Raw genomic sequence first — 93,694 nt, 5'->3', positions numbered from 1 at the left:
CAACCTCCCGGTAGTTTGATTATTATAGTTATTTGTTGCCACCCCCTAGCCAAATTTCAACTGTTGGACGATGAAATAGAATTCGATTACGTACCTTTTTATGGGGAATCTCATCTTGACGAACCATTGTGTAAATAGTCGTTTTACTTACCCCAATTAGTTCAGCTAGTTCTTCAACGGACAACGTTATTTTTTCCATAAGTACCACCTCACATTATAAAAATTCGGTATCACCGAGGTTTCTCGGTAAAAAAATTTGTTCTATAGATAAATTAAAGAAATCTCTAAGTTTAAACATTTCGTCAGCTGTAAATTCAACCTCGCCTCTTTCCTTCATACCATAGGAACCAACACTAATACCCAATATCATAGCTACATGTTCTTGATACAATTTTTTTTGTTTTCGGAGCATCAGTAAATTCCACTGCATGTATTCACCTCCCTTACCTTATTTTATTCGGTATAACCGAATTCTGTCAATAAAAAAATTCATTTATAACGAGCTTTTTAGTTTTGAGTACAATATATTAATGGTATAATCGTGTTAAATAAAAATTAATTAAAGACGTAAATCTTAAAAAATAAGTGTGGTTAAGAAAATACGGAGGTATAAAATGGATAAATTAGAAAAGAATTTGGAAATATATGTAGGAGAGAGAATTAAATTTTTTAGGAAACAAAAAAAGATGACTCAAAAAGAACTAGGTGGAAAAATCAACAAAAGCGATAATACTATCTCAAATTATGAAAAAGGAATTATCGCTCCATCTCAAGATGCTTTATTTGCGTTAGCCGAGGCATTAGATATTAAAGTTGATGATTTATTCCCTAAAAGAGATAATTCTGAATCTCTACATCATGCATTATTAGATTCAAACGAGAATCTTGCTATGAACGACATGTTATTCTTAAAACAATTGATGGAATATATTCAAACGCTTGATGAAAACAGTCGAAAACATTTACTGGGGAATATTGAGATCGCGGTTGAGCTTTTCAAAAAGCAACAGTAAATTACCAGAATTCTCCCCCTTTTCAATTGCTTTATTCTTTAATTTTATAAATTCAATTAGCAATTTAATTTCATTCTTGTTCATACCGCGCTCCACCTTTTCTGTTAAAATATGTAAGAAATGAGGGTGTCAATTGGCTTATCAGGTCAGTAGATGCCGACTTCGGGAATTGCTTAAGTTAAATGACATGACCCAGGTAGAACTAGCTGAAAAATTAAGTATAACGCCTCAGCAAATTCAGCACTATATTCAAAATAATAGAGTAATGTCATTAAAAGTAGCAAAAAATATAGCAGAGGTTCTAAATTGCACAATAGACGATCTGTATGAATGGACCGAAGAAGGCGTATAAGAGTAGAATGTTTTCTACTCTATCTGACCATAAATAAGTCAATTGACTTACTAAAACTATACCAAATTTCTTTTACTAAAAGCATATTTATTTTGAAACAAGGCAAAAATATATAATTTTTAAAAATAATTATTTGTTTATTGTTCCTATTATAACATAAAATAAGAACAAGTGTTCTACCAATTTTAATAAAATTTAGGAGTGAGTATATTGGCGAATATCGTAAAGCGTGGAGACAATTCATATCGTTTCACAGTGTATTTACCTAAAGATGCAAATGGAAAATACCCACGCGAAACAAAGACAATATCTATAGAAGAAAAATTGACACCTAAGCAATTAAAGGAATTTTTGGATAGTGAGTATCTAAAGTTTAAAAATGAAGTCTTATCAGGGAATTATGTTAAAGTAGAAAAAATACTTTTTAAAGATTTTACAACTCAATGGGAAAAAGACTTTGCATCGACATTAGCATTAACCACCTATGGTAACCACCAACGTAAATTAGAATTGCACATTATCCCAGTTATTGGTCATATGCGAATGGACCAAATCAATCAATTCCATTTAATGAGTGTTATACGTGATATGAAACGTTACGATGGTAAAGACGAACCAATCACTTATCACAGTAAACAAGATGTTTATAGAACACTAAAAAGTATTTTTAAATATGCTGTAAAATGGGGGGTAATTTCCACTAATCCAATGGATGGAATTGAAAAGCCACGCCCTAGTGATACTGACGATATAGGCAAAGATATGCAAATTTATGAAGAGGAAGAAATAGAAACATTAATGCGTATGCTACAAAGTGAACCTGAGTTATGGCGAATAATGTTTACTTTAGCATTAGCAGCTGGATTGCGAAAAGGCGAGCTATTAGGATTAGAATGGAAAGATGTAGACTTTGCTAATCAACAAATATACATTCATCAGTCAATTGTTTTAACTAAACAAGGCCCACATATAAAGTCAACGAAAACAAAAAAATCAAAACGATATGTATCATTGCCTGAGTCTGTTATGGAAGAATTAAAAGCATATCGTATACATTGGGCAAAAGAGAAATTAAAAAAAGGTGACAAATGGATTGAACAAGATAGAGAATGGTTATTCCATTCATTTGATGGAACACACCTATACCCAACAAGTCCATCTAAGCATTGGCATAAGTTTATTAATGATCGCAAATTCAAGTATATTCGGCTTCACGATTTACGCCATACTTCTGCATCATTGTTAATTGCACAAGGAGTACACGCTAAAATTATTAGTGAACGTTTAGGACATTCTGATATATCCGTAACTATGAATACTTACGGACATGCTTTTAAGTCTGCTGATCGAGCTGCAGCTGATAAACTGAATGACTTTTTTAGAGTGAAAAGACAATCTTAAAATCTAACTAGTTTGGTGTTAAATTGGTGCTAAACTGGTGTTAAAATTGACAACAAACAATTGTAATTAATGATAGAACACGATAAAAACAATTGAAAAACCTTTGAATAACAGTATTTATTGTGATTATTTATAAATAAATTACCTCCAACAACTCATTTGAGGAGTGGTGGTTTAAAACTTTCTATAATAACTACGGCATACGCGGCTTTTACTTAAATAGTGTTATATCAAGGTTTCTACAGCATCTTAGCCAAATTGGTTAAGGTGCTTTTTTCATCCCAAAATAGCCAATGGGGTTAAATTGGGGTTAAACCTCATTATAATTATTGGTAATTAAAATTAAACGCTTGTTTATCTCCGCACAATATACACTCTCATGCGAGGCTCAATATACATTTTTTTATCAACAGGCTTATTAACATTTTGGATTCCTTCTTAAATTTCATTTCCTCATATTGATCTTCCAAATCAAAAATTGTTAATTGCCCCTGCAGTTCCATATATTCAAAATGAGTCATATTTTATTTCCCCTTTCATCATTCCAGCCAGTTTTCTAAGTTTGGTCTACTACATATTTCTGTTCGACTATCACGCTTATTCAGCCAATTATAAAAAGTACTGGACGCTCTCTATCTGCTGTTTCTTCTATAGATGATGAATTAGTCACCTTCATACTAGAACGTTCTACAGCCTTGTTAAACGCCCTTACAAATACAGCTCTTAATGTACTAGTGATAGTTAATGACACCGTTCACAAAATCACGTATATCGTTCATTTTTGTAGCCAAGATACATTTGTGAAGTTGATCTTTTAATTCATCTTGTATAGGCATCGAGTGCATGAAATCGTGTAGCATTACTTGGTACTCGTTCATGTATGCCTTTTTCTTTTCAGCTTGCAAAGCTAATTCATTTACCAAGACTCATAATATTATTTGCTTGTTTAGAACTTAAAAGATTTAGATGATTGGTTTTCAGATTGTTGCGCTTCAACCTTACTCTCACAAGGCTTTTCAGCATTTCCACGTTGGGACATTGTAAGGCAAATAATGTAGATGCTGCTCCTTGTCCACCTTTGCTTTTTACAGTGGTTTCTTTCTTAACGATCCCTAACGATTCCAGTTTTGAAATAGCCCGATAAACTGTCTTTGTGCTGATCTCCAATGCTGCTGCAATTGTGGCAGCTTTCAAATGACAAGCCCCTGGATGTTCAAAGCTATGAGAAGCAAGTTTGAAAACGATGGCACGTTCTGATTCTGTTAAATCATAATAATGAGCCGCAATGTGTTCCTCAACTGCTGTGTCCATGTCTGCTACTGATTCAAATGTTTTATAAGTTGCTAATTTTAGTGAAAATGAATTAGAGGAGATTGCAAACGCTTTAGATGCAAAATATGAGGCTCATTTCGTTTTAGAGGATGGACGCAAGTTTTAAGTTACAGGTAACTAATATTGGTTGTCTGTTTTTTATTATGTACAAATCTCATTAAATTTCCTATTATAGTTAAAAAAGGGGGAATTTAATTTGAAAAAAACAACTGTATTATTTAGTGTATTAATTTTACTTTTAACTTTTAGTATGGGTGCTTACGCTGCAACTAAATACAATTTTACTTTTGATGGCAAAAAACAATCTATCGATGTGCAGGTAATTAATAATCAAGCATATGTACCTTTAAATGCTGTTACAGACCTTTTTGGGGGAAAAGTGACTTACGATAACAAAACTAAAACGTATGCTGTTACATCTAATGCCACTGGAACAACTAACACTCAGAATGGATTAACACAAACAATTGGTAATATTACAGTTAAAGTTGATAAAATTACCCAAGATTCAGATTCACTTAAAGTTTTTGTAACATATATAAATAACTCAAAAAAAGAAGCTATGACTGGGGATAGTCTCTCTAAGATTATCGCTAACGGAAAACAATATGAATATGACTTTGATTTTAACTTTGCCAGATACTATGATAAGGACGTAGCAAAAGCAGCGAGTTACATTGAACCTGGAGTAACAGAGAGTTCAGTGATATTTTTCAAACCAGTATCTACAGATAAAATTAACGTTGTATTAAATGCAGGTTGGGAATCCTATCGTTTTAATGATGTAAAGATTCAAAAATAATAAACGCAAAAAAGCCCAGGCTCAAACTTAATTGAGTACCTGGGCTTTCATGGTTTAATTTATAAACAAAATTTTTTCACATTAAATCTCCAAATTAGGCATTGTTATCCTTACAGCTAATTCTACTATTGGTTTTGAGAAAGTACTTGGAATCATGGGACTTGGCAAATCTCCATCATGATTGGCAAGTCCAAAAGATGCTTCTCCTATATGAATCCAATCTATATCATCTGTACCCTCTATAAAACCTATAAAATGATAATCTGCACTATAAGTATCATATCCATCCTTATTGGGGATTGCTCTCCAAACTTCGGCTTCTTTTGTAGGATCTACTCCAAATTGTTTAAAGAAATTCAAAATTTCTGGACTAGTGAGCTGAATTTGTTTCGCGTAAAGTTGACAATCTTCACAACCACAATGAGCTTTTTCAGAAACCTTCGGAAGTGTTATGTATAATTCTAAAGTTTTCTCTTTATCTACTTTTACAACATAATCATTTATCTTTATTTCTTCCATAATAACTCCTCTTATTTAGATTATTATTGTGGAATTAACCAAATCACATTACCTGCGTCTTTACTTGAATGATCAGGAAAAGCATTGAAACTTAATAATTTTCCATCCTCTATAAAGAAACGGATTTCTAATTTTTTATCTCCTTTTTCGTAATACGTTTTGATCGAGTCCCAACCATCTTTTACCACATTATCTTGATCTGATCTACGTATATCTTCTACAATATACTTTACAAGTTTGTCCATATCACCATAATCTTTGAACCGATTACCAGCATTTATATGTTTACTAACATCTACTTCTCCTCTTCTCCTTATTCAATCACTTCCTAACCATTCATAAAAAGTAAGGACAACCTTCTTGTATTTTGTATAATTCCCTCCCATTTTGCACATAGATGGAGTAACAAGGGAGGTTATGACATTGAAGAAAATAATTTATCTATTGGTTTTTACTTCACTACTGTTAGTAGCTTGTGGAAAGAGCGCTGAACCAAAGGAAGTGGCAGTCGATCAAAATACGAATGTTGAAGATATTGTAGGCGCGATTGTGAAAAACGAATTCTCTGTGGATGAATCAAAAGACGGTGTTGTCACAATTTCCATTCAAGATACAGATGTAACAGAAGGATCGAAAAGCCAGATGCTAAAGGATTCTACTAAAATTTTCGCTGATTTGTCCAAATTAAAAAATGTGAAGACACCTGCTATTACTTGGTATGCTCCTCTCACTGAACCTGATGGGGACAAAACAATGACCGAGGTTTTGAATATTTATTTTAGTGAAGAGGATTTTCACAAAATAGACTGGGCCAATTATCTACAGGTCGATATCGAGTCTAGCGCTACAAATTATCATGAAGATGAGGCTTTAGAAGATTAATCACATAAAGATACCCCACAACCTATTGTGGAGTATCTTTTTTTACATATTGTTCTATAGCGTTTTCCAAAAGAGAGTGCTTTATTTTGTAGTGAGTTGCTTGCCAAATTCCTTTCCCACCCTGCAGGATTATTAGTTGAGGAGATTCGTGCTTCACTTGAAGATCACAGGCAATAGCATTTGAAATTACCCGATCCATTTGTACAATGACAAGATATTTAGGCAATTCCGTTTGTAATTCTTTATATTCCTTTAATGCTGAAATACTACTTATACATGTCATGCTAATTTTTAACACAATACAAGGTTTGAACTTCGATTGCTCTAAAACATCGCACCATTTGTTTAATGTCGTTATTCGTTGCATTTAGTAACCCCCTAAACAGATTATATACTACAAGGGGTATTTTAGGTTACAAAAAAACACGAGACTACATACGTGCTCGTGCTTAAAATTTTCTATTTAAATGCCTTCCGTATTCATGAATACTAGACGCCAGCCATCAGGGTCTTCAATGGTTACCCCTTTCTCAGCCCAATATGGATTTTCAGGCTCAACTTCGGGATATCCCATGAGCGCAAGACGTTCGGCAATATGACGAATGGTATCTCTGTTTGGGATATAAAGTACGAGAAGATTGTCCTTACTTGGTGCTGGACAAGGGCTACCGTCACTATGCTCAGTAAATTCTAAGTGATAACCTGCATCTGGAAGACCAATCATTAAACCATTATAGCCACGATGTTCTGTAAACGAACCAATTTTCTTTAATCCGACACCTTCACAGTAAAATCGTTCTACTTCCTTTAGCTGATCGGTTGGTCTTGCCACACGCACCTGTGCGACTGCTAATTCATTTGTCCATTGCTGTTCCATTGTTATGAAATCCCCTTTTAGACTATTGTAAAATGAGACCATAACGCTGGAAACAGTCCTAAGTCTGAAGTTATTGGATAAGAGCAACGCTAAAAGAAGCAGCTGTTTTCTCTTTTACTTCCTCTAAAGAAACACCATCTGCTAATTCTATCAGTTGCATGCCCTCTTTCGTAAAATCAAATACAGCCAAATCTGTAATTAATCGATGTACGACACCTTTACCCGTTAGTGGCAGTTCACATTGTTTTTTTATTTTAGATTCACCATTTTTATTCACATGCTCCATGACGACAATCACTCTCTTTGCACCGACGACAAGGTCCATTGCGCCACCCATGCCCTTCACCATTTTCCCCGGAATCATCCAGTTAGCAAGGTCTCCTGTTTCAGATACCTCCATACCTCCTAAGATGGCAAGGTCAATATGTCCACCTCGAATCATTGCAAATGATTCTGCACTGTCAAAGAAGGATGCCCCTGGAACTGCCGTAACTGTTTCTTTACCTGCATTGATTAAATCAGGATCTACTGCATCTTCTACTGGATAAGGACCAATACCGAGAAGTCCGTTTTCGGATTGTAAGAGTACGTCATAATCGGTTGGGATCGCATTCGCCACAAGTGTTGGAATACCTATGCCTAAATTGACATTCATACCGTTGGCTATTTCTTTTACTGCTCGGTTAACAATTTTTTGTCTTGTATCCATCATGCTTCCCCCTTCTTCACCGTTAAACGCTCAATACGCTTCTCGTAATTTTCACCTAACAATACACGTTGTACAAAAACCCCTGGTGTATGAATATGATCAGGATCTAGCTCGCCTACTTCTACAATTTCCTCCACTTCAGCTATTGTAATTTTCCCAGACATAGCAGCTAATGGATTAAAATTGCGTGATGTTTTTCTGTAAACTAAATTCCCTAGCTTATCGGCTTTCCATGCTTTGACCAGCGCAAAGTCAGCAACAATACCTTCTTCCAAAATATATTCTTTGCCATCAAAAACCTTCACTTCTTTTCCTTCAGCAATTGGTGTGCCAACCCCTGTAGCTGTGTAAAAACCAGGAATTCCCGCTCCACCTGCACGCAAACGTTCTGCAAGAGTTCCTTGAGGTGTCAACTCTACTTCTAGCTCACCACTTAAAAATTGTTGTTCAAAAATCTTATTTTCTCCTACATAAGAAGCAACCATTTTTTTTATTTGCTTGTTTGCTAATAGTAGACCCAATCCCCAGTCATCTACACCACAGTTGTTACTGACAACGGTTAAATCCTTAGTTCCCTGCTGCACTAATGCTGCGATTGATTTTTCGGGTATACCACATAGCCCGAAGCCACCTACAGCTAATGTATCTCCATCCTTAATATCCGCAATCGCCTCTTCAAAAGAACTCCATACCTTGCCATTCCCCATCTCGAAACCTCCCTAAATTGCTCGTTTATTAAGGAAAATTCTACATCATTGCTATTTTACAAGTAAAGGAATTAATTAGAATACTACTTATTCCTATATCGAATAAATCTATTTTCACCATTCCTACCTATCATTTCAAGTAACTGTTTTAATGCATAAGATTGATAGGCATTTTTCTTCGTAATAATCCCTAAACGCCACGGCATTTCAAAATTATCTAATGGAATTATTTTCACATTGGTATTTGTTTGCTTAGCTGCAATGGAGTGGGGTAACAATGTAACCCCTAAATTGGAGGATACTAACTCTACAATCAAGTCCCACTGTGAACTTTTATAGCCGATTGTAGGTGTAAAACCAACACTTTCACATGATTTAATTATATAGTCGTGAAGCGTGAACTCCTCTGCAAAAATAATGAACGTTTCATTTTCTAAATCTTGTAAAGCTATGGATTCCTGGTGTGCATAGGGGTGAGATTCATTCATAAAGACATAAAACTGGTCTTCTATAAAGGATTGAACAGCAAACTTCCTTTCATCTACTGGTAATACAACGATGCCCATATCAACATCACCATTTTCAACTAGCATTTCTACCATTTTTGCACCACGTTCGATAAGCGCTAAATGCACTTCAGGATATAGCTGATGAAATCTCCTAGCGATTTCAGGGAAAAATAAAGTTCCAATTAAAGGTGGAATCCCTAATTTGATAGCACCTGTCTTAATATTTAATAAATCGTCTAGCAAAATATGTAGTTCTTGGACAGCCTGCATTATTTTTTGTCCTTGATGATAAACAATACTACCTGCATCAGTAAGTTCTACATTACGCGTTGATCTGTTCAACAATTCAACTTGTAATGATTCTTCTAATTTTTTGATACTTTTGCTTAATGAAGGCTGAGATACAAAGGAATCATGTGCAGCCTTTGTAAAACTCCTATGCTCAACAACAGCCATAAAGGCTTTTAAATCTCTTAATTCCATCACTATCTTCTCCATTTATTCGTATTTGTTATAAAAGCATCTACAAGTACTACCCTCTAGCAATAAATTCTCCATCCTTTCTTTTTAATCCTTTGCAATGTGTTGAACTATAAAATTTAGATATTTTCACCCCTGCCATTATACGTATCTTTTCGACTTTTGGAGAGTTTTTTGAGAGTTATATGACCTACAATCAATTATAAATATTGTCATAATTTATCAAAGATTGGAGATGTAACAGATGTTGAAGCAATTGCTTGAAAATCGAATAGTTAATAGGCATTATTTAGGTCTTACATTTCAGCAACATGTTTATGAATTAAAGAACTGTGAGGAAGTTTTAGGAGTGAAAGCTAAATCGCTACATATTGAGAATCGTCATATTGCTGTTGGCTATATTGCTGATGACAGTATTTTCTTTAAAAGTGCTCATTTCGGAAATACCATGGTCACTTTAACAGATGGAATTCATCAAGCAATTGTTCAGCTATTTGTACAACATTCTGGTGAAATTTGCATTGAAGTGAAGCCTTATATTAAACATGCCAACATCGTGCCTGTTTATTTCCGGACAATTCTAGCTGATACTGCCATTGCCATTGACCTAAAAGGCGCATTAAAAAAATTCCTAGTAACTCATCATTATATGATTGAAGCAGATACGATCATGGAAGTTCATTATCAATCCATGCATCCCTATGTGCTCAAGAATTCTTATGCTGGGCATTTTGTTTTAGGGTGTACACCCGATGGTAGACAAGTAACAGGAGCCGAGGAGTATACATTAGCTAACCGTATAGCTAATTTAAAGTTTTCTCACATTATTATTCAGCAACAAGGCATACCAAAATTAATTGCTTTAAATATATTATTAACGTTTGTTATTACGAATAAGATTTTTGTTACTAACGAACTTTCTATGTAACTAATTGGATAGAGGATTTTACGATGTTATTTTCATTTATTTTATTGATTGTCATCATACTAGTAGCTTTATTTGTTATAAAATCTTTTTCTCTCTATAAAAAGCGTGCAGAAAAGAAAAAATTTTTACAAGAAAGACTTAAAAACCTTCTACTGACAAATATAAGCCAACCTAAATAAAAATTTTTCAAAGAGAAATGACCTTATCTTATTAAGTGCCAACAAAAAATACACCACCTTTATAGTAAAAAATAACTCTAATAAGGTGGTGTATTTTTTAGTGAGCTTTTTCTAATGCTAATTTAATGCCAAATGCAATTAATATTGCACCTGTTAATCCTTCAATTACTGCCTTAGTTGATGGCTTTTTCATAAATGCACTAATTCGATCTAAAAGGTACACGTAGAAGATAAACCATAGCATTGTTAATGCTGTGTAAATTAGACCCATTATTAAAAAAGGGAAAAATGTTCCACTATTTCCATCTACAAATTGAGGGAGAAATGTTAGGAAAAATACTGCGACCTTTGGATTTGTCACATTTGTGAGAAACCCTTGTTTAAAGCAAGATTGGTGGGAATATTTGTGTTCTATACTTCCTACATCGTCTACAACTGGAGATTGTGTTCGAATTGTTCGAAGTGTCCACAAGGTTTTGATTCCTAAATAACATAAATAAACCGCACCAACATATTTTAAAACAGCAAATATATAGGCGGATTTTACAATAATCGCCGAAAGTCCAATAACAGCCGCACAAGTATGAATTAATAAACCGCAACAAGAACCTATGATTGTTTGTAAACCGCCCTTTCTACTTACAGTCAGTGTGTTTTTTGTTGCAATCGCTGTATCAGGGCCAGGTAAAATAATAAGTAAAATGCACATAACTAAGAATACAGATATATTGACCATATTACGCCCACCCTTTCTGTCAGAAAATTATAAAAGTAATTGTAACATACGCCAAGTCCAACAGAAAGATACAAAATTTTTCCGTTGACATATAACCGTAGGGTGTTATATATTCATAACACCCTATGGTTATATTTTATACAGATTCCTCTGCTAGTGGACTTAATAACGTTGAAAAAGGAGTAATAGAACATGACTGAAAAATTACAGGATATTGTCAAAACAATTACATTAAATGCCCCTATCGAAAAAGTTTGGGAGACTGTCGCAACAGCTGACAAAATAGCTGCTTGGTTTATGCCAAATGATTTTCAACCTATCGAAGGATACGAATTCACTATTCAATCACCGTTCGGCCCATCACCCTGTAAAGTAGAACGTGTAGATGCACCACACTTTCTACGATTTGCTTGGGATCAAGATGGCTGGTTCGTAACTTTTGAGTTAAAAGAAGTAGGCGAGCATACTGAATTTACTTTAACACATGGTGGCTGGAAGGAAGCTTCACATATTATTCCTAAAGCAAACACTGCTACTGAAGCCGTACGTACTAATATGGATAACGGATGGACAATGATTATTAATCATAAATTAAAAGAGGCTGCTGAATTCTAATGACTGAAGCAGCCATAAAGTATGATATTTTTCAAGCAATAGCTGATCCCACAAGAAGAAGCGTTTTACAGCTCCTTGCAGCAAGCGACAGACCTATTTCCAATATTACTGAGCATTTTACGATTAGTCGAACGGCTGTTGTAAAGCATTTAAAAATATTGGAACAGGCGGAGCTAATCTCTGCTCAAAAAAAAGGTCGTGAAAAAATCTATACGTTGCATAGGGAGCGTTTAAAGGAGATTGAAGATTGGCTCCAATACTTTCATTTATTTTGGGATAATAAATTGGCTCAGCTTCAAAGCATGGTTGAAGATCATTAAAGCAGAAAAAGAGCTGTCCTTTTGTCAGACAGCTCCTCATTTAAAAGAGATAAAATAATCCCCCATTAATGACTTCTATTTTAATTTTTGCTTCATATTGCTCCTCTAATGCTTTTCTTTCAATTTCATAACACTCTGGTTTATCTTCTATATCCTCATAAAAATAATCCAATACACGTTGATCACGTTGCCATCGTTTTTGTGCTTCCGTTGCCCAGGAATGGTCATCCTGCTCAATAATTGACTCAATTGTAGCTTTCAATCTTTCCAGTGCTCTGGCAGGCTTAATAATATATTGCACATGAAATACATTTTCTTCAGGTTCTATGTTAAAGTCCGAAGAACAAATCCTTTCATGAAAACCCTCCTTGATGACGCCCGTCAATAAATTAATGCCAAATGAGTAAAGCATTTCTTTTGTACGATCACAGCAATACGAAACTTTAAAGTTAACACCTAACCAGGGCGTTAAAATAACCTGCCCCATATCACGATCAACTTTTTCAAACAACTGAACATAAGCTCCTAGTTCCCTTGTAGCTAAAAATATCTGATTTAAACGTGGAGAGCCGTAATGAATAGCTTCCCCAAATAAATTACCAGCCATTGCTGTTTGATTTGTAATAAAGGTTACTTGCGCTGGGTTTGGTTCGCTATTCGTTGCTTCAACATATTGCCAATAAAATGGCCTATTCATAATTCTTTTATCTATGTCTATCGTTAATTGAACGGTTAGATAATGATTCTCTTCTCCTAAAATTGCACAGTCATTCTCCATAAAAAATTCCTTTAAATAGTGGTGAACTTGCTGTGGATACATAGCTGCACCTCCCTACCTTATACAGATTCTTTAAAGTTTGTTAAAATGGCATCTAAATCGCCAACCACCTTCTCGAACACATCAATTTTTGTATGAAGCAATTCCAAGATTTTCTCTTCAATTGTATGTTCAATGGCAAGATTATAAATATGGACATCATGCTCCTGTCCCAAACGATGGACACGACCAATACGTTGCTCTAGCTTCATTGGATTCCAAGGTAGATCATAGTTGATTACATGATGACAAAATTGAAGATTTATCCCCTCTCCACCTGCCTCGGTAGCGATGAGTACCTGTGCTCTTTCTTTAAATAGGTGCTTCATATAATCTCGTTTACTTTTATTAAACTTACCATTAAATAGCACACTTGATATGCCATTAGAATGTAAGTACCATTGCAAATAAATTTGCGTAGCACGATATTCTGTAAAAATAATAACCTTGTCATTTGCTTGTTTAACAATTTCCAAAGTCTTTTCCGCCTTTGAATTCACTTCCAAGGTCATTAATTTAGTAATAATTGCTTCTATTTCTTGTGGTTGTACATGGTCATCTAGCATATTCGTTAATGTTAATGCCGTAGCTTCCTTGCTACTACACATTTCTTTTTGCAACGTAATTAATGAAAATGACCCTGTGTTTTGAAGGTTGCCAAGCATTTCGTAAACTTCTCTTTCTTCGTCCGTAAATGTAATCGGTACAATTTGAACACGACGATTTGTCCAATCAATCCCCGTATCTTCCCTACGATTTCTTACCATTACCTGATTAACCAACTCTTTTAAATAATCATCATGTTCTAAATCATGCTTGCTAGCAGAGAAGGCCGATTGGAAGGCATCATAGTTACCAAGATGCCCAGGCTTTAATAAGGAGATTAAATAATACAATTCAAAGATATCATTTTGAATAGGTGTGGCAGTTAATAATAAGCAGAATTTTTTCTTTAAGCCTTGTACAAACTCGTAAATTTGTGTTTTATTATTTTTTAATTTATGTGCCTCATCAATAATTATCATGTCATAATCCTGCTCATAAATGCGCTCTCTATGTGGACTCTTTTTTGCCGTATCCATACTCATAATAAGGACATCATAGCGCTCTATCGGGCAATTTTTTTTATATGCGACGGCAGGAATATGAAATTTTATATTTAACTCTTCAATCCACTGATTAATTAAAGAAGCAGGTGCTAAAATTAATGCTCTTTTCACAAGACCTCGAATAAGGTATTCCTTTAAGATTAAGCCCGCTTCTATTGTTTTACCTAGCCCCACCTCATCAGCTAAAATAGCTTTCCCATTCATACGTTCAATAACTGTTTCAGCTGCTTCTAACTGGTGTTTCAAAGGTTGTAAATTAGGTAAGTACTTTGTAGCCTGCAATCCTGTAAAATCAGGAATTAGTTTCATTTTCACAATATCATAGTTCATCTTGTACAATGTCCAGCTATCCCATTTTTCAAGATGATTTAATCGATCGATAAAGCCCTCTTCCCACTCGGACGACCTTTCTATTTTCATGATCATCACCCCATGTCATTTTTTCTAGTTTAGGGTGTCCAAAAAAGGAAAAGCTATGTTATTTCTAGATGAAAAACACCTAATGAAAGTTATTTTTTCATTAGGTATTTGTTAATTCATATATTTACGGAATTGTTTTGGAGATTTTTTCAGCAAATTCTTTAATGATAAATGAGAGTTTCTCAGGTACATTTTAGATTTTTTGAGTTGACGAACATTTTTTTCTCTAATAGATAGACTCTTTATTAAAATGTTTCGCGATATCCATGACAATCATATTCTCTGTATAATTTTCTTATAAATACTCCATAATCAGCGTTATGTTTTCTTTTTTATATTGATAGTCCATCAGAAGTATTTCTTCTAAAATATACATCAAGACAAAAAGAAAGGAACACCAACAATATATTAGTGCTCCTAAAATCGATTATTTTAAACTTTCCTGTAATAGCTTACGATTACGTTGTTTGAAAATATCATTATGTGAGGAAACGATACCTCCCTCAGAAGCATCAGGTTGAATATACTTCTTCGCACTATTCACTGCATGAAGTGCATCATGAAAGGCTGCTGCAATTAAATGAATTTTACCATCATGGCTCAAAATATCACCCGCAGCATAAAGGCCTGGGATCGATGATTCACTATTAATCGTACCAGCGATAAAATAATCATTTTTGCGCTCAATGGCTAATGGACTATTATCTAACAATTCTTTATCACGCACATACCCATGACTAATAACAACTTCATCAACAGGAATTTCTGTTACAGTCCCAGTTTCATGATTTGTTAAAGCAATAGCTTTAATCATTCCTGCTTGATCGTCTGCAATCAGCTTAGTAATTTCAGAATTGAAATGGCATTCGATCGAACTATTTGCAAGCTCTGTAATTTGAGCCTCATGTGCAGACAATGTATCTTTTCGATAAGTTAAATAGACCTTGGATGCTACCTCCGTTAATTCTAATGCCCAGTCTACCGCTGTGTTACCACCACCAGAAATAATAACTGCCTTATCTTTAAATTTTTCATAGGATTTAATTGTGTAATTTAAATTAGATACTTCAAAGCGTTCAGCCCCCTCAATCTCAATTTTTTGAGGATTTAGGATGCCACCACCAATAGCAACGATAACTGTTTTGGAATAATGAATATTCCCTGACTCTGCTGCGATGACAAATATACCATCTTCATTTTTAGCAATGGACAGCACTTTTTCATTTGTATAAATAGAAGGATTAAAGGTTAAGGCTTGCTCAACTAATTGTTTAATTAGTTGCCCCCCTGATATAGGCGTTACACCTCCCACATCCCAAATCATTTTCTCTGGATAAACATGAATTTTACCGCCTAGCTGTGGTTGTGATTCAATTAGCTTGGTTTTCATTTCACGTAAACCACAATAAAAGCTTGAATATAAACCCGCTGGCCCACCACCAATAATGGTTACATCATACAATTCTTGTTCTAACAATTCCTAACACACCTTTCATTTGGTCATTACTATCTCAACAATTGGACTAGCTCATACTGCATAACAGCTCAATCGTAAATGTCTAAATGTAAATATTGCTTTGGAAAATCCTCCTTAACTCCATTATACGATAATGATAATCATTATCAAATAAAATTATAACAAATCATGATATTAATAACAGATGTGGTCACCTTTTATTAATATTTTCATTTATGTAATTAGTAAAAAAATAAATTTATGTATTTGTCCCTAAAAATTTTCATCATTATGCTTTTGCACTATTCATTCTAAAAGCAGATTATACGTTTTACTTACTTTTTGATACACTATTGGAAAAAAGATCGAGGGCACAATGAAAAGAAAAATTTTTATATTACATGAAATCTATGGAGTTAATCATTTTATTGAAGAACAAATACAAATATACAGCGATGAGGACACTGCCGTTTCCCTTATTTCACTTTATCCAGAAGGGCTTTCCTTTCCATATGACCAGGAAAAACAAGCCTATGACTTTTTCTTACAGACAGTTGGCTTTGATGCTCCTCTTGAGTTGCTTTCCCCAAAAATATTGGAGGCTTGTGAAAACTACAACGAGGTAATATTAATTGGATATAGTGTAGGTGCAACTTTAGCCTGGAGATTAACTACACTCCCCCTACACCGTGTCATTTGTGTATATGGCTCACGGATCCGCCAATACCTTGATAACATTCCATCTTGTCCAACTTTGGTTGTTTTACCTAGCCATGAAGATAGCTTTGATATTCAATCATTGAAGGATACTCTTGTAAGCATACCGAATGTTCAAATCAAACAATTTCAAGGCTTACATGGCTTTATGGATGCCTCTAACTCAAACTACTGTCAGTTGAGCCACTCGCAAGCACTCAACGACATTCAATACTTTTTACAAGCTAGCAAGCTATAGGAGGAATAAACGTGGAACAAAATATTGATATTCAGGTTGATCCATATATTGAAGCAGGCAATGTTATTTATCCAAGCTTCCATCTTTCTTTACAACCTGGCACGATTATAGGCATCTATACAGATGTTTCCAAAATACATACATTAATGCAATGGTTTATGAAAAGAGATGATACGTATACTTCTTTTCGTGAAAGCTCGTTATATGAGCGACTCACAGCGCGCGAGTATATCCAGTTCATTTTAAAGCTTTTTAACCGCCCAACTAATGAAACAGAGAACATATTGAAGCTTTTTAAACTTACTGAACAAAAAAACAATAGAATTAGTAAGCTTTCTAATAGTGAAAAACAGCGATTAAAACTATTGAATATGTACCTACATCCGGCATCTATTCAAATTTTAGAAGAACCCTTTCAAAATATAGATGAATTTTCAAAGCAAACTATCCAACAGTTATTAAAAAATCTCACAAAAGAGCATAAAATTATCATTTTGTTATCAAATAATCTAGAAGACTTAATGGTTGCAAGTACAACTATACATCGATTAGATGGGGCAGACTTACATCCTTTAGACGTAAAAGAGGGTAGCCTTGAGCAAGCTCCAAAGCCTCTTGAAGATGCACCAATTCGACTAGATAAAATCCCAACAAAGAAAAATGAAAAGATTATTTTATTTAATCCACCCGAAATTGATTATATTGAAAGTGTTGAAGGAGAAGTATCTATTTATGTAGCAGGTGAAGCTTATCCATGTACTCTATCGCTAAATGAGTTAGAGCAAAAATTGACACCATTCGGCTTTTTTAGAAGCCATCGTTCTTATATTGTGAACCTACAAAAGGTTCGAGAGATTATTACTTGGACACGCAATAGCTATAGCTTAGCACTCAACAGTACAGAAAAGACAGTTGTTCCACTGTCGAAAAATAAATTGGCAACTTTAAAGGAAATACTCGGAATTTAGTAGATTTCCCAGGAAATAATCGACTCCTGTCACCTTTAATAAAATTCCATTAAAGGTCCTTTTTCTGCCTTTCACATGATTTTTACTGTGAGCCTTACCCTTGTTGTTTATAGTGTAGACATCAACAACAAACAGGAGGTTACACATGAACGCAGTGATTGATGTGCAACATTTGAAAAAAACTTTTAATAATGAAACAGCATTACAGGATGTTTCCTTTACCATTAAAAAAGGGGAAATATTCGGCTTTCTTGGCCCAAGTGGTTCTGGTAAAACTACTACTATTAAAATATTAACCGCACAAACAGATAAATCGGCTGGTAATGTTCTATTATTTGGGCAGCATGCATCTGAAATGAAGCAAAGTCAAAATCGTAAACGTTTTGGTATTTTAACAGATAATAGTGGCTTGTATACGAGACTATCAATTGAAGAAAATTTAATACTTTATAGTAACTTATATCAGCTATCTCCATCTGCTGTAAAAGAAGCTTTGGACTTTGTCAATTTATATACAGAACGTAAAAAGAAGATCAGTCAGCTTTCCAAAGGAATGATTCAACGTGTTACACTTGCTCGTGCAATTATGCACAAGCCCGAATTATTATTTTTAGATGAGCCTACTTCTGCTTTGGACCCAGTAAATACCCAACATATATATAATGGCTTACGAAAATTAAATGCTATGGGTACAACAATTTTTTTAACAACACATGATATGAGCGAAGCAGAAATACTTTGTGATCGTGTTGCTTTCCTGCATAAAGGGAAAATCCGAGCAATCGGCGCTCCAAAAGATCTAAAAAAAGAATTTGGATCTGACACTATTACAGTAGAGCTTAAAAATGGTGAACAGGAAATTATAGAAAATGGTTCTCAAGATGCAGAGAAGTTATTTCAATGGATGCAATCCGATCAAGTTACACGTATCTATACAAACGAGCCAACACTAGGTGACATTTTTATGCAAATAACAGGGAGTGATTTAGTATGAATATTTCAATGACACGTATTCAAGCTATATTGATGAAGGATTATAAGGAATTCTCACGGAACTATGCCGTATCAACTATGGTATTACTACCACTTATAATGGCGTTTTTATATAATCGATTAGGTGCAAATACTATTAGCATGTATTTTCTACCAATTAACATGACATTTTCCATAGTGACTACTTACGTACAATGTAGTTTAATTGCAGAAGAAAAGGAAAAAAACACTCTTCGCAGTCTTATGCTCTCCCCTGCCTCACTTGGAGATATTTTAATTGGTAAAAGCCTGTTTGTTCTAATTGTTACAATTGTATCTGTAACAATGGCTATTTTTCTAGTTGGCTATGAACCTGCAAACCTTTTTATCTTAGCAATTGCATTATTGCTTTCTGCTGTGTTTTATATTGCTCTAGGTACAATATGCGGTTTATTTGCTAAATCTATTATGGAAGCATCTATTATTGTGTTGCCTGTAATGGTTATCTTCTCATTTGGACCTCTGGCCTTAGCTCTATCTTCGGCATACCCAATCTTAAAATTAGCTGAATGGCTACCAAGCTCACAGTTATTACTTTTAGCAGAGGCGTTAGAAGGTAAGTATTCTATGGCAGATGTTCTTATTCCTATGATTACGATAATTGTATGGTCTCTTCTTTCTTGGATTTTCGCAGCAATTATCTATAAAAAAAGAATGGTCGATTAAAGACCATTCTTTTCTTCAGTTAATAATTCCTTCTCCCGTTTTTCAATTTCCTCTAACGTATCTGCATACCATACACCGACAAATCTTGAAGGGACGGACTCCTCAAAATAATCACCATCATAGAAAGATAAAGGAAATAACATACCCTTTTCTATATATTTCTTAATTGTTTGATAGAAATGATCATTCTGTTGTGGGCTTTGTGATGAATAGGAGCTAAATTTATTGATGGGCTTTCCTAAAGCATCATGAAACATCAGCATTGAGGTTGAACCATTTTGGCGGAAATTTAAGTCTATTGCTTGAACATCACCAGCTTCCGTGACAATTAAATCAAAGCCTGCCACACCGACAAAGCCTTCCTCAACGCCACGTTCCATAATATGCTTTCCTACTTCAATTACTTTTTCGGGTACTTTCTCTACAATGATATTCCCTTCGTAAATGCCGTTATCATCCGTAATTTGCTGGGAAGCTCCTAAGTATTGAATCCCTAGCTCCTCTGAGTAAACAAATTGACAGCTATAGTTGTCCTTTGTCTGTAAAAGCTCCTCAATAATTATACTTTCAGTTCCTGTCATGCGAAATTGTCGTAAACCTTCCGTCAATTCATCTTTATTATGACAAATGGTAACGCCATATCCTCCCGAGGTTGGCGAATCATCACCAGGCTTTAATACTACAGGGGGCTGCCAATTTTTAATGGCATCTGAAAGTCTATACGTCTCCACATTTAGACGACTTGGCACATATTTACTATCGATTAAATGATCAATATAAGCTTTTGTATTCAACTCATTAAATTTCTCCGCATCCATCCAATAACATTGACGATCCATATGCTCCAGGTCATGTATATATTGACATACAATGGTCTTCCCTTCCTTACACCATGTTTGGATCTGTGCCAGATATTCCTCTTGAGTCTCATAACTATAAGGCTGTTCTACCCATGGTAATCCTGCTAATTGATGAAGCTCTTGCGCCTTTTCTGTTTGTGTTGCTCGATGTACTAGCACGGGGATATCAGCAATAGCAACTTCTCTTGAGGTTAAAGCATCTAGCTTATGAGGATCATCCATCATCCACGGATTATCGCTATACGGTGTTCTGGGTGTATACACAGCATTATCACCATAAATTTGTCTTAACGTGTATTTAGGTTTCAAGTAGATTACCCTCTTTCAATTTTTCGGTACTCTACTCTACCCTCCCCTTTATTTTTTGACACTTTTTATAAGAAAAAAGGGTTTTACGGGTTATATAAATCCCTTTTAATACCTATTAACATCCCAATTGCACTAATAGACTTTCTAAATGCTTTTTCACCTGTGGCCATTCTTCTATTGTAATGCTATACATAACGGTATGCCTAGTTGTCCCATCTTTGCGAATCATATGGTTACGCAATATTCCCTCTTTTGTAGCACCAATTCGCTCAATTGCCTGTTGAGAACGAATATTTTCATGATCCGTTTTTATTTGTACACGTTGTAAATGAAGATGCTCAAAAGAGTATCGTAATAGCAAATACTTACAATTAGTATTAATAGCTGTACGCCAGTATGCGGGTGTTAGCCATGTATAGCCAATTTCTAATCGCTGATGCTTGTCATCAATATCCATAAAACGTGTAGACCCGATAATGTCCCCTGATTGTTTATCCACAATCACAAATGGAAATTCTGTTTTTTCGTTTTTTGCCTTTAATGCGTTTTCCACAAATTTATTCACATCTTCCTTTTTTTCTATGGTTGTGGACATATGTGACCAAATTTCTGGATAACTTCCTGTCTCTAAAATTCCTGGTAAATCGCTCAATTCTAAAGGCTTTAGTTTAACCACTTCATTTTCTAATGTTATAAATTCCATTACACTTCACTCCTTTTTACTTATTTAACGGTAAAATTGATATGATATATATAACCAATTACTAAAAAATCAACCATACCAGAGGAGGAGGAAATTATCTGGAGCTCTCCATTATATTTACAGGCAATCTAGCGAAATACATTCAAATCTATGAAGAAATAAAGCATAAGATTATTACTAAAAAATTACTTGCTCATGAACAACTGCCTTCTAAACGAGCTCTCGCCCTAACATTGAATTTGAGTGTACACACGATAAAGGAAGCCTATGAGCAGTTACTTGCAGAAGGCTATATTTATAGTAAAGAGCGTTCTGGTTATTTTATTGCGCCCTTTGAATTTGATTGGCTACAGCAAGTACCCCGGCATGTATCTGTTCCAAGTAACAATATCCCTAACAATATACAATTTGATTTTACAAATGGACATGTGGATAACGAGGCTTTTCCCTATGCTGCTTGGCACAAGCTTATAAAAAAGCATTTTAATAGTAACAACTTATCAACAAGCCCTTGGGAGGGAGAGACAACTTTACGCACAGAGATTGCCCGCTATGTAGAGCGTTCTCGTGGGGTTAGCTGTGATGCTTCACAGGTATTTATATACAGTGGTACACAAAGCCAGCTTCAGGCTCTTTGTCATTTTCTTGGGTCTGCGATACGCGTTGGGTTAGAGGAGCCAGGATTTAAAAGAGTGCGTGCCGTTTTACAGCAATGTGGATTGTCCACAGAGGCGATTCCTGTGGACTATTCAGGGGTTACACTCCCTGCAACACCAATTCACATGTTATACACAACACCTGCTCATCAATTTCCATTAGGCATGATTATGACCATAGAAAGAAGAGTGGCATTGTTACAATGGGCTAACTCGAACGCGGGGCTTATTATTGAAGATGATTATGATTCCGAATTTCGTTATAAGGGGCTACCAATCCCGTCTTTAGCAAAAATGGATCAGCTTCAGCGTGTAATTTATTTCGGAACATTTTCGAAAACATTGCTTCCATCCTTACGCATTAGTTATATGATCCTTCCAAAGTCTTTAGTAGTGCCGTTTATGACTTTTCATTCTGAGCAAAAATCGGTTGTCTCCAAAGTAGACCAACTTGTCTTAGCAGACTTTCTTGCACAAGGTCTATTCGATAAGCATTTGGCAAAAATGCGAACAATCTATCGTAAAAAACAACAAGCATTATTGACCGCCATCTCTTCAAATTTTTCAAATGAATTTCAAGTAATCGGTGAAAAATCCGGACTTCATATAGTCATCAAGCTACCACAACATCTCACCGAAAGTAGCGCGATCCAGCTTGCTCAAGAGGTAGGGGTTCAAGTCTATCCATGCTCTACCTCCTATCAGAATGGAACAAATGAAACCATGATCATTATAGGGTATGGTGGACTGACGCTTCAGCAAATAAATGAAGGAATTGCACTCCTGGCGTCCGTTTGGCAATAGCATGTGATTCATTAGTTTGTCGAAATCTCATTTAAATAAAGCGAAACTTTATATAGTTTTTTTCGTATTTAAAGTTAAATGGACACATAAGGGGATAAGACAATAATGGAGAATCGAGAGTTATTAGAGCAGCATTTACAAGAGATTCAAGTGTGGGAAAAAGATCAAAAAGATTTATGGTTTTGGGAGAAATTAGGGAGAATACCATTTAAATTATTAGATAAAATGACACCTGCCTTTCTCCAAAATAAAATTGCTTTATTGGTAGATGAACTAGGCAATTATATTCAGTCCGGTGGAAAGTATTTAATCAATGAACAAGCCATGATACAAAAAATTCGTGACCATTCTTCCACTCAGCATATTATAACTATATCTGATATTGGTCAGATTCCTTTAGAGGACATGATCTCCCTCAGTGACAAATTACAAAATGAACGTGTGAAATTTGCTACTGTACAAGGAGCCTCTACTGGCTTTGGAGGCATCTTTACTTTAGCTATTGATATTCCAATGATTTTAGGGACTGCACTAAAAACTTTGCAAGAAATAGCAATTATTCATGGCTATGATCCGAACGATAAAATGGAACGTATTTTTATTGTAAAATGTCTACAATTTACCTCTGCTGATATTGTTGGTAAAGAAGCAATCTTACAGGAGCTTTCTACTATGAATAGCTCAAAAAAGGCTTCAGATAACATGATTTCTCAGCTTCAAGGATGGCAGGAGGTATTTTACACATATCGTGATCAGCTAGGCTGGAAAAAGCTGTTTCAAATGATCCCTATTGCAGGGATGGTTTTTGGAGCCTATGCTAATAAAGGCATGATTCAGGATGTAGCCGAAACTGGTATTATGCTTTATCGTAAAAGACGTATTTATGAAAAACTTACTGAACTAGATTGTTGATCGACAAAAGATGACACTCCAAATATGGGTGTCATCTTTTTTGTGCTTTATATTTTAATAAGTATTTTTCCTTGGTGCTGACGACTTTCCATAAATTCATGAGCCTTTTTCATTTCCTCTAAGGCAAATATTTTAGCAATTGGCACCTGAAAACTGTCTTCGTTTACTAAAGAGAAAATATCCTGCGCCACCTGTTGTAACAGTTCTGGCTTCAAAGCTCTTGTCGTACCTAAGCTAAATCCTTTTATATTGCGGCAGCTATTGTGTAAATCTGCTGTTTTTATATTTCCTGCTCTTCCTCCACTATTCCCGAATTGGACAAGAGTGCCATAAGGCGCTAAACAAGTTAAACTCTCCTCGGTGATAGCTCCTGCAATAGAATCGTACACAATATCAACACCCTGACCCTTTGTAAGTTCATTGACATTTGTACTAAATTGATCATATGTAAGTACATGATCCGCACCAAGCTCATAAACAATTGGGGCTTTTTCTAAATTACTCACCGTACCTATAATCTGTTTAGCTCCGAGCCTTTTGGCCATTTGGACAAGCATTGTCCCTACCCCACCAGAAGCAGCATGAATTAAGACGGCATCCTGCTGACCAATGGCCGCTATTTGATGTGTTAACATATATGATAAAAATAAAACTGTCGGTACAGCTGCTACCTTCTCGATTGGTACCCGACTAGGAATTTTAAAAACTAGTTGTTCCTTTGCTACTACAAATTCTGCATAAGCACCGTTTTTCGGGAATGCGATAACTTGGTCACCCTTTTGAAAACCACTGCTATCATTAAAAACTTCTTCAATTACCCCTGCAACATCTAAACCAAGAACCATCGGAAAATTTGCTTTAGCTTTATTACCTGTGCGATTTTTAATATCTGCAAAATTTACGCTTGTATGGGTTGTCCTTATTAAGACTTCACCCTCAGAAATAGTCGGTTTTGGACAATCAATAAAAGTTAAAACATCCGATGTACCAAATTCATTGATAATAATAGCCTTCATAAATTTCTCCCTCCTTGCTATGGTAAAATTATATACTATATATAGAAATGATGGAGGAATATTCATGAAAATCAAACCTAAGCACGCCATGTACAATGGTATATCCTACAATTTTTTTGATGGAACAAGCGATAAGGTATGTTTTATGCTCTCTGGCACGGGCTATACCTATGATAAACCTATACTTTATTATTCTACAGCATTACTGTTAGAACTTGGCTATGATGTCGTCCAAATCAATTATACATTTGAGCAACAGCAATTCGAACAGGACTCCCAAGCCATATCAAAAATGGTCTATCGTGTTGCCAACCCTATTGTAGAAAATAGCTTGCAATCAAAGCCTTATAGAGAAGTCGTTTATCTAGGAAAATCTTTAGGTACTATGCCTATTGTCGATTATTATATGCAGCAGACTCCTTCTATTCCTGCTCGTTATGTACTTTTCACCCCATTACTTTCTCTTCAACATACAATGACAAATCTATTAGACAAACATGCATTTTTGGCAATTGGTACAGCGGACCCTCATTATTCACAGGAGAAGCTAGCGCAACTTGCTACCCTTCAGCTTGCTGTTTTTGAGGACCTTAATCATTCACTTGAAATTCCTTTGAATGCTGTTTTATCCATACAGCACTGCCAATCGCTAATAACACAATTAAAAATCTTCCTACAAAATAATTAGTAATATTTTTATAGTACTATTTACCAAAATCGTGTACATATGCTACACTAGCAAAAATACATTGAAGAGAAGAGTAAATAAGGCTGTTCTTCCCAGAGAGCTCGGATTGCTGAAAACGAGTAAGAACGAATTATTGAAACAAGCCTCGGAGTAGCGCATTGGATTTTGTTTGAATGATGGTGCGACGGGAACTCCCGTTATAGAGTTACAGTATAAGCATAGGCTCTATGCCGTACTGAAAAGGCTATTATGGTGACATAATAGTGAACTAGGGTGGCACCACGTGAGTATATAAATTCTACAACCTCGTCCCTAAGACTAATCGTCTTGGAGGTGGGGTTTTTTATTTTGCAAATCGTCACTTTGCTTAAGGAGGAATTTATATGAGAAAAGCTTTAGAAAGCTGGCGTTATCCTGCCATCCTATTATGTAGTATTGGTGTTTCAAGTGTTGGCGAATGGATTTATTTTATCGCCTTAAATTTAGTTGTGTTAAACCTCACAGAATCTGCTCTGGCTGTCTCTGGATTGTATATTGTAAGAGCGATCTCTTCCTTGTTCACTAATTTTTGGTCAGGAAGCCTAATCGATCGTTTTAATAAGAAAAAGCTAATGATTTTTCTAAATATGGTTCAATCTATACTCATTGTCATACTCCCCTGCTTTTCAAGCCTTTTGTGGATGTATGTCCTTGTTTTTCTCATTACAGTAGCTAGCTCTATGTATCAGCCTACATCTATGACTTATATCACTAAGTTAATTCCTGTCGAACAAAGGAAACGTTTTAATGCATTACGCAGCTTACTCGACTCTGGTGCATTTCTAACTGGGCCAGCAATCGCAGGTTTCTTGTTCACAGTCGGAACACCCTATATGGCCATATATTTAAACGCGATTGCTTTATTTCTATCAGCCTGTATAACGTTCAAAATGCCGAACATTGAAGCCCTTGAAAAATTTATGAATCGTACAGAAAAAGCATCCCTTTTTCGAGTATTGCTTCAGGATTGGCAAATGGTCATACGCTTTAGCTTAAAAAATTCCTATGTTATGGTAGTCTATTTGTTGTTTAGTGCTATCATCATCTTGATGACAGCTACTGATTCTTTGGAGGCTGCCTTTGCAACACAGATATTAGCTTTATCGGAAGGAGAATATGGGATTTTAGTCAGTATCGCAGGGGTAGGTGTTTTATTTGGCTCGCTAACCAACTCTGTTATTGTTGAAAAAATACCAACTTCTTGGTTAATAGGTATGGGGTCTCTCGTAACAGCACTGGGCTATTTAATATTTACCTCATCCTTTTCCTTTCTTATAGCTGCTATAGGTTGCTTTGTATTATCCTTTGCAACTGCCTTTGCGAATACAGGATTTTATACATTTTATCAAAATAATATTCCCTCTGAGAGCATGGGTCGTATAGGAAGTATTTATGGATTTTTTGAAGCACTTTTTATTATTATTTTTACTACTATTTTTGGGATTTTCGCTGAATGGATTACTATACGCTCAGTTGTCATTAGTGCATCCTTTATGATGGCATTTGTAGCTGTCATTCTACTATGGCTAAATATAAAACCTTCGAAAAGCCACTATTATAAAAGGTTGATAAGTAGCAAGCAACAGTAATCTCACTTTTCATATAAAAATTAACCATCTAATGTCTACTAATTACTGACATCAGATGGTTTTTATCGTAATAAGCAATCTTATATATACCCTAATTCAAAGGATAGCTGCTGTGCAGTTTTAAGGACTTCCTGTGTTATACTTTCTAATTTTTCAGCATCTGTATCATATTCAAAGCACTCTGCACTAATGGCTGCAATTATTTGTTTATTTGAATCAAATATAGGTGCTGCTATGGATACTGTCCCCTTTGTTTTTTCTCCAACGCTTATGGCAAAGCCTTTTTCTCTTACATCATTGAGGCTCTCTATCAATTTTTCTTTCTCAGGCTCCTCAAGTTGTTGGAAAAATTGTTGCTGTACATCGCTTTTAGAAAACGCAAGTAATACTTTATTTGGAGCTCCTATAGGATATGGAATTTTTTCACCAATCATATCAATAATACGGACATTTTTAGGACTATCAATTCGATCAATAATAATGGATGCAAACTGTTTAGCAATACTTAAATAGATTGTTTCTCGAACATCATATGCAAGGTTTTCTAATAGAGGATGCGCTTTTTCTCTAATATCCGTCTCATGATACATTTTCATGCCTAGTTGCAGCCATGTATACCCCAATCGAAATTCTTTTTTATTCTCATTTCTCTCTACTAAATCAAAACTTTCTAATGTATATAATAATCTGTAAATTGTGCTAGTAGGCAAGTCTGTTTCATTAAAAATTTCTTGCACAGTAAAAAAACGCTTCGGATGCTTCGCCAGTATATTTATAACTAACATTGCTCTTTCGATTGATTGAATCATTACAATTACTCCCTTTCATTTCCCCATATGATCACTATCTTAAGGTTTTTATAGATCCATTTAGCTTTTACTAGGATCATTATGAAATTAAAATTCATGCAAATTATCAAATTTTTATGTACCTTCAATTTTTTACATGTAGCCCTGCTTTTAAATGTAGTTTCATTTTATTTTAACTAATTTTTATGCATATAAATAGATGCTACATGAAATATATACATAGTTCCACTCAATTAGCGCAGAAAATTACGAGTATTCACAAAAATTCAAATTGACAATTTGTTGTTTTGCATTTACGATGAATTTATATTCCACTATGTAGATTTAATTTCATATAGTGAAAAATATATAACGGTAAAAATATGTATTTCTCTACTAATTATTTATTTATATCATCTTAAAAATAAAAAATTTTTCTATAAAAGGAGAAAAAATCATGAATACTTTTATGTGGGATACACCCGAAAAACTACGTGCCCTATTATGTGAACTTGTGAGCTGGGAAAGCCGAACATTAACGGAGGGTGAAAATAAATTTGCCTTTCGACTAAAAGATAAATTGTTAACGCTTCCATATTTTGAGAAGCACCCAGACTTGATTGAATTACATGATGCAGGACTTGGCAGAAATGCAGTGACAGCCTTCTATAAGCATCAAACCGCAACTGAAACCGTTGTGTTAATCAGTCACTTCGATACCGTGCATACGGAGGAATATGGTGAACTAGAGCCGTTAGCCTTTTCTCCAGAAGAACTAACGAAAAAGCTAATGGAACCTAAATACCTAAAAGATTTACCAGAGGCAGCTCGCATTGATTTGGCGTCTGGGAATTATTTATTTGGACGCGGCACAATGGATATGAAAATGGGTCTTGCCTTACACATGCAGTTGATTGAAAAGGCAAGCTTTGAGCAATGGCCGATTAATTTAATTTTAACAACGGTTCCTGATGAGGAAGTCAACTCTGCTGGTATGAGAGCGGCTGTTGTGGAACTGGTGAGACTGCGGGAACAGCATGGCTTAACCTATAAATTATTTTTAAATAGTGAGCCATCGTTTTCACAAGGGCCTTCGGATACGAATGAATATATTTATTCAGGTACAATTGGTAAAATCATGCCTGCTGCTTTGTTCTATGGAAAAGAGACACATGTTGGCGAGCCATTAAAAGGGATGACGGCTCCCTTTATCGCTTCCTATATGACACAGCATATGGAGTGGAATCCCCTTTTCCGTGAAACAGATTTAGGCGAAAGCACACCATTACCCGTCTCTCTACAATTAAAAGATTTAAAAATGGAGTATTCTACACAAACACCATACCGTGCGGCGGCACTTTACAATGTCTTTTTGTTAAAACGTACAGCGGCTGAGGTGATGGCTATTTTTGAGGAAGTTGCGTTACAGGCAATGGCTGCTTGCAATGCGCACTATCAGGACATTTGTACACGCGAAAATGTTCAGGGTGTGGGCATGGTAAAGGTCTTACGCTACGAGGCATTATTGGAGCATGCGATCCATAAGTTAGGAGCTGAGGAAGTACAAGCGATTAAGCACCAGGTTCAGCAGCATCCTGCATGGGATGATCGTGAAAAATCCATTCGTATTGTGGATCAGCTCATGATTCGCTGTCAGGAATTAGCACCTGCCACAGTTCTGTTATATGCACCGCCTTACTATCCAGCCATTAATTCATCCAACCATCCATTAGTGAAACAGTCGATTGAATTAATGAAGCAAACAGCTCAAACATTTGATATTGAGGTGGAGCAGATCCACTACTTTAACGGAATTTGTGATTTAAGCTATGTCAATTATTCAGATGCATCCAATGAGTGGCTAGCATTTGAACGGAACACACCTGTATGGGGCGATACGTATCATATTCCATTCAAAGAGATGGCGGCATTACAAGGTCCTGTCTTAAATGTCGGTCCATTTGGTAAGGATGCCCATCAAAAAACAGAGCGATTGCATGTGGATAGTGCGTTTAAAGAAATGCCTATTATGATTGATACATTGATTAAAAGTTTATTTTAAATAAAAGAAACTTCATTCAAAATAGCTTTCATATCCTCTCATTTAAATTGTTACCTAATAATCTAAGATGACAGAGTACAAAATAGAAAGAGGTTGTTATATGGATTTTGCCGCTTTAACAGGTAAAATAGCAGGGATTATCTGGAGTAACGCATTAGTTTATCTTTGCTTAGGAGCTGGCGTTTACTTTTCGCTTATTATGAGGTTTCCACAGCTGCGTCTCTTCAAAGATATGATTAAACAATTATTTAATAGAAAAACTTCGGCAAATGGCGTTTCATCTTTTCAAAGCTTTGCAATGGCATTGGGTGGACGTGTCGGAATTGGGAATATAGCTGGTGTAGCTACTGCAATTTATTTTGGAGGACCAGGGGCTATCTTTTGGATGTGGGTCATAGCCTTTTTAGGAGCTGGTGCTGCCTATATTGAGTCCTCGTTAGCCCAGGTTTGGAAACAAGAAATCGCAGGAGAGTATCGTGGAGGGCCAGCATACTATATTGAGAAAGGGTTAAAAAATAAGCCATTTGCTATATTATTTGCTATCGCTACAATTATAGCAACTGGTTTCACTGGTTCAGGTGTTCAAGCCTTTAATATTGCTGATTCAACAAAAAATGCCTTCGGGATTTCACCAATAATTACAGGTATTATTGTTTCTGCAATATTTGGATTTGCTATTTTTGGTGGTATTAAAAGGGTTGGAAAAGTTGCTGAATATGCTGTACCGTTTATGGCAACTGCTTACATACTTCTTGCATTCATTATTTTATTGATCAATATAAAAGATGTACCTGCAATATTTGCTTTAATTTTCAGCTCTGCCTTTAATTTAAATGCTGCATTTGGTGCTGTTTTTGGAAATGCAATTATGTGGGGAGTAAAAAGAGGGGCTTATTCAAATGAAGCAGGTCAAGGTACTGGGGCACAGGCAGCTGGTACCGCAGAAGTATCTCATCCTGCTAAACAAGGGCTTGTCCAAGCATTCTCGGTCTATGTAGATACACTACTTGTTTGTACAGCTACAGCCATTATGATCATCTCCACAGGCAGTTACAATATTGCCCATCCTAATGGGGGATTTTTGGTTGAGAATCTACCAGGAGTTGAAGCAGGTACTGCATTTGCACAAGAAGCAATTAACTCATTCATTCCTGGTTTAGGAAGTCCTTTTGTTGCTATCGCAGTATTTTTCTTTGCAATAACTACTATGCTTGCTTTTGGGGTATACACGGAAAGTAATGTTGCTTACTTATTTAGAAACAATAAAAACTTTGCTACTATTGCTATTGTCGTAAAAGTACTACTAGTTATCTCTATCTTTTTTGGAACGATTCGTTCCTCAGCAACTGCTTGGAATCTTGCTGATATTGGTGTAGGTATACTTGCATGGTTAAACCTAATTGCTATTATTTTATTAACAAAGCCAGGTATAGCTACATTAAGAGATTATGAAGAGCAAAAGAAGTTGGGGCTTGACCCAGTCTTTATTCCCGAAAGATGTGGAATTAAAGATGCAGAATTGTGGAATGAAATAACTGAAAAAAACTATCCAGATCAATTAGCCGCATTAAAAGAAAAAGTTGGCGACTTGAAATAATTAAATGAACCCTGTAGTAGTCACTAAGAAGTTGAAAAGTTGCTGCTATGCAGGGTTCTTGCTTTTTAAATTTCCATAGAATGAAGTTAAAATCTCTATCTTTCAGTTGGGAAATGCTTTACTTGATCAACTGCCTCTAATAATTTTTTTGTTACAATTTCTGATTCATCAATATGGCTTGTTAGAACGCGATTTGTTTCATCAAATAAAGCTGTCGTCCTATTAAATTTATGTATAACATCTTCGTTTGATAGCTTCTGATCTTTAATTGAAGCTAATAGCTCATTTATTCCCGTTTGAACATTTGTCATAATGTGCAGTAATTGATCAATTTTTACTGATGTTTTAGCACTTTTATCAATGCCTTCCGTTACTAGCTGCATGTTATTTTTATTATCCTCGTAAGCAAGTCCAATTTGTTCTTCGATTTTCTTTGTTAAATTAGCAATATCTTCTGTGCTTGTTTTCGTATTTTCAGCTAATTTGCGAACTTCCTCGGCAACAACCGAAAAGCCTTTACCATGCTCCCCTGCTCTTGCTGCCTCAATAGATGCATTCAAAGCTAGTAAATTGGTTTGATTTGATATTTCTCCAATTACATTTACAATTTCAGCTATTTGCTTTGAGCGCTCACTTAAATTACTCATGCTTAAAGACGTTTTTTGAGACTGCTCTCCCAACGCATCAATCAAATGCTCTACTTCCTGAACAGCCTGCTTGCTTTCAACCGATAATGTCATCATTTGATCCGAGGAAGAGATTAATAAATTGCCTTTATCTAGGGCATTTTCAGAAATTTTATTGGAGTGAATTGTGCTATCCTCAACTTTATTAAACTCTCCTACAATATCTGCGACCATTTCTCCTAAAATAGTATGCTGGTCATTTACCTTGTTATGTTGTTCAATAGTTTCAATGATTTCCTTATGTAACTCATTTAAAAAAATTTGAAATTCATGATCTTTCTTATCCAGCTTTGCATTCAGTTCATCAATTTTAGCCTTAAATTGCTCTATATCTACTTTTTTTGTTTGGAACATTGTTAACACAGCCATCACCTCAGAAAATAGAATATTGAATATGTATTTATTTTACTGGATTTAAAGTAATTAATATACATCTTTAGAAAAAAACAAACACTCACTACTAACAACGACATAGCGTGATAGTAGTGAGTGTTTTGTTTTTTAATAGGCTAAACCAAATAAAGCTTTAATATGTGTTAAGTAACGAATATTAGAAGCTTCTTTCATTAATGTTGCAGGAAGGCCTTTAAGCTCTGTGTTGCTCGCACCAATTGTAGCAACAGCATCTTTACGACCTAAGCTTGCAAGTGTGCCAGAGTTTACAGCTGAGAATGCTTTCATGTCTTGGTTTTTGTATTGTGCAAATACATTATAACCAGCACATTCACCCATTTGCCATGCAACTTGTGCTGTTGGAGCGTATAGTGGACGACCTCCATCAGCTGGTAGTGCAACAGATGCATCACCAATAACAAAGACATCTTCGTGTGACGTAGATTGTAAGAATTCATTAATAGTTGCTTTTCCACGATCAGCAGCTAGACCTGATTCGCCTACGATTGGAAGTGGAGCTACCCCACCTGTCCAAACAAGTGTATTTGCAACAATTGGTTCACGGTCTTTTAAAGAAATAACGTTGCCGTCAACACCTGTTACTGGTGTACCTGTAATAAATTCTACGCCACGTTTAGTTAAGCTTTCAGTAGCGCGTTGGATAAGTGTATCTGGAAGAACTGGCAAGATTTTCGGACCAGCTTCAACAAGTTTAATTTTAAGGTCAGCAAAATTAACACCATGTTTTGCAGCGATTTTCGGGAAGTTGTCCACGATTTCACCAACAAGCTCAACACCTGTTAAACCGCCACCACCAATAACGATTGTTGCATCTGCTTCATCTTTAGATTGTGCATATGCTTTAATGCGGTCTTCAATATGTTTGTTGATTTTATTGGCATCATTTACTGATTTCAGAACCATAGAGTTTTCTTCTAATCCTGGGATACCAAAGAATCCAGTTTGGCTACCTAAAGATACTACAAGTGTGTCATAAGTTAATGTATAACCATTATCTAAATCAACTTTTTTAGTATCTACATTAAATTTTGATACTTTCGCAATGTGTAGGTCGATATCTAAACCTTTAAAGATTTTTTTAAGTGGTAATGCAACAGCACCTTCTGCAATTGTACCACCAGCTAAACGGTGAAGCTCAGTGATAATTTGGTGTGTTGGGAATTGGTTTACTACAGTAATTTTAGCTTCATCAGCTGATAGATACTTACGTGCTGTTAATGCAGTTAAAACGCCAGCGTAACCTGCACCTAAGATGACGATTTCTTTTGACATGATTAATTAATCCTCCGTCCTTACGAATTGAATTTACCTTGAGTCTTATTTGGCTTTGCGTTCTGAGCTTACTTGTAAGAAAGCATTAACAAAACGGAAAACATTTTGAACTTGAGGGTCTTTTAACATTTTCACAAGACCGAATAAACCAATTACTTCATGGCTTTCAGATGCACGGTCTTTCGCTTCAATTGCAGTTGCTGCAAGGTTTTTCGCAGAGCCCACTACAGGACCAGCGATTTCTGTTACCGCTCCAACAGTATCGTTTTTAAGCACTTCGTCTGTTGCAACAGCTTGAGCAAACTCATATGATTTCGTTAATAATGTCATCATTTCAGTTAACTTTGGTAATTGCTCAACTAAAGTTGTTAGTGATTCTTGAACTTCAGGCTTTAATAATTGATCTAGTACATCTAATTGCTCTTTACTCACAGTTACTTGTTCAGCCTGTGTTTGGTTATTCGTTTCTGACATTTTGAACTCTCCTTTGCCATCACTAGTACTATTTTTTATTGCTTACATGTAAAAAAGACCATTAAGGTAAAACTTAACAGTCGTTACAGCGTATATCTTACACAATCACCAGTCACAAGGGCTGGATAGCGATTCGTATGACTTGTTATTACAATGTTTACTTTAAATCGCAAAAAGCGCATCATAATACCATCCTTATCTTGTCTTGGTGACATTACAACCTTCATTATAAGACTGTTTGTACATTATTTCAATGAGCTATATCACAATTTCGACAATCTTTTCAAAATTCATTGATTTCATCAACTATTAACTGTCTTGCTATAATAAATTTTCCAACGCATCATAATTTTTTTTTTGATAATTCCTTTTCCTGTCATCTCTATATCCCCTTCTCTTTGGAAAGCAGATAAACGACAGCTTTAGGTTTCTCTAGTAATATTCAATAAGGACGCTATATCTTTTTTGTTAGTGTCAATAGAAATGTATCCCTCTTGGCTAACAAAGTAGATTTTAGAATATAGGAGCTTTTTTTATTTTAATTTAATGACAATAACACGAACGTCTGTAACTGCTTCTAAGCTGTGCTTTTCAGATGGTTTTAAAGTTAAAATTGTATCTTGTGTTAAAATTTCTTCCACACCTTCAACAATAAAGCGAACTTCACCAAATTGAACAATAATTAGCACTTCATTGTCCGCACGATGCCCAGGAATTTTTTCACCTGCACGCAATTGAATGTTCAAAATATCTGCACCAGCGATACTCCCTAATTTACCAATATGTTTTGTCTTTTCTTCTAGCATTGCTTGGATTGGTATAATTGTCATTGTCATTCCTCCATTACACTGTTTTTATGCTATTATAGGTTCTTTTGATTTACGATGTTCCACTACTTTTTAGGCCACACCCCCACTATAATGAAGAATCACTCTGATTGTCTGTGACTTACATCACTAAAAAAGAAGTATCCCAAATGAATGAGATAACTCCTTTTACAAACCTATTTTGGTTAACGTTTTTCAACAGAAAGCCAGAAGAAATTTGTTACTTCCTTTGCCGTCACATCTACTGAGCCTAGCAAAGTTTTACCATCCCCATCTTTAAAATACCCTACAGTCATCAATGCCATAAAGTTATGAGCGAAAAACTTTGCATTTCCTTTTCGAATTGTGCCCTTTTCCATCTCTTTTTGCATAGCATGCTCTATTGTTTGATACATACCATTTTCGGATGCTTGAACATGTCTCAGCTGCGATTCCGATAAATTAATGGTAGCCTCTTTCATAAAATTTTTCATATCAATATCGATAGTGGCTGATAAATGAACCTCAACGAGCTGTTCGAGTCGTTCTTTAAATGGTTTAGGCTGCTCTAAAATTTGTAGAATAGATAGCTTGATACGATCCATCATAGCGATTAAAGCAGATGTATATAAATCCCCTTTAGTTGGGTAGTAGTAATAGACAGTCGCCTTTGTTACGTTACAAGCCTTTGCTACATCATCCATTGAAATATTTTTGTAGCCCTCTTTAATAAAAAGTCTTGTGGCCGTTTCAAGGACAATATCTTTTGTAGGTTTCGCATTTTCATCATGGCGAGGTCTCCCGAGAACACGCGGTGATTGTTTCAACAAGTTCGCCTCCTTAATTAAGCATTCTTTTTACGCATATTATAACATATTAATATTTATGGATTGATTAATTAACCTTCTAGTATATATAATTAAATCACTTACATGAAATGGAGGTCTTTTGATGAAAAAACATCCACTTGAGCAATGGGGCTCAATGGTTGCAAGTAAAAAGGGAAGATTATTAGCACTAGCTTTTTGGGTGCTATTAGTAGTTGTATTCTCATTTGCTTGGCCACAAATCAATAGTATAGAAAGTGAGTCAGGCAAAAACTTACCTAATACCAAAATGTCTGAGCAAGCTGCGTCCATTATTGCAGAGCAATTTCCTAATGATGCTGGAACACCTCTATTGTTGGTGTGGCATCGTGAAAATGGCTTAACACCTGATGATTTTTCGGCTATACAAGGTGTATACAACGAGCTGCAAGCAAAGCCCTTAGCCCATCAAACAATGGTTCCACCATTTGATCAAATGCCACCTCAGGCTTTAATGGCTTCCGCTTCTGAAAATGGTACAACAATTGTTACACCTGTGTTTTTTGAAAAAGGTGTCGCAACAGATATGCTACAGGATAGTTTAGATAAGCTGACAAAAATAATGGAAGGCTATCAAGTCCAATTAGATGATAAATTATCAAGCGATGCACTCCATGTGCGCTATTCTGGACCAGTGGGAATTGCCACTGATGCTGTCAGTTTATTTTCACAAGCAGATGTGAAGCTATTGATCGCAACTGTATTACTCGTTTTAGTATTACTTATTATTATTTATCGTTCTCCATTGCTAGCTATTATTCCTTTAATTGTTGTAGGGCTTGCCTATGGTGTGATTAGCCCGACACTTGGTTTTTTTGCTGAACAGGGATGGATAGATAAAGATTCACAGGCAGTCTCCATTATGACTGTTTTACTATTTGGTGCAGGTACTGACTATTGTTTATTTTTAATTTCAAAATATAGAGAAATACTCTTTGATGTTGAGGATAAGACGGTCGCAATGAAGCTAGCTGTTAAAGAATCGGGTGGTGCTATTTTAATGAGTGCCCTAACAGTAGTTATAGGTTTAGCGACCCTTAGTCTTGCCCATTATGGCGCATTTCAACGCTTTGCCGTACCATTTAGTTTTGGTGTGCTTGTCATGGGGGTCGCAGCACTTGTTGTCCTACCAGCAATTCTTGTCCTTATTGGGCGAGTAGCGTTCTTCCCCTTCACTCCTCGAACGGAGGAAATGGCCAAGAAAAAGGGCAAGAAACAGCATAAGCCTTCACATAAGGTTAGTCATAAAATTGGTCATTTTGTTACCCATAAACCTTGGGTCGTTATCGCTGTAACTGTAATCTTACTTGGAGGGTTGGCGGCATTTGTTCCGCGAATTCAATATACATTTGATTTGCTTTCATCCTTCCCAAAAGATATGCCGTCTAGAGAAGGATTTACATTAATAGAAGAGAATTTTTCGCCTGGAGAACTAGCACCTGTTCAATTAGTAATAGACACAGAAGGTACTGATATCAATATCCAGCAACAACTTGAAGCTATCTCTTATATTGATAGTGTGGCAGATGTACAAATTGGCGAAAAAAATAAGAATATACACTTGTATGAACTCAATTTCGATGCCAACCCTTATGCACAGGAGTCATTAGCTCATATTCCTGAACTACAAAAAGAGGTTATTAAAATACTAGAGGCACAAGGTCTCAACAACGCTGATAAACATGTTTGGCTTGGTGGAGAAACAGCTAGTCAATATGATACACAACAAATAACTAAGCGAGATGAAACAGTAATCATGCCAACCATGATTGCCTTAATCGCATTATTATTATTTGTCTATTTACGTTCTATTACAGCAACTGTTTATCTATTAGCGACTGTTATTATTTCTTATTTTGGGGCATTAGGCGCTGGATGGTTAATCTTACATCATATCATGGGGGCCGAGGCAATTTCTGGTGCTATTCCATTGTATGCTTTTGTGTTCTTAGTTGCTCTCGGAGAGGATTATAATATCTTTATGATTTCAGAGATTTGGAAAAAGCGCAAAACCACTGACCATTTAACAGCTGTAGAAGAAGGTGTTGTCCGAACAGGAAGCGTTATTACATCTGCTGGACTCATCCTAGCAGGTACATTTGCGGTGCTGGCAACATTACCGATTCAAGTGCTTGTTCAATTTGGTGTTGTGACAGCCATTGGTGTATTGCTCGATACATTTATTGTAAGACCATTACTTGTACCAGCCATCACAACAGTACTAGGTAAATATGCTTTCTGGCCAGGTAAGTTATTTAAAAAAGATGCCTAAATAGATAACACGGACATTAGCTAGGTATGATTGTCATACTTGCTCATGTCCGTGTTTTTTATATTAATACTATAAGCATTTCATCATATAATTATAGTAAATTGACCTTATTACATTCTATTTAAATAAGGAGTGGCATGCATGGATCTTCAAAAATTACAGAAACGTTTCCCATTATTAAGCCCCTTCTCAGGTAAAACTGATGGAAATTATGTATTTAATTTTGACAATCAGCTTTACGAAATTCCCATACACACAATGACACAAAATGAATATGAGCTATTGCGAATATTCTCAGGCCCCACTGTTTTATACGATAACTATGATATGATTTGGCTTGATTATTTTACAGATAAAACAGATATTGCTCCAACTAATCTTCCTATGCATCGTTTGTTATTTCTTCACTTTGATAAAGACTTTTCAACACCTACATTATTGCGTTCAGTCTTCGAAGCTTTACTTGGGAAGGATATTATACTGCTATCGCTTCAGCCACAATTATTTGGCATAATCGAGTGTATCGACTACAATGAGGAGTTTTTAGATTTGACTCATTATGTTAATCCTATAATGGCAGACTTAGAGACTCATTTTAAAATTTTTATTTCTGATATTATACACAACATCACCACAACCAAGGAACGATTTAACTGGTATGTTCACCTTCTACCATCCATTTGGACTTATACACCAAAGCATGTACTCACACAGCAAGAGCTTTTAGTGCCTTATATAACGCAGCATCTAGCCTATCAAGAGAAAGAAATTTTTATCTCCTCTATCCTAAAAAGAGCCACTTCTCAGCCAGAATTACTCCATACAATTAAGAAATTGATTGAATGCGATGGAAACATTACATTAGCCTCTAAAAAAATGTATATGCACCGTAATACCTTACAAAATCGCTTAGATAAATTTCAACAAATGACGCAAAAGGATATTCGGCAATTTTCCCATCGGCTAGAAGTTTATCTCGCAATTATTTTCTTAGAATCACTTTAAGACCAACTGCACAAATTATGCCTTCAACACTGTGCAAGCTTTCCATATCACTCTATTCTAAAGTCATTTACAATGAAAATATGACTTGTAAAGGGGTGCAGTATGTATGGCGGAATTACGGTTAGAGCATATCTATAAGATTTACGATAAAAATATCCAGGCCGTAACTGATTTTAATTTGCATATCCATGATAAAGAATTCATTGTGTTTGTAGGCCCTTCTGGCTGTGGTAAGACAACAACTTTACGTATGATTGCTGGCTTAGAGGATATATCAAAGGGAGAACTATACATTGACGATGTTTTCATGAATGATGTGGAATCAAAAGATCGTAGCATTGCAATGGTATTTCAAAGCTATGCTTTATATCCACATATGACAGTCTATGAAAATATGGCATTTAGCTTAAAGCTTCGAAAGGTTGATAAAAAGGAAATAGATCGTCGTGTTAAAGAAGCTGCTAAGATTTTAGGATTAGAGGATTATTTAAAAAGAAAACCAAAAGCTCTATCTGGTGGACAACGTCAGCGTGTAGCACTGGGAAGAGCAATTGTCAGAGATGCTAAGGTATTTTTAATGGATGAACCTCTTTCTAATTTGGATGCCAAATTACGTGTACAAATGCGAGCAGAAATCCAGAAGCTCCATCAACGAATTCAAACGACAACGATCTATGTCACACATGACCAAACAGAGGCTATGACGATGGCTACCCGTCTGGTAGTGATGAAGGATGGCCTTATACAACAAATTGGGACACCTAAAGAAGTATATAATACACCACTTAACATGTTTGTGGCAGGCTTTATTGGCTCACCATCCATGAACCTTTTCCACTGTCGTCTAACAGATACCGAGATCCTTTTAGGCGAGCAAAGCTTCCCTATCCCATCCATGCATTTACCATTGTTAAAGGAAAAAAATTATTTAGGGAAAGAGATTATTATGGGTATACGACCTGAGGATTTACAAATGACTGATGTTATTTCCCCTTACACTTTCACTGCAACGATTGATGTTGCAGAATTACTAGGAGCAGAAACTTATCTCTATTGTTCTTTAGTAAATCAGAATTTTATAGCTCGAGTACAGGCTGATAACAATTTTCATCCATCCGACAAGGTTTTCCTATTTATGAAGGAAGAAAAGATCCATTTCTTTGATCCTCAAACAGAGGAACGTCTTTAAAGCATGCATGCTTCGAACCCATGAGTTCGGGAAGAGAAAGCCAGCTGTATATACCATTGATGGCAATCAATTTATGTTCAAACTTCTACATCTGGTAATTTAAATAAGAAATTAATTGATTTCTTCAAACGAATTAAAAGCACGCTAGGCATTATCCACCTAGCGTGCTTATTCTATTAATCTTATTTTGCCGCGGCTTGAATCTCAAAGTAAGCCCAATGCTCTTTAGGTATATCCTTGAAGAATTGTTCTGTGTCCTCAGTTGGTATTGGACGATTAAAGATTCGATTCAGTACCTTTACTGCCTGTGCACGTGTTAGTTTTTCTTCAGGTCTAAATTCACCATTGCCTAAGCCAACCATTATACCTATCGCACTTATGCGATTGATTTCTTTTGCTGCCCAATGTGTGACCGCCACATCACGATATGTTTCTCCACTTGTATTTATTTCGCAATACGAGGTATCTGTAGCCCCTTCTACACATTGTTTATCAATCCATCTCACAGCAATAACCGCCATTTGGGCTCTAGTAATCATTTCATTCGGCCCGAATGAACGATCATGACGTCCTTGCATAATTCCTTCTGTACGAATATATTCAATATCGTTTTTTGCCCATGAAGTAGCTGTATCTGCATAAAATAGGTTAGACGCTTCTGGTACATGATTGTCACTTAGGTTTCTTGCCAACATTGCTGCCATTTGGGCACGAGTGACATTTACATTCGGACGGAAAGTGCCATCTGTATAGCCGTGAATATAGGAAGCAAATGTGCTGTCTACCTCTATTGGTTCTTTCTCTGGTGGCACTTCTTCCTGCGCTTGTTCTACATAAAGTAGAGAAAATGTAGAAAAGTGCTCTACATCAAAGACTATACCTGTTTGCCCTCTCGTAAATTCTGCAAAACGCCCACGTATTATTTCAGCTGTTCCATTACTATGCTCTACATAGACCATCATATTTTCTCGTTGAGCTGATGTGAGATTCGCTGGTAATGGTAGTAGCAATGTTACTTGACGGTTTTGTAGATTTGTGTCGATAGATATTGGCTGACCAACGAGTTTTACATTAGCGCCATTACCCTGTTGTAAAACGATTTCAGCTTGTTTAGCCTGATCCTCAATAGCTTTTTGCCGCAATGCATCCTTAATCGGTACAATTCGGAAGTAAATGTCTTCATTGAAATCATTCATTGAAGTAAAAGGAACATCTATTTTGACCATTCCCATAGCTATACTAAAATGTGATTTACCCTCTATTAATCGCTTAGCAGCATCTCTATCAAGTATCACCTTTGTTTCACTTGCTGGAGGTTCCATATTAGGGATCACAAGTCGAGATCTTTTATCTTCCTTATTCCCTAATATCCGAAGAAACTCGTTTGCATTTGCAACTGTAAAGTTTACTGTATCTTGAAAGCTACCGTTACTCAATACACGTGTTAACACGGTTTGGAGGAGCACATCATCTGGCATACTTTGATCTACAACATTTATCTTTAGCTGATTACTTGGTGCAACAGGATCAGGTGTTGGTTTAGGACTAGGCGTTGAAGATCCTCCATCTCCTGGTACATTGTTTTTAGACCACAAAGCATACAATATCAAATTCCCTTTCCCCATTTGAATCGTTTGCCCAATTTTATAAGTAACACCTTTTCCATCAGCCTTCGTATTCCATCCTACAAATGTATACCCTGCTTTCATTAAATTACCTGTATTGCCCAGTACTGTAATAGTGTCCTGATTTTTATACTGCTTTGAATCTGTTGGTACTATCCCCCCATCAGACCCGTTACTGTCATACGTAACCGTATATGTTTGCAGTGCACTAGTCGTAAAATTCCAGGAAGTATTATTAGTAATACCTTTATACGCATTACCTGCTACATCAGTAAATGCACCTGCGTCAATTTGAATGCTGTAAGTAGTATTATGGGCTAAATCCAATGTAGGATTTACTGTCACAGTTTCATTAGTGATAGAAACATTTGCTTGTGTAACAGCAATAGTTTCGACAATTTGGTTATCTGCAGCATTTCTTATGACAATATTTTTACTAGTTACAGGAAAAACCTTTTCATCAAATGTTAATACAAGATTATCTGCAGGCTGTACATTAATTGCCTGATGCGCTGGGAAATAGGTTGTTATTTCAGGAGAAATTTTGTCAAATATCACAATTGTCCCTGATGAAATCTCTGTTACCTGTAAGCCCTCATTCCCTGCTATATCTTGAAAATCAATTGTAAAACTGATAGGTCCATCTGAGTCTGTGGACTTTAACGTATAGCTTGCTTGCCATGTTTTAGCATCCCCATCACCTTTATCATTGACATTTGCTGTTTGTCCTAGGATTGATACATTCGGTGATTGAATGTCCTCACTTGTCTCAAAGTCGATTGTGATTACATCGTCTACCTTAGCAACTGTTGGGTTAGCATTATTTGAAGCCATTGTCACCTTTTTTACTGTTGGCTTTACGCTATCGACAATGACATAGCTTCCATCAGTTACGTCCGTTACCTCTATTGCCGAATTACCTAACAGATCTTTAAAGTTAATTGTAAAAGGTACTGTTCCCTCTAAATCACCATTATCTATAACATATGTTGCCTGCCAGTTTGTGGATGCTCCTGTTACAATAGCAGCTTTCCCCGAAATGGTAATTATAGGTGCTTGTATATTTTTATCTGTTTTCATTGTTAAGGTGATCGTATCTCCTACCTTAGCCTTTGTAGGATCCAGATTATTCGATTTGATCTCTACCTCTACAGCTTTTGGCAGAGCTTTATCAATCACAAATGTAATGGTTGTGGTATTCCCTGCACTATCTGTTGCTACCAAAGTATAATTTCCAGATGTACTTACTGTGGTTCCACTTGAAAAGGTTGCTCCATTCAGGGTAGCAGTTCCTTCATTAAAACTAATCGTTACATCAGTGTTATAAACACCGTTATTTGTAACCCCTGTTATGACTGGTGGAGTTGTATCTAGAACAATTGTATCTGAGAATGTATTTGATATATTGCCAGCAGTATCCCTTAGTTGCATATAAACTGTTTTACTACCTTCTCCATGGGATAAAGTCCAACTTTTCGTAGATATTTTTGACTCCCAACTGGACCAAGTAATACCATCATTCGAAAAGCGCATTTCTATCGCTTCTCCTTCTAAATCTGTTGCCGTCAAATTTAAGGTAACATTTATAGAACTTGTCGAGATTTGTCCACCGTTAACAATGATGGAACCTGATGGTGCATGATTTTTAGTAATCTGGATTGTAAACTCCTTATCCAACGTATTACCAGCCTCATCAGTTACTCTTATCGTAATCTTATAACTATTTTTCGTATCGAATTCAAACATTGCCTTTGTCTTTAATACATTCCCATCAATCGTAAAGAAGCTTGTATCTCCAGACTGTAATGAATACGTGAATGTTTGTGAGCTTCCTGTATCCACTGCCGCCAATGTTCCAACTGTTGTACCAATGGGTTTCTTTTCTTGTACAGTAGTATTATTGAGCTCAATATCAGTAGGTGGTGTACTATCATAGAATATTTGTAATTCATTTGATGCTTTATTTAAAGCACCTCCACTAGTTGCAACAACCTTTTCAGGAATTTTGATTTTCACAGCTCCATCTGTAATAGGTGATACTAGGGCTGTATACGTGTTACCAATTCCTGATAGCGCTGTCACATTTCCATTTGTAACCTCTATATCCCCAATCGTAAAGCCTGTCACTGACCCACTGAAAACAATAGCTATAAAAATTGGAAGGCTATTTGTTGGACTAGGTTTATTTGTTGAAATTGTCACTGCTGGACGTGCATTGACGACTAGACTAATCGTATAGACAGTACTAAAATCAATACCATCGCTTACCTTAAATGTAAAAGATGAAGAAGATCCATTTTCTGTAATATATTTTAAATTACCTGCATCTAAATTAGCCTTACTGATTGTCATACCATTTGTAATCGCTTCCCCACCATCAAATTGCTGATTATTATTGCTATCAAGAAAGAGCTGTCCGCTATTTGGGATAGTAGAGATTTGAATCTGTTGCAAAGTATCTCCTGCATCTTCATCAGAAAATGCGAAGGAAGTACTATTAAATGTATACACTTGACCCTCGTTTACATCTATGGTTCCATTACTGGATGTCGGTGGTTTATTTAAGGCAAGGGTTGTTACCTGCTGCATCGTATATGCACTCTTATTGCCATCGGTATCTTTGACAATGATATTAAAATAATAGGTAGTATTGGCAGCAAGGCCTGTAACATTAAAGGAGTTACTATCTTTAATATAGCCGTCTAACGGTGTCCCATTCAATTCTATGGTACTAACCGTATCAATATTGTTACTACTAGATTGATAGATTTGATATTCTAAATCCTCTTGAGCTGTTATATCATCAGATGCTTTAGCCCAGTCCAGCTGTACGCCTGAGGTAGTAATATTTGAAGGATTTATAGCACCATTTGTAATTGTTGGCGGATTATTATTTGGGATATCAATCGTAAATTGGGTAAACGTTAAATCCCATAGTCCCGCCTGTACAGTAGGTATAAAATTTACACTCGCAGTAATGACAAATGAGTTGATTCCTTCTATATTAATAGGAATATCATAAATAGGCTCATGATTTGCAACTGTCTTAAAAGTTACAGGATTTCCTTTCGGGTTTCCGGTCTCATCATACCCTTGAATTGATAAGGAAAATGTATCGTTTTCAAGATATTTATTAGTCGTATTAATTTTTATTGATTTTAAATCGAAGATCCCGCCTGCAAAGCTTTCTCCAGCTGAAATTCTAATTGATTTTGGTGGTGAATATTCATCTGCATCAAAATAATAACCAGCTGGAAATTGTGATCCATTGCTATACGTGAATAGATCAATACCATTATCACCAGGAATACCGCCTACTACAAAGCCATTATTTGTGTCATCTTTCCACGAAGCTTGACTTAAATCCTGTATACAACTTGGAAAATCTGGCGAATCGCATGCAGCCGCCTCCACTTTTAAAGGTGACACGAACCCTATTCCTGCCATTTGACTATAAGCGACTAACAGCAAACACAAGGTTATGGTTAATATCTTTTTTCCCATTCTATATTCTCCTTCTTGGTTTCACACCCTTCATTTAATGAATCGTTAACTCTTAGGAGGCCATTCCCCATATAAACAAATAATAAAGCTTAGTCCTAAATACGGTTGCATATTGTTATGTGGTTGACTTCCACCAGCAGCATTAACGGTCATTAGATTCATTGGTTTATTTACTTGAGGTGTATAAACAGGGATGCTACCTTTCCCTTGCTGATCTGTCCATATTGCACCCGTTGGCTCATTATTAGTTGTTTGAATATTGTTACAATTCGCTTGATGGTTATGGCTAGGTATCTCATTTTCCAACAGCGTTACAGAGGATGCACCGCCCGTACTGCCTATAATTCTAGGCGTTAATCCTACACCTGTTCCTTGATGAATAGCAGCTCTACCATTTAAATTGGGTAATGCAAACGTGGTTTTACCATCTCCCCCATATCTGTTACCCAAAATAGCATATAATGCACTATTCGAGGCAATGTTTATTATCTGGCCATCGCATAAAGCCCAGTCTTTTGGTGCAAAATTACCGCCAAATATTCTAATTTCTCCAATATATGCTTCTGACACTTTCGTCTTCCTCCTTCCCCTAATCTCTTGATGGATAAATTCCTACTAAAGCTATGCAGTAATTCGCTACACTGTAAGGCTGCATATTTTGATGTGGCTGTGAGTTTCCTGCAGATGATAAAGCTTGTATGCTCATTTGTGTATTAAGCTGTGCTGTTTCATAGATGTTTTTAAAAGAAGTTCCCCATACATTTCCAGTAGCCACTTTCAACGTAGCACTTTCTGAACTACCATTAACAATATGTGTATGAGTTGGCATCTCATTAATTGTTAATACATGTACCTCTTCTCCTGCTTTTTGTCCACGTGGGATACTACTGCTTACATGAACTGGGACTCTTCCCCTTAAGTCAGGTAATGCAAATGTCGTAGAGCCATTACCACCATAAGTTGCTCCTAAAATTGAATACAGCGCTTGGTTTGTATTAATTTGCAATATTTGTCCATCACATCGCGCCCATCCGCTTGGAACTGTCCCAAAGCTAAATAATCGTATTTCACCTACATATTGTTCACTCATCCTTCATACCCCCTATTCTGTTGGATACATACCGTAAAGAGCAATAATGTAACTAATTGTTAAAAACGGCATTACATTGTTATGAGAAGCGTTTCCTCCCACACTTGAAACAATGGCGGCATTCATTGTGCCATTTGGTGGTTGTGTCGAATATTGTATATTTTTTGCCCAAACAGCATTTTCTGGACTAGGGGTTGTGCCATCAAGAGAAGAAGCTTTTACCTGATGTGTATGTGCAGGAAGCTGTGACGAGATTAAAGTGACGGTTTCCACCCCTCCCATTTGACCATTGACAAAGGTAGTACCAGTAGTTGGATTCTGTCCTTGATGTACTACAACCCTGCCTTGAAAATTTGGTAATGCAAAGGTTGATTGACCATCTCCCCCATAGGTTGTGCCAATCAAAGAAAAAAGTATTTCATTTTCGGAAATAGATAATAGTTGACCATTACAAAGAGCCCAGCCGTCTGGGGCATAATCGCCAGCAAATAATCGAATTTCTCCAACATATTGTTCCATTCTTAAAACCTCCTTACAAAATATTGCTTTACCTAGCACATTACAATAACAAGGTTAAAATTAGGTTAAAAAATATATTTTTCCAAAATGGACTAACCCACCTACCATTTAATCCAAAATATCAATACAATGTTGTTGCTTATAAGAAAGATTTAAGAGATAAAAGTGGGTAATGATATTACATCTATAAAAATATTAAACTAAATACCTAAAACCAGAATTCGTTTTTATTTCTGAGAATAAAAATGTCAAAAGCTATCGAGAGAAAACTTCTCGATAGCTTTTGTCTACAGTCTGAACATACTAACATTAATATGTTTTTATTTTATTTTTTCTTTTAGCCACTTTTTTATGCAACCTTTGAATAACTGAACGTGTTTCATCTAAATGATCCACTGTTTGCTCATAGGCACTCGTCACTACCCCCATAAATAAAATATCAATGACAAGTAACTGCGCTAGACGTGAGGAAGTGGCACCACTTCTAAAAGTTGCTTCAACATTGGGAGATACATATAAACAAATGTCTGCTAGGCTAGACACTAGTGAACTACCATAGCGCGTTAAACTAATTGTAGTGGCTGGTGTTTGGCCAGCTATTTCAAGGATTTTAGCCACTTCATGCGTTTCTCCGGAGAAGGAGATACCTACTACCACATCCCCCTTCTGTGCATTGACAACGGCTGTAGCTCCTAAATGCAAATCCACAAATGCCCTACTATTTTTATTGATTCGTAAAAATTTTTGATCCGCATCCATTGCTGCTATACCTGATGCACCCACTCCAAAAAATATAATTTTACGGGCTTGTGATAAGGCCGTTACGGCACGCTCCAATTCAGCAATATCTATTAAATTAGCTGTTTGTGTCAAAATTTCACTACTTTGCATCGTTACCTTCTCTACAATCGATGGCAGCGCTTCATTCGCCTCAATATCTCGATCTTCAACTTTAGCATGTTGTAAATCACCAGCAATGCGCAATTTCAGCTCTTGAACACCACTAATATTTAACGATTTACACAGCCGAATAACTGCGGCACTACTTGTTTGACTTGCCTCTCCTAGTTCAACCGCTGTCATTTTTATAGCCTGTGTTGGGTGTGCTAATATATAGCTTGCCACCTTTTTTTCGGAGAGTGGAAGCTTTTCGCACATTTCAGCAAGCATAATTAAACCCGCATTTATTTTTTCCATTTTTCCAGCTCCATCTCTAGATAAAAGGAAGTTATCCATGTACCTCCTTCATCAATATTTCTTTAGAGACACCGCTCTCCGCACATGCCCTTCTGATTGAGCAAGTAATTCCGTCGCCTCTTCAATCGTTGTATTCGTCAGTAGCACCACAATCGCGAGCTTTACTTGATAATTGTTTTGCTCCAGAACACTTTCAGCCTGATTATAAGAAACTCCCGTTACCTCACAGACGATTTGTTTGGCTCTCTCTCGCAATTTAAAATTACTAGCATGAACGTCCACCATTAAATTTTTATAGACCTTTCCAAGCTTAATCATGGTTGTCGTTGTAATCATATTTAATATTTGTTTATGAGCTGTTGCAGCCTTTAGTCTTGTAGAACCTGTTAAAATTTCTGGTCCTGTAATCACCTCTATTGCAATATCTGCATGCTTACTAATAATAGAATGAGCGTTGCTCACTAAGCTGATTGTTTTTGCCCCTAGTTGTTGAGCATAATTTAATGCTCCTTTGACAAAAGGCGTTCGACCGCTTGCTGCAATCCCTATCACTACATCTCGGTTTGTTAGCTGTTGTTTCTGTAGTTCAACCTCTCCTAATGAAAGATCATCTTCTGCACCTTCTATGGCAATCATTACTGCATCTGCTCCTCCAGCCAATATTGCCTGCACAAGCTTTGGTGATGTACTAAATGTAGGTGGACATTCTACGGCATCTAGCAAACCAATTCGCCCACTTGTCCCTGCACCAACATAAAATAATCTACCGCCTTTCTTTAGTGCATCCACAACAGCTGTGACAGCCTGCTCGATTTCAGGTAAAACCTTTGCTATGGCTAATGGTACTTTTTTATCCTCTTCATTCATCAGCTTTACAATTTCAATAGTGGACATTAAATCTAGATTTGTCGTATCTGGATGATAGCCTTCAGTCGTCAGTTTTGTCATTCGTTCCATTGAAATCAAATCCCTCCACACTATTTTTCATGGATACTCATCCAAGTTCCTTTTACCTTTCGTTGTAAAGCCTCTGTGATTGGAATTCCTTCACTGAGAAGTCCATTAACGAAAGCTCCTATAACAGGTGGCACCTCTGGTTGTATTAGTCGATTAGGTATTTTAGCAAGCTGTAATTTTTCTCGAAAGCATTGAACAAAATAAAAATTTTCGAATAAACCTCCACATAGGACAATAGAGTCACCTTTTAGCTGAGGCTCTTTTTTCAACATTATTTGGATGAAATGAGTTAAATGATGAGCAGCGTGTTCAATAATTTTTTGTGCCCTATCATTATTTTGCTCTGCTAAACGCAACACCACACGAGCTACGGAGGCTATGAGTACACGTGGCTGTGGATGCTCATAAACATGCGTAATAATTTCAGTAGGATTCTTTAATGCTAGCTGCTCCATAATAGTCGCTGTAAACAGATCCTCATTCACGCCAATAGCATCATAATGTCGCGTAATCAATCGCAATGCCTCTTGCCCAATATAGTAGCCACTGCCCTCATCTCCTAATAAATAACCCCATCCTCCAACACGACTAACTTGATGATTTTTTCCAACTGCATATACGATGGAACCCGTTCCTGCTATCACAACGAGCCCTTGCTGTGTAAATGTGCCGCTAGTAAGTGCCGCTACCGCATCATTGGTGATGGTTATCTTACAGGAGCTAGCAGGGAAAAGGAAGCTAATCCATTGCTCCCAGCGTTCTTTATCTAACTGGCGATCGCCCCCTGCCACACATAAGAACACCGCAGCAATATCATTATTTGTTGCATCTATCTTTTGTAGTAACGTGGCAAGGAGCTTGATAATATGTAGCCTTACCTCGTCAGGTGGCGTTGATTTTATATTCGTTCCAGCTCCTTCAACAAAAGCCAGCACTTCCCCTTTTCTTGTCCCAATCACTGCACGAGTTCTCGTCCCACCACCATCGACCCCAATAATGTATTGCCTATTTAATGGCACCAGCCGTCAGCCCCTCCATAAATTGCTTTGAGGCAATAAAGAATAATAGGATCATTGGTAATGAAGCTAATGTTAAACCTGCAAAAAGAGAGCCCCAATCTGCCGAATGCTCACCAAAAAGTGACATCATTCCAACAGGTATCGTCCGTTTCATTTTTTCTGTAATAAAAATAAGTGGGAAGAAGAAATCATTCCATGAAGCAATAAAATTTATAATAACCACTGTTCCAAGGGCAGGTCTCATTAACGGTAACATTACATGCCAAAGAACTCTTAAGTTCCCCGCCCCATCTATACGGGCTGCTTCCTCTAATTCATAAGGCATTGTTTTAAAAAAGCCAGTTAAGATCAGCATGGATAATGGAATACTTGTCGCCATGTTCATCAAAATTAAAGACCATAAGGAATTTATCAGTCCTAAATCACGCATTAATATAAAGAGCGGGACAATCCCCAATTTTATAGGAATCATCATGCCTAATAAAAAAATAAAGAACAATGCATGATTCCAAGAAAATTTAAAGCGAGCAATATAAAATGCAGCCAGTGAACAAACAACCACTATTAGTATCACAGATACAATACTGACAAATAGACTGTTTAGAAAGTATGTTGTAAATGGAATTTTTGCTAATAATGTACGATAAGTATCTAAGCTAAAGCTAGTCGGTAAACCCAATGGATTTTTATAGATATCCACGCTCTTTTTAAATGAAGATAAAATCATTAACAAAATTGGATATAAACTAATGGTCGCCACCGTAAACACCACAAGATAATAAAATGGTCGAACCCAAATAGCGCCTTGCTTCACTATAATCACCCCTTACATTTGAACATTCTTTTTATTGGTAAAGCGTAAAAATAGCGTGGTACAAACTAATATAAATAAGAATAGTACTGTAGCTAACGCCGAACCCAACCCAATAGCTGTTGCCCCAGAAGCGGTAGAGCTACCAAATGCTAAGCGATAGAAAAACACAGCTAACGTATCTGTAGAATAGTACGGCTCTCCCATGGAGCCCTGCATTGCATATACTAATTCAAATGCTTCAAATGACTGGATAAATGTTAAAATGCCCATGATCATAATTGATGGCACCATTAAAGGCAAGTAAATCGTACGCAATAAAGTAAAACCCTTAGCGCCATCTAACTTTGCAGCTTCGACTAACTCACTTGGGATCCCTTGAAAGCCAGCAAGAAAAATTAAGACACCAAAACCTAATCCAAACCAACAATTGACTAAAATAATGGCGATTAACGCCGTGTTGGGATCACCAAGCCAAGCCTTTTGTAAAGTTTCAAGACCTAATTTCTCCAAAATGACATTTAAAGTACCAAAATTCGGATTTAGAATGAGCTTCCATAAGAAACCTACAACAATCACTGATAATAATCGCGGTAGAAAGAAAGCAGCCTTAAAAAACTCTGCACCTTTAATTTTTTGATAAATAATAAAGGCAAGAAAGAAGGCTAATCCATTCATCACAATCATTTGCACAACAAAATAGAGGACATTATGTTTAAAGGCATTCCAAAACATGGAGCCATAGGGTTCTGTCGTAAAAAGCGTCACAAAATTTTGGAAACCGATAAAATCACCACGAGCCATCCCTTTCCATTCAAAAAAACTATAGGATAATGCCGCTAATATCGGATAAAGCACAAACAACCCATAGATTATTAGTGCAGGAATAGGGAAAAGATGGATAGTCCACCTTACTCTCGATTTCCTCCTTCTTACTGATGGAGCTGTATATTCTCTTATCATGAGCAGCCTCCTTTTACTAATCATGAAACAACAAGACCCCTAAACTCCTTATAGCACTTCAGGGGTCTACTGACTTGATACTTTCATTATTTTTGAAATGGCGTAAACCAAGTTTTAGCGTTTTCCTGTACTTTTGTGGCAACCTCTTCAGGCGTTACTTGACCTAAATACATGCCTTGTAGCTCACTTTCAAGCAAGCTCTTTGTTGTTGGGTCCCCACCAGTAAAATTAGTTACCCACATATATGGCGTTGCTTCATTTGCAGTCGAATGACTAATAGCATTTAACAATGCATCGTCAGAGGTAATACCTGGAATAGCGCTGATCATAGAAAACTCTTTTACAAACAAATCGCCAAACTCCTTAGTTGTTAAAAATTCTAAAAATACTTTAGCTGCTTCTTTATTTTTCGAATTAGCATTGATCGCAAATGAGCCATCTACCCAAGTCGTCACTGTTGTATTACTCTCTTTAGATGGAATAGGAAAATAACCTAAATCTAAATCTGGATTCATTTCTAATACAACAGGAATTTCCCAGCTACCTAACGGGAACATTGCCGCGTCTTCTAGTGCAAACAAAGTACGGATATCATCCATTCCTAAGCCTTCTGAATTGACAGGAAAATACTTTTTCAAGTCATTCATTACTTGAATGGATTCAATAAACTTCGGATCTGTAAAATCCTTTTCTCCTGCGAGCACTGCTTGGTAAAAGTCATTGCCCTCATAAACAGCAGGACCGACAATACCGTGTAGCAACGATAATAGCCAGCCTTCTTTTGTACCCATTGCAATTGGTGTAATACCCTTTTCTAATAATTGATCATTTAATGCTATGAATTCATCCCATGTAGTAGGAATTTCAAGATTATTATCTTTAAAAATCTTCTTATTATAGAAAAATTGTGTAGAGCTTAAGTTAATTGGTACACCGTACTGATTCCCTTGGTCATCACGAGAAGCCTGTAATGCTTCTTCAGGAAATACATTCAATCCATTTAAACTGTTTATTTTCTCAACATAACCTGCCTCCGCAAGCTTCAATCCAGCTGCATAAGGACGTAAGTGAAAAATATCTGGACCCTCTCCAGCCTGTAATGCCGTATTGAGGACTGTATTATATTCAGTATTTTTAGTTGGATTAAATGAAACATGTATTTCAGGATGTTGTGCATTGAATAAAGCAATCACTTTTTCATACTTGGCAACATCTTCTGTGCGCCAACTCCCTATTGTTAGCGAAACCTCTTCAGTTTTCGATTTCTCTTCATTATCAGGTGTGGTTGAGGTCGTTATTTTCTCGTTCGTGTTACAGCCTACTAAACCCACAACGAGTAATAAAAGAAGCAACAATAACCATTTACTCTTTTGTCTCATACCAGCAGATCCACCCTTCATATCAGTAATTTTTCATAAATCATCGTATGAAGCTTCTCTCTAATCCTTCCCATGTTTGTATTTCTCCCATAATGCACAGCATTCGTTAGTAAAATGACAAATGCCTTTTTTACAGGGTCCATCCAAATACTCGTGCCTGTAAATCCTGTATGACCAAATGAGCCCTTGCTCCACCTCCTACCAAAACAAAATGATGCTTCATCTCCTCCCCATACTTCAAACCCAAGTCCCCTCGTTTTAAAAGTTTTCGTATAGGCAAGCTCTAACCATTCATATGGAATTACACTTTGTTGCTTGATCCCCAACCAAATTTCCGCATACTTTGCTAAATCCTCTACACATGAAAATAAACCTGCACTACCAGCAATACCATCTAGTAATAAAGCTTTCTCATCATGGACTATTCCCTGTACAAATTGACCTGCCACCATTTCTGTAGATGCTGCAAGCCTTCTTGTATGCACAGGCAGTTGAAAACATGTATGATGCATGCCCCATGGCTTAAAAACCTCTTGCTCTACAAAACTTTTTAATGAAATGCCAGTAACTTCCTCAATCACCTTTCCTATAATAATCATACCTAAATCACTATATTGCACTTGTTCATTTGGCTGCCATACTACATCACTTGCCAGTACCTCCTGCAGGATGTCACGCTTATGATGTCTTTTAACTACAGGTGTTAAATCTGCTGGCAATCCTGAGCAATGCTGCAATAAATGCTGGATTGTAATAAGAGGATAATTAAAATCAGGCAAATAGGTTTGGACTGGATCTGTTATATAAACTTGATTTCGACTCATCAGGAGTAAAATAGCTGGGAGTGTTGCGACAACTTTTGTTAAGGAGGCTAAATCAAACAACGTATTACTTAAAATAGCTTGCTCGCTGCCATCCTCAGCAGTATAGGCTCCATAATTGCATGAAAATAGCCTTCTTTCTTGCTGCTGAACAATTAATACAGCACCTGGAATTTTCTGTTCTTTCACTAAGCCAGTTATATATGCATCTACCAAGGAAGCACCCCACTATTAAATATCTAAATTTTCTGTAAATTAGTATTATCATATAAAATAAAATGATGAAAAATAACACCAATCCTAAAATTTTTTTTCATGTGTACTCAATAAAAAAAGCCCTAGCCAGTAAATATTTACTGACTAGGGCTACTTTGTTTATTTAGTTGGTTTTTTTAAATCCATTGACGCTGCTGCGCTTTCAACTTTTACGCGTTTCAAGAAGAATGCAAGTACCACTGCAATCACTGTTATACCAGCTGCAATTAAGAAGGAATGCGTAATACCATCTAATAAGGCAGTTTGCATAATCTGATCTTGCATTTGTTGCATTTGCTCTGCTGTAGGCGCTGCTCCTGATTGTGCAGCATTCGCTTTGGCTTCTGCAATTAATTCTTCCGCTTTAACTTTTGTACGATTATTCATAAATGTTACAAGGATCGCACTACCGATTGCTCCTGATACCTGCTGTAATGTATTGTTAATCGCTGTACCATGTGGATTCATTATTTGTGGTAGTTGATTTAAACCGTTTGTCATAATAGGCATCATGACCATCGACATACCGAACATACGAATTGTATACATCGATACGATATATGTGTAGCTTGAATCAATTTCTAACTTTGTTAAACCGAAAGTTGCGATTGTTGTAATCGTTAATCCAATAATGGCTAACACACGTGGACCAAATTTATCGAAAAGCTTACCAGTGATTGGTGACATAATCCCCATGACAAGTGCTCCTGGAAGCATCATTAAGCCTGCTTCAAATGGTTCGATACCACGGATAGACTGTACATATGCTGGTGTTAAAATCATCCCTGAGAACATTGCCATAGAGACAATAACTGAGATAACAGACCCTAAAGCAAACATTGGATATTTATAGATACGTAGTTCCAGTAATGGCTCATCCATTTTCAGCTGTTTAACAACGAAAATAATTAAAGCGATGAAGCCAATTGTAATTGTGCCATATACCCATGGACTTGACCAACCTTTATCTCCTGCTGTACTAAAGCCGTATAAAATACCACCAAATGCAACTGTTGATAAAAGTACTGAAAGGAAATCTAAGTGAACTTCACGTGTCTCCATCACGTTTCTTAATTTCCAAACACCAAATAATAAACTAATTAAAGCAAATGGAATAATCATTTGGAAAAGCATACGCCAATCATGATGTTCCACAATATACCCTGATAATGTAGGACCAATTGCTGGCGCCATAATCATAACTAAACCAAAGATCCCCATTGCTGCCCCACGCTTTTCTTTCGGGAAGCTTGTTAGCATAACGTTCATTAAAAGTGGTGACATACTAGAAGCTCCGGCTGCTTGCACCATACGACCTGCTAGCAGCACGCCAAAATTAGGAGCGAAACCTGCCATAATTGTACCAATTGTAAAGATAGACATCGCTGTAATAAATAAATGTCTATTTTTAAAGCGTGTCACAAAGAATGCTGAAGCAGGCACTAGAATACCGCTCACAAGCATATACCCTGTTGCTAACCATTGTACTTTTGAATAGGTGATCCCAAAATCTTTCATGATTGTTGGTAATGCCACATTCAACAATGTGTTATTTAGAAAAGCAACAAAAGCACCCACAAATAGAATAGCTATCATGCCATAAGGGGGCTTTTTCATTGTTTGCTCACTATTCATTTATATCCCTCAATTCTTTCTTGTGTTTTACGATAAAACTTATTTTATACTCGTAGTCTACTTTTTTCAACAAATAAGTTTATATTTTTTATAAACGTTGATATAAAAGCATTCCAAGTGTAGAATAAGAGTATAATATTATAAAAAAGGTGAGGTTATGAACAAAAGAAAAAGACAAATTATAACAGCAGCACGTGAACTTTTTATTGAAAAAGGCTTTCTAGATACATCAATTAATGACATCATCAATGCGGCTAAAATCTCTAAAGGTACATTTTATAATCATTTTACTTCGAAAAATGAATGCTTAATCGCCATCTTAGATGAAGGTCGCGAAGAAGCTAGTAATCGTCGCCATGAGCTCATTTATGGCAAAGACCCTACAGATTTAGAGGTATTGACGCAGCAAGTCGCTGTTCTCATGTATGTCAATCGTGAACATAATTTAGTACAGATATTCGAATCCATCTTCCAATCAAGAGATAAAGAACTAAAAAAAATTATTATTAATTACCATTTACAAGAACTAGAATGGCTCGCCAATCGTCTAGTACAAGTCTTTGGAGAAGAGATTAGCCCTATTAGCTATGAATGTGCTGTTCAAACACTTGGAATGATTAACCTCACTCTACGTGCTGTCTTTATTGCCGATTATAAATATATCAATCGAGAAGCTATTGTACGTGTAGCATTGCGCAATATTAGCGTAATTATACCCACTATGCTTGAGTCAAAAGAGATTATCGTAAGTGTTGAAATGATTAATACCATTCAAAATGTCGTGAACTATAAAACCGTTACAAAAGGAATGGTTATTGAACAACTACAAGGATTTACAAAGGGATTATCGAATAACGAAACAATGGAAGGTTTGGAGTATGCACAATTCTTATTAGAAGAATTGCAGAAGGAAAAACCAAAGCTTTTTATCATCGAATCACTTCTTACACCTTTCCGTAAAGCTTTCGTCGGCACAGAACATATCGCAGAAGCCCGTGACATCGCCAATAACTTATGGCGTTACGTAAAAATTGAACAGCCCGCTGAACGATGTACGAAAAATAAATAAAAAAAGAGGTATCAAATGAACACTTTGATACCTCTTTACTCTGTTGAATGAAATTAAGTTCTATGACAGACCTTTGTACAATCTTAAGAAAGCCCAGAGATTCAACTTAATGACATTGAAATTTTAGCACAAAGATTGTCCCATCCTTACCTGAACGGACACTAATTGTACCATTGTGTAAATCAATGAGCTGCTTCGTAATGGCTAGTCCTAGCCCTGTTCCTGTTATATCGTCTGTTGTATTCGTACCTCGATAATAGCGTTCGAATAGATTATCGAGCTCCTCCTGTGGAATACCAGGTCCTTGATCAGCAATGGTAAGCATTACTTCTTTACCAGTATGTTGTGCTTCCACAATTACCTTCGTGCCTTCAGGGGTATATTTTTTCGCATTGGTAATTAAATTATCCATTATTCGCTTGAGTAAAAGCTCATCCGCTTGTAACAACACATCACCATACACCTTCACACACACCTGTTCGTCTGCAAATTGTGGTAGCCATGTTGCTAGCGGCAGTACCACTTTATCTAGCTGTATGGCTTTATTTTTTAATTGATACGTATACGTCAAATCCTGAATAAGTGCATCCATATAGGTTGCCTTTTCCTGCATGGTCTGTGCAAAAATACGCATCTCATCCTTTGTCCACTCATAATCCTCCGATGCCAGCATCGTTGAATAACCGTAAATTGAGCTTAACGGGGTCTTTAAATCATGCGATAAACCTGTTATCCACTCCTCCCGTAATTGCTCTGCATGCTTGATTTGCCTTTCATTTGAATCAAGTCGCTCTGATAAGTGATTGAGTGACTCTTCTACAGGTTGGAACAGTTTAAATTTTCTTTTCAACTTACCCGTCTTTTTATGATGGATTTTTTTGTCACTAATCTCACTGTAATCGAATTGGGTAAGTCGCTCAATGCGCGATATCACATAGACAAGTGGTCGTACGAATTGACGTGAAATACTAATAGATAAGAAAATAACGCCCAACAGCAAAATAATATGTCCCCCAAAGAAGATAGAAACAAACAGTACCATTGCCTTATTAAAAGGCTCTTCAAATGGCTTATACGATGGATTAGGCATTCTTACAACAAATGTCCTATCGTTGGCTAAGGCTGTACTTTGCTTCAGCTCCGCATGCTCGAAAATATCGTATTTTTCCTCTAGTAATTGTGGCTTATTTAGCTTCTCATAACGTTCGCCTATGACCTCAATTCGATTCCATTGCTCGTCATAAATTTCAACACTAGCTTTATTTTCTTTTAGACGTTGCCGTGTTACAGCTGAAATGTCCCCTGTCGCTGTCCAGTTTTCAAGCGCATCCTCAAAAAGTGGTTGCACAGGAGTAGTTGGAAGAAATAATAAGTAGTAATTCGGCAATTCCCATGTATGCATGCCTGGTTGCTGCAATGCCAATATTTCACTATCTGACTTTCCACATAGACCACATGTATCTCCTGTATAATCAACAATCGTCATGGTTGGATCAAATAAATAAAGCTGTCCAACATTTTCTTCAGCTCTCTTCACTAAATAATCAGCAATTTTAACTGTCTTCCCTTGCTCTACAACTGCATCATCTTCGATTTCAAAGGAGCTCATCACATGAATGTTGTCACCAACACGGTCATTGATAAAAATAGCAAAAAACACCAAACTCATAATAAAACCTGAAATGATCAATAGATAGAATATGATGAAATACGAAACAAAGCGGAGTGTTAATTTTCCAGCAGGCTTCATGAAGAAATGTCCCCAACAAGCTTATAGCCAATGCCTCTGACAGTAATAATGCATGTTGGCTTTCCAGGATTTTTTTCTATTTTTTCTCGCAGCTTTCTTATATGTACCATCACTGTATTATCATCAAATAAACAATCACCCCATACACGTTCGTATATTTGCTCTTTTGATAACACTTGCCCTGCATTGTCACATAAATATTTTAATAAATGAAACAAGCGACCACTGATTATTTCCTTTACACCGTCTACCTCAATTTCTGCTGCATCAATGTCAAATGTAAAACGGCTGCAAGTAAATATGTGATTTTCTGGTACACCTTTTTTCTTCATATAACGGACTAGCTGCACCTTTACTCGTGCTACAAGCTCTAAGGGGTTAAATGGTTTTGTAATATAATCATCTGCACCATTCATAAAACCACGAAGCTTATCTGCATCACTACTTTTTGCGGTTAAATAAAAAATAGGGGCATCACTTTTTTCTCGAATACTATTCGCAATATCCAGCCCACTTCCATCTGGTAGCATGATATCTAATAGATAAAAATCAAATGTTTTAGTATTCATTTCATCTTTTGCTTCTTCAATTGTATTACATAAGGTAATATTGTTAATTCCTTCTTTTCTTAAAATGATTTCAATCATTTCAGCAATGGCACGTTCATCCTCTAACACTAAAATTGATGCTTCCTGCATTTCCTCACCTACTTTTAAGATTACTTTAAGGTAGTCATTATTTCACCATAAGCTTCCCTATTTATTATATGTATAAGATAACCAATTAAGGAGATAAAACGCAATGACAACTAATCGTGTTACTTTCATTGATACAATGCGTGGATTTAGTTTATTTGGCATCTTAATGGCAAATTTGCTAATCTTCCAATTCGGGATGTATGGCAAAGATGAATTAAAAAATCTTTCTACCTTAGATAACGGGGCTTTATATTTTGTAAAAGTTGTGATTGAAGGCTCGTTTATGCCCATCTTCACTATTTTATTCGGCTTCTCACTTATTAAATTAATTGAATCCATCCGCAGAAAAAAGAATAAAAGCCGTTGGTCTATTTTACGTCGTGCAACAGGATTAATTGCCCTTGGCTTATTACATTCTATTTTATTGTGGGAAGGCGATATTCTATTTTCTTATGGCTGTATGATGTTATTTTTAATCCCATTTATTAATCGTAAACCAAAAACTTTATTTATTTGGGCTGGTATCCTATTTGTACTAACTACGGCGTTAACATACGGCTCTATGGAAACGTCTAAAAAAGAACAAAAAGAGATAGACACATACATCGAGCAAGCGGATGATGTTTACGCTAACGGCAGCTACTTAGAAATTTTTGATTTTAGAGCTAATGCCGAAGTACCAGGAATGGATGATTCTTCATTTATTTTCATTATATTAATTTTTGCACCTATGTTCTACGCACCACTATTCCTGTTTGGGATGGCGCTTGCTAAGAAGCAAGCCTTCGTGGAGATGAATAAGGAAATGAAATGGTATAAGCTTGGTGCTCTCCTTGTACCTATAGGACTCGTATGTAAAAGTGTAAGTTTTATAGAAAGTAAAAGTGCATTTTCTTCTATTTTATTAATGGGCGGCTCCCAGTTATTAGCGATTGGCTATGTTTGCCTCGCAGCATACATTTATAACACCCGTCCAGTTCAACTACTGGCTCCTGCATTTGAGAGCATTGGCAAACTATCACTAACCAATTATTTACTACAAACCATCATTTGTACAACTGTTTTTTATGGCTATGGCCTTGGCCTATATGGCAAATTAGGGGTCTTTGGCGGAATCCTTTTCGGAATCGTTGTTTATAGCCTGCAATGTGTTTTCAGCCTTGCCTATTTAAAGAAATTTAAACGTGGTCCATTTGAAACAATTTTACGAATATGGACAAATTGGTCTTGGACTGGTCAAGTAAAATAAAACCCCTCAAACAAGCAAATTAGAAAGGAATATTTTTTATGAATAGTGACACAAAAGAAGACTTTACAGACTCATGGTGGTTTTTAGGCATTTGTGCAGCTGTAGCAGTAATTTTAACACTATTTGCCTTTTCATAGACAATATCGATTTCATTTGCCTCCTTGCTGTATACTAGTATTACAACTATACAGCCTAGGGGGTATTTTGTTGTTACATCGTATTATGATTACTGGCTATAAACCACATGAGCTTGGTATTTTTAATGACAAACATCCTGGTATTGTCATCATAAAGAAAGCACTGGAAGCTCATCTACGTACACTGCTTGATGAAGGACTCGAATGGGTTATTATCAGCGGTCAGCAGGGCGTAGAAACTTGGAGTGCTGAAGTTGTTTTAATGTTAAAAAAAGAATTCCCACTTTTAAAATACGCCGTGATCACACCTTTTTTAGAGCAAGAGAAAAATTGGCAAGATCATAAAAAAGAAAAGTATCAAGCATTAATTGCCCAAGCTGATTTTGTCACAAGCGTGACCAAAAAACCCTATGAAGCTCCTTGGCAATTTATTGAGAAGGACAAATTTATTATCCAAAATACAGATGGACTTTTATTAATTTATGATGAAGAAAATGAGGGTTCACCCAAATATATCAAACGGCTTGCAGAAAAATATATGGAGTCCCATGATTATAATCTTTTAACAGTAACTGCCTATGACTTACAATTAATAGCTGAAGAAATTCAACAGCAAAACTGGTAGAAAAATATTGATATAATTTTCTGACAATTATATACTAGAAGTAATAAAAGCTGATTGTTCTTATGGTTTTTACCTATAATTTGAAAGGAGCTGTCATCATTTGAATAAACATATTGAAATGATTCTTGAAGCTTCTCCCGTAAATGTGTCACATGATACGTATCGTAGAGAATGTCGGTATACACGGGGAATTCATATTGAAGAACAAGAATTTCTTGCTTTTTAAATACAATGAGTCATGATTCACGCTTATATTTTGATTTCCATAATCCACGTAAAGAGATTAAAAAGGGAACCTATTTGAATGGACACTCCGGTTTAGCCTACAATATTTATGAGTACTATAAACAAAATTATAATATTGAGATATCCGAATTAATCAACGGTAAAGATTTTTATGTAAAAATCGTATAAAGCTGAAGCCCCGTTAAAGTTTTAACTTTAACGGGGCTTCTTTGACCTTATAGGTCTGCTACTTGAGCACCTAATTCTTTATTATTATACATTTCTGTATCTAATTCTTTAGTAATACGCGCTGTTGTAACACCAGCAGTCATTGAACCACTTACATTTAACGCTGTACGACCCATATCAATTAAAGGCTCAACAGAGATTAATACACCTGCTAGAGCAATTGGTAAATCAAGTGCTGATAATACAAGGATAGCTGCAAATGTTGCACCACCACCAACACCTGCTACGCCAAATGAGCTAACTGCTACTACTGCAATAACTGTAATAATGAACACAGGGTCAAGTGGATTAATGCCGACTGTCGGTGCAATCATAATGGCTAACATCGCAGGATATACACCTGCACAACCATTTTGACCGATTGATAATCCGAATGAGCCTGAGAAGTTTGCAATCCCCTCAGATACTCCAAGACGACCTGTTTGCGTTTTAATATTCATCGGTAAAGTACCAGCACTAGAACGTGATGTAAAGGCGAATAATAATGTTTCTGCCGATTTTTTCAAATACGTAAATGGATTTAAACCACTTAATGTAATGATTAATAAGTGTACGATTAAAACAATAAATAGAGCTACATAAGAAGCAATAACAAACTTACCTAAATTATAGATAGCTCCAAAATCAGATGTTGCTACCGTACGAGCCATAATCGCTAGAATTCCATATGGCGTTAAGCGTAATACAATTGTTACAACACCCATTACAAGGGCATAGATGGCATCCAAGCCTTTTTTAATTGTAGCTGCTGTTCCCTCATCCTTACGTGCCACACGTAAATAAGCAAAACCAAGGAATGCTGAGAAAATTACAACCGCAATCGTTGAAGTAGAACGAGCACCCGTTAAATCAAGGAACGGATTTGCTGGGAATAACTCAATAATTTGTGTTGGTAAATCAGGAGCTGCTAAGCCCGTTGTTTTTTCTTCAAGGTATTGACCACGTGCAGTTTCTGCGTCACCTTGTAAAATTTGTGTTGCATCTAAATCAAAGACTGTTGCAGAAAGAATACCTACAGCTGCCGAAACGGCTGTTGTACCGATTAAAATGGCTAAAATAAGTGCTGCCATTTTTCCGAAATTTTTACCAATCTTCATTTTAGTAAATGCAATTAAAATGGAAATAAATACTAATGGCATTGCTACCATTTGGAGCAGTTTCACATACCCAGTACCGATAATATTGTACCAAGATGTTGTTTTGGCTAATACTTCAGAATCGAGACCATAAATAAAATGAAGTCCAAGACCAAGTACAATCCCTAAGCCTAAACCGGCAAAAACACGATTAGAAAACTTAACGTGCTTTTTATTCATAACATATAAAATTCCAACGAACACAAGTAACACTGCTACGTTAAGAATGATTTGTAAATTCGACAATGGAATGCCTCCTAAGATGTTTTATAATAATGTAATCGAATTATATACCCATAATCCCTATAATTCAAGTATGTTTTATTAAGATTAATAAATTCCTATAACAAAATGCTTTCTTGCTAAGGATTATACCCCGAAAAATGGCGTAACAATCATCCTCTGGCAATGGATTAATCATGGAAAAGATCTTAAAAAATGTTTGTAAATGTATAGCTAGTTTAATCAATGCCACTACATTTGGTGACAAATGAGTAACTGCCCCTATACTGTTAGTTTTTAACAGTGCAGGAGCAGCCTTTTAAGTATTATTTTCTAATTACAAATCTTGGTTCGTAGTCACTAATGATGTCAAACACACCGTCATTATAGCAGTAGATATGATGTTCTACGGTAGGAATTTCTTTGCTTCCAATCCACGGGAGTTGATCAAACCATTCTATATAATCTGAATTGCTCATTTTATAAAACCATTCTGCTGAAGAATTTTTAGATTGTTCTTGGGTCGTGGCTTCAGTGACCATGTCTACTAAATCAGATCATGGGATTTCTCCAGTATAGCGAAAAGACCAAACATAATCGTGAATAGGAGACATCTTATCATAGATAATATCAACTTCTGTATTGTTTCGATCTATTAATGTTAAGCAGAGCCCTCGATCTGTATAATTCAATGTGGCATTAACGATTTGGGCTCTTTTTAAGCAAGTGACAGGTTGCCAAATGTGCAGTCTTCTTGAATCCATCTAAACCTCCTGTAACCAAAATATATATCAATTTTATTTAAATTTTCATATATTTTACATATTAGTTCCACAAATCTAACATAGTTTGCTAATGAACAAAATAATTTTGTTGTTTATTAATGAGGTAACAACTACCAGCTACTTTTTTACACTGCTTTTTTACATGTGTTACCGCATTGGATAATTGTTCCACAGAGTCAAAATACTGATATTCATTCGTAATAACGGCAATAGATAGAGATGTGCATGTTAAAGGTTCCAGTTCGCCAGATCTATTAGCCACCTGAACATATGCTAGATCCTCTAACTCGTAAAAACTAAGTATGTTGGCATCAAAGTCATCAATAATTTTTTGACACATCTTTTCTACCTCGTAATAAGGTAGAATGGCTACAAAATCATCTCCTCCAATATGTCCTAAAAAATCCTCTACGCCGCAGATATGTCTTTTTAGTATTTCTGTTAAATACCGTAAAATTTTATCGCCTTTATTAAAGCCATATGTGTCATTGTAGGATTTAAAGTGATCTAAATCAAAATAGATTAAACTATATTGCGATAGCTGTAATGCTTCTTCTAATTTTTCATCGATTAATTTATTGCCTGGAAGACTACTTAATGGATTCAGGAAACTTGCAATGGCTACTTGTGTATCAACAAGCTTTAACAATAACTCTCGAATACTAACCATGCCATAATAAAGATTGTTTTTCGTGACAATGACATCATCATATAAATCCTCTGGAGGTCTAGCCATAGCTAATGTACTAACCTCTGTGATTGGTGTATTACGATCAACGATTAAAGGATTTTTCTTTATCATCAGCTGATTTTGACGTTCCATTAATAAATGATAGCCATATCGAGTACCGATTTTTTGATAGAAATGTGTGCGTGTAATATGTCCAATTGGTTTTTCATCACGCACAACAACAACGCTACGCAACGATGGATTACTTGTAAAAAGTACATCTACTTCTTTGTTTTTCACAAATTCATCAATACATGGAACTTTCTCAATGACTTCCCCTATCTTCATGGTCACCCACCCTTATTTTCCCCATATATATTTCCTTTGCAGGCTTTCCTATCGCATATCCCTGTGCATAATGAATGCCAATATGATGGAGATAATCAAGCTCTTCTTGTCTTTCAATCCCTTCAGCGATGATTTTAGTATTGGCTTGTTCAGCATATTTCATTAACAATGTGACGAGCTGCTGTTGTTCACTATTTTGGTCTATGAATTGAATTAATGAACGGTCTAGCTTAATAAATTCCGGCTTTAAATAGATGAGCGTTTTTAAACTATTATAACCTGATCCTACATCATCTACGGCAATGCGATAGCCCTGTGATCGATAATGCGATAATACACGTTCAAACTCCACAAAATCTATTACTGCACTTCGCTCAGTTAGTTCAAAAACCACTTGCTGAGGTTTGATTCCAAGCTCCTTCAATAATTGTAGTGTTTCGCCACTGTGATATTTTTTATCTAATAAAACATTCGGATGTATATTAAGGAACACTAAAAAGTTTTTATTCACCAAGTCTTTGTGTAAACGTTCCTTGAAACGTTTCAAGGAAAGATTTCTACAAAAACATTCAAATAAAAAAACGCAATCTGTTTGTCCTACAAACTCGTAAAACTGGTCCACACTGTTAAATAATGTTGAGGGTAATGGTCGATTTAAGGCTTCAAATCCTATTGTTTGCTGTGACTGTAAATCTACAATAGGTTGAAAGTATGTATGTAAATCGTTATGTTGAATAATTTGTTTCAATGCCTTTAAACGTTTCATATATAACGAACTACTTTGATGCTGACCATATAAATATTTAAAAAAAGAAAATATATTACTTGTTTTTATACTTTGTCCCACTACAGACTCCATCCCTGCACCTCTTCAATTGGTTATTATGGTTCATTGTACGCTTTGATTGTAAACAGACTGTGAATCGAATGTAAAAAGAGCAAGTTCCAGCAATGGGTTTTAACAAAACTCTTTTCTAGTTAATATTTCACAATATTAAAACTATTACAAATAATTTATTTGATATAAAATGATATTAGTGTATGATTGTAATAATAGGTTTATATTACCTATTATATTTTTTTGTGTTTTTACTGTATTGGTCTTAATAGGGATACCTATTTAGATAAAAATTATTCAAGGGAGGATCCTGTTAATGAGCTTGTCTATTCAACAATTATTGGAGAACAAAGGAATTACACCGAAACCTGAACACCTTGAACTATTAAAAACACGCTGGGAAGGTATGCAGTCACTTCGCAGCAATTTAGAAGGTATTGCGATCGATGATGCAGACATCGCCGTACGTAGTATTCCTGGAGGTGATCACATTGACAACTGATTTACATTTAAAATCTGTTGAAGAGTTGGCACCATTACTTGCATCAAAGTCGCTATCTCCCGTGGAATTAACGAAAGCTATTTTAGATTTTGCTGAGGAAAGTCAACCTAAAATTAATTCCTATATGGCTTTTTATCGGGAAGAAGCCTTAGCAAGGGCAAAAGAAGTTGAACAGGAGATTCTCCAAGGTCATTATAAGGGTATGTATCATGGGATACCTATCGCCTTAAAGGACAACTTGTATTTTAAAGATAAAATAACAACGATGTCCTCAAAAATTCATAAGGACTTCGTTTCTGATTATGATGCGACTGTGGTTGAAAAGCTACGTGATGCTGGTGTTATTTTCACTGGGAAATTAAGTATGCATGAATATGCATGGGGAATTACCAATAACAACCCTCATTACGGCCCTGTTCGTAACCCATGGGACTTAGATAAAATTCCTGGTGGTTCAAGTGGAGGCTCTGGTGCGGCTGTTGCAGCTGGAGCAAGTGTTGCTTCACTAGGGACAGATACAGCAGGCTCTATTCGAATTCCATCTTCTGCTTGCGGCATTGTAGGTTTAAAACCTACACACGGTCGTGTAAGTAAATACGGCTGCTACCCGCTAGCATGGAGCTTAGACCATATTGGTCCGATGACAAAGACAGTTAAGGATGCAGCGGGCTTGCTCGAAGTCATTGCTGGTTTTGATCATCGAGACCCTACTTGCGTGAATGTTCCAGTAGACAACTATGAGAAGCAGCTTACTGGTAAGATCAAAGATCTAGTGATTGGTATCAATGAAGAATATTTCTTTAATAATGTTGATGCTGATGTAGAGAAGGCTGTTAGAGCAAGTATTCAAAGCTTAGTGGATTCAGGCGCTAAAGTAGAAGTGGTGCGTATTCCTTCCCTACAATATGCAGAATGGGCAGAGCTTGTGACGTCTCTTTCAGAGGCAGCAGCTATACACCATTCAGATTTACAAAAGAGACCACAAGATTTTGGTGACGATATTCGTCTGCTATTTGAGCTTGGTGAATTGCCTTCTGCAGTCGATTACTTGCAGGCTCAGCAGGTACGTCGTCAAATCAAGCAGGAGTTTACAGAGATTTTTAATAAAGTAGATGTGCTCATTTCCCCTACCCTACCTGTTGTAGCTAGTACAATTGGGGATGATTTTGCAGAGTTAAACGGTCAAAAAGTAGATTTAATTGATAATATTATCCGCTTTACAGGCCCTAGTAACTTAACAGGCTTACCTGCCCTCTCGGTTCCTTGTGGCTTTAAAGGAAACTTACCAATAGGTCTACAAATTATTGGCCCAGCCTTTAAAGAAGGACGCATTTTAAATGTAGGCTATGCTGTTGAGCAAGCAAATCCACAGAGAAATAGAAAACCAAATATTTTTGCTAATATCTAAACGATAAGCACTAGAAATCTGCTCACTTCACGGTATACCACTGAATGAGCAGATTTTTTTGTGGGGGAAACCTGCTAGCATTCATACTAATGGTTTTTTATGAACAAGTAATTTTATAATAGAAGCTAGAAGCTTACTACAGGAAAGGCAATGATCCACTCATGAATGTAGAGAAATTTTTACAACTACCTATTACCAAAGACTTCACTGTTATAGCAGGTCACAACGGCTTAAATAAAGCTGTTCAAAATGTAGAAATATTAGACTTTGAATTTTCACCTGACATCCACCATGTCAGAGATACTATCTTTACACCAAACAGTGTTGTGTTAAGTAGTTTATTATTTGCTAAGCAAAAGCCTGAGTATTTATTCAATGCTGTAAAAAATCTAATTGAGCTTGGGGCTAGTGCTTTAGCTTATAAGCCTGTTATTTTTAAGGAATTACCTGAAGAAGTTTTGTCGTATGCAGAGCAGCATAATTTCCCTATATTGCGCTTTGGTGGAGATGAGTTTTTTGAAAAAATCATTTTAGAAACGATGGCTTATGCTAAGACACAGGATTATTCCTATTTTATAGAAACAATTTTACGAAGGTTAGTGGAGGAAGATGTAACACAGGAGCAAATCAAATCCATTTTACAACAGCTCAATAAGCCCTTTGAAAAATATGTATTTATAGCAAATTTACGAGCTGGTGACACAATCCATCCGAACTGGATGCAGCCCTTTTACTCGTTAGAGCCACTATTAAAATCGGGTATGATTTGTTCTTATAAAAAAAGTCTATTTATCATCATGACACATCCATCTCAGCAATTCCAATTTGAAAGGGTTTTACATGAATGGCTAGCATTATATGTCATACCCACTGATACAATCACTTTCGGCTATAGCAATTGTAATGATACCCAGACTGGATTCTCAATGGCATTACGCGAAGCTTTTTTTGCCAATATTTTCGCTGAAATAGATATGCTCCCTAGCTGTCATTATAAGAATCTCGCGTCTGATTGTTTATTAATCGAGTTATACCGTAAAGATGCAACATTCGCTATGGACTATGTTACCTCCTTTTTAGCCCCTCTACTTGATGATAAGGCTGATCCAGACTTAATGGAGACCGCCATAACTTATATCATTAAAAAAGGAAATATTAAGGAAGTTGCTGTAGCACAATTCTGTCATCCAAATACAATTCGCTATCGTATGGCTAAAATACGTCAGCTAGTAACACCCATAGATAATGATTATGTTTTTTATGAACGCCTAGCTGCAGCCGTTAAATTGTACTTATTACATAGCAAAATGACCAGTGACTAATCGCTTTGGAATAAGTACAAAAAAACGCCTGAATATTTAGAAATAAAATCAAATTCTTTTCTTCTCTCTTATGCTATTCTATTGAAGTTAGGAGGAAGAACACATGAAAACTTACATAGCTGATGGCATGTTATTAGTTACTGCAATCGTGTGGGGTAGTGGATTTGTTGTAACGGCCATTGCTCTAGAATATTTAACAGCTTATCAAGTAATGGCTGGCAGATTTTTATTAGCTTCAATCATATTAACCGTTTTATTTGGCGCCCGCTTAAAAAAGGCTTCAAGATCAGTAATTTGGAAGGGAGCTTTATTAGGTACAATTTTGTATATAGCGTTTGCCCTTCAAACAGTCGGACTGCAATATACAACACCATCTAAAAATGCCTTTTTAACCGCAGTTAATGTCATTATTGTTCCTTTAATAGCATATGCCGTTTATAAACGGCGTATTGATGGCTACGAAATCATTGGTTCGATAATGGCAATTGTGGGCATTGGCTTTTTATCATTACAAGGCTCATTGACAATGAATATAGGTGATGCCCTATCATTAGCTTGTGCTGTTGCTTTTGCCTTTGATATCTTTTGTACAAACCTTTTTGTTCAAAAAGAAGATGCCATTGCTCTAACTATTATTCAGTTTCTCACAGCATCCTTTATAGGTGTTATCGTTGTCATTAGTCAAGGTGAAATTCCTACGTCGCTTGAAAAAGAGGCAATTTACTCGCTTGTTTATTTAGGGATTTTTTCTACGACAATAGCTTATCTTTTCCAGAATGTGGCCAATCAATATACAACTGCCACAAAGGCTGCGATTATACTATCAACGGAATCTTTTTTCGGCATGGTTTTATCCGTTATCTTTTTGCATGAAATGCTAACAAGCCGTATGGTCGTTGGTGCCGTCCTTATTTTACTAGCTATACTAATTGCCGAAGTGAAACCCGCACATCCAAAAAAGAAGCTAATGAAAGCACTCGATAATCAGACCCCCAAATAGTTTCAGTTTATACTGGAACTTTTTTTATGTTTATTAAACTCGACTAGTAATAATGCTTGTCGTAATCCCCACAACTAGCACTGTAATTATAGATAATAGCAAGGTCGAGGTGGATAGGAGGAAGCCACCTATAACAATCACGATGGAATCAATAAAAAATATTAATATCCCAACATTAATACCCGTTTTATCACAGATAAATTGTGCTATCAAGTCAGTTCCCCCTGTGCTTGTCTGAAATCGCAGCATTAGACCAATACCAAAGCCTACAAGTATTCCTCCAAGAATGGCACTATAGAGCGCATCAATTTGCACAAGATTGCGGACAGGCTTTAAAAAATCGATAATGAAGGAAGACGTTAGTAAGCCATGTATACTATTGTAAAAATAGGTTTTATATTTAAACCACGCAATAATAAAAATTGGAATACTAATGATAATAATCATTAAACCAATTTGGAGCTTATATAAATAATGTAATATTAGCGCTAACCCTACTACTCCCCCATCTAAAATTTCATAGGGCGTTAAAAATAAGTTTATTCCTAACGACAATGAAATACTTCCTATTATAATGACTAGACTTTTTGTAAAGAAATACATACAACCCCCCTCCGTGTCTATGCATGTCTTATAGTATGAAAATAGGTTATTGAACATGTTATGAAATAACCCTAGATGATTAGCCATTTTTATCGAGTGCATTTGCTAAATTTCTTCGAAACTTATTCAATTTATTTCCGTATATACAGATAAATTTTAAATTAACAAAGGGGATTATGATATGGAGCATGCTTTATTGGAACAAGTTAAACATACTAGAACTTTTTTAAGACAAGAACAATTGGAAACAATCTTTGAAGAGTTTGATGGTCATCGAATGCGCTTAACAGAGGTACAGCGCTTGGAGAAATACCGTAAAATGCTTGAAAGTCCTTTTCGCTTTTTCCGTGGAAGTGCCTATCTCTTTTATTTTGATATGACAAAATCCGCTTCAATCTTCCATACTCCTGATAGAAAACCGACTTGGATTCAAGGTGACATGCATATGGATAACTTCGGTGCTTTTCAAAATGAAGCTGGCTCCATTGTTTTTGATGTCAATGATTTCGATGAGGGCTATGTCGGTTCATATTTATACGATATTATTCGTATGAGTATTAGTATTGCACTTTATTTAGAAGAACAAGGCTTACATAAGACAACACAAGAAACGGCTATTCAACATTTTCTTAATAGTTATATCAATCAACTAAAACGATTTGAGCGTAAACAGGATGATCCTCTAACACTCATTTTCACAAAGAACAATACCAAAGGACCCGCAAAGAGGTTATTGAAAAAGCTTGAGAAACGCCAACGATCCTATTTTTTACAGGATATTACGTATCTCAATGAAGACGGCGAGCGCGCTTTCTTATGGAATGAAGAAATTCAACCAGTCACTGCTGAGGAATACAGTGCCATTTCAAACGCACTTTCTACATATAAAATTAGGGACATAGCTTATAAATATGGATCTGGTACAGCTTCAATCGGTTTAAAACGTTACTATATTTTAGTGGAAGATGAAAAGGGTGCATCATGGGTTGAAAATTTAGTGTTAGAAATGAAAGAAGTACGCACAGCCATTCCTGCCTACTTTCTTCCCTATCAGGATCTATTTTGGGCTCATTATGAGCACCAAGGAGCACGAGTAGTTGGAACTCAAAAAGCCATGCACCACTTAGAGGATCCACATTTAGCCTTTATTACAATGAATGGTCAGGAATTTTATATTCGAGAACGTTCTCCTTATAAAAAGAAGATTAAGCCTAAAAACTATAAGGATGTAGAGGATTACTTTACAACAACATCACTTATGGGGAAAATTGCCGCTAAAATACATGCACGAGCTGACATCGATTATTCTCATGTTTTTACCTATCACAGCGAGGAGGAGATTTTAAAAGCAATCGGTAAAGAACGGAATGTATTTATAGAACATACAATTTTACAAGCAATGAGTTACAAAGAAACCGTCTATACAGATTATGACTTATTCAAAAACTGGGTTGAAACAAAAATGTAAAAAGGGACCTTCGCTTTTAGCGAAGGTCCTCTCATATTGAATATTATTTTTGCTTGGCCTTCATACGAGCAAGTAAAAAGCCGCCCTTAAATGATTTAGGCTCATACGAGATAATAAACGCATTCGGCTCAAATTGCTCTACTATTTGAAAGAGCTCTCCTTCACGATTCCTCTTCGTTAAGATCTCATATTTATAGCGGTTACTATCTCGCCCTTCTCCTATATAAATCGTGACTGCAAACCCTTCGTGGCGAAGAAATTTCACAAGCTCTTCATTTTTATTTTGCGTATTAATGGTTGTATAAACATAGCCTATCGCTAGCTTTCGTTCTATTTTTGCTCCTAAAAATATACCTAATCCAAACCCAACTGCATAGACAACCATAGATAACATACTTTGCTTCCCACTGAAAACGAGTGAAAGGCCAAATACATACACCAACATCTCCAGCATACCAAATATCGCTGCAAGGAATGTGATATTCTTTACCAAAAATATTGTTCGTAATGTTAAAAAAGGTACATATACTAATTGTAGGATTAAAATTAAAACAATACTTTGCATTTGTGCTAGACCTTTCTGAGAGTAGTTTTATATAAGTATATGTTGAAAGAGAGAGTTACATGCGATTTCAACAACTCTATTTTAAATTCCCTTTTAGTCTAATGTTAAACATTCCTTATGACAGTCTAAAGTTATTTTAACGGAACAAATTTTAACTAAAATCATAATCTATAGTTTAAAACATACAATCCATAACAACAAAAAAGTGACACCTCCTCAAATCTAAATCAATAGATAAAAGTAGGTATCACTTTCTTTTCATCAAAATATGTAAAATATTTAGATGAATGTTATTTAATTATCTTTTTATACTTCCCCGTGCATCGGGTCTTTTTTATGCTTAGGCCCAATCATGTTGAATAAAATATTTAGGATAATCGCTGTGACTGAACCACAAACAATACCATTTGACGTTAAGATTGAAACGCTTGTTGGCAGTGCATCAAAAATGCCAGGAACAACGGATACACCGACACCTAAACTTACTGCAATCGCTGCAATCATTGCGTTTTCCGCTGATTCATTCATAACAGGTACAAGCATTCCCATACCTTGTGTAATCACCATACCGAACATCGCAAGCATTGCCGCACCTAGTACAGACGTTGGAATAATTGTTGTTAATGCTGCGATTTTTGGTAGGAAGCCTAATGCTACAAGTAGACCACCTGTGATGTAAATGACTTTACGGTCCTTAACGCCTGACATACGAGTTAGTCCCACGTTTTGTGAGAATGTTGTGTATGGGAAGGCATTGAAAATACCACCGATTACTGAAGCTAGACCTTCTGAACGGTAGCCACGAGCCAAATCTTTTGAATCTATTTTTTTATTACAAATATCACTTAGCGCAAAATAGACACCAGATGATTCTACTAAAGATACCATTGCTACAAGTGTCATGGTAATAATCGCCGTTACATCAAATGTTGGCATGCCAAAGTAGAAAGGTTGTACCATGTGAAATACATTAGCATCTACAACTGGGGTGAAATCCACCTTGTCCATGAAGGCACCTAAAACAGTACCTACTACTAATCCTATTAAAATAGAAATAGCACGAACAAAGCCCGTAGAAAAGCGATAAACGACTAAAATGACAACCAATGTAATAAAGGCTAAAGCTACATTAGAAGCAGAGGCAAAATCCTCAGCACCTTGTCCACCTGCCATATTGTTTAATGCTACTGGTAATAAGGAAATACCGATAATTGAAACAACTGACCCTGTTACGACTGGTGGGAAGAATTTCACAAGCTTGCCGAAGAAGCCCGCAATTATCATTACAATTACACCAGAGGCAATAATAGAACCATAAATGTCCGTAATACCCTGCTCTGGGTTTGTACCAATCGCAATAATTGGACTTACCGCTGTGAATGTACAGCCAAGTACTACAGGTAAGCCAATACCAATGAATTTACCTGAATAAACCTGTAAAAGTGTAGCGATCCCGCACATCATAATATCAATCGCTACTAAATACGTCATTTGTGTTGAATCGAAGCCAATTGCCCCACCGATAATCAGTGGCACTAAGATGGCTCCAGCATACATTGCAAGTAAATGTTGAATCGCTAGCGCAGTCGATTTAAAGGTATTCATTACGCGCGAGCCTCCGTAGCAAATGTTACTTTGCCATCTTCAAGAGAATCTACAATTGCTAATGACTCAACGCGAACACCTTGCTCACGCAATAATTTTCCGCCATCTTGGAAGCCCTTTTCAATAACAATTCCAACTCCCACAACATTCGCACCAGCTTGTGCAGCAATATCAAGTAAGCCTTTGACAGCCTCACCATTGGCTAAGAAATCATCTACAATTAAAATATTGTCATCTTCGCTTAAGAAATTACGTGAGACAGAGATCTCATTTGTTTCATTTTTTGTGAATGAATGTACCTTTGAAGAATAAAGGTTATCTGAAAGAGTTAATGATTTACGTTTACGAGCAAATACGACAGGCGCTCCAATTTCTAAGCCTAACATCACGGATGGGGCAATACCTGAAGATTCTATTGTTAAAATCTTTGTAATCACTTGATCAGAAAAACGATTTGCAAATTCATGACCAATTTCCTTCATTAGCATCGGATCAATTTGATGGTTTAAAAATGAATCAACTTTTAATACGGATGAAGATAATACTTTACCCTCTTGCATAATTTTGTCTTGTAATAACTTCATTTCTTTCATATCCTTCTTTCGTAAAAAATTATAAAAAAACGCTGAATACTTTGATTCCATTCTGCTACGAGTGGAGCAAAGCATTCAGCGCAAAAACGTCGAAATGAATAGAAAACATCATTAAAATTGAAGTTCTCTAAAAGCATTGCTACCCATAGTCGATTCATTTACGGTAAATCGGTAGAAACTTGCGAGCCCTATTCTCGCTATTATATGAGTGGATTTGTATGAAACTATCAGAATAACCAATTTATCACTTTATTCGGTAAGGGCTACTATCTCTCACCAAAAAAAGTTTGATTTTTCGGAATTTAATGGTATTCTGGAACTTTTTAATTGTAAACGTTCGTGTTTTCAATCAACGTACTGATTATAACAGACTATTTTCTAGCTTGCTAGCATTATTTTGATAAATGGAACGGTACTGTCATAATGACGACATTTCTGTGAAATAACAGTGATGTACGAATAAGAAGACTCGATTGGTTGTGTAGCATATGATGCCACCCTTTTTTCGGTAAGAATTGAGGGATAACAACTGTAACTTTATGACCTGTCTTCGTACATTGATGTTCTACTTTATCAATAAATTTAATTAATGGCTGTGTAATGCTGCGATATGGTGAATAGTAGGTAACTAATCGTACATCAGGTTGCCAGGCGTTCCACTTCTCTTCAAAAGCTTTTGCATCTGCTTGATCGAAAGCTACGTAAAAGGCTATCACTTTATCAACCTTAAGTGATTTGGCATAATGTAGGGAGTTTTCAACCACCTTTGTTATACCAGCTACTGGCACAATGAAAACATTCCCCTCAATAGTAGCCAGTTCCTCATGATTTAATCTTAACTGTTCTCCAACAGCTTGATAATGTTGCTTAATGCGATGGAATACAAAAATAATAATTGGTAAAAAGATAAACACTGGCCATACTTGAGGCATTTTTGTCACAAAAAACATCATTGCCACGATGAAAGAGATAGCAGCCCCAATTGTATTGATCGTAAATTTTGCTACCCAGCCTTTAGGTTTTTCGCGCCACCATTTTCTCATCATTCCCGTTTGCGCTAATGTAAAGGGAATAAATACGCCTACTGCATAGAGCGGAATTAAATGCTCTGTGGCCCCGTCAAAAAGTATAATTAAAAAAATGGCTGCAATACCTAGCATTAAAATACCATTTGAATAGCCAAGACGGTCCCCACGAATTTGGAAGATTCGTGGGATAAAACCATCCTTCGATAAATTCACAGCAAGCAAGGGAAATGCTGAATATCCTGTGTTTGCGGCAAGTACTAAAATCATTGCCGTTGTCCCCTGTACAATATAATAAAGAAAATTCCGACCAACACTAGCTTCTGCTAGTTGGGAAACGACTGTTGCTTCTGCTGTTGGTGCAACGCCATAAAAATAAGCTAGACTAACAATCCCGATGAATAAAACGGCTAAAATGGCGCCCATTGCTAAAAGCGTTTTAGCAGCATTATTCGGGGCAGGATTTCTAAAATTAGGTATAGCGTTAGAAATAGCCTCTACTCCTGTTAACGCTGAGCTTCCTGAAGCAAATGCCTTTAATAAAATAAATAGGCTAATCCCTGCCACTGGTGTGCCAATCTTTGGATGTAGCTCTGCAGGCACCTGTCCAGTTGCCACATTATAGAGCCCAATCCCGATTAGCAACAGCATAACGCCTACAAATAGATAAACTGGGTACGCCAAGATAGAGGCTGACTCTGTTACACCTCGCAAGTTTAAAATCGTTAAGAAAATCACAAATATAATAGCAATGGGTACATTATAAGCATGAAGACTTGGAAATGCAGATGTAATGGCATCTGTCCCGGCCGACACACTTACTGCTACCGTTAAAATATAATCAACAAGCAAAGAACCCCCTGCAACAAGACCTGCATTCACGCCTAAATTTTCTCGTGATACGACATAGGCGCCTCCCCCATAGGGATAGGCGAAGATAACTTGACGATAGGATAAAATCAGTGCCACGAGTAGAATAACCACTCCAGCGGCAATAGGTAAAGAATACCAAAACGCCATTGTACCTACCGTCATTAGGACAATTAAAATTTGTTCTGGTCCATAGGCTACTGATGACAATGCATCTGACGATAATATGGCCAGTGCCTTTGTTTTACTGAGCTTTTGTTCCCCTAACGCATCGGATCTTAATGGTTTGCCGATTACATAACGTTTGAATGAGGATTTCATTGATAAACACCTTCTAGTTTCATAGAATGTGTTTCGCCTTTCTAAATTACATCAAAAAACGCCTACAAGTCATCACTAAATAAGACTTGTAGACGCTCATCCGTCTGCCAAGCTCCACTTTTCTGCTCTTAACGCTTACGAGGTTAGCTGTCGGATTCGGGCCTGAGTAGCCCTACTCCTCCATAAGGAAGAGATTCACCCCAAGAATGGCTATGCCATCCATCAAAATTGGTTCCCCCGCGTTTAGTTGCTTCAGCGATTTAGAAATTTGAAACTTTTATAATGATGTCATATTACGCCTGCTAATTGAAAAAGTAAAGAAGAAAATTTTTCTCTTTTTTGAGTAAAAGCATAGGCTTTTTTTGAACATATAAATAATCGCTTCTTAAAGAAAATTTCCTGAATACCTAGTCAATACCCACAATATAAACAATAAAAACTGCCTTAAAGGTATATTCTACCTTCAAGACAGCTCATTATATTAGTCATCAAAGCCTTGTTCAAAGTCGATAATGTTCCCAGAGACTGCATCCACATCTACTTCGTATTCATATTGACCGTCTTTCAGTTCAATTTCATATACACCATCATCAAGCTTAATTTTTGTCACTTTACCCTTTGCTTTTGTTTGGGCTGTCTTGATAGCCTGCTCTTTTGTAATTATTTTTGTTGTAGCAGTCGTAGCAGGAATATGATCATCCCAATCATCGTCATCTAGACGTTCCTTTTTCTGCTTGAGTAATTTTCCACTATAAGCATCAAATTTTAAATCATATTCTTCTGTATCTGTATACACCTCTACTTCATAAATAGAGCTAAACTGATTTTGGTCAAATTCGATATTGGCAACTGTACCATCCACTACCGCTAGAGCTTTCTTCTCAATTTCCTGCATGGATAAGACCTTTTTTTCTTGGGCATTTCCTGATAATAAAGTCGTCGAGCCAATCGCTGCACCCACTCCCAGTGTAATTACTAGTGCTGGAATCATGATCATTTTTTTCATGTTCATCTCTCCTTTGTTTTATCTAAACTTAGCTTACCAAGTGAAGATGATAGAACTATAAGAGAAACATTAGAATTTCATGAGAATGATTTAATGATCGTCATCCCATGTTACAGACAGTACTTTTCCTGAAACAGCATGAATTTGAAATGTAGCTTCGTCCTCCTGCGTTTCAATCTCAACTAAATAGTAACCACCCTCTGGGGTTTCTTCAAAATCAACTGAATCCACTTCACCCTTTAATTGCTTAAGAGCTATTTGAATGGCCTGTTGCTCAGTAATAATAGGCTCTTCGATAGGTTGTTCTTGTGGCTCAACCTTTTTCTCAGCCAGTAGTTCGCCAGTATAACCATCAAACGTTAAATCCTTTTGAATTTCCTCATTTTCAACACGTACAGTGTAAATGGAGTCTGTAAGCATAACGCTTTCTATATCTCCATATTCCTTTTTAACCATTTGTCTGATCTGCTTTTCTGTTAAAAGTAATTTACTATGTCCTTCTTTCAGGATTAGATCAGTCACCTGTTGTGTCGTAACATCGAGTATAGCTGCATACTTGACATCGTCACGCGTAAAAAGCATTTCAAAGGTATTTCCTTGTTTTTCAACCTGTGTAACATGACCATTGTAGATAGTCTCAATATGATGAATAGCCTGCGCTTCACTAAGAGGTTGAACGTAAAAATAACGATGTTGAACAAACCAAATTACTCCACTACAAAGAAGGATAATAACAACAATTACTAACATCCACTTTTTCATTGCTGTCCCTCCTTTGGTATACATAAAGTAAAGCTTGAGCCTTCCCCTAGCTTACTTTTCACATCTATCGTTATACCTAATTGTTGTGCCAGTTCATGTGCGATTGCTAGCCCTAGCCCTGAACCACCTGTTTTACGATTACGATCCTCTGTTACACGATAGAAACGCTCAAACAAATGAGGAATATGCTCGACTGGAATACCAATACCAAAATCTTGGATGGTAATACGTACATGGTTGGTTGTTTCAGTGGCTTGAATACGTACTTCATCCTCACTATATTTCCTAGCATTATCCAGCAAAATAAAAAGTAGTTGCTTCAATATTTTTTCATCACTATAAATAAATTTTGGTATCTGCGCATCAATTCTAAATGTTCGATGATAAGCCTGTTCCATTTGTGAAGCTACTTTATTTAAGAAAGGGGCAAGCTCTAGTTGTTCGAAATGAACGTCCAATTGCTCTTTGTTTTTAGCTAGCTCTAGCAATTGCAACACCATTTCATGCATACGAGATGATTCATTGGCAATGGCCTGTAAGGATTCCTGAGCAACCTCACGATTATCAAAACCCCTTCTTAGGAGTAGTTTTGCATAACTTTCAATGACAGTTATAGGAGTTTTTAACTCGTGAGAGGCATTTGATACAAATTCTTGTTGCTTTTGATAATGTTGTTCAAGCTTCTCCATCATTATATTAAAAGTGCGGTTAATGTTTATTAACTCGTCCCCACCTTTTTCTGTAGTATCTATTTTTTCATATTTCCCAGTAGATGCACTTTTGCGCATGGTCTCATTTAAACGTTCTAGCGGTAATAAAATAAGTCGCCCAAGTACCAAGCTCGCTAGGAAAATTGGAATCGTTGCAACAACAGATACAACAACTAAGATGACCTTTAACAAATCTAATGTCCGTTCTACTTCTTCCATAGATTGCTGTAATGTTATGTCCACTACCGTTCCGTCGATCCAAATAGCAGGCATAGTGTAGGTAATGGCAGGGACTTCTTGCATTTCAAGGGTAGCTTGAACCTTTGTTTTCAAGCGTTCACCATCATAAATATAAACAGCACCATCCGTTGGCATATAAGCTCTTAATACTTGCTGTAGGTTGGTTTGTGCATTTAACTGACTCAGTGTAGAGCTTAAATCATTTGCCCGTGACTGGAGCTGATTATATTCCGTATCATAGGCAAATTTCTCATACAACAAATAAATTCCACTATTTGTTGCCACTATAATAACTAGCATAAGCAATGTTGTTAGTAGATGAATTTTTGTTTTAAGTCTCATAACTATGTTCCTTTAGCACATATCCAACACCTCGAATTGTTTGGATAAGAGGTGCTGGATTAGCAGCCTCAAGCTTTTGCCGTACATAACGTATATAAACATCCACAACATTTGTATCCCCATAATAATCATAGCCCCACACAGCCTCTAATATTTGCTCCCTTGTCAGTACTTGTTTAGGATGCTTTAGTAAATAGAACAACAAATCATACTCACGGGGTGTCAGCTGAATTTCCTTATCAAAATACACAACTTCCCTTGTTTGCTCGTTTATCGATAAATGGCCAAATGTAAGTGCAACTTGCTTTGGATTTACCTTCTGCGAAAACCGTAGTGCATTGCGAATTCGTGCCAGTAGCTCCTCAATTTCAAAAGGCTTTGTCACGTAATCATTGGCTCCTAAATCCAAGCCCTTTACCTTATCCTCTACTTCACTTTTAGCAGTTAGCATGATAACAGGTGTTTGGGATTCTGTTGCACGAATACGCTTTAGCACATCAATACCGCTCATCTCAGGTAGCATGATATCAAGTAAAATTAAATCCCATTGCTGCTCACGGTATTGTAGTAAGCCTTCTGCTCCTGTATGTGCCATTGCTGCCTCATATCCTTCAAATTGAAGCTCCAGTTGTAGCACTCTCGCAATATTCTCTTCATCTTCTATAATTAAAATTCGATGTGTCATGTCGAATCCGTCCTTCGCCTTTTCTTTTCATCGTATACGATACAAGTGGTGAAAGTCTAATTAGAAAATGATGAGAATGGCACATACTTATAGAAGGATAAAGCAAACTACTTCACTTTTTTTATTCCTAGCGTTAGAATACTAATATCCTATTTTCCTATAGGAAACTTTATTTCACTGATGATACTTTTTGAAACGAGGGAACAATATGGTTTACAAACGAGTCACAAAATCGTCTGCAGAGGCGGTTTTAGATGGAGATATAAAAGGTTGGCGAAGATTCTTGCCATTTTTAGGACCTGCTTTCATTGCAGCAGTTGCCTATATTGATCCTGGCAATTTTGCTACAAATATTACAGCAGGCTCTCAATACGGCTACCTGCTACTTTGGGTTATAGCCTTTTCTAATTTAATGGCCGTGTTAATTCAGTCCCTGTCTGCCAAGCTTGGGATTGCGACAGGAAAAAATTTACCTGAAGTAGCACGCGAGCATTTTTCTAAAAAAACATCTATCTTTTTATGGATACAGGCGGAATTGGTCATCATTGCCACAGACCTCGCGGAATTTATCGGGGCAGCATTAGGGCTTTATTTACTTTTTAATATCCCAATGCTTCCCGCCGCATTGATTACAGCAGTAGGTTCATTCGCTATTTTAGAGTTGCAAAGAAGAGGATTTAGAGCCTTTGAAGCAGGAATTTCTGGAATGGTTTTAATTGTTGTATTGGCATTTGCCTTCCAAACATTTTTAGCGCAGCCAGCATGGGGCGATGTGGCGATTGGCATGTTCACACCACACTTTGAAGGTGTAGATTCACTATTATTAGCAACAGGTATTTTAGGTGCAACCGTTATGCCTCATGCTATTTACTTACATTCTTCTTTAACTCAAAGTCGTATTATTGGTCGAAATGAGGCAGAAAAAAAACGTATTTTCCGTTTTGAATTTATCGATATTATCATCGCTATGATTATTGCTGGTGCCATCAATATGAGCATGCTCATCATTGCCGCAGCAGTATTCCATACCCAAGGTGTTGTAGTTGAAGATTTAGATGTTGCCTATAATGGCTTAAAAGATGTTCTGGGCCCAATGGCTGCCATTTCCTTTGGTCTTGGTTTACTTATTGCAGGGCTTGCTAGCTCCTCTGTAGGGACTTTAGCTGGTGACGTAGTGATGCAAGGCTTCATTCAAAGAAAAATACCTCTTTATTTACGTAGAGCGATTACCATGGTGCCACCACTTGCAATCATTGCCTCTGGTGTGAATGCTACCTATGCTCTCGTTCTTAGTCAAGTTGTTTTATCATTTGGTATTGCCTTTGCACTTGTCCCTCTTGTTATGTTTACAAGTAAACGAGACATTATGGGAAGCCTAGTTAATCACCGTATTACAACTGTTTTAGGTTGGTTTGTCGTAGTCGTTGTTGTTACGTTAAATATTTACTTACTGTGGGAAACAATTTTTGGATAACAAAAAGCCAGGTACTCTATAGCAATGAGCACCTGGTATCTTTTTGATTAAACATCCACCTTTTCGATATTTCTAATGGCTAAATAAGCAATACCAAGACCCACGATTGCTAAAGTAATTGGAATAATAATAATATCGTTTAAAGTAAAGTTACCTGAATTTGACGAAGTTACAGACACAATTATAATAGATGAAATGATAGTTGTCGGTATAGAGTATTTTCTCATCCCGAAATACAATGGGATTAAAGCTATACCTGAGGCAGCAATCGCATTCATCAATACAGAAGGTATTTGCTGGATAATTAAAGAACTAGATAGTACATCAGGAATTAATTCATATCGTTCGCTTATGATACAAAAAATGGTTGTAATAAGAGCATTGGAGATAATGATCATACTGAAAGTAAATAGCATGACAATAGCAAGCTTTGCGACCATTAATTTCTTTCTACTTATAGGATACATAAAAGCTAATGTAATGGTTTTAAATTTATATTCTCCGATGATTAACTTAGCTATTAACGTAGAAGCAAAAATCATAAAAACTGCTCTTACAAATGAATCAATGACGCTTAAAGCAACCTCATAATTTTCAAGCCCTGGGTCTCCCTCAACTTTAGAAATAAATAAAATCATAAACAAAAAACCAAGAATAACAAAATTTGCAATAATGGCTCCTTTAACATATGAACCTAAATGAAATTTTTTCATTTCTAAACGCATTAAATTAAGCATGAACAACGCCTCCATTGATTAGCTTTAAGAAATAATCCTCTAATGAACTTGTTTTTTTACTAATCTCTTCAATCTCAACGTCATGTTCAATTAATGCTCTCGATAGGCTTTGTTGGGATACTGTTGAGTCGTATATACGTATAGAGTTATCATCCATCAGCTTAAAATTCGTAATTTTTAATTCGCTTTCAATAATAAACGCTGCCTTTTTCCCATCACTTACGATCACTTCAGTATAATTGACCTGATCACGATTAATAGTATCCATTGCTACCTCAGTGATGAGCCTTCCATTCTTAATAACACCTATTGTATCGACCAATTGTTCTATTTCAGCTAGAATATGACTAGAGATAATAATGGTTATGCCGTACTCCTTACAAAGCATCTTGAAAAGCTCTCTTAACTCCTTTATCCCTACTGGGTCCAATCCATTAATTGGTTCGTCTAATATAAGTAACTCTGGCTTTGTAATAATGGCCCTTGCGATGCCTAATCTTTGCTTCATCCCCAGAGAAAAATCTTTAACCTGCTTATTCTCTGTATTCGATAACTTTACTAAATTAAGAACATGTGCAATTTCTTTCTTATCATAATAACCCATGTATTCACAATGTAATTCCAGGGTCTCTCTAGCCGTTAATTTTTCATAAAAAATAGGATATTCAATAATTGTCCCCATTCTTATTAGTATTTCATAGGATTTGTCCGTCAATTTCGCCCCCAAAATTTCTACATCCCCACTTGTAGGTTTCGTAAGATTAGTTAGCATCTTCATAACAGTCGTTTTACCCGCACCATTAGGACCTAAAAATCCATAAATCTCACCTTTCTTAACGTTCATATTGACAGCAGAAACAACTTCCTTTCCATCGTACACTTTCGTAAGCTGATTTGTTTTTACAATGTATGTCATGTAATTCTCTCCCTCAATTGTGACTAGTTTCATTATAAAAAATGAAACTCTCTATTTTATTACTGCATTCTTACAAATTTCTTAAGTAAAAAAGCCTGCAAAGCATTAAAGCTCTACAAGCATAATGGATTCAATACATCATTCGCTTTAACGAAATCGTAAAAATAGTTTTTTCATAGGGAATACTCGATAAACGGATCGAGCCATTCATTATTTCTACAAGCCGCTTTGTAATCGTTAGCCCCAGACCGCTACCTTGGAAAGATTTATTTCGAGAATCCTCAAGTGTATACATCCTTTCAAAAACGCGATCGATATGGTATTCATCAATGCCCTTGCCACAATCCCACACATCAATATCGATATTGGCTTCATCGTTTCTTATAGTAATTCCAATTACATTGCCATCTGCTCCATATGCAATAGCATTAGACAGTAGATTGTATAGCACTCTATTTAATGCTTCTTCATTACCAAGTGCATATATGGAGCTTTCAGGGATATCAATTTTAATATCTAATCCCAATGAAGTAACCAAATCGTAAAAAGACAAAACATTTTTTCGGCATATTTCACTGACATTGATTTTAGTGATTGGATAATCTGTGTCCCCAGCCTCTAATTTTGCCAAGTCAAAAAATGTATGAATAATTTTTAATACCTCTAATGTTTTAGCATGTACACCCGTAAGTAAACGTTGCTGTTCCTCGTCACTATTCGCGTTTTGAAGTTGAAGCATTTCAATATAGCCAAGTACTACGGTTAAAGGCGTTTTAAGATCATGCGAAATATTGGCCAACATCTTTTTCATAGAATTTTCCATTTTATGATGTGTAGCCTGGACTTTTTTATGTTGATCTAGCAAAGTATTCAGTGTAATAAGTAACTGTTGAATTTCTGAATTTGTAGTTGTTATTAGAATCTTTTCATACGTCTGCTTATTCACAATTACATGTAGTTTTCGATGAATATATTGGATAGCGCGTTCTTGTTCCTTCTTGACTTTCCATTGAAAAATGAGAATGCCGATTAGCAATACAATTATTAATAATAGGAATATCATATATTTTTACCCTTCAAACTTATAGCCGATTCCCCATAGGGTTTTAATATAGTGAGGATGTGACGGATCATCTTCTATTTTTTCACGTAGTCTTCTGATATGTACATTTATAATATTTTCGTCTCCGTAATAGGCATCTTTCCATATCATCTGATAAATTTGCTCTTTGGTAAAAACTCTGTGACGATTTGTCACAAACAATTTTAAAATGGAAAATTCCTTTGATGTCAGCTTTATCTCTTGTCCGCTCTTTGTTATTGAGAAATTAACAATATCTATCTTTAAATTATCAATTTCGAGGACCTCTTGCTTTTGTTCAGCTTGACTAGAGTATTTCGTAGCTCTTCTGATAACAGCCTTTACACGTGCTGAAAATTCTAGCATAGAAAAGGGTTTAGCAATATAATCATCTGCCCCTAACCCTAAGCCCAATGCTTTATCAACATCACTGTCTTTTGCAGACATAATAATGATAGGAAGTGCTGCCTGCTCTCTAATAATCTTTAATACTTCCAATCCATTTAATTTAGGTATCATAATATCTAAGATGACCAAATCAAAGATATTTTGCAAACAATTTTGTAATGCCTCTTCGCCATTAGTCGCTGTTGTGACCTGGAAACCTTCCATCGTTAAGTAATTATCAACCATTTCACGAATGGCTTCATCGTCTTCTACAAGTAAAATATGCTTTTGCACTATGATGCACCTCTCCTATCAAACCCAATTTCCATATGTATATTACATTACCATATTTATGATGTTTGATTAGAGAGATTTTGTTTATGAGTGTTGAAAAAAGAGCTGCTCCATAAACCATCGCTCTTTGGTTTACAGAACAGCTCTATTATTTAATCTTCAACTTTTAAATCACAATCTTCAAGTGGAAGCATTTTTGTTTTGTGCTTTAATTTATAGCCAAACCATAATGCTAAAAATAATGGAATCCCAATATACGAAACAAGGATACCGTACCAATCAATCTTATCGCCTGTAAAGGCTGTGTAATTTTGTCCAATGACTACGATCATACAAACTGTAAAAGCAAATAATGGTCCAAACGGATATAATTTGGCTTTATAAGGTAATAACTTTGGATCTAAGCCTTGTGCATCAAACGCTCGGCGGAAACGATAATGACTAAACGCTATACCTAGCCATGCAATAAAGCCAGACATTCCAGAAGCATTTAATAGCCAGATATAAACCACTCCATCGCCAAAGAAGGATGCCAAAAATGCTAAACAGCCTACAGCTAATGTTGCCATAAGTGCATAAATCGGAATACCTCTACGACTTAGCTTTGCAAAAAATTTAGGTGCATGTCCATCCACTGCTAATTGCCATAACATACGAGAAGATGCATATAGTCCTGAATTTCCTGCTGACAGCATAGCCGTTAAAATAATGGCATTCATTAATGAAGCAGCAAAGGCAATACCTAGGCGGTCAAACACTAGTGTAAACGGTGATACTGCGATATCTTCTGATAATAAACGTTCGTCTGTAAATGGAATTAACATCCCAATTGCACCAATCGCTAAAATATAAAACAAAAGAATACGCCAAAATACAGATTTAACAGCCTTCGGAATATTTTTACCAGGATCATCTGTTTCACCAGCTGTAATTCCTAGTAATTCTGTTCCTTGGAATGAAAATCCTGCAGCTAGGAAAATACCAAATGTAGCAAGGAAGCCACCATGGAATGGCCCATCACTAACAAAGAAATTAGTGAAACCTACAGGAGCCTGCCCACCTAAAATACCAAAAATCATTAGTAAGCTAATGATAATAAAAACAATAACCGTTGCTACTTTAATCATGGCAAACCAATATTCACTTTCACCATAACTTTTTACGGATAGTAAATTAAACGTCAATACCACAGCAATAAATAATACTGTCCAAAGTGCTGATGAGCTATCTGGGAACCAATATTTCATAATTAATGACACAGCAGCAATTTCGGCAGCAATGGTGATTGCCCAGTTATACCAGTAGTTCCAGCCTAATGCAAAGCCCAAGGCAGGATCTACAAATTTGGTTGCATACGTACTAAATGAACCTGAGGATGGCATATAGGCAGCCATTTCCCCTAAGCTTGTCATTAAAAAGTACACCATAATACCAATTAAAGCATAGGCAAGCAATGCTCCTCCAGGACCTGCCTGAGCAATTGCTCCTCCACTGGCTAAAAATAGTCCCGTACCAATTGTACCGCCTAAAGAAATCATTGTAATATGACGGCTTTTTAATTCTTTTTTCAGCTTCGGTGCTTTATGTCCGAGCTGATTTACTTTTATTTCACTCACGATATAGCTTCCTTCCTATTTATGAGGCAAAAAAATGCCATCACATATACACTGTGATGGCTACATTAATCCTCAGTTTTTCCTACATGATAGCTCAACACGTTGTGCAAACGTGACAGTTCTGTTCCTTTCGGAGACAGCCCCAGCATGAGGTTTTCAAGTCCCCTCACACTTCGGCAATATTTCCTTTCAACTAATTTCATCAATGCTTGTCATTTCAATTAGCATACTTATAAATATCGCGACCTCTACCTCAATACAAACATGAGGCATATAATTATTAAATTTATGATGTTTATTATACTAACATAAGACCATAGACATTTCAATACAACCACAAATGTTCTGTATTTTATGAATCTTCTACTATTTTTAATAGTGTGATAAAGTGTTATAGTAGTTCAATTAGAATGGTTATTATTAGGGGGGATTTTATTTTGACTACAAATGATCATTCCACTAGTTTTCCAAGTAAAAAAATTAGCTGGAAAGGAACAACCTTACTTTTAGTCTTTGGAGTTATCTTTATAGCCTCTACATTACGAATGCCACTAACTGTTGTTGGCCCAATTATATCCTTTATCCGTGAAGATCTTGGAATATCTAATGTTTTGGCAGGCTTTCTAACAACGATACCATTGCTGGCTTTTGCTGTTATATCTCCATTTGCACCAGTTGTAGCACGCAAACTAGGGCTTGAGCTAACATTATTTTTATCCACTTTTCTCTTGGCTTTAGGAATTGTCCTACGTTCACTTGGTACTACAGAATTACTTCTATTGGGTACTGTGCTAATTGGCGTAGCCATTTCTTTTGGAAATGTACTAATTCCAGGATTATTGAAGTTGAAATTTCCCTATCATGTGGGTTTATTAATGGCCTTTTTCACCATGTCCATGAATTTTACTGCTGGCCTTGGTGCTGGTATTAGCTATCCGATAGCTAATTCATCGTTAGGCTGGCAAGGTGCACTTTCCATTGCACTCATACTCGTTCTAATTACAATCTTAATTTGGATACCTCAACTAAAATCAAATAAACCAGAACCAGTTACTACATCTAAGAAGACCAGTACACCTTTATGGAAATCACCTGTTACTTGGGCTGTCACAGGGGCAATGGGTTTACAGTCTTTATTATTCTACACAACAGCAGCTTGGATACCTGAGATCTATATTGCTCAAGGTTTAGCACCTGATAAAGCTGGCTGGATGTTTTCAATCATGCAATTCTCACAAGTACCAATGGCCTTAGCAGTGCCTATTATTGCTGGTAAAATGACTTCTCAACGCCCACTTGTATTGATGTTTACATCCTTCTATTTAGTAGGCTTTGTTGGGGTTGTCATGGAATGGACAAGTCTTGGGGTACTGTGGATGGTTCTTCTAGGGTTAGCAGGTGGTTCTTCATTTGCCCTAGCAATGATGTTCTTCACTCTCCGTACTCGTACTGCATTTGAAGCAGCAGATTTATCAGGCTTTGCACAATCTTTGGGTTATTTATTTGCCGCAATTGGTCCTATTCTTTTTGGCTACTTGCATGATTTATTTGGCGGCTGGAATATTGCGGGATGGCTCTTTGTCGTTGTAGCAATGTTACTCTTCTTTTGCTCAATGAGAGCCTCTAAGGATGAATATGTGCATTAAAATTAAATAAAGCAGGTGGATTAGATTCCTCCATCTGCTCTATTTCTATATAGTGTTTACACATTACTTAATTGTCGGGTTGCTGGAGTAATGTTAGCAATTCAGCAAGGCATTCTGATGCTTCATTATTACGAGCTGTTATAGTAGAAAAAATAGGAACAGCCTCTTGTAAAAGCATATAACTATAATAGTAATAGCCTACAAAAGCTTGCTCCTCATAGCCCTTTGGCGTTTCTTTCTCCCACTCCTGCTCATCATTATCCTCATTTTCTATCCACAAATAGTTGACGTCTAATAGCTCCTGCATATTTTTAACAGTATTGACTGGCTCGAGATAATCCTTGGTAATAGCATGTGCCACAGCTAAATATAACTGTACCTCTTGTAAGGAGACAACCTCTAATTTTTTACTAGTAAGCTTTTTTAGCAGGACAAGCAAAACCCATGGTGTCACCTGCCACAGTGTACCTTGATGTTCAATTAATTCAGCTAGTTGTGTGTATTGCTCCTGTTCTATCAGCTTAGGAATGGCTGTACCTCTACCATAAGGTGTCGTCAATTGTCTCCATGGGATATTGGGAATTTGCTGATTTAACATAGTAAGCGCCCTCTCTCATCAAAAGTATTGAAAGTAAACAATTCCTTTACACTAATAGCATGGTTTTTGGTAAAAATAATTTGGTGTATGATAAATATTTACATAGGGTTTATGGAATATATGAGTTGTGGCAGGGGAAAGTGGTGGGATTAACCATGTCCAGTTGCCTGTAACTTCTCTTCCTGTTGATTTTTCTGCCTCCTCAAACAATTTAAACTGCTGAGCTGCTGTATGATGATCAACAATGCTCACACCATCTTCTTTAAATGAGTGAAGAACAGCAATATTAAGTTCTACTAAAGCACGATCACGCCAAAGAGACGCATGTTTGGTTGTATCAAGATTAAAAATCTCTGCAATTGCAGGTAACATATTATAACGATCATGATCTGCTAAATTTCGTGCACCAATCTCTGTTCCCATATACCAGCCGTTAAATGGAGCTGCTTGAAAATCAATTCCAGCCATTTGAAAACGCATACTCGAAATAATAGGTACGGCATACCACTTCATTCCTAATTTTTCCATATCGTTTGACTCTGGATGACGGATTGAGACCTCTACTATATTTTCTTCAGGAATTACAAACATTTGAGGAGCACGATTATCCACCTGTATAACGAGTGGTAGTACATCAAAATCAGTTCCTTTACCTCTCCATCCTAACGACTCACACACTTTTGTAAATTTAACGGACTGTGAATCTCCAATAATGCCTGCATCTGTTTCATAGCCTGCATAACGAATTAGTTGATGATTCCAAATCCGTACTCTATCTGAAGCAAACACTGTTATAGTTGGACGGATTTTCCCATGATTTGTCGCATAATCAATATGTTCTAGTAATTTTTGAAAAATAGCCTTTTCATCTAAAACATCACGTGCATCTACCACATGCAGTGACTGCCAAAATAGACGTCCAATACACTTATTGCTATTTCGCCATGCCACACGTGCGCCAAAAACTAGCTCCTCTGTTGTTGGGTGATATTCACCTGCATCCTTAACTGCCTGTAATCTATTCTTTAACCAAAGTTCTGATTCATTTTGTTCTGTCTGATATAGACTTAAAAATTGCTGTATCTCCTGTATATTCATATCGATTCCTCCACTTATCCTCATATTAGAGGAACAAAACAACAAGCACCATGAAAATAGTAATTGAAAAAACATACATATTTTATATATGAAATAGTTTGTTCATATTTACTCTATAGACTCTCTTTCGTAAGAGAATGTAAGGGAGAAAGATATTAATTATTATAAAAAGGCTACAGTAGTCATGTAGCCTTTTTCAGGGGGTTGTAGAACAAAGAAATCAATAGAATTTTTGTAAATGGTGAAAAAGCTATACGTTCTGGGCTACTTACTTGCTGCTGGTGCTTCGCTTTCGCATAGAGCAGAACCAGTTTCACAAATTCTCTGGCCAGGATTTCGCCTGTATCGCTATACTAGAGAAGTCAAGCAGCCTTCACAAAAGTATTGACCATGGAAGTGTACGTGGTAAGTGAAACGGCTTATAGGAGCCCATAGTAAGATGCTAGGGGAATTAAATTCAGTCCCTCACCTTGCAAATAGGTCTTTTTCTGCTATTGCATTATCTTTTATCGTTTAAAGAACAGGAGAATAGAAAAAAGCATGTAACACACATCTGTGCTACATGCTTGATGACCCGTACGGGATTCGAACCCGTGTTACCGCCGTGAAAGGGCGGTGTCTTAACCACTTGACCAACGGGCCGTGGCTCCGAAGGCAGGACTCGAACCTGCGACAACCTGATTAACAGTCAGGTGCTACTACCAACTGAGCTACTTCGGAATAATATGGGCCTAAATGGACTCGAACCATCGACCTCACGCTTATCAGGCGTGCGCTCTAACCAGCTGAGCTATAGGCCCATTTTGGAGCGGGTGATGAGAATCGAACTCACGACATCAGCTTGGAAGGCTGAGGTTTTACCATTAAACTACACCCGCAATAATGGTGGGTCAGGACGGAATCGAACCGCCGACACTTAGAGCTTCAATCTAATGCTCTACCAACTGAGCTACTGACCCGAAAAATGGAGGAGGTAGAGGGATTCGAACCCCCGCGCGGTGTTACCCGCCTGTCGGTTTTCAAGACCGATCCCTTCAGCCAGACTTGGGTATACCTCCAAAAATATTACAATGGTGGAGCCTAGCGGGATCGAACCGCTGACCTCCTGCGTGCAAGGCAGGCGCTCTCCCAGCTGAGCTAAGGCCCCATTTATCATGAAAGATGGTCGGAATGACAGGATTCGAACCTACGACCCCTTGGTCCCAAACCAAGTGCTCTACCAAGCTGAGCTACATTCCGTAAACATGATTTTATTGGCGCGCCCGACAGGAGTCGAACCCATAACCTTCTGATCCGTAGTCAGACGCTCTATCCAATTGAGCTACGGGCGCATGTTAATTAAAAAATGATGAGCCATGAAGGACTCGAACCTTCGACCCTCTGATTAAAAGTCAGATGCTCTACCAACTGAGCTAATGGCTCGTGAAATTAAAAATGGCTGGGGTACTAGGATTCGAACCTAGGCATGACGGAATCAAAATCCGTTGCCTTACCGCTTGGCTATACCCCAATTTTAAAATGGGGCGACTGATGGGAATCGAACCCACGAATGTCGGAACCACAATCCGATGCGTTAACCACTTCGCCACAATCGCCACTATATAGATTATATTAGCTGTATTATGAACGAGTACCTCAATACCTGGCAGGGGCAGTAGGAATCGAACCCACACCAAAGGTTTTGGAGACCTCTATTCTACCGTTGAACTATGCCCCTAAAATGGTGGAGGGGGACGGATTCGAACCGCCGAACCCTAAGGAGCGGATTTACAGTCCGCCGCGTTTAGCCACTTCGCTACCCCTCCAAGGGAATGGTGCCGGCGATAGGAGTCGAACCCACGACCTACTGATTACAAGTCAGTTGCTCTACCAACTGAGCTACACCGGCAATAATAATGGCGGTCCCGACCGGGATCGAACCGGCGATCTCCTGCGTGACAGGCAGGCATGTTAACCGCTACACCACGGGACCAAAATGGTGGAGGATGACGGGCTCGAACCGCCGACCCCCTGCTTGTAAGGCAGGTGCTCTCCCAGCTGAGCTAATCCTCCACAAAAAATAAGCGAAGCGACGTCCTACTCTCACAGGGGGAAGCCCCCAACTACCATCGGCGCTAAAGAGCTTAACTTCCGTGTTCGGTATGGGAACGGGTGTGACCTCTTTGCCATCATCACTAGACTTATTCAGCTGAAAGACTTATTCTTTCAAAACTAGATAAACGATACATTGAAAGTTTCAAACTTTTTTGGTTA

General features: G+C 36.6%; 91 protein-coding genes, 17 tRNA genes, 1 rRNA gene, 3 riboswitches and 1 other annotated feature. Of the genes, 32 read left to right on the top strand and 77 right to left on the bottom strand.

The genetic code is table 11. The features are described 5' to 3' along the window. Positions 1-28 precede the first annotated feature (28 nt). Together C7B89_RS13340 and C7B89_RS13335 are read right to left on the bottom strand one after the other, a co-directional pair. Positions 29-199, bottom strand: a complete 171-nt coding sequence (locus C7B89_RS13340; protein WP_115673891.1) for a helix-turn-helix domain-containing protein — start codon at positions 197-199, stop codon at positions 29-31. Positions 200-214: 15 nt separating this feature from the next. Beyond that, positions 215-430, bottom strand: coding sequence for a helix-turn-helix transcriptional regulator (locus C7B89_RS13335; RefSeq protein WP_115673890.1), 216 nt, complete (start codon positions 428-430; stop codon positions 215-217). Between the two features lie 184 nt (positions 431-614). Between C7B89_RS13335 and C7B89_RS13330 the strand changes: the two genes are divergently transcribed. The 3 genes from C7B89_RS13330 to C7B89_RS13320 all read left to right on the top strand — a co-directional run bounded on the left by C7B89_RS13330 (position 615) and on the right by C7B89_RS13320 (position 2,766). Further along, entirely contained in the window at positions 615-1,013 is a 399-nt protein-coding gene (locus C7B89_RS13330; protein WP_115673889.1) for a helix-turn-helix domain-containing protein, read from the top strand. Between the two features lie 133 nt (positions 1,014-1,146). Next, complete coding sequence (locus C7B89_RS13325; RefSeq protein ID WP_115673888.1) at positions 1,147-1,365, top strand: helix-turn-helix transcriptional regulator; 219 nt, start codon at positions 1,147-1,149, stop codon at positions 1,363-1,365. Positions 1,366-1,575: 210 nt separating this feature from the next. Continuing rightward, positions 1,576-2,766, top strand: a complete 1,191-nt coding sequence (locus tag C7B89_RS13320; protein WP_158539191.1) for a tyrosine-type recombinase/integrase — start codon at positions 1,576-1,578, stop codon at positions 2,764-2,766. 731 nt (positions 2,767-3,497) lie between these two features. Here the strand turns inward: C7B89_RS13320 and C7B89_RS22930 are convergent. After that, positions 3,498-3,689 carry a hypothetical protein gene (locus C7B89_RS22930; RefSeq protein WP_115673886.1) on the bottom strand — a complete coding sequence of 64 codons (192 nt, stop codon included), beginning with the start codon at positions 3,687-3,689 and terminating at the stop codon, positions 3,498-3,500. Further along, a complete protein-coding gene (locus C7B89_RS13310) occupies positions 3,679-4,077 on the bottom strand; it encodes a helix-turn-helix domain-containing protein (protein WP_115673885.1) in 399 nt (132 codons plus the stop codon). The genes C7B89_RS22930 and C7B89_RS13310 overlap by 11 nt, the downstream gene beginning before the upstream one ends. Before the next feature lie 217 nt (positions 4,078-4,294). Here C7B89_RS13310 and C7B89_RS13305 point away from each other — a divergent pair, with 217 nt between their 5' ends. Next, the gene (locus tag C7B89_RS13305) at positions 4,295-4,900 is read left to right on the top strand and encodes a stalk domain-containing protein (RefSeq protein WP_115673884.1); all 606 of its coding nucleotides are present in this window, start codon (positions 4,295-4,297) and stop codon (positions 4,898-4,900) included. Between the two features lie 81 nt (positions 4,901-4,981). On the opposite strand, the gene C7B89_RS13300 is transcribed toward C7B89_RS13305, so the two are convergent. Both C7B89_RS13300 and C7B89_RS13295 read right to left on the bottom strand, forming a co-directional pair. Continuing rightward, complete coding sequence (locus C7B89_RS13300) at positions 4,982-5,419, bottom strand: hypothetical protein (protein ID WP_048393223.1); 438 nt, start codon at positions 5,417-5,419, stop codon at positions 4,982-4,984. A 23-nt stretch (positions 5,420-5,442) separates the two neighbouring features. Continuing rightward, positions 5,443-5,664, bottom strand: coding sequence for a hypothetical protein (locus tag C7B89_RS13295; RefSeq protein WP_048393221.1), 222 nt, complete (start codon positions 5,662-5,664; stop codon positions 5,443-5,445). 172 nt (positions 5,665-5,836) lie between these two features. Here C7B89_RS13295 and C7B89_RS13290 point away from each other — a divergent pair, with 172 nt between their 5' ends. Further along, complete coding sequence (locus tag C7B89_RS13290; protein ID WP_232735603.1) at positions 5,837-6,301, top strand: hypothetical protein; 465 nt, start codon at positions 5,837-5,839, stop codon at positions 6,299-6,301. Between the two features lie 22 nt (positions 6,302-6,323). On the opposite strand, the gene ytxJ is transcribed toward C7B89_RS13290, so the two are convergent. The 5 genes from ytxJ to C7B89_RS13265 all read right to left on the bottom strand — a co-directional run bounded on the left by ytxJ (position 6,324) and on the right by C7B89_RS13265 (position 9,586). Continuing rightward, positions 6,324-6,668 carry a bacillithiol system redox-active protein YtxJ gene (gene ytxJ, locus C7B89_RS13285; protein ID WP_115673883.1) on the bottom strand — a complete coding sequence of 115 codons (345 nt, stop codon included), beginning with the start codon at positions 6,666-6,668 and terminating at the stop codon, positions 6,324-6,326. A 96-nt stretch (positions 6,669-6,764) separates the two neighbouring features. Next, the gene (locus tag C7B89_RS13280) at positions 6,765-7,178 is read right to left on the bottom strand and encodes a VOC family protein (protein ID WP_054549048.1); all 414 of its coding nucleotides are present in this window, start codon (positions 7,176-7,178) and stop codon (positions 6,765-6,767) included. Between the two features lie 70 nt (positions 7,179-7,248). Next, positions 7,249-7,890, bottom strand: coding sequence for a 3-oxoacid CoA-transferase subunit B (locus C7B89_RS13275; protein WP_279493741.1), 642 nt, complete (start codon positions 7,888-7,890; stop codon positions 7,249-7,251). Further along, positions 7,887-8,594 carry a CoA transferase subunit A gene (locus C7B89_RS13270; protein WP_004229828.1) on the bottom strand — a complete coding sequence of 236 codons (708 nt, stop codon included), beginning with the start codon at positions 8,592-8,594 and terminating at the stop codon, positions 7,887-7,889. The genes C7B89_RS13275 and C7B89_RS13270 overlap by 4 nt, the downstream gene beginning before the upstream one ends. A gap of 83 nt (positions 8,595-8,677) precedes the next feature. Continuing rightward, positions 8,678-9,586: a LysR family transcriptional regulator gene (locus C7B89_RS13265; protein ID WP_115673881.1), complete on the bottom strand. Its 909-nt coding sequence runs from the start codon at positions 9,584-9,586 to the stop codon at positions 8,678-8,680. A gap of 241 nt (positions 9,587-9,827) precedes the next feature. On the opposite strand from C7B89_RS13265, the gene C7B89_RS13260 reads away from it, so the two are divergent. Then, positions 9,828-10,511 carry a hypothetical protein gene (locus C7B89_RS13260; RefSeq protein ID WP_054549044.1) on the top strand — a complete coding sequence of 228 codons (684 nt, stop codon included), beginning with the start codon at positions 9,828-9,830 and terminating at the stop codon, positions 10,509-10,511. Positions 10,512-10,787: 276 nt separating this feature from the next. On the opposite strand, the gene C7B89_RS13255 is transcribed toward C7B89_RS13260, so the two are convergent. Next, positions 10,788-11,426 carry a LysE family translocator gene (locus C7B89_RS13255; protein ID WP_066038411.1) on the bottom strand — a complete coding sequence of 213 codons (639 nt, stop codon included), beginning with the start codon at positions 11,424-11,426 and terminating at the stop codon, positions 10,788-10,790. Between the two features lie 192 nt (positions 11,427-11,618). Between C7B89_RS13255 and C7B89_RS13250 the strand changes: the two genes are divergently transcribed. Both C7B89_RS13250 and C7B89_RS13245 read left to right on the top strand, forming a co-directional pair. Continuing rightward, a complete protein-coding gene (locus C7B89_RS13250; protein WP_048393204.1) occupies positions 11,619-12,041 on the top strand; it encodes an SRPBCC family protein in 423 nt (140 codons plus the stop codon). Next, complete coding sequence (locus C7B89_RS13245; protein WP_054549042.1) at positions 12,041-12,361, top strand: ArsR/SmtB family transcription factor; 321 nt, start codon at positions 12,041-12,043, stop codon at positions 12,359-12,361. Before C7B89_RS13250 ends, C7B89_RS13245 begins: the two co-directional genes overlap by 1 nt. Before the next feature lie 40 nt (positions 12,362-12,401). Here the strand turns inward: C7B89_RS13245 and C7B89_RS13240 are convergent, their stop codons facing one another. The 3 genes from C7B89_RS13240 to C7B89_RS13230 all read right to left on the bottom strand — a co-directional run bounded on the left by C7B89_RS13240 (position 12,402) and on the right by C7B89_RS13230 (position 16,184). Next, positions 12,402-13,181 carry a YqhG family protein gene (locus C7B89_RS13240; RefSeq protein WP_048393200.1) on the bottom strand — a complete coding sequence of 260 codons (780 nt, stop codon included), beginning with the start codon at positions 13,179-13,181 and terminating at the stop codon, positions 12,402-12,404. A 17-nt stretch (positions 13,182-13,198) separates the two neighbouring features. Continuing rightward, a complete protein-coding gene (locus tag C7B89_RS13235) occupies positions 13,199-14,713 on the bottom strand; it encodes a DEAD/DEAH box helicase (protein ID WP_048393198.1) in 1,515 nt (504 codons plus the stop codon). A 421-nt stretch (positions 14,714-15,134) separates the two neighbouring features. Beyond that, positions 15,135-16,184: an NAD(P)/FAD-dependent oxidoreductase gene (locus C7B89_RS13230; protein WP_066038409.1), complete on the bottom strand. Its 1,050-nt coding sequence runs from the start codon at positions 16,182-16,184 to the stop codon at positions 15,135-15,137. Positions 16,185-16,539: 355 nt separating this feature from the next. On the opposite strand from C7B89_RS13230, the gene C7B89_RS13225 reads away from it, so the two are divergent. The 4 genes from C7B89_RS13225 (at position 16,540) to C7B89_RS13210 (ending at position 19,784) form a co-directional block, all read left to right on the top strand. Next, entirely contained in the window at positions 16,540-17,118 is a 579-nt protein-coding gene (locus C7B89_RS13225; protein WP_115673880.1) for a dienelactone hydrolase family protein, read from the top strand. Between the two features lie 11 nt (positions 17,119-17,129). Beyond that, a complete protein-coding gene (locus tag C7B89_RS13220) occupies positions 17,130-18,086 on the top strand; it encodes a LytTR family transcriptional regulator DNA-binding domain-containing protein (RefSeq protein WP_115673879.1) in 957 nt (318 codons plus the stop codon). Positions 18,087-18,231: 145 nt separating this feature from the next. After that, the gene (locus tag C7B89_RS13215; protein ID WP_115673878.1) at positions 18,232-19,080 is read left to right on the top strand and encodes an ABC transporter ATP-binding protein; all 849 of its coding nucleotides are present in this window, start codon (positions 18,232-18,234) and stop codon (positions 19,078-19,080) included. Then, complete coding sequence (locus tag C7B89_RS13210) at positions 19,077-19,784, top strand: ABC transporter permease (protein ID WP_036078002.1); 708 nt, start codon at positions 19,077-19,079, stop codon at positions 19,782-19,784. Before C7B89_RS13215 ends, C7B89_RS13210 begins: the two co-directional genes overlap by 4 nt. Here C7B89_RS13210 and ldmS read toward each other — a convergent pair. Next, positions 19,781-20,953, bottom strand: a complete 1,173-nt coding sequence (ldmS, locus tag C7B89_RS13205) for an L-aspartate--L-methionine ligase LdmS (RefSeq protein WP_115673877.1) — start codon at positions 20,951-20,953, stop codon at positions 19,781-19,783. The two genes, C7B89_RS13210 and ldmS, sit on opposite strands and share 4 nt — an antisense overlap. A gap of 115 nt (positions 20,954-21,068) precedes the next feature. Further along, positions 21,069-21,656: a GNAT family N-acetyltransferase gene (locus tag C7B89_RS13200; RefSeq protein ID WP_066038404.1), complete on the bottom strand. Its 588-nt coding sequence runs from the start codon at positions 21,654-21,656 to the stop codon at positions 21,069-21,071. 98 nt (positions 21,657-21,754) lie between these two features. Between C7B89_RS13200 and pdxR the strand changes: the two genes are divergently transcribed. Beyond that, complete coding sequence (pdxR, locus tag C7B89_RS13195; protein ID WP_115673876.1) at positions 21,755-23,116, top strand: MocR-like pyridoxine biosynthesis transcription factor PdxR; 1,362 nt, start codon at positions 21,755-21,757, stop codon at positions 23,114-23,116. A gap of 105 nt (positions 23,117-23,221) precedes the next feature. Continuing rightward, a complete protein-coding gene (locus C7B89_RS13190; protein ID WP_009373716.1) occupies positions 23,222-24,028 on the top strand; it encodes an EcsC family protein in 807 nt (268 codons plus the stop codon). A 47-nt stretch (positions 24,029-24,075) separates the two neighbouring features. On the opposite strand, the gene C7B89_RS13185 is transcribed toward C7B89_RS13190, so the two are convergent. Then, positions 24,076-25,044, bottom strand: coding sequence for a quinone oxidoreductase family protein (locus C7B89_RS13185; RefSeq protein ID WP_115673875.1), 969 nt, complete (start codon positions 25,042-25,044; stop codon positions 24,076-24,078). 64 nt (positions 25,045-25,108) lie between these two features. On the opposite strand from C7B89_RS13185, the gene C7B89_RS13180 reads away from it, so the two are divergent. Both C7B89_RS13180 and C7B89_RS13175 read left to right on the top strand, forming a co-directional pair. Beyond that, the gene (locus C7B89_RS13180; protein ID WP_048393179.1) at positions 25,109-25,732 is read left to right on the top strand and encodes an alpha/beta hydrolase; all 624 of its coding nucleotides are present in this window, start codon (positions 25,109-25,111) and stop codon (positions 25,730-25,732) included. Between the two features lie 52 nt (positions 25,733-25,784). After that, positions 25,785-26,049: a binding site (T-box leader), on the top strand. A 66-nt stretch (positions 26,050-26,115) separates the two neighbouring features. Next, positions 26,116-27,360, top strand: coding sequence for an MFS transporter (locus tag C7B89_RS13175; protein ID WP_115673874.1), 1,245 nt, complete (start codon positions 26,116-26,118; stop codon positions 27,358-27,360). An 80-nt stretch (positions 27,361-27,440) separates the two neighbouring features. Here the strand turns inward: C7B89_RS13175 and C7B89_RS13170 are convergent, their stop codons facing one another. Further along, entirely contained in the window at positions 27,441-28,169 is a 729-nt protein-coding gene (locus C7B89_RS13170; RefSeq protein WP_115673873.1) for an IclR family transcriptional regulator, read from the bottom strand. 436 nt (positions 28,170-28,605) lie between these two features. Between C7B89_RS13170 and C7B89_RS13165 the strand changes: the two genes are divergently transcribed. Further along, on the top strand, positions 28,606-30,210 hold the full coding sequence (locus tag C7B89_RS13165; protein ID WP_115673872.1) for a M20/M25/M40 family metallo-hydrolase: 1,605 nt from the start codon (positions 28,606-28,608) through the stop codon (positions 30,208-30,210). Positions 30,211-30,310: 100 nt separating this feature from the next. Then, positions 30,311-31,807, top strand: coding sequence for an alanine/glycine:cation symporter family protein (locus C7B89_RS13160; RefSeq protein WP_115673871.1), 1,497 nt, complete (start codon positions 30,311-30,313; stop codon positions 31,805-31,807). Between the two features lie 95 nt (positions 31,808-31,902). Here C7B89_RS13160 and C7B89_RS13155 read toward each other — a convergent pair whose 3' ends face one another. From C7B89_RS13155 to C7B89_RS13135, 6 genes are all read right to left on the bottom strand, one after another. Next, positions 31,903-32,862 carry a methyl-accepting chemotaxis protein gene (locus C7B89_RS13155; RefSeq protein ID WP_244205662.1) on the bottom strand — a complete coding sequence of 320 codons (960 nt, stop codon included), beginning with the start codon at positions 32,860-32,862 and terminating at the stop codon, positions 31,903-31,905. 132 nt (positions 32,863-32,994) lie between these two features. Then, positions 32,995-34,179 carry an NAD(P)/FAD-dependent oxidoreductase gene (locus tag C7B89_RS13150; RefSeq protein ID WP_004227760.1) on the bottom strand — a complete coding sequence of 395 codons (1,185 nt, stop codon included), beginning with the start codon at positions 34,177-34,179 and terminating at the stop codon, positions 32,995-32,997. 45 nt (positions 34,180-34,224) lie between these two features. Continuing rightward, positions 34,225-34,653 carry a helical membrane plugin domain-containing protein gene (locus C7B89_RS13145; RefSeq protein WP_004227758.1) on the bottom strand — a complete coding sequence of 143 codons (429 nt, stop codon included), beginning with the start codon at positions 34,651-34,653 and terminating at the stop codon, positions 34,225-34,227. An 83-nt stretch (positions 34,654-34,736) separates the two neighbouring features. Then, positions 34,737-34,868, bottom strand: coding sequence for a hypothetical protein (locus tag C7B89_RS23435; protein WP_255349861.1), 132 nt, complete (start codon positions 34,866-34,868; stop codon positions 34,737-34,739). A 318-nt stretch (positions 34,869-35,186) separates the two neighbouring features. Then, on the bottom strand, positions 35,187-35,483 hold the full coding sequence (locus tag C7B89_RS13140) for an AraC family ligand binding domain-containing protein (protein WP_115673869.1): 297 nt from the start codon (positions 35,481-35,483) through the stop codon (positions 35,187-35,189). 182 nt (positions 35,484-35,665) lie between these two features. Continuing rightward, positions 35,666-36,286, bottom strand: coding sequence for a TetR/AcrR family transcriptional regulator (locus C7B89_RS13135; RefSeq protein ID WP_115673868.1), 621 nt, complete (start codon positions 36,284-36,286; stop codon positions 35,666-35,668). 124 nt (positions 36,287-36,410) lie between these two features. Between C7B89_RS13135 and C7B89_RS13130 the strand changes: the two genes are divergently transcribed. The 3 genes from C7B89_RS13130 (at position 36,411) to C7B89_RS13120 (ending at position 40,791) form a co-directional block, all read left to right on the top strand. After that, complete coding sequence (locus C7B89_RS13130; protein ID WP_115673867.1) at positions 36,411-38,597, top strand: MMPL family transporter; 2,187 nt, start codon at positions 36,411-36,413, stop codon at positions 38,595-38,597. 141 nt (positions 38,598-38,738) lie between these two features. Beyond that, a complete protein-coding gene (locus C7B89_RS13125) occupies positions 38,739-39,602 on the top strand; it encodes a PucR family transcriptional regulator (protein WP_115673866.1) in 864 nt (287 codons plus the stop codon). Positions 39,603-39,708: 106 nt separating this feature from the next. Then, positions 39,709-40,791: an ABC transporter ATP-binding protein gene (locus tag C7B89_RS13120; protein WP_054548703.1), complete on the top strand. Its 1,083-nt coding sequence runs from the start codon at positions 39,709-39,711 to the stop codon at positions 40,789-40,791. Between the two features lie 182 nt (positions 40,792-40,973). On the opposite strand, the gene C7B89_RS13115 is transcribed toward C7B89_RS13120, so the two are convergent. The 12 genes from C7B89_RS13115 to C7B89_RS13060 all read right to left on the bottom strand — a co-directional run bounded on the left by C7B89_RS13115 (position 40,974) and on the right by C7B89_RS13060 (position 56,566). Beyond that, complete coding sequence (locus C7B89_RS13115) at positions 40,974-45,920, bottom strand: S-layer homology domain-containing protein (RefSeq protein WP_115673865.1); 4,947 nt, start codon at positions 45,918-45,920, stop codon at positions 40,974-40,976. Between the two features lie 45 nt (positions 45,921-45,965). Next, positions 45,966-46,490: a phage tail protein gene (locus C7B89_RS13110; protein ID WP_115673864.1), complete on the bottom strand. Its 525-nt coding sequence runs from the start codon at positions 46,488-46,490 to the stop codon at positions 45,966-45,968. 19 nt (positions 46,491-46,509) lie between these two features. Next, positions 46,510-47,010, bottom strand: coding sequence for a phage tail protein (locus tag C7B89_RS13105; protein ID WP_115673863.1), 501 nt, complete (start codon positions 47,008-47,010; stop codon positions 46,510-46,512). A gap of 12 nt (positions 47,011-47,022) precedes the next feature. Further along, complete coding sequence (locus tag C7B89_RS13100; protein ID WP_054548699.1) at positions 47,023-47,529, bottom strand: phage tail protein; 507 nt, start codon at positions 47,527-47,529, stop codon at positions 47,023-47,025. A 309-nt stretch (positions 47,530-47,838) separates the two neighbouring features. After that, positions 47,839-48,726, bottom strand: a complete 888-nt coding sequence (locus C7B89_RS13095; protein ID WP_208644733.1) for a MurR/RpiR family transcriptional regulator — start codon at positions 48,724-48,726, stop codon at positions 47,839-47,841. A gap of 51 nt (positions 48,727-48,777) precedes the next feature. After that, entirely contained in the window at positions 48,778-49,683 is a 906-nt protein-coding gene (gene murQ / locus C7B89_RS13090; RefSeq protein ID WP_103117332.1) for an N-acetylmuramic acid 6-phosphate etherase, read from the bottom strand. A gap of 20 nt (positions 49,684-49,703) precedes the next feature. Then, positions 49,704-50,702: an N-acetylglucosamine kinase gene (locus C7B89_RS13085; protein ID WP_112117102.1), complete on the bottom strand. Its 999-nt coding sequence runs from the start codon at positions 50,700-50,702 to the stop codon at positions 49,704-49,706. Beyond that, positions 50,689-51,516, bottom strand: a complete 828-nt coding sequence (locus C7B89_RS13080; protein ID WP_115673892.1) for a carbohydrate ABC transporter permease — start codon at positions 51,514-51,516, stop codon at positions 50,689-50,691. Before C7B89_RS13080 ends, C7B89_RS13085 begins: the two co-directional genes overlap by 14 nt. Before the next feature lie 12 nt (positions 51,517-51,528). Continuing rightward, a complete protein-coding gene (locus C7B89_RS13075; protein WP_115673861.1) occupies positions 51,529-52,476 on the bottom strand; it encodes a carbohydrate ABC transporter permease in 948 nt (315 codons plus the stop codon). A gap of 86 nt (positions 52,477-52,562) precedes the next feature. Continuing rightward, entirely contained in the window at positions 52,563-53,876 is a 1,314-nt protein-coding gene (locus tag C7B89_RS13070) for an ABC transporter substrate-binding protein (RefSeq protein WP_175400797.1), read from the bottom strand. After that, positions 53,873-54,892 (bottom strand): serine hydrolase domain-containing protein, encoded by a 1,020-nt coding sequence (locus tag C7B89_RS13065; protein ID WP_048391885.1) that lies wholly within the window; start codon positions 54,890-54,892, stop codon positions 53,873-53,875. The genes C7B89_RS13070 and C7B89_RS13065 overlap by 4 nt, the downstream gene beginning before the upstream one ends. A 159-nt stretch (positions 54,893-55,051) precedes the next feature. Further along, positions 55,052-56,566, bottom strand: coding sequence for a DHA2 family efflux MFS transporter permease subunit (locus tag C7B89_RS13060; protein ID WP_115673860.1), 1,515 nt, complete (start codon positions 56,564-56,566; stop codon positions 55,052-55,054). Positions 56,567-56,723: 157 nt separating this feature from the next. Here C7B89_RS13060 and C7B89_RS13055 point away from each other — a divergent pair, with 157 nt between their 5' ends. After that, positions 56,724-57,635 (top strand): TetR/AcrR family transcriptional regulator, encoded by a 912-nt coding sequence (locus C7B89_RS13055; protein ID WP_066038385.1) that lies wholly within the window; start codon positions 56,724-56,726, stop codon positions 57,633-57,635. Positions 57,636-57,741: 106 nt separating this feature from the next. Here the strand turns inward: C7B89_RS13055 and C7B89_RS13050 are convergent, their stop codons facing one another. Then, entirely contained in the window at positions 57,742-59,385 is a 1,644-nt protein-coding gene (locus C7B89_RS13050; protein WP_115673859.1) for a sensor histidine kinase, read from the bottom strand. Beyond that, entirely contained in the window at positions 59,382-60,083 is a 702-nt protein-coding gene (locus C7B89_RS13045) for a response regulator transcription factor (RefSeq protein WP_048391893.1), read from the bottom strand. The genes C7B89_RS13050 and C7B89_RS13045 overlap by 4 nt, the downstream gene beginning before the upstream one ends. Positions 60,084-60,186: 103 nt before the next feature. Between C7B89_RS13045 and C7B89_RS13040 the strand changes: the two genes are divergently transcribed. The 3 genes from C7B89_RS13040 to C7B89_RS23430 all read left to right on the top strand — a co-directional run bounded on the left by C7B89_RS13040 (position 60,187) and on the right by C7B89_RS23430 (position 62,320). Further along, positions 60,187-61,332 (top strand): DUF418 domain-containing protein, encoded by a 1,146-nt coding sequence (locus C7B89_RS13040; protein ID WP_115673858.1) that lies wholly within the window; start codon positions 60,187-60,189, stop codon positions 61,330-61,332. A 222-nt stretch (positions 61,333-61,554) separates the two neighbouring features. Next, the gene (locus tag C7B89_RS13035; protein ID WP_369700611.1) at positions 61,555-62,094 is read left to right on the top strand and encodes an SLOG family protein; all 540 of its coding nucleotides are present in this window, start codon (positions 61,555-61,557) and stop codon (positions 62,092-62,094) included. A gap of 100 nt (positions 62,095-62,194) precedes the next feature. Further along, the gene (locus C7B89_RS23430) at positions 62,195-62,320 is read left to right on the top strand and encodes a hypothetical protein (protein ID WP_279629545.1); all 126 of its coding nucleotides are present in this window, start codon (positions 62,195-62,197) and stop codon (positions 62,318-62,320) included. 235 nt (positions 62,321-62,555) lie between these two features. Here C7B89_RS23430 and C7B89_RS13025 read toward each other — a convergent pair whose 3' ends face one another. The 4 genes from C7B89_RS13025 to C7B89_RS13010 form a co-directional block, all read right to left on the bottom strand. Then, complete coding sequence (locus C7B89_RS13025) at positions 62,556-63,950, bottom strand: L-cystine transporter (RefSeq protein WP_004227708.1); 1,395 nt, start codon at positions 63,948-63,950, stop codon at positions 62,556-62,558. Between the two features lie 533 nt (positions 63,951-64,483). Continuing rightward, the gene (locus tag C7B89_RS23260; RefSeq protein WP_244205660.1) at positions 64,484-64,690 is read right to left on the bottom strand and encodes a hypothetical protein; all 207 of its coding nucleotides are present in this window, start codon (positions 64,688-64,690) and stop codon (positions 64,484-64,486) included. Positions 64,691-64,778: 88 nt separating this feature from the next. Next, positions 64,779-65,729, bottom strand: coding sequence for a GGDEF domain-containing protein (locus C7B89_RS13015; protein ID WP_048391902.1), 951 nt, complete (start codon positions 65,727-65,729; stop codon positions 64,779-64,781). Continuing rightward, a complete protein-coding gene (locus C7B89_RS13010; protein WP_048391903.1) occupies positions 65,707-66,588 on the bottom strand; it encodes an EAL domain-containing protein in 882 nt (293 codons plus the stop codon). Before C7B89_RS13010 ends, C7B89_RS13015 begins: the two co-directional genes overlap by 23 nt. Positions 66,589-66,883: 295 nt before the next feature. Between C7B89_RS13010 and C7B89_RS13005 the strand changes: the two genes are divergently transcribed. The 4 genes from C7B89_RS13005 to C7B89_RS12990 all read left to right on the top strand — a co-directional run bounded on the left by C7B89_RS13005 (position 66,884) and on the right by C7B89_RS12990 (position 70,799). Next, positions 66,884-67,069, top strand: a complete 186-nt coding sequence (locus C7B89_RS13005) for a hypothetical protein (protein WP_009373346.1) — start codon at positions 66,884-66,886, stop codon at positions 67,067-67,069. Beyond that, the gene (locus C7B89_RS13000) at positions 67,059-68,477 is read left to right on the top strand and encodes an amidase (RefSeq protein WP_115673857.1); all 1,419 of its coding nucleotides are present in this window, start codon (positions 67,059-67,061) and stop codon (positions 68,475-68,477) included. Before C7B89_RS13005 ends, C7B89_RS13000 begins: the two co-directional genes overlap by 11 nt. Before the next feature lie 161 nt (positions 68,478-68,638). After that, positions 68,639-69,799, top strand: coding sequence for a PucR family transcriptional regulator (locus C7B89_RS12995; protein ID WP_115673856.1), 1,161 nt, complete (start codon positions 68,639-68,641; stop codon positions 69,797-69,799). 103 nt (positions 69,800-69,902) lie between these two features. Further along, positions 69,903-70,799, top strand: a complete 897-nt coding sequence (locus C7B89_RS12990) for a DMT family transporter (RefSeq protein WP_048391909.1) — start codon at positions 69,903-69,905, stop codon at positions 70,797-70,799. Positions 70,800-70,832: 33 nt separating this feature from the next. On the opposite strand, the gene C7B89_RS12985 is transcribed toward C7B89_RS12990, so the two are convergent. Beyond that, positions 70,833-71,402: a YitT family protein gene (locus tag C7B89_RS12985; RefSeq protein ID WP_048391911.1), complete on the bottom strand. Its 570-nt coding sequence runs from the start codon at positions 71,400-71,402 to the stop codon at positions 70,833-70,835. A 181-nt stretch (positions 71,403-71,583) separates the two neighbouring features. On the opposite strand from C7B89_RS12985, the gene C7B89_RS12980 reads away from it, so the two are divergent. Then, positions 71,584-72,870: a DUF2252 domain-containing protein gene (locus C7B89_RS12980; protein WP_115673855.1), complete on the top strand. Its 1,287-nt coding sequence runs from the start codon at positions 71,584-71,586 to the stop codon at positions 72,868-72,870. 43 nt (positions 72,871-72,913) lie between these two features. Here C7B89_RS12980 and C7B89_RS12975 read toward each other — a convergent pair whose 3' ends face one another. From C7B89_RS12975 to C7B89_RS12940, 8 genes are all read right to left on the bottom strand, one after another. Further along, on the bottom strand, positions 72,914-73,435 hold the full coding sequence (locus tag C7B89_RS12975) for a DUF2179 domain-containing protein (protein ID WP_048391915.1): 522 nt from the start codon (positions 73,433-73,435) through the stop codon (positions 72,914-72,916). A gap of 306 nt (positions 73,436-73,741) precedes the next feature. After that, positions 73,742-75,040 carry a nucleobase:cation symporter-2 family protein gene (locus tag C7B89_RS12970; protein ID WP_054548694.1) on the bottom strand — a complete coding sequence of 433 codons (1,299 nt, stop codon included), beginning with the start codon at positions 75,038-75,040 and terminating at the stop codon, positions 73,742-73,744. Continuing rightward, positions 75,040-75,624, bottom strand: coding sequence for a xanthine phosphoribosyltransferase (locus tag C7B89_RS12965; protein ID WP_048391917.1), 585 nt, complete (start codon positions 75,622-75,624; stop codon positions 75,040-75,042). Before C7B89_RS12965 ends, C7B89_RS12970 begins: the two co-directional genes overlap by 1 nt. 135 nt (positions 75,625-75,759) lie before the next feature. Further along, positions 75,760-75,861: riboswitch (purine riboswitch) on the bottom strand. 164 nt (positions 75,862-76,025) lie between these two features. Continuing rightward, positions 76,026-77,849, bottom strand: a complete 1,824-nt coding sequence (locus C7B89_RS12960; RefSeq protein ID WP_115673854.1) for an APC family permease — start codon at positions 77,847-77,849, stop codon at positions 76,026-76,028. Between the two features lie 118 nt (positions 77,850-77,967). Then, positions 77,968-78,117: riboswitch (cyclic di-AMP (ydaO/yuaA leader) on the bottom strand. 213 nt (positions 78,118-78,330) lie between these two features. Next, positions 78,331-78,855: a PepSY domain-containing protein gene (locus C7B89_RS12955; protein WP_054548692.1), complete on the bottom strand. Its 525-nt coding sequence runs from the start codon at positions 78,853-78,855 to the stop codon at positions 78,331-78,333. Between the two features lie 90 nt (positions 78,856-78,945). Further along, positions 78,946-79,617, bottom strand: coding sequence for a PepSY domain-containing protein (locus C7B89_RS12950; protein WP_115673853.1), 672 nt, complete (start codon positions 79,615-79,617; stop codon positions 78,946-78,948). Next, positions 79,614-80,909, bottom strand: a complete 1,296-nt coding sequence (locus C7B89_RS12945) for a HAMP domain-containing sensor histidine kinase (protein WP_103117317.1) — start codon at positions 80,907-80,909, stop codon at positions 79,614-79,616. The genes C7B89_RS12950 and C7B89_RS12945 overlap by 4 nt, the downstream gene beginning before the upstream one ends. Then, the gene (locus tag C7B89_RS12940) at positions 80,899-81,594 is read right to left on the bottom strand and encodes a response regulator transcription factor (RefSeq protein WP_048391922.1); all 696 of its coding nucleotides are present in this window, start codon (positions 81,592-81,594) and stop codon (positions 80,899-80,901) included. Before C7B89_RS12940 ends, C7B89_RS12945 begins: the two co-directional genes overlap by 11 nt. 208 nt (positions 81,595-81,802) lie before the next feature. Here C7B89_RS12940 and C7B89_RS12935 point away from each other — a divergent pair, with 208 nt between their 5' ends. Then, on the top strand, positions 81,803-83,068 hold the full coding sequence (locus tag C7B89_RS12935) for an Nramp family divalent metal transporter (RefSeq protein ID WP_115673852.1): 1,266 nt from the start codon (positions 81,803-81,805) through the stop codon (positions 83,066-83,068). 47 nt (positions 83,069-83,115) lie between these two features. On the opposite strand, the gene C7B89_RS12930 is transcribed toward C7B89_RS12935, so the two are convergent. The 5 genes from C7B89_RS12930 to C7B89_RS12910 all read right to left on the bottom strand — a co-directional run bounded on the left by C7B89_RS12930 (position 83,116) and on the right by C7B89_RS12910 (position 88,099). Then, positions 83,116-83,805 (bottom strand): ABC transporter permease, encoded by a 690-nt coding sequence (locus tag C7B89_RS12930; protein WP_115673851.1) that lies wholly within the window; start codon positions 83,803-83,805, stop codon positions 83,116-83,118. Further along, the gene (locus tag C7B89_RS12925) at positions 83,798-84,721 is read right to left on the bottom strand and encodes an ABC transporter ATP-binding protein (protein ID WP_115673850.1); all 924 of its coding nucleotides are present in this window, start codon (positions 84,719-84,721) and stop codon (positions 83,798-83,800) included. The genes C7B89_RS12930 and C7B89_RS12925 overlap by 8 nt, the downstream gene beginning before the upstream one ends. A 130-nt stretch (positions 84,722-84,851) precedes the next feature. Continuing rightward, on the bottom strand, positions 84,852-85,784 hold the full coding sequence (locus C7B89_RS12920; RefSeq protein WP_115673849.1) for a sensor histidine kinase: 933 nt from the start codon (positions 85,782-85,784) through the stop codon (positions 84,852-84,854). Between the two features lie 6 nt (positions 85,785-85,790). Beyond that, positions 85,791-86,483: a response regulator transcription factor gene (locus tag C7B89_RS12915; RefSeq protein WP_115673848.1), complete on the bottom strand. Its 693-nt coding sequence runs from the start codon at positions 86,481-86,483 to the stop codon at positions 85,791-85,793. 152 nt (positions 86,484-86,635) lie between these two features. Beyond that, entirely contained in the window at positions 86,636-88,099 is a 1,464-nt protein-coding gene (locus C7B89_RS12910) for an amino acid permease (RefSeq protein ID WP_054548681.1), read from the bottom strand. 82 nt (positions 88,100-88,181) lie between these two features. Then, positions 88,182-88,358: riboswitch (Lysine riboswitch) on the bottom strand. A 178-nt stretch (positions 88,359-88,536) separates the two neighbouring features. On the opposite strand from C7B89_RS12910, the gene C7B89_RS12905 reads away from it, so the two are divergent. Further along, the gene (locus tag C7B89_RS12905; RefSeq protein WP_048391934.1) at positions 88,537-89,745 is read left to right on the top strand and encodes a CynX/NimT family MFS transporter; all 1,209 of its coding nucleotides are present in this window, start codon (positions 88,537-88,539) and stop codon (positions 89,743-89,745) included. Between the two features lie 67 nt (positions 89,746-89,812). On the opposite strand, the gene C7B89_RS12900 is transcribed toward C7B89_RS12905, so the two are convergent. The 20 genes from C7B89_RS12900 to rrf form a co-directional block, all read right to left on the bottom strand. Next, positions 89,813-90,343 (bottom strand): hypothetical protein, encoded by a 531-nt coding sequence (locus C7B89_RS12900; RefSeq protein WP_054548680.1) that lies wholly within the window; start codon positions 90,341-90,343, stop codon positions 89,813-89,815. 51 nt (positions 90,344-90,394) lie between these two features. Further along, positions 90,395-91,441: a nitric oxide synthase oxygenase gene (locus C7B89_RS12895; protein WP_054548679.1), complete on the bottom strand. Its 1,047-nt coding sequence runs from the start codon at positions 91,439-91,441 to the stop codon at positions 90,395-90,397. A gap of 570 nt (positions 91,442-92,011) precedes the next feature. Then, positions 92,012-92,083: transfer RNA gene (locus C7B89_RS12890), tRNA-Glu, on the bottom strand. A 1-nt stretch (position 92,084) separates the two neighbouring features. Then, positions 92,085-92,161 (bottom strand) — tRNA-Asn (locus C7B89_RS12885). Between the two features lie 6 nt (positions 92,162-92,167). Next, a tRNA-Ile gene (locus C7B89_RS12880) sits at positions 92,168-92,241 on the bottom strand. Between the two features lie 4 nt (positions 92,242-92,245). Beyond that, positions 92,246-92,319, bottom strand: a tRNA-Gly gene (locus C7B89_RS12875). 5 nt (positions 92,320-92,324) lie between these two features. Next, positions 92,325-92,400: transfer RNA gene (locus tag C7B89_RS12870), tRNA-Phe, on the bottom strand. A 6-nt stretch (positions 92,401-92,406) separates the two neighbouring features. Further along, positions 92,407-92,499: transfer RNA gene (locus C7B89_RS12865), tRNA-Ser, on the bottom strand. Between the two features lie 13 nt (positions 92,500-92,512). Beyond that, positions 92,513-92,588 (bottom strand) — tRNA-Ala (locus C7B89_RS12860). A gap of 15 nt (positions 92,589-92,603) precedes the next feature. Beyond that, positions 92,604-92,680, bottom strand: a tRNA-Pro gene (locus C7B89_RS12855). Positions 92,681-92,695: 15 nt separating this feature from the next. Then, a tRNA-Arg gene (locus tag C7B89_RS12850) sits at positions 92,696-92,772 on the bottom strand. Between the two features lie 18 nt (positions 92,773-92,790). Then, positions 92,791-92,863 (bottom strand) — tRNA-Lys (locus tag C7B89_RS12845). 13 nt (positions 92,864-92,876) lie between these two features. Next, positions 92,877-92,951, bottom strand: a tRNA-Gln gene (locus tag C7B89_RS12840). Between the two features lie 9 nt (positions 92,952-92,960). Next, positions 92,961-93,036, bottom strand: a tRNA-His gene (locus C7B89_RS12835). 48 nt (positions 93,037-93,084) lie between these two features. After that, positions 93,085-93,158 (bottom strand) — tRNA-Trp (locus C7B89_RS12830). 4 nt (positions 93,159-93,162) lie between these two features. After that, a tRNA-Tyr gene (locus C7B89_RS12825) sits at positions 93,163-93,246 on the bottom strand. Positions 93,247-93,253: 7 nt separating this feature from the next. Beyond that, positions 93,254-93,329, bottom strand: a tRNA-Thr gene (locus tag C7B89_RS12820). 8 nt (positions 93,330-93,337) lie between these two features. Next, positions 93,338-93,413: transfer RNA gene (locus C7B89_RS12815), tRNA-Asp, on the bottom strand. 4 nt (positions 93,414-93,417) lie between these two features. Further along, positions 93,418-93,493 (bottom strand) — tRNA-Val (locus C7B89_RS12810). Positions 93,494-93,504: 11 nt separating this feature from the next. After that, positions 93,505-93,620, bottom strand: a 5S ribosomal RNA gene (gene rrf, locus C7B89_RS12805). Between the last annotated feature and the right edge of the window lie 74 nt (positions 93,621-93,694).

Origin of the sequence: Lysinibacillus capsici, from assembly GCF_003367505.1 — a bacterium.
GTDB classification, from domain to species: domain Bacteria; phylum Bacillota; class Bacilli; order Bacillales_A; family Planococcaceae; genus Lysinibacillus; species Lysinibacillus capsici.
The sequence above is the reverse complement of the archived record's forward strand: the minus strand, read 5'-3'. Positions and strand labels throughout refer to the sequence as shown.

Excerpts from the sequence above, each read along its gene's own strand:
- C7B89_RS13340 (WP_115673891.1), bottom strand. The coding sequence starts at position 199 with ATGGAAAAAATAACGTTGTCCGTTGAAGAACTAGCTGAACTAATTGGG.
- C7B89_RS13335 (WP_115673890.1), bottom strand. The coding sequence starts at position 430 with ATGCAGTGGAATTTACTGATGCTCCGAAAACAAAAAAAATTGTATCAA.
- C7B89_RS13330 (WP_115673889.1), top strand. The coding sequence starts at position 615 with ATGGATAAATTAGAAAAGAATTTGGAAATATATGTAGGAGAGAGAATT.
- C7B89_RS13310 (WP_115673885.1), bottom strand. The coding sequence starts at position 4,077 with ATGGACACAGCAGTTGAGGAACACATTGCGGCTCATTATTATGATTTA.
- C7B89_RS13300 (WP_048393223.1), bottom strand. The coding sequence starts at position 5,419 with ATGGAAGAAATAAAGATAAATGATTATGTTGTAAAAGTAGATAAAGAG.
- C7B89_RS13295 (WP_048393221.1), bottom strand. The coding sequence starts at position 5,664 with ATGGACAAACTTGTAAAGTATATTGTAGAAGATATACGTAGATCAGAT.
- C7B89_RS13290 (WP_232735603.1), top strand. The coding sequence starts at position 5,837 with ATGACATTGAAGAAAATAATTTATCTATTGGTTTTTACTTCACTACTG.
- ytxJ (WP_115673883.1), bottom strand. The coding sequence starts at position 6,668 with ATGCAACGAATAACGACATTAAACAAATGGTGCGATGTTTTAGAGCAA.
- C7B89_RS13280 (WP_054549048.1), bottom strand. The coding sequence starts at position 7,178 with ATGGAACAGCAATGGACAAATGAATTAGCAGTCGCACAGGTGCGTGTG.
- C7B89_RS13275 (WP_279493741.1), bottom strand. The coding sequence starts at position 7,890 with ATGATGGATACAAGACAAAAAATTGTTAACCGAGCAGTAAAAGAAATA.
- C7B89_RS13270 (WP_004229828.1), bottom strand. The coding sequence starts at position 8,594 with ATGGGGAATGGCAAGGTATGGAGTTCTTTTGAAGAGGCGATTGCGGAT.
- C7B89_RS13265 (WP_115673881.1), bottom strand. The coding sequence starts at position 9,586 with ATGGAATTAAGAGATTTAAAAGCCTTTATGGCTGTTGTTGAGCATAGG.
- C7B89_RS13260 (WP_054549044.1), top strand. The coding sequence starts at position 9,828 with ATGTTGAAGCAATTGCTTGAAAATCGAATAGTTAATAGGCATTATTTA.
- C7B89_RS13255 (WP_066038411.1), bottom strand. The coding sequence starts at position 11,426 with ATGGTCAATATATCTGTATTCTTAGTTATGTGCATTTTACTTATTATT.
- C7B89_RS13250 (WP_048393204.1), top strand. The coding sequence starts at position 11,619 with ATGACTGAAAAATTACAGGATATTGTCAAAACAATTACATTAAATGCC.
- C7B89_RS13245 (WP_054549042.1), top strand. The coding sequence starts at position 12,041 with ATGACTGAAGCAGCCATAAAGTATGATATTTTTCAAGCAATAGCTGAT.
- C7B89_RS13240 (WP_048393200.1), bottom strand. The coding sequence starts at position 13,181 with ATGTATCCACAGCAAGTTCACCACTATTTAAAGGAATTTTTTATGGAG.
- C7B89_RS13235 (WP_048393198.1), bottom strand. The coding sequence starts at position 14,713 with ATGATCATGAAAATAGAAAGGTCGTCCGAGTGGGAAGAGGGCTTTATC.
- C7B89_RS13225 (WP_115673880.1), top strand. The coding sequence starts at position 16,540 with ATGAAAAGAAAAATTTTTATATTACATGAAATCTATGGAGTTAATCAT.
- C7B89_RS13215 (WP_115673878.1), top strand. The coding sequence starts at position 18,232 with ATGAACGCAGTGATTGATGTGCAACATTTGAAAAAAACTTTTAATAAT.
- C7B89_RS13210 (WP_036078002.1), top strand. The coding sequence starts at position 19,077 with ATGAATATTTCAATGACACGTATTCAAGCTATATTGATGAAGGATTAT.
- C7B89_RS13200 (WP_066038404.1), bottom strand. The coding sequence starts at position 21,656 with ATGGAATTTATAACATTAGAAAATGAAGTGGTTAAACTAAAGCCTTTA.
- C7B89_RS13190 (WP_009373716.1), top strand. The coding sequence starts at position 23,222 with ATGGAGAATCGAGAGTTATTAGAGCAGCATTTACAAGAGATTCAAGTG.
- C7B89_RS13185 (WP_115673875.1), bottom strand. The coding sequence starts at position 25,044 with ATGAAGGCTATTATTATCAATGAATTTGGTACATCGGATGTTTTAACT.
- C7B89_RS13180 (WP_048393179.1), top strand. The coding sequence starts at position 25,109 with ATGAAAATCAAACCTAAGCACGCCATGTACAATGGTATATCCTACAAT.
- C7B89_RS13175 (WP_115673874.1), top strand. The coding sequence starts at position 26,116 with ATGAGAAAAGCTTTAGAAAGCTGGCGTTATCCTGCCATCCTATTATGT.
- C7B89_RS13170 (WP_115673873.1), bottom strand. The coding sequence starts at position 28,169 with ATGATTCAATCAATCGAAAGAGCAATGTTAGTTATAAATATACTGGCG.
- C7B89_RS13165 (WP_115673872.1), top strand. The coding sequence starts at position 28,606 with ATGAATACTTTTATGTGGGATACACCCGAAAAACTACGTGCCCTATTA.
- C7B89_RS13160 (WP_115673871.1), top strand. The coding sequence starts at position 30,311 with ATGGATTTTGCCGCTTTAACAGGTAAAATAGCAGGGATTATCTGGAGT.
- C7B89_RS13155 (WP_244205662.1), bottom strand. The coding sequence starts at position 32,862 with ATGGCTGTGTTAACAATGTTCCAAACAAAAAAAGTAGATATAGAGCAA.
- C7B89_RS13150 (WP_004227760.1), bottom strand. The coding sequence starts at position 34,179 with ATGTCAAAAGAAATCGTCATCTTAGGTGCAGGTTACGCTGGCGTTTTA.
- C7B89_RS13145 (WP_004227758.1), bottom strand. The coding sequence starts at position 34,653 with ATGTCAGAAACGAATAACCAAACACAGGCTGAACAAGTAACTGTGAGT.
- C7B89_RS23435 (WP_255349861.1), bottom strand. The coding sequence starts at position 34,868 with ATGTCACCAAGACAAGATAAGGATGGTATTATGATGCGCTTTTTGCGA.
- C7B89_RS13140 (WP_115673869.1), bottom strand. The coding sequence starts at position 35,483 with ATGACAATTATACCAATCCAAGCAATGCTAGAAGAAAAGACAAAACAT.
- C7B89_RS13130 (WP_115673867.1), top strand. The coding sequence starts at position 36,411 with ATGAAAAAACATCCACTTGAGCAATGGGGCTCAATGGTTGCAAGTAAA.
- C7B89_RS13125 (WP_115673866.1), top strand. The coding sequence starts at position 38,739 with ATGGATCTTCAAAAATTACAGAAACGTTTCCCATTATTAAGCCCCTTC.
- C7B89_RS13120 (WP_054548703.1), top strand. The coding sequence starts at position 39,709 with ATGGCGGAATTACGGTTAGAGCATATCTATAAGATTTACGATAAAAAT.
- C7B89_RS13115 (WP_115673865.1), bottom strand. The coding sequence starts at position 45,920 with ATGGGAAAAAAGATATTAACCATAACCTTGTGTTTGCTGTTAGTCGCT.
- C7B89_RS13105 (WP_115673863.1), bottom strand. The coding sequence starts at position 47,010 with ATGAGTGAACAATATGTAGGTGAAATACGATTATTTAGCTTTGGGACA.
- C7B89_RS13100 (WP_054548699.1), bottom strand. The coding sequence starts at position 47,529 with ATGGAACAATATGTTGGAGAAATTCGATTATTTGCTGGCGATTATGCC.
- C7B89_RS13095 (WP_208644733.1), bottom strand. The coding sequence starts at position 48,726 with ATGGAAAAAATAAATGCGGGTTTAATTATGCTTGCTGAAATGTGCGAA.
- murQ (WP_103117332.1), bottom strand. The coding sequence starts at position 49,683 with ATGGAACGAATGACAAAACTGACGACTGAAGGCTATCATCCAGATACG.
- C7B89_RS13075 (WP_115673861.1), bottom strand. The coding sequence starts at position 52,476 with ATGATAAGAGAATATACAGCTCCATCAGTAAGAAGGAGGAAATCGAGA.
- C7B89_RS13070 (WP_175400797.1), bottom strand. The coding sequence starts at position 53,876 with ATGAAGGGTGGATCTGCTGGTATGAGACAAAAGAGTAAATGGTTATTG.
- C7B89_RS13060 (WP_115673860.1), bottom strand. The coding sequence starts at position 56,566 with ATGAATAGTGAGCAAACAATGAAAAAGCCCCCTTATGGCATGATAGCT.
- C7B89_RS13055 (WP_066038385.1), top strand. The coding sequence starts at position 56,724 with ATGAACAAAAGAAAAAGACAAATTATAACAGCAGCACGTGAACTTTTT.
- C7B89_RS13050 (WP_115673859.1), bottom strand. The coding sequence starts at position 59,385 with ATGAAGCCTGCTGGAAAATTAACACTCCGCTTTGTTTCGTATTTCATC.
- C7B89_RS13045 (WP_048391893.1), bottom strand. The coding sequence starts at position 60,083 with ATGCAGGAAGCATCAATTTTAGTGTTAGAGGATGAACGTGCCATTGCT.
- C7B89_RS13040 (WP_115673858.1), top strand. The coding sequence starts at position 60,187 with ATGACAACTAATCGTGTTACTTTCATTGATACAATGCGTGGATTTAGT.
- C7B89_RS13035 (WP_369700611.1), top strand. The coding sequence starts at position 61,555 with ATGATTACTGGCTATAAACCACATGAGCTTGGTATTTTTAATGACAAA.
- C7B89_RS23260 (WP_244205660.1), bottom strand. The coding sequence starts at position 64,690 with ATGGATTCAAGAAGACTGCACATTTGGCAACCTGTCACTTGCTTAAAA.
- C7B89_RS13015 (WP_048391902.1), bottom strand. The coding sequence starts at position 65,729 with ATGAAGATAGGGGAAGTCATTGAGAAAGTTCCATGTATTGATGAATTT.
- C7B89_RS13010 (WP_048391903.1), bottom strand. The coding sequence starts at position 66,588 with ATGGAGTCTGTAGTGGGACAAAGTATAAAAACAAGTAATATATTTTCT.
- C7B89_RS13005 (WP_009373346.1), top strand. The coding sequence starts at position 66,884 with ATGAGCTTGTCTATTCAACAATTATTGGAGAACAAAGGAATTACACCG.
- C7B89_RS12995 (WP_115673856.1), top strand. The coding sequence starts at position 68,639 with ATGAATGTAGAGAAATTTTTACAACTACCTATTACCAAAGACTTCACT.
- C7B89_RS12990 (WP_048391909.1), top strand. The coding sequence starts at position 69,903 with ATGAAAACTTACATAGCTGATGGCATGTTATTAGTTACTGCAATCGTG.
- C7B89_RS12985 (WP_048391911.1), bottom strand. The coding sequence starts at position 71,402 with ATGTATTTCTTTACAAAAAGTCTAGTCATTATAATAGGAAGTATTTCA.
- C7B89_RS12980 (WP_115673855.1), top strand. The coding sequence starts at position 71,584 with ATGGAGCATGCTTTATTGGAACAAGTTAAACATACTAGAACTTTTTTA.
- C7B89_RS12975 (WP_048391915.1), bottom strand. The coding sequence starts at position 73,435 with ATGCAAAGTATTGTTTTAATTTTAATCCTACAATTAGTATATGTACCT.
- C7B89_RS12970 (WP_054548694.1), bottom strand. The coding sequence starts at position 75,040 with ATGAATACCTTTAAATCGACTGCGCTAGCGATTCAACATTTACTTGCA.
- C7B89_RS12965 (WP_048391917.1), bottom strand. The coding sequence starts at position 75,624 with ATGAAGTTATTACAAGACAAAATTATGCAAGAGGGTAAAGTATTATCT.
- C7B89_RS12960 (WP_115673854.1), bottom strand. The coding sequence starts at position 77,849 with ATGAAATCCTCATTCAAACGTTATGTAATCGGCAAACCATTAAGATCC.
- C7B89_RS12955 (WP_054548692.1), bottom strand. The coding sequence starts at position 78,855 with ATGAAAAAAATGATCATGATTCCAGCACTAGTAATTACACTGGGAGTG.
- C7B89_RS12950 (WP_115673853.1), bottom strand. The coding sequence starts at position 79,617 with ATGAAAAAGTGGATGTTAGTAATTGTTGTTATTATCCTTCTTTGTAGT.
- C7B89_RS12945 (WP_103117317.1), bottom strand. The coding sequence starts at position 80,909 with ATGAGACTTAAAACAAAAATTCATCTACTAACAACATTGCTTATGCTA.
- C7B89_RS12940 (WP_048391922.1), bottom strand. The coding sequence starts at position 81,594 with ATGACACATCGAATTTTAATTATAGAAGATGAAGAGAATATTGCGAGA.
- C7B89_RS12935 (WP_115673852.1), top strand. The coding sequence starts at position 81,803 with ATGGTTTACAAACGAGTCACAAAATCGTCTGCAGAGGCGGTTTTAGAT.
- C7B89_RS12930 (WP_115673851.1), bottom strand. The coding sequence starts at position 83,805 with ATGCTTAATTTAATGCGTTTAGAAATGAAAAAATTTCATTTAGGTTCA.
- C7B89_RS12925 (WP_115673850.1), bottom strand. The coding sequence starts at position 84,721 with ATGACATACATTGTAAAAACAAATCAGCTTACGAAAGTGTACGATGGA.
- C7B89_RS12920 (WP_115673849.1), bottom strand. The coding sequence starts at position 85,784 with ATGATATTCCTATTATTAATAATTGTATTGCTAATCGGCATTCTCATT.
- C7B89_RS12900 (WP_054548680.1), bottom strand. The coding sequence starts at position 90,343 with ATGTTAAATCAGCAAATTCCCAATATCCCATGGAGACAATTGACGACA.
- C7B89_RS12895 (WP_054548679.1), bottom strand. The coding sequence starts at position 91,441 with ATGAATATACAGGAGATACAGCAATTTTTAAGTCTATATCAGACAGAA.